The sequence below is a fragment of the Marinobacterium sp. BA1 genome (genome assembly GCF_041155135.1).
GTDB lineage: Bacteria > Pseudomonadota > Gammaproteobacteria > Pseudomonadales > Balneatricaceae > Marinobacterium > Marinobacterium iners.
The window spans coordinates 1-115,343 of record NZ_BAAFHC010000001.1 but is presented as its reverse complement, the minus strand read 5'-3'; the positions used below and the strand labels follow the sequence as shown (position 1 = coordinate 115,343).

The 115,343-nt window shown below is 54.1% G+C and carries 108 protein-coding genes, 8 tRNA genes and 3 rRNA genes (1 of these 119 running past the window's edge); 47 read left to right on the top strand and 72 right to left on the bottom strand.

The genetic code is table 11. The features are described from left to right. The 3 genes from ACAM29_RS00595 to ACAM29_RS00585 all read right to left on the bottom strand — a co-directional run. On the bottom strand, positions 1-689 hold the 5' portion of the coding sequence (locus ACAM29_RS00595; protein ID WP_369622825.1) for an RND family transporter. 1,744 nt of this gene lie to the left of the window's left edge; only the first 689 of its 2,433 coding nucleotides appear in the window; its start codon is at positions 687-689; its stop codon lies off the left edge, out of view. 21 nt (positions 690-710) lie between these two features. Further along, complete coding sequence (locus tag ACAM29_RS00590; RefSeq protein WP_354406876.1) at positions 711-1,709, bottom strand: YCF48-related protein; 999 nt, start codon at positions 1,707-1,709, stop codon at positions 711-713. Between the two features lie 234 nt (positions 1,710-1,943). Further along, positions 1,944-3,281: a diguanylate cyclase gene (locus ACAM29_RS00585; protein WP_369622824.1), complete on the bottom strand. Its 1,338-nt coding sequence runs from the start codon at positions 3,279-3,281 to the stop codon at positions 1,944-1,946. A gap of 192 nt (positions 3,282-3,473) precedes the next feature. Between ACAM29_RS00585 and ACAM29_RS00580 the strand changes: the two genes are divergently transcribed. Beyond that, entirely contained in the window at positions 3,474-4,529 is a 1,056-nt protein-coding gene (locus ACAM29_RS00580; protein WP_369622823.1) for an alkene reductase, read from the top strand. A gap of 122 nt (positions 4,530-4,651) precedes the next feature. After that, a complete protein-coding gene (locus tag ACAM29_RS00575; protein WP_369622822.1) occupies positions 4,652-5,905 on the top strand; it encodes a YeeE/YedE family protein in 1,254 nt (417 codons plus the stop codon). Between the two features lie 76 nt (positions 5,906-5,981). Here the strand turns inward: ACAM29_RS00575 and ACAM29_RS00570 are convergent, their stop codons facing one another. The 9 genes from ACAM29_RS00570 to ACAM29_RS00530 form a co-directional block, all read right to left on the bottom strand. After that, positions 5,982-7,034, bottom strand: a complete 1,053-nt coding sequence (locus ACAM29_RS00570; RefSeq protein ID WP_369622821.1) for a zinc-dependent alcohol dehydrogenase family protein — start codon at positions 7,032-7,034, stop codon at positions 5,982-5,984. Between the two features lie 202 nt (positions 7,035-7,236). After that, positions 7,237-8,160, bottom strand: a complete 924-nt coding sequence (locus tag ACAM29_RS00565) for a catechol 2,3-dioxygenase (protein ID WP_369622820.1) — start codon at positions 8,158-8,160, stop codon at positions 7,237-7,239. A 19-nt stretch (positions 8,161-8,179) separates the two neighbouring features. Beyond that, positions 8,180-8,539 carry a 2Fe-2S iron-sulfur cluster binding domain-containing protein gene (locus tag ACAM29_RS00560; RefSeq protein WP_369622819.1) on the bottom strand — a complete coding sequence of 120 codons (360 nt, stop codon included), beginning with the start codon at positions 8,537-8,539 and terminating at the stop codon, positions 8,180-8,182. 110 nt (positions 8,540-8,649) lie between these two features. After that, complete coding sequence (locus tag ACAM29_RS00555; protein WP_369622818.1) at positions 8,650-9,711, bottom strand: NADH:ubiquinone reductase (Na(+)-transporting) subunit F; 1,062 nt, start codon at positions 9,709-9,711, stop codon at positions 8,650-8,652. 10 nt (positions 9,712-9,721) lie between these two features. Further along, positions 9,722-10,084: a phenol hydroxylase subunit P4 gene (locus ACAM29_RS00550; protein ID WP_206835480.1), complete on the bottom strand. Its 363-nt coding sequence runs from the start codon at positions 10,082-10,084 to the stop codon at positions 9,722-9,724. A 75-nt stretch (positions 10,085-10,159) separates the two neighbouring features. Then, on the bottom strand, positions 10,160-11,662 hold the full coding sequence (locus tag ACAM29_RS00545; RefSeq protein ID WP_369622817.1) for an aromatic/alkene/methane monooxygenase hydroxylase/oxygenase subunit alpha: 1,503 nt from the start codon (positions 11,660-11,662) through the stop codon (positions 10,160-10,162). A 16-nt stretch (positions 11,663-11,678) separates the two neighbouring features. Further along, entirely contained in the window at positions 11,679-11,948 is a 270-nt protein-coding gene (locus ACAM29_RS00540; protein ID WP_091824635.1) for an MmoB/DmpM family protein, read from the bottom strand. A 17-nt stretch (positions 11,949-11,965) separates the two neighbouring features. Then, positions 11,966-12,949 carry an aromatic/alkene monooxygenase hydroxylase subunit beta gene (locus tag ACAM29_RS00535; RefSeq protein WP_369622816.1) on the bottom strand — a complete coding sequence of 328 codons (984 nt, stop codon included), beginning with the start codon at positions 12,947-12,949 and terminating at the stop codon, positions 11,966-11,968. 26 nt (positions 12,950-12,975) lie between these two features. Continuing rightward, positions 12,976-13,287: a phenol hydroxylase subunit gene (locus tag ACAM29_RS00530; RefSeq protein WP_091824630.1), complete on the bottom strand. Its 312-nt coding sequence runs from the start codon at positions 13,285-13,287 to the stop codon at positions 12,976-12,978. 395 nt (positions 13,288-13,682) lie between these two features. Between ACAM29_RS00530 and ACAM29_RS00525 the strand changes: the two genes are divergently transcribed. The 4 genes from ACAM29_RS00525 (at position 13,683) to ACAM29_RS00510 (ending at position 19,161) form a co-directional block, all read left to right on the top strand. Further along, entirely contained in the window at positions 13,683-15,416 is a 1,734-nt protein-coding gene (locus ACAM29_RS00525) for a sigma 54-interacting transcriptional regulator (protein ID WP_369622815.1), read from the top strand. Between the two features lie 65 nt (positions 15,417-15,481). Next, a complete protein-coding gene (locus tag ACAM29_RS00520; RefSeq protein ID WP_091824624.1) occupies positions 15,482-16,201 on the top strand; it encodes a 16S rRNA (uracil(1498)-N(3))-methyltransferase in 720 nt (239 codons plus the stop codon). 169 nt (positions 16,202-16,370) lie between these two features. Next, entirely contained in the window at positions 16,371-17,396 is a 1,026-nt protein-coding gene (locus ACAM29_RS00515) for a Fe(3+) ABC transporter substrate-binding protein (protein ID WP_091824621.1), read from the top strand. Between the two features lie 76 nt (positions 17,397-17,472). Beyond that, entirely contained in the window at positions 17,473-19,161 is a 1,689-nt protein-coding gene (locus ACAM29_RS00510; protein ID WP_369622814.1) for an ABC transporter permease, read from the top strand. A 26-nt stretch (positions 19,162-19,187) separates the two neighbouring features. Here the strand turns inward: ACAM29_RS00510 and ACAM29_RS00505 are convergent, their stop codons facing one another. The 5 genes from ACAM29_RS00505 to ACAM29_RS00485 are packed head-to-tail and all read right to left on the bottom strand — an operon-like array spanning position 19,188 to position 22,730. Beyond that, positions 19,188-19,637 (bottom strand): YiiD C-terminal domain-containing protein, encoded by a 450-nt coding sequence (locus tag ACAM29_RS00505; protein WP_369622813.1) that lies wholly within the window; start codon positions 19,635-19,637, stop codon positions 19,188-19,190. Beyond that, a complete protein-coding gene (locus ACAM29_RS00500) occupies positions 19,637-20,194 on the bottom strand; it encodes an NAD(P)H nitroreductase (protein ID WP_369622812.1) in 558 nt (185 codons plus the stop codon). Before ACAM29_RS00500 ends, ACAM29_RS00505 begins: the two co-directional genes overlap by 1 nt. 12 nt (positions 20,195-20,206) lie before the next feature. Further along, entirely contained in the window at positions 20,207-21,031 is an 825-nt protein-coding gene (gene queF / locus ACAM29_RS00495) for an NADPH-dependent 7-cyano-7-deazaguanine reductase QueF (protein ID WP_369622811.1), read from the bottom strand. Further along, positions 21,028-21,801: an ABC transporter permease gene (locus tag ACAM29_RS00490; protein ID WP_091824608.1), complete on the bottom strand. Its 774-nt coding sequence runs from the start codon at positions 21,799-21,801 to the stop codon at positions 21,028-21,030. Before ACAM29_RS00490 ends, queF begins: the two co-directional genes overlap by 4 nt. Then, positions 21,798-22,730 carry an ABC transporter ATP-binding protein gene (locus tag ACAM29_RS00485; protein ID WP_091824605.1) on the bottom strand — a complete coding sequence of 311 codons (933 nt, stop codon included), beginning with the start codon at positions 22,728-22,730 and terminating at the stop codon, positions 21,798-21,800. Before ACAM29_RS00485 ends, ACAM29_RS00490 begins: the two co-directional genes overlap by 4 nt. Before the next feature lie 134 nt (positions 22,731-22,864). Between ACAM29_RS00485 and ACAM29_RS00480 the strand changes: the two genes are divergently transcribed. Beyond that, positions 22,865-23,272, top strand: a complete 408-nt coding sequence (locus ACAM29_RS00480) for a PA2817 family protein (RefSeq protein ID WP_369622810.1) — start codon at positions 22,865-22,867, stop codon at positions 23,270-23,272. Between the two features lie 167 nt (positions 23,273-23,439). On the opposite strand, the gene ACAM29_RS00475 is transcribed toward ACAM29_RS00480, so the two are convergent. The 6 genes from ACAM29_RS00475 to ACAM29_RS00450 form a co-directional block, all read right to left on the bottom strand. After that, a tRNA-Gly gene (locus ACAM29_RS00475) sits at positions 23,440-23,515 on the bottom strand. 43 nt (positions 23,516-23,558) lie between these two features. Beyond that, a tRNA-Glu gene (locus ACAM29_RS00470) sits at positions 23,559-23,634 on the bottom strand. Between the two features lie 18 nt (positions 23,635-23,652). Continuing rightward, a tRNA-Gly gene (locus tag ACAM29_RS00465) sits at positions 23,653-23,728 on the bottom strand. Positions 23,729-23,759: 31 nt separating this feature from the next. Continuing rightward, positions 23,760-23,835: transfer RNA gene (locus tag ACAM29_RS00460), tRNA-Glu, on the bottom strand. A gap of 67 nt (positions 23,836-23,902) precedes the next feature. After that, positions 23,903-26,032 carry a putative bifunctional diguanylate cyclase/phosphodiesterase gene (locus tag ACAM29_RS00455; protein WP_369622809.1) on the bottom strand — a complete coding sequence of 710 codons (2,130 nt, stop codon included), beginning with the start codon at positions 26,030-26,032 and terminating at the stop codon, positions 23,903-23,905. A gap of 94 nt (positions 26,033-26,126) precedes the next feature. Next, the gene (locus ACAM29_RS00450) at positions 26,127-26,903 is read right to left on the bottom strand and encodes a hypothetical protein (RefSeq protein ID WP_354406834.1); all 777 of its coding nucleotides are present in this window, start codon (positions 26,901-26,903) and stop codon (positions 26,127-26,129) included. A gap of 129 nt (positions 26,904-27,032) precedes the next feature. On the opposite strand from ACAM29_RS00450, the gene ACAM29_RS00445 reads away from it, so the two are divergent. Continuing rightward, a tRNA-Glu gene (locus ACAM29_RS00445) sits at positions 27,033-27,108 on the top strand. Positions 27,109-27,115: 7 nt separating this feature from the next. Beyond that, positions 27,116-27,191: transfer RNA gene (locus tag ACAM29_RS00440), tRNA-Gly, on the top strand. Between the two features lie 19 nt (positions 27,192-27,210). Here the strand turns inward: ACAM29_RS00440 and ACAM29_RS00435 are convergent. Beyond that, positions 27,211-30,024, bottom strand: coding sequence for a putative bifunctional diguanylate cyclase/phosphodiesterase (locus tag ACAM29_RS00435; protein WP_369622808.1), 2,814 nt, complete (start codon positions 30,022-30,024; stop codon positions 27,211-27,213). Positions 30,025-30,111: 87 nt separating this feature from the next. Further along, the gene (locus tag ACAM29_RS00430; RefSeq protein ID WP_369622807.1) at positions 30,112-30,705 is read right to left on the bottom strand and encodes an FMN-dependent NADH-azoreductase; all 594 of its coding nucleotides are present in this window, start codon (positions 30,703-30,705) and stop codon (positions 30,112-30,114) included. A gap of 115 nt (positions 30,706-30,820) precedes the next feature. Between ACAM29_RS00430 and ACAM29_RS00425 the strand changes: the two genes are divergently transcribed. The 3 genes from ACAM29_RS00425 to galU are packed head-to-tail and all read left to right on the top strand — an operon-like array spanning position 30,821 to position 32,785. Beyond that, entirely contained in the window at positions 30,821-31,720 is a 900-nt protein-coding gene (locus ACAM29_RS00425; protein ID WP_091824588.1) for a LysR family transcriptional regulator, read from the top strand. A 23-nt stretch (positions 31,721-31,743) separates the two neighbouring features. After that, entirely contained in the window at positions 31,744-31,890 is a 147-nt protein-coding gene (locus ACAM29_RS00420; protein WP_091824585.1) for an oxidoreductase-like domain-containing protein, read from the top strand. After that, positions 31,880-32,785, top strand: a complete 906-nt coding sequence (gene galU, locus ACAM29_RS00415) for a UTP--glucose-1-phosphate uridylyltransferase GalU (protein WP_354406827.1) — start codon at positions 31,880-31,882, stop codon at positions 32,783-32,785. Before ACAM29_RS00420 ends, galU begins: the two co-directional genes overlap by 11 nt. 150 nt (positions 32,786-32,935) lie before the next feature. On the opposite strand, the gene rrf is transcribed toward galU, so the two are convergent. From rrf to ACAM29_RS00295, 24 genes are all read right to left on the bottom strand, one after another. After that, a 5S ribosomal RNA gene (gene rrf, locus ACAM29_RS00410) occupies positions 32,936-33,051 on the bottom strand. Positions 33,052-33,218: 167 nt separating this feature from the next. After that, a 23S ribosomal RNA gene (locus ACAM29_RS00405) occupies positions 33,219-36,105 on the bottom strand. 229 nt (positions 36,106-36,334) lie between these two features. After that, positions 36,335-36,410, bottom strand: a tRNA-Ala gene (locus ACAM29_RS00400). Positions 36,411-36,448: 38 nt separating this feature from the next. Beyond that, a tRNA-Ile gene (locus ACAM29_RS00395) sits at positions 36,449-36,525 on the bottom strand. A gap of 98 nt (positions 36,526-36,623) precedes the next feature. Next, positions 36,624-38,166: ribosomal RNA gene (locus tag ACAM29_RS00390) — 16S ribosomal RNA — on the bottom strand. The 16S, 23S and 5S rRNA genes sit together here with 2 tRNA genes alongside, the layout of an rRNA operon. Before the next feature lie 361 nt (positions 38,167-38,527). After that, positions 38,528-39,388, bottom strand: a complete 861-nt coding sequence (murI, locus tag ACAM29_RS00385; protein WP_369622806.1) for a glutamate racemase — start codon at positions 39,386-39,388, stop codon at positions 38,528-38,530. Continuing rightward, entirely contained in the window at positions 39,381-40,823 is a 1,443-nt protein-coding gene (der, locus tag ACAM29_RS00380) for a ribosome biogenesis GTPase Der (protein WP_091827787.1), read from the bottom strand. Before der ends, murI begins: the two co-directional genes overlap by 8 nt. 75 nt (positions 40,824-40,898) lie before the next feature. Further along, positions 40,899-42,047, bottom strand: coding sequence for an outer membrane protein assembly factor BamB (bamB, locus tag ACAM29_RS00375; RefSeq protein ID WP_091827788.1), 1,149 nt, complete (start codon positions 42,045-42,047; stop codon positions 40,899-40,901). Then, a complete protein-coding gene (locus tag ACAM29_RS00370) occupies positions 42,044-42,703 on the bottom strand; it encodes a tetratricopeptide repeat protein (protein WP_091827789.1) in 660 nt (219 codons plus the stop codon). The genes bamB and ACAM29_RS00370 overlap by 4 nt, the downstream gene beginning before the upstream one ends. Before the next feature lie 37 nt (positions 42,704-42,740). After that, positions 42,741-43,982: a histidine--tRNA ligase gene (gene hisS, locus ACAM29_RS00365; protein ID WP_369625110.1), complete on the bottom strand. Its 1,242-nt coding sequence runs from the start codon at positions 43,980-43,982 to the stop codon at positions 42,741-42,743. A 68-nt stretch (positions 43,983-44,050) separates the two neighbouring features. Beyond that, on the bottom strand, positions 44,051-44,986 hold the full coding sequence (locus ACAM29_RS00360) for a RodZ domain-containing protein (RefSeq protein WP_369622805.1): 936 nt from the start codon (positions 44,984-44,986) through the stop codon (positions 44,051-44,053). Further along, positions 44,983-45,759 (bottom strand): type IV pilus biogenesis/stability protein PilW, encoded by a 777-nt coding sequence (gene pilW / locus ACAM29_RS00355; RefSeq protein ID WP_369622804.1) that lies wholly within the window; start codon positions 45,757-45,759, stop codon positions 44,983-44,985. The genes ACAM29_RS00360 and pilW overlap by 4 nt, the downstream gene beginning before the upstream one ends. Before the next feature lie 9 nt (positions 45,760-45,768). After that, positions 45,769-46,902: a 23S rRNA (adenine(2503)-C(2))-methyltransferase RlmN gene (gene rlmN, locus ACAM29_RS00350; protein ID WP_369622803.1), complete on the bottom strand. Its 1,134-nt coding sequence runs from the start codon at positions 46,900-46,902 to the stop codon at positions 45,769-45,771. A gap of 59 nt (positions 46,903-46,961) precedes the next feature. After that, positions 46,962-47,369, bottom strand: a complete 408-nt coding sequence (ndk, locus tag ACAM29_RS00345; protein WP_206835551.1) for a nucleoside-diphosphate kinase — start codon at positions 47,367-47,369, stop codon at positions 46,962-46,964. A gap of 93 nt (positions 47,370-47,462) precedes the next feature. Further along, positions 47,463-47,663: a Fe-S cluster assembly protein IscX gene (gene iscX, locus ACAM29_RS00340; protein WP_091827795.1), complete on the bottom strand. Its 201-nt coding sequence runs from the start codon at positions 47,661-47,663 to the stop codon at positions 47,463-47,465. Positions 47,664-47,671: 8 nt separating this feature from the next. Further along, a complete protein-coding gene (fdx, locus tag ACAM29_RS00335) occupies positions 47,672-48,010 on the bottom strand; it encodes an ISC system 2Fe-2S type ferredoxin (RefSeq protein ID WP_369622802.1) in 339 nt (112 codons plus the stop codon). Then, entirely contained in the window at positions 48,010-49,890 is a 1,881-nt protein-coding gene (hscA, locus tag ACAM29_RS00330) for a Fe-S protein assembly chaperone HscA (protein ID WP_369622801.1), read from the bottom strand. The genes fdx and hscA overlap by 1 nt, the downstream gene beginning before the upstream one ends. Positions 49,891-49,900: 10 nt before the next feature. Beyond that, on the bottom strand, positions 49,901-50,431 hold the full coding sequence (hscB, locus tag ACAM29_RS00325; RefSeq protein ID WP_369622800.1) for a Fe-S protein assembly co-chaperone HscB: 531 nt from the start codon (positions 50,429-50,431) through the stop codon (positions 49,901-49,903). Between the two features lie 27 nt (positions 50,432-50,458). Beyond that, complete coding sequence (gene iscA / locus ACAM29_RS00320; protein WP_091827842.1) at positions 50,459-50,782, bottom strand: iron-sulfur cluster assembly protein IscA; 324 nt, start codon at positions 50,780-50,782, stop codon at positions 50,459-50,461. Positions 50,783-50,821: 39 nt separating this feature from the next. Then, positions 50,822-51,205: a Fe-S cluster assembly scaffold IscU gene (gene iscU, locus ACAM29_RS00315; RefSeq protein WP_091827799.1), complete on the bottom strand. Its 384-nt coding sequence runs from the start codon at positions 51,203-51,205 to the stop codon at positions 50,822-50,824. A gap of 27 nt (positions 51,206-51,232) precedes the next feature. Continuing rightward, positions 51,233-52,447, bottom strand: coding sequence for an IscS subfamily cysteine desulfurase (locus ACAM29_RS00310; protein WP_091827800.1), 1,215 nt, complete (start codon positions 52,445-52,447; stop codon positions 51,233-51,235). A 20-nt stretch (positions 52,448-52,467) separates the two neighbouring features. Continuing rightward, positions 52,468-52,950 (bottom strand): Fe-S cluster assembly transcriptional regulator IscR, encoded by a 483-nt coding sequence (iscR, locus tag ACAM29_RS00305; protein ID WP_206835562.1) that lies wholly within the window; start codon positions 52,948-52,950, stop codon positions 52,468-52,470. A 66-nt stretch (positions 52,951-53,016) separates the two neighbouring features. Beyond that, positions 53,017-53,841 carry a serine O-acetyltransferase gene (gene cysE / locus ACAM29_RS00300; protein WP_091827802.1) on the bottom strand — a complete coding sequence of 275 codons (825 nt, stop codon included), beginning with the start codon at positions 53,839-53,841 and terminating at the stop codon, positions 53,017-53,019. Beyond that, on the bottom strand, positions 53,834-54,592 hold the full coding sequence (locus ACAM29_RS00295; protein WP_354410302.1) for an RNA methyltransferase: 759 nt from the start codon (positions 54,590-54,592) through the stop codon (positions 53,834-53,836). The genes cysE and ACAM29_RS00295 overlap by 8 nt, the downstream gene beginning before the upstream one ends. 130 nt (positions 54,593-54,722) lie before the next feature. Between ACAM29_RS00295 and ACAM29_RS00290 the strand changes: the two genes are divergently transcribed. After that, positions 54,723-55,538 carry an inositol monophosphatase family protein gene (locus ACAM29_RS00290; RefSeq protein ID WP_369622799.1) on the top strand — a complete coding sequence of 272 codons (816 nt, stop codon included), beginning with the start codon at positions 54,723-54,725 and terminating at the stop codon, positions 55,536-55,538. A 92-nt stretch (positions 55,539-55,630) separates the two neighbouring features. Here ACAM29_RS00290 and ACAM29_RS00285 read toward each other — a convergent pair whose 3' ends face one another. From ACAM29_RS00285 to ACAM29_RS00235, 11 genes are all read right to left on the bottom strand, one after another. After that, the gene (locus ACAM29_RS00285) at positions 55,631-56,926 is read right to left on the bottom strand and encodes an adenylosuccinate synthase (RefSeq protein WP_354410298.1); all 1,296 of its coding nucleotides are present in this window, start codon (positions 56,924-56,926) and stop codon (positions 55,631-55,633) included. 41 nt (positions 56,927-56,967) lie between these two features. After that, the gene (locus ACAM29_RS00280; protein ID WP_091827806.1) at positions 56,968-58,146 is read right to left on the bottom strand and encodes an ATP phosphoribosyltransferase regulatory subunit; all 1,179 of its coding nucleotides are present in this window, start codon (positions 58,144-58,146) and stop codon (positions 56,968-56,970) included. A gap of 123 nt (positions 58,147-58,269) precedes the next feature. Further along, complete coding sequence (gene hflC, locus ACAM29_RS00275) at positions 58,270-59,145, bottom strand: protease modulator HflC (RefSeq protein WP_091827807.1); 876 nt, start codon at positions 59,143-59,145, stop codon at positions 58,270-58,272. Then, positions 59,145-60,353 (bottom strand): FtsH protease activity modulator HflK, encoded by a 1,209-nt coding sequence (gene hflK / locus ACAM29_RS00270; protein WP_091827808.1) that lies wholly within the window; start codon positions 60,351-60,353, stop codon positions 59,145-59,147. Before hflK ends, hflC begins: the two co-directional genes overlap by 1 nt. A gap of 66 nt (positions 60,354-60,419) precedes the next feature. Continuing rightward, entirely contained in the window at positions 60,420-61,718 is a 1,299-nt protein-coding gene (gene hflX / locus ACAM29_RS00265) for a ribosome rescue GTPase HflX (RefSeq protein ID WP_354410291.1), read from the bottom strand. 8 nt (positions 61,719-61,726) lie between these two features. Beyond that, on the bottom strand, positions 61,727-61,966 hold the full coding sequence (hfq, locus tag ACAM29_RS00260; protein ID WP_091827810.1) for an RNA chaperone Hfq: 240 nt from the start codon (positions 61,964-61,966) through the stop codon (positions 61,727-61,729). 117 nt (positions 61,967-62,083) lie between these two features. Next, on the bottom strand, positions 62,084-62,989 hold the full coding sequence (miaA, locus tag ACAM29_RS00255) for a tRNA (adenosine(37)-N6)-dimethylallyltransferase MiaA (RefSeq protein WP_354410287.1): 906 nt from the start codon (positions 62,987-62,989) through the stop codon (positions 62,084-62,086). A gap of 41 nt (positions 62,990-63,030) precedes the next feature. After that, a complete protein-coding gene (gene mutL, locus ACAM29_RS00250; RefSeq protein ID WP_369622798.1) occupies positions 63,031-64,899 on the bottom strand; it encodes a DNA mismatch repair endonuclease MutL in 1,869 nt (622 codons plus the stop codon). Between the two features lie 16 nt (positions 64,900-64,915). After that, the gene (locus ACAM29_RS00245; RefSeq protein ID WP_369622797.1) at positions 64,916-66,253 is read right to left on the bottom strand and encodes an N-acetylmuramoyl-L-alanine amidase; all 1,338 of its coding nucleotides are present in this window, start codon (positions 66,251-66,253) and stop codon (positions 64,916-64,918) included. Next, on the bottom strand, positions 66,253-66,726 hold the full coding sequence (tsaE, locus tag ACAM29_RS00240) for a tRNA (adenosine(37)-N6)-threonylcarbamoyltransferase complex ATPase subunit type 1 TsaE (protein WP_091827843.1): 474 nt from the start codon (positions 66,724-66,726) through the stop codon (positions 66,253-66,255). The genes ACAM29_RS00245 and tsaE overlap by 1 nt, the downstream gene beginning before the upstream one ends. Positions 66,727-66,739: 13 nt before the next feature. Beyond that, positions 66,740-68,245 carry an NAD(P)H-hydrate dehydratase gene (locus tag ACAM29_RS00235; protein WP_369622796.1) on the bottom strand — a complete coding sequence of 502 codons (1,506 nt, stop codon included), beginning with the start codon at positions 68,243-68,245 and terminating at the stop codon, positions 66,740-66,742. Between the two features lie 71 nt (positions 68,246-68,316). On the opposite strand from ACAM29_RS00235, the gene queG reads away from it, so the two are divergent. Next, positions 68,317-69,447, top strand: coding sequence for a tRNA epoxyqueuosine(34) reductase QueG (gene queG, locus ACAM29_RS00230; protein WP_369622795.1), 1,131 nt, complete (start codon positions 68,317-68,319; stop codon positions 69,445-69,447). A gap of 19 nt (positions 69,448-69,466) precedes the next feature. Here queG and orn read toward each other — a convergent pair whose 3' ends face one another. Further along, complete coding sequence (gene orn, locus ACAM29_RS00225; protein ID WP_354410275.1) at positions 69,467-70,009, bottom strand: oligoribonuclease; 543 nt, start codon at positions 70,007-70,009, stop codon at positions 69,467-69,469. Between the two features lie 96 nt (positions 70,010-70,105). On the opposite strand from orn, the gene rsgA reads away from it, so the two are divergent. The 7 genes from rsgA (at position 70,106) to ACAM29_RS00190 (ending at position 77,067) form a co-directional block, all read left to right on the top strand. After that, complete coding sequence (gene rsgA, locus ACAM29_RS00220; protein WP_091827817.1) at positions 70,106-71,131, top strand: small ribosomal subunit biogenesis GTPase RsgA; 1,026 nt, start codon at positions 70,106-70,108, stop codon at positions 71,129-71,131. Between the two features lie 23 nt (positions 71,132-71,154). Beyond that, a complete protein-coding gene (locus tag ACAM29_RS00215; protein WP_206835586.1) occupies positions 71,155-72,771 on the top strand; it encodes an HDOD domain-containing protein in 1,617 nt (538 codons plus the stop codon). A 71-nt stretch (positions 72,772-72,842) separates the two neighbouring features. Further along, positions 72,843-73,673, top strand: a complete 831-nt coding sequence (locus tag ACAM29_RS00210; protein ID WP_206835588.1) for a sulfurtransferase — start codon at positions 72,843-72,845, stop codon at positions 73,671-73,673. Positions 73,674-73,685: 12 nt separating this feature from the next. After that, positions 73,686-74,549, top strand: coding sequence for an archaetidylserine decarboxylase (gene asd / locus ACAM29_RS00205; RefSeq protein ID WP_369622794.1), 864 nt, complete (start codon positions 73,686-73,688; stop codon positions 74,547-74,549). A 76-nt stretch (positions 74,550-74,625) separates the two neighbouring features. After that, positions 74,626-75,627 carry a folate-binding protein YgfZ gene (locus ACAM29_RS00200; RefSeq protein ID WP_369622793.1) on the top strand — a complete coding sequence of 334 codons (1,002 nt, stop codon included), beginning with the start codon at positions 74,626-74,628 and terminating at the stop codon, positions 75,625-75,627. Positions 75,628-75,826: 199 nt separating this feature from the next. Further along, positions 75,827-76,495, top strand: a complete 669-nt coding sequence (locus ACAM29_RS00195) for a hypothetical protein (protein ID WP_091827821.1) — start codon at positions 75,827-75,829, stop codon at positions 76,493-76,495. A gap of 17 nt (positions 76,496-76,512) precedes the next feature. Then, the gene (locus tag ACAM29_RS00190) at positions 76,513-77,067 is read left to right on the top strand and encodes a FlgO family outer membrane protein (RefSeq protein WP_091827822.1); all 555 of its coding nucleotides are present in this window, start codon (positions 76,513-76,515) and stop codon (positions 77,065-77,067) included. A gap of 152 nt (positions 77,068-77,219) precedes the next feature. On the opposite strand, the gene ung is transcribed toward ACAM29_RS00190, so the two are convergent. From ung to prfB, 3 genes are all read right to left on the bottom strand, one after another. After that, a complete protein-coding gene (ung, locus tag ACAM29_RS00185) occupies positions 77,220-77,909 on the bottom strand; it encodes a uracil-DNA glycosylase (protein WP_369622792.1) in 690 nt (229 codons plus the stop codon). Between the two features lie 85 nt (positions 77,910-77,994). After that, a complete protein-coding gene (lysS, locus tag ACAM29_RS00180; protein WP_091827824.1) occupies positions 77,995-79,509 on the bottom strand; it encodes a lysine--tRNA ligase in 1,515 nt (504 codons plus the stop codon). 23 nt (positions 79,510-79,532) lie between these two features. Beyond that, positions 79,533-80,627 (bottom strand): peptide chain release factor 2, encoded by a 1,095-nt coding sequence (gene prfB / locus ACAM29_RS00175; protein WP_369622791.1) that lies wholly within the window; start codon positions 80,625-80,627, stop codon positions 79,533-79,535. 158 nt (positions 80,628-80,785) lie between these two features. Between prfB and nhaD the strand changes: the two genes are divergently transcribed. Next, positions 80,786-82,234 (top strand): sodium:proton antiporter NhaD, encoded by a 1,449-nt coding sequence (gene nhaD, locus ACAM29_RS00170; RefSeq protein WP_369622790.1) that lies wholly within the window; start codon positions 80,786-80,788, stop codon positions 82,232-82,234. 1 nt (position 82,235) lies between these two features. Beyond that, on the top strand, positions 82,236-82,964 hold the full coding sequence (locus tag ACAM29_RS00165; protein WP_369622789.1) for a cytochrome b/b6 domain-containing protein: 729 nt from the start codon (positions 82,236-82,238) through the stop codon (positions 82,962-82,964). Between the two features lie 60 nt (positions 82,965-83,024). Here the strand turns inward: ACAM29_RS00165 and ACAM29_RS00160 are convergent, their stop codons facing one another. After that, positions 83,025-83,468 carry a cytochrome c gene (locus ACAM29_RS00160; protein ID WP_091827828.1) on the bottom strand — a complete coding sequence of 148 codons (444 nt, stop codon included), beginning with the start codon at positions 83,466-83,468 and terminating at the stop codon, positions 83,025-83,027. A gap of 116 nt (positions 83,469-83,584) precedes the next feature. Here ACAM29_RS00160 and ACAM29_RS00155 point away from each other — a divergent pair, with 116 nt between their 5' ends. After that, positions 83,585-84,832: an MFS transporter gene (locus ACAM29_RS00155; RefSeq protein ID WP_369622788.1), complete on the top strand. Its 1,248-nt coding sequence runs from the start codon at positions 83,585-83,587 to the stop codon at positions 84,830-84,832. On the opposite strand, the gene fldB is transcribed toward ACAM29_RS00155, so the two are convergent. Continuing rightward, complete coding sequence (fldB, locus tag ACAM29_RS00150; RefSeq protein WP_369622787.1) at positions 84,805-85,320, bottom strand: flavodoxin FldB; 516 nt, start codon at positions 85,318-85,320, stop codon at positions 84,805-84,807. The genes ACAM29_RS00155 and fldB overlap by 28 nt on opposite strands. A 120-nt stretch (positions 85,321-85,440) precedes the next feature. Next, on the bottom strand, positions 85,441-85,773 hold the full coding sequence (locus ACAM29_RS00145; protein WP_091827831.1) for a phasin family protein: 333 nt from the start codon (positions 85,771-85,773) through the stop codon (positions 85,441-85,443). A gap of 124 nt (positions 85,774-85,897) precedes the next feature. Here ACAM29_RS00145 and gloA point away from each other — a divergent pair, with 124 nt between their 5' ends. After that, positions 85,898-86,296, top strand: a complete 399-nt coding sequence (gene gloA, locus ACAM29_RS00140; RefSeq protein WP_206835606.1) for a lactoylglutathione lyase — start codon at positions 85,898-85,900, stop codon at positions 86,294-86,296. Positions 86,297-86,307: 11 nt separating this feature from the next. Here the strand turns inward: gloA and ACAM29_RS00135 are convergent, their stop codons facing one another. Continuing rightward, on the bottom strand, positions 86,308-87,936 hold the full coding sequence (locus tag ACAM29_RS00135) for a methyl-accepting chemotaxis protein (RefSeq protein WP_369622786.1): 1,629 nt from the start codon (positions 87,934-87,936) through the stop codon (positions 86,308-86,310). Positions 87,937-88,194: 258 nt separating this feature from the next. On the opposite strand from ACAM29_RS00135, the gene ACAM29_RS00130 reads away from it, so the two are divergent. After that, the gene (locus tag ACAM29_RS00130) at positions 88,195-89,001 is read left to right on the top strand and encodes a tetratricopeptide repeat protein (RefSeq protein WP_091827845.1); all 807 of its coding nucleotides are present in this window, start codon (positions 88,195-88,197) and stop codon (positions 88,999-89,001) included. Between the two features lie 92 nt (positions 89,002-89,093). Continuing rightward, positions 89,094-89,579 carry an RDD family protein gene (locus tag ACAM29_RS00125; RefSeq protein ID WP_369622785.1) on the top strand — a complete coding sequence of 162 codons (486 nt, stop codon included), beginning with the start codon at positions 89,094-89,096 and terminating at the stop codon, positions 89,577-89,579. A 12-nt stretch (positions 89,580-89,591) separates the two neighbouring features. Here ACAM29_RS00125 and lptG read toward each other — a convergent pair whose 3' ends face one another. Then, the gene (lptG, locus tag ACAM29_RS00120) at positions 89,592-90,653 is read right to left on the bottom strand and encodes an LPS export ABC transporter permease LptG (protein ID WP_206835613.1); all 1,062 of its coding nucleotides are present in this window, start codon (positions 90,651-90,653) and stop codon (positions 89,592-89,594) included. Beyond that, positions 90,650-91,768: an LPS export ABC transporter permease LptF gene (lptF, locus tag ACAM29_RS00115; protein WP_091827835.1), complete on the bottom strand. Its 1,119-nt coding sequence runs from the start codon at positions 91,766-91,768 to the stop codon at positions 90,650-90,652. The genes lptG and lptF overlap by 4 nt, the downstream gene beginning before the upstream one ends. Positions 91,769-91,953: 185 nt before the next feature. Here lptF and ACAM29_RS00110 point away from each other — a divergent pair, with 185 nt between their 5' ends. The 20 genes from ACAM29_RS00110 to ACAM29_RS00015 all read left to right on the top strand — a co-directional run bounded on the left by ACAM29_RS00110 (position 91,954) and on the right by ACAM29_RS00015 (position 114,335). Continuing rightward, positions 91,954-93,480, top strand: coding sequence for a leucyl aminopeptidase (locus tag ACAM29_RS00110; RefSeq protein WP_206835619.1), 1,527 nt, complete (start codon positions 91,954-91,956; stop codon positions 93,478-93,480). 2 nt (positions 93,481-93,482) lie between these two features. Continuing rightward, a complete protein-coding gene (locus ACAM29_RS00105) occupies positions 93,483-93,914 on the top strand; it encodes a DNA polymerase III subunit chi (RefSeq protein WP_369622784.1) in 432 nt (143 codons plus the stop codon). 40 nt (positions 93,915-93,954) lie between these two features. Continuing rightward, entirely contained in the window at positions 93,955-95,085 is a 1,131-nt protein-coding gene (locus tag ACAM29_RS00100) for an efflux RND transporter periplasmic adaptor subunit (RefSeq protein WP_369622783.1), read from the top strand. After that, the gene (locus ACAM29_RS00095; RefSeq protein ID WP_369622782.1) at positions 95,082-95,765 is read left to right on the top strand and encodes an ABC transporter ATP-binding protein; all 684 of its coding nucleotides are present in this window, start codon (positions 95,082-95,084) and stop codon (positions 95,763-95,765) included. The genes ACAM29_RS00100 and ACAM29_RS00095 overlap by 4 nt, the downstream gene beginning before the upstream one ends. Further along, on the top strand, positions 95,752-96,972 hold the full coding sequence (locus ACAM29_RS00090) for an ABC transporter permease (protein ID WP_369622781.1): 1,221 nt from the start codon (positions 95,752-95,754) through the stop codon (positions 96,970-96,972). The genes ACAM29_RS00095 and ACAM29_RS00090 overlap by 14 nt, the downstream gene beginning before the upstream one ends. Beyond that, on the top strand, positions 96,959-98,155 hold the full coding sequence (locus ACAM29_RS00085; protein WP_369622780.1) for an ABC transporter permease: 1,197 nt from the start codon (positions 96,959-96,961) through the stop codon (positions 98,153-98,155). Before ACAM29_RS00090 ends, ACAM29_RS00085 begins: the two co-directional genes overlap by 14 nt. A gap of 675 nt (positions 98,156-98,830) precedes the next feature. Further along, complete coding sequence (locus ACAM29_RS00080) at positions 98,831-100,363, top strand: DUF6531 domain-containing protein (protein ID WP_369622779.1); 1,533 nt, start codon at positions 98,831-98,833, stop codon at positions 100,361-100,363. Between the two features lie 81 nt (positions 100,364-100,444). Beyond that, positions 100,445-103,294, top strand: coding sequence for an RHS repeat-associated core domain-containing protein (locus ACAM29_RS00075; RefSeq protein ID WP_369622778.1), 2,850 nt, complete (start codon positions 100,445-100,447; stop codon positions 103,292-103,294). A gap of 9 nt (positions 103,295-103,303) precedes the next feature. Then, entirely contained in the window at positions 103,304-103,687 is a 384-nt protein-coding gene (locus tag ACAM29_RS00070; RefSeq protein ID WP_369622777.1) for a hypothetical protein, read from the top strand. Between the two features lie 504 nt (positions 103,688-104,191). Further along, positions 104,192-105,109: an RHS repeat-associated core domain-containing protein gene (locus ACAM29_RS00065; protein ID WP_369622776.1), complete on the top strand. Its 918-nt coding sequence runs from the start codon at positions 104,192-104,194 to the stop codon at positions 105,107-105,109. A gap of 23 nt (positions 105,110-105,132) precedes the next feature. After that, the gene (locus ACAM29_RS00060) at positions 105,133-105,714 is read left to right on the top strand and encodes a hypothetical protein (RefSeq protein ID WP_369622775.1); all 582 of its coding nucleotides are present in this window, start codon (positions 105,133-105,135) and stop codon (positions 105,712-105,714) included. Between the two features lie 159 nt (positions 105,715-105,873). Beyond that, positions 105,874-107,322 carry an RHS repeat-associated core domain-containing protein gene (locus ACAM29_RS00055; RefSeq protein ID WP_369622774.1) on the top strand — a complete coding sequence of 483 codons (1,449 nt, stop codon included), beginning with the start codon at positions 105,874-105,876 and terminating at the stop codon, positions 107,320-107,322. A gap of 526 nt (positions 107,323-107,848) precedes the next feature. Further along, complete coding sequence (locus ACAM29_RS00050) at positions 107,849-108,673, top strand: RHS repeat-associated core domain-containing protein (protein ID WP_369622773.1); 825 nt, start codon at positions 107,849-107,851, stop codon at positions 108,671-108,673. A 161-nt stretch (positions 108,674-108,834) separates the two neighbouring features. Further along, positions 108,835-109,209: a hypothetical protein gene (locus tag ACAM29_RS00045; protein WP_369622772.1), complete on the top strand. Its 375-nt coding sequence runs from the start codon at positions 108,835-108,837 to the stop codon at positions 109,207-109,209. A gap of 225 nt (positions 109,210-109,434) precedes the next feature. After that, complete coding sequence (locus ACAM29_RS00040; RefSeq protein WP_369622771.1) at positions 109,435-110,745, top strand: RHS repeat-associated core domain-containing protein; 1,311 nt, start codon at positions 109,435-109,437, stop codon at positions 110,743-110,745. A gap of 13 nt (positions 110,746-110,758) precedes the next feature. Next, positions 110,759-111,097: a hypothetical protein gene (locus tag ACAM29_RS00035; protein ID WP_369622770.1), complete on the top strand. Its 339-nt coding sequence runs from the start codon at positions 110,759-110,761 to the stop codon at positions 111,095-111,097. 246 nt (positions 111,098-111,343) lie between these two features. After that, a complete protein-coding gene (locus tag ACAM29_RS00030) occupies positions 111,344-112,285 on the top strand; it encodes an RHS repeat-associated core domain-containing protein (RefSeq protein WP_369622769.1) in 942 nt (313 codons plus the stop codon). Next, the gene (locus ACAM29_RS00025) at positions 112,285-112,605 is read left to right on the top strand and encodes a hypothetical protein (protein ID WP_369622768.1); all 321 of its coding nucleotides are present in this window, start codon (positions 112,285-112,287) and stop codon (positions 112,603-112,605) included. Before ACAM29_RS00030 ends, ACAM29_RS00025 begins: the two co-directional genes overlap by 1 nt. Positions 112,606-112,950: 345 nt before the next feature. Continuing rightward, positions 112,951-113,343, top strand: coding sequence for an RHS domain-containing protein (locus ACAM29_RS00020; RefSeq protein WP_369622767.1), 393 nt, complete (start codon positions 112,951-112,953; stop codon positions 113,341-113,343). Positions 113,344-113,387: 44 nt separating this feature from the next. Beyond that, a complete protein-coding gene (locus ACAM29_RS00015; RefSeq protein ID WP_369622766.1) occupies positions 113,388-114,335 on the top strand; it encodes an IS30 family transposase in 948 nt (315 codons plus the stop codon). 123 nt (positions 114,336-114,458) lie between these two features. Here the strand turns inward: ACAM29_RS00015 and ACAM29_RS00010 are convergent, their stop codons facing one another. Further along, entirely contained in the window at positions 114,459-114,848 is a 390-nt protein-coding gene (locus tag ACAM29_RS00010) for a hypothetical protein (RefSeq protein ID WP_369622765.1), read from the bottom strand. Between the two features lies 1 nt (position 114,849). Beyond that, positions 114,850-115,343 (bottom strand): tlde1 domain-containing protein (locus ACAM29_RS00005; protein ID WP_369622764.1); only part of this gene is annotated, 494 nt, incomplete at its 5' end.

The following is a 115,343-nucleotide window of genomic DNA, read 5'->3' as shown; positions in this document are numbered from 1 at the left end:
AGATACTGGTATGCCCAGCCCACCAGCATTGGCTGACCGGTCACGTGGATCTTCACGCCTTCAGCCGCTTCAATCGCGCGCATCTGCTGGATATGTTCAAAGGTGGCGGCGTAGTCGAGTTTCCCTTCAATCAGCTGTGCCTTGACCAGAGCCATGCTCAGGTCAGGGCTGACCAGCGGACCCAACACGCGAGGGTCTGCTGCCACGTCCTTGCGCATGATCGCCAGTTCCTGCTCGGACAGATCGGTATGCTCAGGATTGTAATAGGGTTCCGAGTTGACGTTGCCCTCGGGCGTCAGCCACACCTTGCGAGAGTTCCGGTGGGTCACGCTGGTTACCAGGTTGTGATCAACCCCCGGCAGTGAGTCGACCGCCTGAGTGATGCGGTGGATGCGTGCCAGCGCCTCATTGTCGAAGATATCGTGCTCGGTGAACTCAACCCCAACGATAATCACGTTGGCCCCGCCAAACGACTCTTTTATGTCGTTGTGCAACTCGATGTAAGGATGTGTTTGCGGCAGCAGATCCGCAAAGTCCGAGTACATTTTGACGCCGGGGATCTGAGCGGCAAAGAACAGCGTAATCGCAAAAATAAGCGACAAAATGATTTTGGGGTGGTTAAACAGTTTCTGGTCAAGATTGTGCAACCAGTGGGTGGCCTTGTGAGCCTTGGCAGATCGTTTATCCATGATAGAACCGTCGAGTTGTTATTATTGGATATCGAGCGACAGCAGCGTGCCTGCGCCACCTGAAATCAGTAGCTGGCCGTTTTCCTGTTGGGCGGCGTCACGCAGCCATACTGGGATCACGGGAACGTCCAGCGACTGCCACTGTCCCTTGCGACGGCTGAGAACCGTACCGTTCTCACCCAGCGCCACCAGCTCACCCCCTGCTTCTACAATGCCGTACAGAGGCGCAGCGACGGGCGTGGGTTCAACCTGCCAGCTCATGCCCGCATCTTCGGTTTGCAGTACCATGCCATCGAGCCCAACGACCCAACCGCGCCAGCGGGTGGTGAAGTGAGCGGCCTGTGGATAGAAATCATTCGGGATGTAGTCGAGCAACGCCCAGTTACGGCCTGCATCGTCACTGCGAGCCACAATGCCGAACTCACCGGTAACATAGGCTGTACTGTCCGCAAGAAACTGGATGCTGCTGAGCATGGCGTCTTCACCCAGGCTGTTCTCTTCCCAAGTATCACCACGGTCATGGCTGGACAGCAGGGTTGAAAAACTGCCTACCGCCCAGTAACTGCCGTCAGGCGCACAGGCAATATCCAGCAGATTTTCAGGGGTTGGCAGGTCGATAGGCCGCCAGCTGAGGGCTTTGTCATCACTGCGCCAGAGCTGTTGCTCAAAGCCAAGCGCAATCAAAGTGCTGTCGGGACAGATTTCCACATCGATCAGGTTGGGCTGACTGTCGAGCACCTGACGTTGCCAAGGTGAGTCGCTGTTGTCACGGTGCAGTACCAGGCCATTACTGCCAACCGCCACTTCAAGACCTGGCGCCGTAACGACGGCCTGAATTTGATCTGTACGGCGTACCGGCTCCTGCAGCTGTTGCTCAACACCACTCAGATTGAGCGGCGCTTCACAACCGGCCAACAGAATCAGCCCGGGCACGATGCCAAGGCGAAAGGGAAATGAAGATCTTGAGTGCCGTGTACCCGCAGGCTGCACGGCGGTCTGTTCGGTTTTCAGTCTCATCATTTGTTGTTCTTCTGGATGAATGTGGGCACGAAAGTTCGGCTTCATCCGGATAGAGCAACAGCTGTGCCAAAATGGATACTCATTTTGGCGACAAGGCTGAAACCTGCATGATTACTGGGGTTATAGGGTCAGAAAACAGACCAACTCGGGTAATTGCTTACGTTACAAAATGGAAACTTGATCAACTCTCTTTGATTAAATCATCAATTCAGCAACAGAGTGTTGAGCAAATGATCAATGTGCCATTTCATCATTCCAGCACACCACACGGTTGCGACCGGTCTGTTTGGCCAGGTACAGCGCCACATCAGCTCGCCCCACCAGTTCATCCTGACCCAGCGAAACATCTGCTTCCAGGCAGGCAAGTCCGATACTGGTGGTGACATCCAGCACTTCATCGTTAATCTGAAATGGCGTATCGGCAATGGCATGACGCAACCGCTGCGCGATTTTTTCCGCATCACTCTGGCTGGTATCCGGCAACAGCACCAGAAACTCTTCACCGCCATAACGACCCAGCTGATCCGACTGGCGCAGTTCGCTCTGAAGACGGGATACGAACGTGACCAGTACCTCATCCCCTTTCTGATGACCATAACGGTCGTTGACATGCTTAAAGTAGTCGATATCAAGCATCAATACTGCGAGTGCCCCTGAGCACTGTTCAGCTTCCTGCTTCAGGTAGCCAAGCTGAGCCAAAATCCAGCGCCGGTTGCGGGCGCCGGTCAACTCATCATGATGGGCCAGATAGGTCAGCGCCTCCTGAGAGCGGCGGTGTCGTTTGATCTCTTTGTTGAGATTCGCAGTACGATCGACAATGATCGACTCGCGATCATCGCGCTCTCGCTGAAGGCTGCGCAGTAGACGTCGCAGGCCTGTCAGCGCAACCATTCCAGTGACCGACAGCAACACAAAGGTCACCAGATGAATCAGTATGCTGTCGCGACGCAGGCCAGTAGTCAGACGCTGGGCGTAACTGACCGGAAAGGACACGCTCAAGCCACCCCGCATGTCACCGACTTCAAACCCCATTTTCGCATGACAGGGCATACAACTCTGGTCAATGTGCAGTGGCGCCATATAGCGGAACCGGTCATCGACAATTTCAACAACCGAGGCGTCACCGCTCTCTTCCAGCTGCGTGAGTGCGCGCTTTTCCCAAGGGTCAGCCTGATTGTTGGGATTCATCAAAGTGTGGCTGGTCAAGTGAATCTCAAGTCTTCCTCCCTCCAGCAGTTCGGCAATCTGTCGGGTCATGTAGGCCGGATTGAGCTTGGTCAGGACAACACCTTCAGGCGACGTGATGGTCTTCTCCGGTATTTCAAGCCAGGGGTTTTCTGGGGTCTGTTCCGTCAGCGGAGCATAGACGCCACCGTGTATGGCGTTCCAATGCCGCATGGTCTGGATCAGCTGAAAGGCAACTTCCCCCCGCTGTTTGGCCAGATCGAAGCCGGCATGCTGCAAGGTCCGGTCGTTGTGGTAGTAAGCAAGCCCCACTACCAGCGCCCAAAAGAGAATAGGGAAAGGCAGCGCAAATGGGGAATGTATCAACCAAAGAAGGCGATCACGCACTGCACTACCCTGCCCTGTAAACACTTGCATAAAAATTCAGCAAAGGATTGTAATAAAAAATGCCTTTTGGCGACAGTTTTGCTGAGCCTGTTATATTCTTTACTGCCTGGCGCTACTTGAAAAATGCATTGGCGGCCCACACATTGATGTAATCAGCATTACACAATCAGACAGACAACCCGGGAGTATTAGATGAGTGCACTTTTCCAGCCCATGCAGGCCGGCGCGCTGCAGCTGCGCAACCGTATCGTGATGGCTCCGCTGACCCGTTGCCGGGCAGAGGCCGACCGCGTCCCCGGTGAGTTGATGGTGGAGTATTACCGCCAGCGTGCCGGTGCGGGTCTGATTATTTCAGAAGCCACGTCCGTAACCCCCATGGGCGTTGGCTACCCCGACACCCCGGGAATCTGGTCGGACGAACAAGTGGCCGGATGGAAAAAGGTCACCGATGCCGTTCACGCCGAAGGCGGGCTGATCGTGCTGCAGCTGTGGCACGTGGGCCGCATATCACATACAAGCTATCTCAACGGTGAACTGCCGGTGGCACCCAGTGCGATCAAGCCTGCTGGACATGTCAGCCTGATCCGCCCCAAAACCGAGTACCCGACGCCGCGTGCGCTTGAAACCAATGAGGTTCCGGCCATTGTGGAGGCCTACCGCAAAGGCGCCGAGAACGCCAAGGCAGCCGGTTTTGACGGCGTGGAGATTCACGGCGCTAACGGTTATCTGCTGGAACAGTTCCTGCTGGATGGCTGCAATCAGCGCACCGACCAATACGGTGGTTCACTGGAAAACCGTGCCCGTCTGATGCTGGAAGTAACTGATGCGGTGATCAACGTATGGGGAGCTGATCGGGTGGGCATGCATCTGTCCCCACGTGCCGATTCACACGATGTCAGCGTGACTGATCGAGAAGGCACTTACGGTTACGTGGCCGAGCAACTGGGACAGCGCAAGCTGGCATTCATCTGCACCCGTGAGCATGTTGCCGATGACAGCATCAGTCCGATGCTGAAGCAGCGCTTTGGTGGTGTTTATATCGCCAACGAAGCCTTCAACGGCGAATCGGCAGAGGAATATGTGGCCAGCGGCAAGGCGGATGCCGTGGCGTTCGGCAAACCCTACATTGCCACCCCTGACCTGGCACAGCGCATTGCAGCCAGCGCTGACTGGAACGAGCAGGACCCCGGCACCTTCTATGCATCAGGGCCTGAAGGCTATACCGATTATCCGTTTATGCCGGGTTGATCCCTGAGAGCGCTGACCCGAAGGCATTAGCTTATAGCATATTAGTATTATCTACTGATTGCCTTATTCTTTAAGGGCATTAGAATCCGCATTCAGTGTTACTGAATGATTGGATACAACTGATGAACCCTAAAGAAAACCTCAGCGGCTTTGCTCTGCTGGCCGCTGTCCTGCTGTTGGGCAATGCCCTGCTGGATTCAGCCATTTTTTTCCGTCTGCTGGTCGGCCTGGGTCTGGGCTACGCCCTGACCCGCGCTGCGCTCGGTTTTGCCGGCAGCGTCAACCGCGCCTATCGTGCCGGCTCAACCCGCCTGATGCGCGGTTTGATGTTGATGTTTACCGCCACCGCCGTGGCCTCAACCGCCTTTCTGTACAACCAGAACCCACATGATCTGAACCTTTGGGTCAACCCGATCAACCTCGGTTTGGTGGTCGGCGCGCTGATGTTCGGTTTCGGCATGTCGTTCGCGGGCTGCTGTGCTTCGGGTGTACTGACCTACTTCTCCAGTAACCTGGCACGCCCGGCGCTGATTCTGTTCTGCTTCGGTATGGGGGTATTTCTTGGCTTCCCGTTACAGTCACAGGAAAGCTGGATCACAGACACACTGATCTCGACCCCGACCTATGCCGACAAGGGCGTTTACCTGCCTGACCTGTTCCCGAGCGACCCACTGGGTGGTTATTTTGGGGCCATTGTGATTACGGCAGCCCTAGCAGGGTTTGTGAGCTGGCTAGCCCATCGCTACGAACACCACCGTCGTCGCGACAACACCTATATCGGGGTAGATTCAGAACATCAGGTGTTGAACAGCAAGCCCTCCAACCTGGGTGAGCATCCGTTCTTCAGCCGCCACACCTATGAAGCGCTGTTTGTGTCACGCTGGTCGATGACCACCGGCATCGCCATGATTGTGGTGCTGTTTACTCTGCTGATGGGTGTTACCGGTTCAGGCTGGGGAGCATCCACCCCCTTCGGTCTCTGGTTTGGTCGCCTGCTGATTCTGATCGGTATCGACCCGGCAGCCGTGGCAGCCTTCGCCGACCGTCCGATACAGGCCTTTACCATGCCATTCTTAAGCCACCCGGTGAATGTGCAGAACATGGGCATCATGCTGGGTTCTGTAGTGGCTCTGCTGCTGGCTGGGCGCTTTTTTAGCGGTCTGTCACGGATGCGCCTGACGGCGCGTGAAGCGGGCATGTTGGTCATCGCCGGTTTGGCAATGGGCCTGGGTACCCGATTTGCCAATGGCTGTAACGTGGGCGCCCTGTTTACCCCGATCGCCAACTTCTCTCTGTCGGGCTGGATATTCCTGGTCTTCATGATCGCCGGTGGCGTGATCGGCAACATGCTGGGGCGGCGGATACAGGCGGCTTAATCGCGGTCTGCTGCAGAGTGGCATGCCTTCTTAAGCCGACAAATGCATCCGTATCTCAAATCATCGAAAAGGATAGTTAGTCGTTATTAATGATCACCTTCATCGCATTTTCACGCGAGGCGTTGCCGAACACTTCATAGGCGCCCATGAAGTCGTCGAAGCTGAAGCGGTGGCTGATTAATCGCTCCGGCTGCAATTTGCCCGAGGTAACGGTTTTCAACAACATGGGAGTGGTGTTGGTATTTACCAAGCCGGTGGTGAGGGTGATGTTTTTGATCCACAGGTCCTGAATCTGCAGGTCCACTTTGGTGCCGTGTACACCCACGTTCGCAATATGCCCGCCCGGACGCACGACCTGCTGGCAGATATCGAAAGTGTGTGGAATGCCCACCGCTTCAATCGCTACATCCACCCCATCTTTGGTATGCGCCATGATCTGTGCAACCGTATCGCCACTGCCGCTGTTAATAAGGTCAGTGGCGCCAAAGGTTTTGGCCATCTCCAGCCGGCCATCGTCCAGGTCCACCATGATGATCTTGGCGGGGGAATAGAACTGCGCCGTCAGCAGTGCGCCCATCCCCACAGGGCCTGCACCCACAATCGCAACCGTATCACCGGGTTTGACCGCGCCGTAGAGCACACCGATCTCGTGACCGGTGGGCAGGATATCACTGAGCATTACCAGCGCCTCTTCATCCGCGCCTTCGGGGATCGGGTAGAGACTGTTGTCAGCATGAGGAATGCGGACATACTCGGCCTGAGTGCCATCAATCAGGTGGCCCAGAATCCAGCCGCCATCCTCGCAGTGGGAATACATCTGTTGCTTGCAGTATTCACACTTGCCGCAGGAGGTAATGCATGAGATCAGTACTCGATCACCCGGTTTGAAGTTGCTGACGGCATCGCCAACCGACTCAATAATCCCCACGCCTTCATGGCCCAGAATTCGGCCTTCGGTCACGGCAGGCACATCGCCTTTGAGAATGTGCAGGTCGGTACCACAGATGGTGGTTTTGACGATTCTGACCACCGCATCGGTGGGTTTCTGCACCTTGGGCATCGGTACGGTGTCCAAAGACTTTTTACTCGGGCCGTGATAGACCACCGCTTTCATGCTGTCCTGTGTCATTGCTGTCTCCATTGAGCAAAGATGAAAGATGTCTCGGTCAAATCAGCATAGCGAATATGTGGAAATCTGCCAGCATCACTGTGTACCTTCACGTCATCGATGCTCCTGTGCATCCATGCACCCGCAGCATACCGTACGCCCTGTACGTAAAAGCCCGCTGCGGAACGAACCGGAGCGGGCTTGATACAGCTAGAGCAGAGGATCAGGTCAAAACGGTCAGGAAACGCTCGTTGAGCTGACGGTCATGGTAGAAGATCGCCTTGCCCAGTTGTTCGGCATCCCAGGTCACCGGTTCGTGGTCCGGGTAATGGTAGTCTCCACCGGCAAATACTTCGTTGCGGTTGCCTGACGGGTCAAAGAAGTAGATGGTCTGGCCATGGGTCAGGCCGTGACGGGTCGGACCAATATCAATGGAAGTATCGGTCATGGAGATCAGATCCGCTGCTTTCAACACATCGTTCCAGGTTTCCAGGAAGAAGGATGCATGGTGCAGCTTGGCAGGTTCGGGATGCTCAATGAACGCTACGTCGTGTGCTTTCATGCTTGCGGTCATGAAGCCGGCCAGCTGTTTGCCTTCAGGATCGACAACCTGTTCGGCCAGGTCCATACCCAGTACATCAGTGAGCAGCTTGACGGTAGCAGGCACGTCCGGCCCGTACAACAGACAGTGGTCAAAGCGAGTCGCTTTCATGCCTTTCAGATCGCGCGGCCAGGCTTCCGGGTTGCGGTTGCCCACGCCCCACTTGCCGGTTTGCTCCTTGGTGGCAAACAGCTCGAAGCGATGCCCAGTCGGCACTGTGAAGGCGATGCGACGGCCGCAGTCCTTCAGGTCACCGGCTGCGATCTCTTCGGTGGCAACACCCGCCGCCTGCAGCTCGGCACTGAGACGATCAATGGTGGCTTCATCAAGACATTTGAAACCGACAAAATCCATCCCTGGTTGATCCGCCTCACGCAGTACCAGAGAGAATTTATCCACTTCGGTCCAGCCCTTGAGGTAGACACGCCCCTGAGTGTCACGATCAACTTCGATCATGCCCATCAGGTCAACGTAGTGCTTCAGAGCTTCATCCATATCCAGAACGCGCAACTGGATATGACCGGGACGCATTACACCTTTTTTCATAGCCGTTTCCTTATAGTTGTTAGCTTGCTCGATCTGCCTTACCACAGCTGGTGGCGACTTCGGGCGGATCAGGTTCGATTATCAGATTACTGCGGGCATAGACCCTGCAGGCCAGCACAGTGCCCTCAGCTTCCTGTTCGGGGGAAACCCAGGCTCTGCTCATGCGTTTACTGAAATACTCACCCTTTAAAATCCGGATGCGGCATTTGCCACACCCGCCGCCACGACAACCAACCGGTATCAGCGCCTGCCCTGCCCGTTCCATGGCGACCAGCAGGCTCAACTCCGAACTGGCGTTAAAGCTGGTCTCCTCATCCGTCAGCTCGATACGGTGGCGCTGCGGTGTTTCCGGAGTCGATGCGTTATAGTTGTTATTCATATTCAGACCTCACGTGATGTCTGATAATCCCGCCTCGAGGCCGGGGTTTCCACCGCCTCAGATGGAAACATGAAATCCCGAAAGCGGGTGAAACCATCCCTGATTCGGGATCAGATTCGTTTAAACAGCGCTGAACGGGTCTGCTCATCAGCACCGTCTGCAGCCGTCACAAAGCGCTCCATGTGGATGTCCCGCTCGAACAGGCGCCCCTGCATCAGCGCAGTGATGGCAGCATCGATCATTGGCGGCGGCCCGCAAAGGTAAGCCTTGTGACCGCTGAAGCGGTTATCAAACCGGTCGATGGCCGCTTCATGCACAAAACCCTTGAAGCCTTGCCATTGATCCTCGTCAAGAGGTTCATTCAAAGCCGGAATGTAGTGGAAGTTGTCGTGCTCACGGTCGAGCGCTTCGAACATCTCACGGTTGTACAACTCACTGACGTTACGCGCGCCCTGGAACAGATAGATCTGGCGATTGTCGCCCGCTTCCAGCAGATCCAGAATCATCGATTGCGGACTAGAAAGACCGGAACCACCCGCGATAAAGATCACGTCCTGATCATCTGACTTGCGGACAAAGAACTGACCGTAGGGACCGGAAATATCCAGTGTATCACCCACCTGCAGTTGCTCATGCAGCCAGGTGGTGCCGGCGCCACCCTGAACCCGACGAATATGCAGTTCGACATGGCGGTCATCACTGGGCTTGTTGGCAATCGAAAAGGCTCGCGTACCCTCAACGCCCGGAATTTTCAGGTTGATGTACTGCCCCGCCTGAAATTCCATCGCACTGTCCAGTTCAAAGGTGATGCCCTTGATGGTGGGCGACAGATCGACGATGTCGGTGACGGTGCCGACGTAGTCCTGTACCGGGTAGCCCAGAAAATCGGGGTCGACGTCGATGTCGGCTTCGATCACCAGATCACTCTCTGGTGTGGCACAGCAAACCAGAATCTTGCCCTCTTCACGCTCCATATCCATCAGCGCGAAGGGTGAGGCGTTGCCCAGATCGGCATCACCTTCAAGTACCTGCACCTTGCAGGTGGCACAGGTTCCATGACCACAGGCAAACGGCAGCCAGACCCCCTGACGCAGGGCAGCATCCAGAATGGTCTGCCCATCGTCGACCTCGATCACATCACCGGTCGGTTCGACCCTGACTTCATAACTCATAACGCTCTCCTCAAACGCCCGCGCCCTTGTAACCCTTGAGATCAGGGGTTTGGAAGCGCAACAGGGACTTGTGGCCAATACCCTGATCCTTGAGGGACACATCCAGCTGCGGCTCAAACGGCTGGCCATCGAGCAGCCAGGTGGCTTTGGACCAGTCGATTTTGGACCACTCCGGGTGCAGTGAAAAACCCTCAGGCATTACCTCATCACGCAGCGCACGGAACGGCGTTTCCGGCGGCAGCGGGTAGGCAAAGGCGGCACAGAACATCAGATGATGGTCCCAGCCTACATAGACGATCTGATTGCCGTGGAAATTTTCAACACGGTCTTTAACATCACCCTTATAGTCGGGTGTGATGGCATGTACTGGCATTATTGTTATCCTCAAACTCGTGTAGATACACCGACTTGAGAAGCGGCTGCGTGTGCAGCGCGCCTCTCAGTGACTTCAGGCAACGCCCTTCCACTTCTTCCAGCGCTCTTCGTCCGGAGAGCCCTTGATGTCCATGTTGTCGACGCCGACGTTCATCTGGTAGTAGTCACGCAGGATGTCTTCAACACCCGGACCACCACAGTTGCCCTGGAAGATCTGGTGCACCGGCAGCCAGGACTGCACAAACTTCTCCGGTTCATCATCGAAGATGTCCTTACAGCCATCCGAGCAGAAGTGGTAACGATCACCGTTGTAGACCGAATCGCGATAGCAGGTCTGGCTCGGATCATCCATCTCGGTAAACAGCATCGGGATCTGACAAGTAGTACACAGCTGAGGCAGAGCCTTGGTATAGAAACGCTCACCGCGGGCTTCCATCTCTTTCGCCAGCTCCCAGCGCGGACGGTAGTATTTGTCGAACGTATCGGGGTACTTCTCGCTCAACCAGTCCAGCTCTTCATCGGTCGGGATCCAGGTGTGGAAGCCGGCCGCATGACCATGGGTATAGAAGGTCCACCAAGCCTGATGCGAAACGTGTTCCTTTTCCTTCTCGATGGTATCGGCATACTTCGGCATGCGGATGCCGTAGCGAGCCAAGTCCTTGAACAAAGCGCCACCGGCCTCTTCAAAGTACACTTCCCAGGCTTCTTTCCAGCTCATCACCTTGTTGGGCAGCATGTAGTCCATCATCATCGCCACGATGGTAAGCAGACGGGTGCCGCGCCAGAACCACTTATCGATCCATTTCTGTACGATCGGCACGTTGTCTTCATGCTGCTCCAGCAGGAACTTGATCACCTCAAGCCCAAGGGTCATGTGGCGCGCTTCGTCGGACTGGGCCGAGAAGCCGAAGGTTACGGTGGCCATATCACCGTTGTAGGCTGCGCCGGACATGAAGGGTACAAACAGCAGGTTGGTCAGCACGTATTCGAAGCTGAAGCCGATTGCCACCATGAACTCGAACGGACCCGCTGCACGCGCATCGTTGAAGAACGATTTGGGAACAGACAGGTACCACACGCGGTCGTGCATGTGCGACCAGTCCTGCAGACCGTCAAAGAACTTGTTGTAGTGACTCATGGCGTGAACCTGAGTCTGGACGTGACGCAGTTCATCGATGGACTGCATCTGGCAGGCGACGCGAGCGCCAACGCCGCCAAACTGGCGACCGGTGTGAGCAAAGCCCTGGAACGCCTGATACTCAAGCGGCGAAACACCGGTCAGGAAGATTTTCAGTGCGTTGACATAACGCGGATCGGAGATATTGAGCTGGCCGTTGTTCTGAGAAAACGCATCAAAAATGGCGTACAGCTTTTTCTCTTTTTCAGCCTGATACTTCCAGTAGGAATCCATGGTCAGGCGAAACGGGTCTTCCCATTTGGACCAGTCGGTAATCTTGATCCCTTCGAACTCTTCGAACGGAAATGCATCTTTACGATCCTGATAGGAAAAGTCCCAATCCAGATCACGGGTCAGCAGGCGATATTTGTCTTTGATGTTGAGTTTCTTGGCTGCCATCGGGGTTACCTTCTTGTTATGAGTTCCAGGTCAGGGTGATCTGATCGTCGTCTTCGTCGACGTTGCCACCGATCGTGATCAGGTTCAGGTGCAGCTCCTGCACGTCCCAGTCACGTCCCATTTTTTCTTCCACGGTTTCACGTTTCACCGCGAGATAGTTTTCGGCTTCAATGCGAATCATGGCCGGCATGTGAATCACGGTCGCTTCAGGATTGTCTTCCTCGATAGCCTCGACGATGTAGCGAGATTCATCGTTATCCTGCAGCGCGATATATACTTTGGACATGGGGCATTTCCTTGTTGTTATTTGATGCCGGCCTTCGCGACCCGCTTATCCAGTTCTGCCAGCGACTGTGCCAGCGCTTCGTCATTCAGCATGGCGGATGCAAGCGGTGCCAGGGCTTCTGCAGCCTTGCCACGCCACTTCTCGATCCACTGCGCCAGCAGCGCCTTGTTTTCTTCGGACTCAGCCGCTGTCGTTTTCATTACGGCATCTACCCAGCGTGTCGTGTCCTTGTACCAGAGCTGCATGAACTCGGTGAGCATGGCGACATCCTGAGCACCGTTGTCTGCCAGGTACTGATCAAACTGGGCGTAGACAAGGTCATACACCAGGGTGTCCACAACAAGGTTCTGAGCGACACTCACTTCAAACCAGTCTTCGGTTACCAGCATCTCTTCACACAACGCACGCAGCCCTTGCCAGATGTCGGCTTCCATCCATTGCTGTTTTGCCTCGGCCAGTGCATCGCCGCTGTTGCCGTCCAGTATCAAACCGATACGCGAGAGATACTGTGCAATGCCAAGCCGATCCATGCCATCAAACAGCAACGCCTGAGTGATCGCGGTACCGTAACCGTAAGCCGCTCCATACATGTTGTTCAGGTTGGCGGTGTGCTCCAGGTGACGCAGCGGCACTAGGTAGCGGATTACCTCGGCCTGGCGTTCTTCGCTCAGATGGCGGGCAAGATCGCGCTTTTCAAAGAACGCGTAGTTGCTCTCGGCGTTTTCCTGCATTTTGGCGCGCTGCTGCACGTAAGTGCCGTAGTAGAACTGTCGCGGATCCTTGAGGGCGTACCAGTCAGCCATCTGGATGGCGGTACGGCGAGTATCATTCAGCTCAAGGTCCGGCTGCCACAGTGGGCGGTAATGAAAATTAGTTTCAGACTGAAGGTCGTAGGTTGCTTCCTGATAGCGGGTAGCCGGCTTGTCGCCGAAGCGGCGCTCTACGTTGGCATAGGTATTGCGAACCGGTTCCAGCGTGGCTGTTTTGATTTCAATGGTCATGGAACTCTTCCCAGCTGCAGTTGTTGTTATTCGGAATCACGATCGTGGTTGTGTGACATGAGCGTATCTTCTCCATAACGCCATTTTTCCATTTCGGAATCGACTTCACGGATCTGATCTTCGGTCATGTGGACAACATCGTTGGCGGCACAAAATTCGTCGAACGCGCCTTTTGGCATCACCAGCTCGACAAACAGGGAGGGGTCACCAATGGCAAAATCGAACTCGACGAAACGAGCCCCGGGCTGGCTTCGCACCCGAATGAATTTGGTCAGGCGATCAAAATCCGAGCGCTTTGGCAGATCATCATTTCGTGAGTGCAGTGTGAGTTTTGTCATTGTTGTCCTCAGCTCATCGGCGTATGCATTCGTTAATGAAGAGAGCAACAGCTGTGCCAGATTGGAAAAAACGGCTGAAACACGACACCCAATAAACTACCAAGCTATTGATTTAAATAAGATAAAAACACCCAATTCGATGTAAACAATATCGCAACAGTGCGTTGCATGGATGAATAGTCACGCTTGAAAAAATGCTCATTTCATAAAATTTCAGGAATTTTTTTGATGAGATGATCAAATACGCGTTGATTTTGATAAGAACACCGAATGATACTTTAGTCGTATGTTTTGCACTTTCTCTTTCAAATCCGCATGAAATCTTTCAACAATGAAAAAGGGCTGCAGGCCCGCTCACAGAACATCGCTCACACCAAGCCGGTATAAAAACAACTATGGCAACTACACAAGAACTAGAGTTTCCCGGCAGCGGAGACCTACTGTCACAGATCCGCTTTGAAAGCGACAAAGGCAAGATCTGGCTGAATGAACAGCGCATGCTGATGATCCATTCCAGTGTAATGGGTCTGCTGCGCAAAGAGCTGATTGACACTTTGGGCATCAACCGTGCCAAGGGCTTCTTGATGCGTTTCGGCTACCACTCCGGCTGGAAAGATGCCGAACTGGTAGCCAAGGTCAGGCCAGACATGTCAAAAGAGGATGCCTTCTTCGTTGGCCCCCAGCTGCATTGCATCAAAGGGATGGTTAACGTTAAACCCGTTGCGCTCAATATCGACATGGATAACGGCATTTTCCATGGAGAATTCGACTGGTTCGACTCATATGAGGCCGATGTGCACCTGCACGATTTTGGCCCTGCAGAGGAGCCTATCTGCTGGACATTGATCGGCTATGCCAGCGGCTATACGACCTATTTCATGGGCCAACAGGTGATTTTCAAGGAAACCCAATGCGCCGGCATGGGACATGATCACTGCCATATTGTCGGTAAGCCGGTCGAGCAGTGGGATGACCAAGCCGAGCTGGAGCGCTACCTGTTGCCTGACCCCATCGCCGAAGAGCTGTTTTCATTGCAGAGCCAGCTAAGTGATCTGCGCGACAACTTCCGCAGCTCTGACCAGAGTGAAGACCTGCTGTTCAACTCGGTGGGACGCTCAGGCGCGTTCAAGAATGTGTGTCAGCTGATTCGCCGCGCCTCCTCCAGTCGCGTCACGGTACTGCTGCAGGGCGAAACCGGCGTTGGCAAGGAGATTGTCGCCCGCGGCCTGCACCTCAGCTCAGACCGTGCCGACAAGGCATTTGTGGCAGTCAACTGCGCCTGTATTCCGCCGGACCTGATTGAAGCTGAGCTGTTCGGGGTTGAGAAGGGAGCCTTTACCGGTGCGGTTCAGTCCCGCGAAGGCAAGTTCGAGCGCGCTCACGGCGGCACAATCTTCCTGGATGAAGTGATCGAGCTATCACCGCGCGCCCAGGCCAGTCTGTTACGCGTGCTGCAGGAAAGCGAAATGGAGCGTGTGGGCGATACCCGTACCCGCCGCATCGATGTGCGTGTGGTGGCTGCTGCCAACGAAGATCTTGAAGAGGCGGTTCGCAACGGCAAATTCCGCCCTGACCTGTTCTATCGGCTCAATGTGTATCCGGTGCATATTCCACCATTGCGAGACCGCACAGAGGATATTCCACTGTTGATTGAGCATTTTCTCGAGAAGTATCACACCCTGTACAACAAGCGCACGCTGGGTGTATCCGATCTGGCAATGCAGGCCCTGATGAACTACAAGTGGCCCGGTAATATCCGCGAGCTGGAAAACATGATCGAACGCGGTGTAATTCTGACCGATAACAACCACACCATCGATCTGGATGCGTTTTTCCCCTCGTTATCGGAGCCGACTCATCCGCTTAACAGTATCAAGCGCAATGGAACTCTGGGGGCCGAGCGCCTGCCGCTGGACCGCCAGCCACTGCAATCAGACAGCGGCATGCTGCCGCAGGACCTGCTGTGTGATCAATTATTGAGCGAAGAGTTCAGCCTTGAAGCAATGGAAGAGCAACTGATCCGAACCGCGATGGACCGCGTTGAGGGCAACGTTTCAAAGGCGGCTCGTCTGCTGGGGATGACTCGGCCGCAGCTGGCCTATCGATTGAAAAAACTGGACAGTGATTGAACACTGACCCCGGTCCGGCAGGGATGCTATGATCGCCGGTTTTCAGCCTGCATGATGAAACTACCGTGAACCTGATTCTGCTGTATACCTCAGACTTTATCGGCCCGCACCGAGTCCGCCTCGACGGCCGCCGCTTGCGCCACTTGCAGGAGGTTCACCGTGGACAGGTTGGTGAACATTTCCGGGTGGGAGTTCTCAATGGCTTGATCGGGCAGGGAACACTGATCCACCTGGATCAGCACAGTGCGGAACTCGAGGTGAGACTGAATCAGGCTCCGCCTCCTGTACTGCCTCTGCGACTTGTAATGGCCCTGCCAAGACCGAAAATGCTCAAGCGCTGCATCGAGACGATCGCTACTTTGGGGGTCAAGGAGCTGTGGCTGATCAACTCCTACCGTGTCGATAAAAGCTACTGGTCCACCCCCCTGCTGCACCCCGAACGCCTGCATGAACACCTGCTGCTGGGGCTGGAGCAGTCCGGTGACACCCGCCTGCCCCGGGTGGAGGTTCGCAAGCGGTTCAAACCCTTTGTGGAGGATGAATTGCCCACACTGGCCCACAATACCCGCGCACTGGTGGCTCACCCCTACAACGCGGCACCTTGCCCGGCTCCGATGGATACACCAACCACTCTGGCTATTGGTCCTGAAGGCGGATTTATCGCTTATGAGGTGGAAAAGCTGGAGCAGGCTGGCCTGCAAGCCATTCATCTGGGGCCACGCATTTTACGGGTTGAAACCGCTGTCCCCGTTCTACTGTCGCGTCTGTTTCCGCTGCCGGTATGATCTGCCTCAATATATGCTCTCCCTTTACATCTATATACTATTTTAATCTCTAGCGGAAACAAGAATCAGATGCACTAGCATTGACTTGAACGCAAACAGTGATAATAATTCGCATTAAGTTTTTGATATTCGGACTACATGGCTCGCGCCACAACCGATGGAGATGTACATGAACGCGAAACACGCCCTTCTTGCTGGTCTGGCCTTTTCTACCTTTGGCGCCGTTGCGCAGGCAGCCGATGAGGTCAACATCTACTCCTATCGGCAAGAGTTCCTGATCAAGCCTCTGCTGGAGGCGTTCACCGCCGAAACCGGCATCAAGGCCAATGTCATCTTCTCCAAAAGCGGCCTGCTGGAACGACTGGAGCACGAGGGTGCCAACTCTCCGGCCGATGTCATTCTGACCTCGGATGTCGGCCCACTGCACGATGCGGTCGAGCGTCAACTGGTTGCGCCGATCAATAGCAGCACCGTAGAAGAAAACGTACCTGCTCAGTACCGCTCGAAGGATGATCTTTGGGTTGGTCTGACGGCACGCTCTCGCATCATCTACACATCAAAGGATCGTGTGGAGCCGGGTGAGATCCAGACCTATGAAGACCTGGCCGATCCGAAATGGAAAGGCCGTGTCTGCACCCGCAGTGGCAAACACTCCTACAACCTGTCCCTGATCGGATCAATCATTGAACATAAGGGCGAAGAGCAGGCCGAGCAGTGGCTCAGCGCCGTGAAGGATAATCTGGCACGCCGCCCACAGGGTAATGACCGCGGCCAGGTCAAGGCGGTTATGGAAGGACAGTGCGATGTTGCGCTGGGCAATACCTACTACTATGGCAAGATGCTGACCAACCAGGAAGAGCCGGAGCAGATCGAGTGGGCCAAGTCGGTCAATCTGCTGTTCCCGAACCAGGATGGTCGCGGTGCGCACATGAGCATCTCCGGTGCTGCGCTGGCCAAGCATGCGCCCAACCCTGAAGCTGCCATCAAGCTGATCGAGTTCCTGACCAGCGAGCAGGCCCAGAAAATGTACGCGGAAGTAAACTACGAGTTCCCGGTGCGTCCCGGCATCGAGTGGTCTGCCCTGCTCAAGGAGCACATGGGTGAATTCAAGGCTGATGACATCAACCTGGGTGATGTAGTCAAACACCGCGCAACAGCATCACGACTGGTTGACAAGGTCGGCTTTGACAACTGATTCGCGCCTGACAATCGACAGCTGCGACCTGAAGCGGTAGTCTTCCCGGCTACCGTTTCTGTGCGTTCACCGTCCTATGTCTGAAACCGCTACCGCAACTGCCCCGCTGGTTGATACCCGCAAGCAGCGCCGCTACATGCCCGGCTGGTATTCCGTTGCCTGGGGCAGCGCTCTGCTGGTGATGCTGCCGGTTCTGGCCGTTCTGTGGCTGGCGCTTTTTCCCACCGAAAACATCTGGCCCCATCTGGTCGATACCATACTGCCGGTTTACATCCGCTCTACCCTGCTGTTGCTGGCCGGTGTCGGCAGCCTGTCAGTCGTAATCGGTGTCAGTACCGCCTGGCTTGTGACCATGTGTCATTTCCCTGGTCGGCGCCTGTTTGAGTGGGCCCTGTTGCTTCCGTTCGCCATGCCCGCGTATGTGATAGCATACCTCTACACCGATCTGCTGGAATATGCAGGCCCGGTACAAAGCACATTGCGTGAGCTGTTCGGTTGGCAAACTGCGCGCGACTACTGGTTTCCCGATATTCGAAGCCTTGGCGGCGCCATCGCCATGCTAACGCTGGTCCTCTACCCCTATGTGTATCTGCTGGCTCGCGCCAGCTTCCTTGAACAGTCGATGAGCATTCGGGATGCCAGCCGCATCTTTGGCTGCACTCCGCTGCAAAGCTTTCTGCGCATCTCGCTGCCCATTGCCCGGCCCTCCATCGCTGTGGGCCTTGCACTGGTATCCATGGAAACCCTGAACGACTTTGGCACGGTTGACTATTTCGCGGTCAAAAGCCTGTCTGCCGGTATCTATGATGCCTGGCTGAACATGGGTAACCTCGGAGCCGCCGCCCAGATTGCCAGCCTGATGATGCTGTTTGTAGTACTGCTGATTTCACTTGAGCGCATTGCACGTGCCCGTCAGCGTCAGTTCAGCGGCTCCGACCGGTTCCGTTCAATTGAACGCTTCCACCTCAGCCCCGCACGACAACTGATGGCGACACTGGCTTGCGCCCTGCCGGTCGTGCTCGGTTTTGCAATTCCTTTTATCGTGCTCGGAAGCTATGCACTGCGGCGGCTGGACCAGTTCGCCGAGCCCGGCTTTATTGCCAATGCAGTGCACAGCTTTACCCTTTCCGCTCTGGCTGCTGCACTGACAGTCGTGATAGCAGTTGTACTGGCCTACAGTAAGCGACTTTATCCGCAGCAACGCTCGCTTACAGTGGCCGCTCGCTTCAGCAGCCTGGGCTATGCCTTGCCAGGTGCAGTTCTTGCGATCGGTGTCATTATTCCTCTGGCGGCTTTCGACAACAGCGTCGACGCGTTCATGCAACGTCACTTCGGCTTTGGTACGGGCCTGCTACTGAGCGGTACACCCTTCGCCATCGTATTTGCCTATTCCGTGCGCTTTCTGGCGGTATCAACCGGCAGCGTGGAGTCATCACTGGCCAAAGTTACACCCAGCATGGACATGGCATCGCGCTCTCTCGGCCTTAACCCACTGCAAACCCTCCGGCGCGTCCACCTGCCACTGATCCGAGGCGGATTGTTAACGGCCGTTCTGGTAGTTTTTGTCGACTCCATGAAGGAATTGCCGGCCACTCTGATTCTGCGACCGTTCAATTACGATACGCTGGCAACCTATGTGTACCAGTATGCGTCAGATGAAATGCTGGAAACCAGTGCACTGTCTGCGATGCTGATTGTGCTGGTTGGAATTGTGCCGGTCATTCTGCTCAGTCGCACTATCACGGCGACCCGGCAGGGCAAGTAGGCCACCGTCTAAAACAGGAACAGGCCTCAGCGCTTTATCGCGACATAGAGTCCTTCCAGACGCATGCAGACCTGACCATTGCAGATGACCTCTACCACCAACGCCAGCTTACCCTTGCCCCGCTCCACTACACGCTCGGCCAAGGCATCAGAAGCGGCGGTGTCGATCAGCTCAACTTGTGTCACAAAATCCGCCGTAACCGGCTTGAGGTATTGGAGATGGCTGTCAGCGACCACCACGTCACACTCCAGCCCGCGCTCCTTGAGACACAGGGTCGTCAGGCACCACCCCGCTACAGTGGCGATCGCCGCCTGAGAACCGCCAAAACCGGTTCCCTTGTCGTTTACATTGGGTGCCAGCGGCGTGGGGATCTTCAGCGTTTGACCATCCCATGTCAGCTGTGAAATACCCAGGTGTTCCAGCAGTGGAATCTGGGTCTTGAGCCAACCAAGGAATTCAACCGTATCGGTTTTCATCAGCCCTCCCAGCGAGTCACGAACTCGGCAAGATCCAGCATCGGAGCCTCGCGCTCGCGACAGCGCTGGCCCAGATAGATAAAGCCAACCACCTGCTCATGTTCGGCCAGTTCCAGCCCTGATCGCACATGCGAGTTATGGGTCATTTCACCGGTGCGCCACATCGCCCCAAGGCCCTGCGCGAAAGCCGCTTGGGTGATGGCGTGAGCCGCACATCCTGCCGAGATTAACTGTTCGTCCAACGGGACTTTGGGATGCTCTCGAGTGACAGCAACTACCGTGATGATCATTGGCGCCCGCAGCGGCATTTGCAGGCATTTGTCATGCCTTGCCTGCGGCAACTCCGGATCAGCCTTCAAAGCGGCACGGGCAAACAGCTCACCCATGCGTACCAGACCTTCGCCTTCCGTAATAATAAAGCGCCAAGGGCGCAGCGATCCATGATCCGGCGCTCTCAGAGCTGCACGCAACATCAGGTCAAGCTGTTGCGGCGTTGGAGCCGGACCTTCCAAGCGGGGGCATGAGGTACGGTTGATCAGGGCGTCGAGTGCATCCATGGTACTATCCTTTTACTGGCGTGACAGGCGCAGGTTCTGCGGCTCATCGTTGATACTGGAGCGGTAGGGATTGATATCCAGACCACCGCGACGGACATAGCGCGCATAGACACTGAGTTTCTGCGGTCGGCAGCGCTGCCAGATATCCATGAAGATATTTTCGACACACTGCTCGTGAAAGTCGCCGTGTTCACGATAGGAGATCAGATAGGCCAGCAGCCCTTTGTGATCGATCTGAGCCCCCTTGTATCGGATCTGCACACTGGCCCAATCAGGCTGCCCGGTGACGGGGCAGTTGGACTTGAGCAAGTGACTGACCAGAGTTTCCTCGGTAACAGGACCTGAGGCGTTCAGCAACTCAGGGGCCGGCGAGTAGTGCTCGACCTGAAGTGGCAGATCATCCAGGCATCGCCCCTTGAGCTGGCTCACTTCAACAGCCTGAGTCAGCGGGATCAATTTGACCTGCACCGGCGCACCTGCAGCCGCCGACAGATCCGCCTGCATCCGCTCGCGCACCTCGCTTTCCTGTGCAAAGCGACTCAGGTTGAAAGAGTTCAGGTACAGTTTGAACGACTTGGATTCAATGATGCAGGGTGAGCTGGCCGGTATACGAAATTCAGCCAGCCGTACCACCGGCTTGCCGCCGGCGTCCAGCCAAGAAACCTCATAGGCATTCCATATATCCAGTCCGCGAAACGGCAGGCTACTGCGTTTGACGCCCTTGACCTCCCAGTTCAGGTCACGCCGAATCGGGTACAGCAACGAGGCGTCGTACTCATTGACGTAGATCGTATCCTGCCCCAGCGGGGATGCCTTTACCTGATCATGTTCGCTCATTCTCGAATCCCCTTGCCAGTATTCAGCAAATGAATGGCAACGCCTCCCAACACGACAATAAACCCAATAATCATGGCGAAGGCAAAACCGATATCGATGTCACTGACGCCCAAAATGCCATAACGGAAGCTGTTTACCATATACAGAATCGGGTTCAGCTGTGACACCCCCTGCCAGAATCCCGGCAACAGCTGGATGCTGTAGAACACGCCACCCAGATAGGTCAGCGGGGTCAGGATGAAGGTAGGTACGATCGCGATATCATCAAAGGTTTTGGCGTACACGGCATTGATGAAACCACCCAGCGAAAACAGAATCGCGGTCAGCAATACCACAGTAATAGTGATGAAGAGGTGGTTGATCTGCAACTTGGTGAAAAACAGTGACAGCAGGGTCACGATAAAGCCTACCATCAACCCTCGTGTGGCGCCGCCAATCACATAGCCGGCCAGGATAATCCAATTAGGCACCGGCGAGACCAGCAGTTCCTCGATATTGCGCTGAAACTTGGTGCCGAAGAAAGAGGACACCACGTTACCGTAGGAGTTGGTGATAACTGACATCATGATCAGGCCCGGAACGATATATTCCATGTAATCGAAGCCACCCATGTCACCAATGCGAGAGCCGATCAGGTTACCGAAAATAATGAAATAGAGCGTCATGGTGATCGCTGGCGGCAGCAGGGTCTGAACCCAGATACGGGTAAAGCGACGGATTTCCTTGACGACGATAGTGACGAACGCGGTCCATAGCAGCCGGGAATTCATTTTGACTCCTGTTTCAAATTCTTGTCGACCAGCGACACAAACAGTTCTTCCAGCCGGTTGGCCTTGTTGCGCATGCTGCTCACCTCCAGCCCCTGCTCGGCCAAGTGGCTGAACAACGCATTGAGCCCTGCCGCTTTTGGCACATCGACCTCAAGGGTATGTGCATCACGCGGCCGGATCACGTACCCATCAAGTTTGGGCAGCTCGGTAAAATCCTGGCGCAGATCCAGAATGAAGGTTTCCGTATCCAGCTTCTGCAGCAGTGCTTTCATACTGGTGTTCTGGATGATGCTGCCATGATCGATGATGGCGATATTGCGACACAGGCTTTCAGCTTCTTCCAGATAGTGTGTGGTGAGGATAATGGTTGTCCCTGCAGCGTTTATTTCACTCAGGAAGTCCCACATGGAACGGCGCAGCTCGATATCGACCCCTGCAGTCGGCTCGTCCAGAATCAACAACTTGGGTTCATGCACCAATGCACGGGCAATCATCAGGCGGCGCTTCATTCCACCGGACAGCATGCGAGCACGCTCATCGCGCTTTTCCCAAAGCCCAAGTTTGCCCAGGTAAATTTCAGCACGCTGCAACGCCTGCCTGCGCGGAATACCGTAATACCCAGCCTGAGTGACAACGATATCCACTACTTTTTCAAACGGGTTGAAGTTGAACTCCTGCGGTACAACCCCAAGGCACTGCTTGGCCTGCGCCAGCTGGGTATCAATATCGTAACCAAACACACTGACCTTGCCGGCAGTTTTGTTGACCAGCGAGGAAACGATCCCCAGCGTTGTTGATTTGCCGGCACCATTTGGGCCCAACAGGGCAAAGAAGTCTCCCTGCTGCACGTCCAGAGAGATCCCCTTGAGAGCCTCGAAGCCGTTACCGTATACCTTTCTTAAATCCTGTATCGAAAGCGCCGTTGTCATGCCTTGCCTTTGAATGGAGTGTAGATGTGGGTAGATGCGGCCGGGGATTGAAATTTCAACCGCCGCCCCCCATTGTACCCGTTTGCGCGGACATCCGATGCCCGCTCCCGTGACTGCAACAACCGGAGTACCCCGTGACCGATCGCCACAGCTTTCATCTGAACCTGCTCAAGATTGCCTATAACAACTTGATTCAGCAGCCAACCTTCAAGGACGCCGAGGCCAGCGAGGAGCTTGAGTTTCTGGACCAGTTTGCCGCAGTGGTGAATGATTTCGAACATCATCGCCCAGAAGCATACGAAGATGGCCAAACCCTGCTGGTCCGACTGGTACGTGGCTACCCACAATTCGTACCACTATTGGCACGTGACCTCTTCTGGCTGTTTGGCGGCGAGTGTCTGCACTTTATGAGCGACGAGGAGATCGAGCAGTTCCAGCAGCTTGATGAAACACAGGCTGAGCTTGAGGCCAGCAACAACCCTGTAGATTACCTGTCACTGCGACAGAGTATTCTTGGGGATGCATCAGACACCCGACACTGAAGACACTCTTGTACCTATGCCGGGCCATCCCCTCTGTGCGAGGCATGCCCGGCCTGAGGTTTTGCTTTACGGAACCAATGTACAGACCATGAAACGAAAAAAACCATGCAGCTTTCGCCGGATGGTTATCGTATTAAACACTGTGTGCTGACAATCTGTACTGAATTTGGAGCGGGAAACGAGACTCGAACTCGCGACCCCGACCTTGGCAAGGTCGTGCTCTACCAACTGAGCTATTCCCGCATGTTTCTTTCAGAGATTTTACTATAGCATCTCTGTCAGAGAGTGGCGTCCCATAGGGGGTTCGAACCCCTGTTACCGCCGTGAAAGGGCGGTGTCCTAGGCCACTAGACGAATGGGACGCAGCCTGCAAAAACGTTTGGAGCGGGAAACGAGACTCGAACTCGCGACCCCGACCTTGGCAAGGTCGTGCTCTACCAACTGAGCTATTCCCGCTTTACTCTCAAAACCATCACTCACGAGTGAGTGGCATCCCGTAGGGGGTTCGAACCCCTGTTACCGCCGTGAAAGGGCGGTGTCCTAGACCACTAGACGAACGGGACACAGTCTTGAGCGCTTTCGCTTTCCTCATCGAGGAGGCGCATATATTACGTATGGGCCTTTTAGTGGTCAACCCCCTTTCGACAGTTTTTTTTCTATACCGTCCATTAGCTGCCCCAGCCACTCCTCGGCAGGCGATGGTTTGTGAAGCAAATAGCCCTGCAACAGCTCACAGCCATGGGCGACAAGAAAGTCAGCCTGCGCAGACGTTTCAACACCTTCTGCTACAACTCTAAGTCTTAACTGGCGAGCGATCGAGATAATCGAAAGTACAATGGCCCGGTTATCTTCATCCTGCGGTAAACCATCCACAAAACTCTTATCGATTTTGAGCTCACTCAAGTGCAAACGTTTCAGATAGGCCAGATTGGAGTACCCTGTACCGAAGTCGTCCAATGAAAAGGCAAACCCCAGCTCCGCCAGCCGCGCCATGTTCCGCAACAAGTTCGGATGAGTATCGATAAACAGGCTTTCGGTAATTTCAAGCATCAACGCGTCAGGTGTTACAACGCTATCAGCCACCAGATCGACCAGTGCATCGATCAGCGCACTATCACGGAACAGATCCGAACTGAGATTGATTGACAGCGGAATTCGCAAGCCGGCAGCCTTGAGTTGCGCCGCAATCTCAAGCGCCTGCCTGAACACCGTCAATGTCAGAGGCTTGATGAGACCGGAAGCTTCCGCCACCGGTATAAACTCAGCGGGCGACACCGGAACGCCTTCCGGGCCACGCAACCAGCGCACCAGGACCTCGGCCCCCCGAATATCGCCAGCGGGCCCGAACTGTGACTGTACAGCAAGGCTGAGCTCATCCCGCAGAATCGTGAGGCGAAGTGATTCTTCAAGCCTTACCCTGCGTTGAGCCGCCACGTTCAGCTCCGCCGTGAACGTGGCGTAGCCTCCCTTACCATCTGCCTTGGCCTTGTACAGAGCAAGATCGGCATTGCGCTGCAGGGTTACAAAGCTGCGACCATGTTGCGGAATTCTGGCAACACCAATGCTGCCGGCAAGCAGTAGTGTTTCACCATCAATGTTGAGTGGTCTGGCCAACTGTTGGCTCAAGGCCTCCAATCTCCAGATCAGGTCAGACTCGGCATCTGTTGTTCGGCCGCACAAAAGCACGCCAAACTCATCACCCCCAAGGCGAGCGACCAATTCGCTCTCACTTAACAGCTGTTTTTGCAGACGAGAGCCGATTTTCTGCAGCACTCGATCGCCAAATCCATGACCATGCGCATCGTTGATCCGTTTGAAATCATCCAGATCTATCAGCAACAGTGCAGCTGACGGAGCAATGAGTGGAGCATGGAGCAATGCTTCGACCCTCTGCTGCAGCAGGCGACGGTTGGGCATCTGAGTCACGGGGTCGTGGTAGGCCAAATACTCCAGTTGAGACAGGGCCTCCTTTTCCGCCGTAATATCCTGCTCGACCGACAGGAAATGGCTGATGTTTCCTTCCAGATTACGCACCGGTGAAACTACGGCACGCTTGACCACGCGGTGTCCCTGTTTATGCCGATTAACGAACTCACCTCGCCAGGGCAAACCACTATCCAGACGGTCCCAGAAAGCCCTCTTTTCAACCTCACTTTTAGGTGCCCAGGCCCGGAAGCCGGGGGTTCGCCCCAAAACATCGTCACGACTGTAGCCGGAGTTGATCTCAAAGCCGTTATTAACATAGGTAATATGCCCATTGTTGTCAGTAATAATGACGCTGGAAGGACTTTGGTCGATCGCCTGGCGAAACAGCAGCAGATCGGATTCAATGCGCTTGCGTGAGGTAATATCACTTTGGGTACTGACAAAGTGTGTGAGCTGCCCGCTGTCATCAAAAAGAGGCACTATGCTGATGCCGATCCAATACGCATCGCCACTGCTGGTATAATTCAGCAACTCTTCGCGCACCCTTTCACCGCGGCGCAAGGCATTGCCGATTCGATTCAGCGCTTCTCTACAGGTATCTTTTCCCTGAAACAGACGCGGGCTGGCGCCTATCAGCCGTTCACGGTCATAGCCCGTACGTTCAATAACGGCCTGATTGACATAGACAATACGCGGACCCGGGGGCGTCAGGTCCGCATCCGTCACCACCACAAGATCAGAAAGATGTTCAAGACTCGCCTGCATGATGCGCAACTGCTCATCAACGGAGGTGTTAAGGCTGGTCGTTTGTGGGGGCACAGATTCCCTCGGCATTGTAAACGGCACATTCTTGCTGGCAAGCGCCTTTTATATAAGCAATTTCTTAATTGCACGCGATTGTAGAGATTTATGACGGCTTCGTGAATACTTAACGCCGATAGTCTGTAATCGATTTAGGCTTGAACTTGTCTTCTTTTGCTGCCTCTTCGGCCCGCTTGCGCTCCTCTTCCGCTTCGCGCAGCAGACGTTCACGCTCAACAAGCGCCTGGAGTTTATCCATATGCGCACTTAGCTCATAGATCTGGCGATCCAATTGCTGGGTCTGATTGAGCCGTTGCAACTTGCCTGCTGCCGTACGATAGCGCGGCAAGGCTGGGGCCGGTCCTCTTTGCTGCTCGACCTCAAGCGCTTCCATAATCTCAACATCAATGCGTGTACGGGTATAGGCTTCCTTCACCTGATAGATGACATCCCGTGTTGTGGCCGGAGGCAGAAGCCCACCGTTCTGCAGCTCTGTCAAAAACTGGAACAGCTCCCGCAACAGAGCTGCAGTGCGTTGAGCATGATTACGATCAGTGTGCAACGTCATGGAACCGGGTGGATGTTCAACCACAGGTAAAGGTTGAGCGGCGAAGGCTTCCATCTCAGACAGTTTCTGTCGATTTTCAGATGTGTTTTCCAGCTCCATCACCTGCTTCCAGCGATTCTGCAGATATCTGACCAGCACATCGCGAATCTCACGGGTGATGTAATGCTCAGGCAAAGTGTGCAGCAGATGATCAGCCCGGCGAATCTGGTCTTTCAGCATAAGCAGGCGCATGCGACGTTCACGACGTTGATTTTCGACCGTCTGAATACTGAAGGCTATCATCGCCATCACCACCACTACAGCCACGATGATTAGGCCGGTTTCAGTCGGGCTCATCGGCACATGTCCATCCGAGTTAAACAGAAGACTTTGATTCTATAACAAAAAACGAAAGAAAACGCTTGACCGGAAAAATCTCTGTTATTAATATTCGCACCGCTGTCAGGCACAGTCTGATTGTACCGCGTCCCGTTCGTCTAGTGGTCCAGGACACCGCCCTTTCACGGCGGTAACAGGGGTTCGAACCCCCTACGGGATGCCATCCAAATGCGGGAATAGCTCAGTTGGTAGAGCACGACCTTGCCAAGGTCGGGGTCGCGAGTTCGAGTCTCGTTTCCCGCTCCAATTTCTAGTTCAAATTACGTCAAATTGCCTTTCTGTCTTCATATCGTTCAAAGACCTGAGGCAGACATTCAGCCGGCTGCGGTTTCGCGATGTAATACCCCTGCACTACATCGGCTCCCGATTCAGCCAGAATGTCGAGTTGCTCTTCCAGTTCAACACCCTCGGCAATCACTTCCATGTGCAGTCCCCTGGCCATCCAGATAATCGCCTGACACAGCGTTGCAGCGTCTTGATCCATATGAATATCTCGCACGAATTGGCGATCAATCTTGAGAATATCTACAGGAAAACGCTTCAGGTAACCCAGAGCCGAGAACCCCGTACCAAAGTCATCAATCGACAGGCGTACACCAAAGCTTCTCAATTGCTTCAATGTTTCAATAGTGCGGCCTTCTGCTTCAACATCGAGAAAAATAGACTCGGTAATTTCAAGCTCCAGGCTGCCTGGCGTCAGCTCATGAATAATCAACAGCTGTTTAACCTGCTGCACAAAATCGGGCTGCTGAATCTGTCGGGGAGAAATATTCACTGCGATATTCAGCTTCAGCCCCATCTGTCGTTGCCAACTGGCTGCCTGACGAATGGCCTCAGCCAGTACCCAGTGTCCGAGTGGCAAAATCTGACCGCTTTCTTCAGCCCTTGGAATAAATTCGTCCGGTGGAACCAGCCCGTAACCCGGACGGTGCCAGCGCACAAGTGCCTCAACACCTGTAATGCGGCGGGTTTTCAGATCAAGCAGTGGCTGATACCAAAGTACAAATTCGTTTCGCTCAAGCGCATCATGCAGCGCCTGCTCCATCTCAAGTGAGTGCCGTGCATGTTCATTCATCTCTTCCATGAAAAAACAGTAACCCGCTTCCTTGCGCATGCGCACTTGTTGCATTGCCGCATCAGCATGACGCAGCAGCATATCAGCGCGCAATCCATCGTCAGGGTACAGGGCAATACCGATACAGGCCGCCACACGGACCTCGGTATCACTAAGCTGAAAAGGGACATCAAACTGCTGTAACAGACAGCGCGTGAGATTTTCAACCGCCTGCATGCGAGTCACTTCTGGAACAACGACCACAAACTCGTCACTGCCAATCCGACCGAGGCTTTCCAGGGGCGAAAGTACCTGCTGCAAGCGTTGAGCGGCCTGACAGAGTAGTGTATCTCCTGCCTGATGACCCTGGACTTCATTCACGCGACGGAATTGCAATAGATTGATGAACAGAACAGCAACCTGATGCTGCTGCGCCTCAGCCATTTCAATTGCCTGCTGCAAACGATCCTGGATCAATTCTCGATTTGGAAGATCCGTGAGTGCATCATAATTGCTGCGGTGAAACAGTTGCTCTTCGTAACTTTTACGCAGTGAAATATCTTCCTCAATGGCCAGATAGCGATCTGGCTGACCCTGCTCGTCACGCAACACTGAAATGGTAGCCGCCACCCAGAACTGCTCACCATTCTTGCGCTGGTTGAGCAGCTCGCCATGCCACTCGCCCTTACTGCTTAGTGAACTCCAGAGCTGACCAAAGGTGTCAGCATGGGTTGAAGAGGATTTAAGCAGACTAACCGGCCGCCCTTTCACATCAGCAGCGCTATAGCCTGTCACACGGCAAAAACCCGGATTAACATACTGAATAATGCCTTGGAGATCCGTGATGATAATACAGGCTGGACTTTGTTCCAGTGCAGCAGACAACTGCCGCAATTCACGACTACTGTCCCTTAGCGCTTCTTCACGCTCATTGAGCGCCGTCACCATGGTGTTGAATGACGATGCCAGGCGACCCAGGTCGCTTTTTTGATCAAATCCCTCAATACGTTGATAGTTGCCTTCTTTCAGGTTCTGTACTGCAAGCGACAGCTTGCCCAGCGGGCGTGTAATCACCCGACTTATGAACCAGCCACCCAACGGGGTAAACCCAACCAGAGCAAGCAGTAAAAGTACCAGCATCGACTGCCCAAGCGTCTCCAGCTCATGGCCCAAGCCTTTAACCGGTACCGCGAAAATCAATCGCGCTTCAATTCCTGGCTCAGCAAACGTAATAGCACCGTAGTATTCATCATCCGCCCCGACCCAGCCTTGCTGACTCCGTTCAAGTTGCTGTAAGCGTTGTAACGAGAGTCGTGACTCGAATCCTTGCCCTACACTGAGTTCTTCGGCCTGTAACAGCACCGGGTATTCAAGCCGGTGCGCAAGGTGGCCTACCGTATCATCGCTGAGTTTTACTCCACCTTGAAGCCTTGAACCACCCGGCACGTCATGCCACCCCAACAGGTAGAGCTGGTCTCGCGTGCGAGCAATCACAGGCTCTGAATGACTGGACAGGGACAGTCGCAACAAATCATACGGAAGGAAGTGGCTCTGGTAGGAGGGTTCATCATTTGAGGGTCGTATACGGAAACCGGTGCGGCCAAGGGGCTTTGTATTGTAGGCATAAAGCCTGTCACCACCCTGACACCGACAGGCCATGGCCTGTAACTGACCTCGCTCATCATGGATGGCGAGATAGTCCAGACCTCGTGTCTCAAGCCGACGGAGCAGCCTCAATGCAAGTAACTCCAGTTCGGTTTCGAGTCTCTCGTTATTACCGGGTGAATCAGGTAAAGCAAGCTCTGACTGTCCTGCCAGCTGATCCAGCTGCTCCTCTACAGCCTGCCGGGCGGTATCCCAGCGCCCGGCCAGAAAATGACGCGCCTGTTCCAACTCATGGAGTGACTGCTGCTCCCTTGTATGCCCAAGCATCAGTGTGAATATCAGGCCAACAAACATCAATGCTCCGGCTAGTGACAGAAGCCAGAGCAACAGCAGTTTGTGGTGCAAGCGTGAAAAAAACACAGGTTGTTTCCTGCTTTTTGTATTTATTTTTCATGAGCTTGCCACAAGGCTCCTCAACAGCAAAGTTATGTTTTGTATAAAAACGTCTCACGACTGAAGTTCTGCACGTGCGGCGCTCAGAGACTCAGCCTGAGTAGGCTCCCCCATATGCAGGCCTTCTGCGTAAACGGTTCGTACATCCTTGAGGCCGAGAAAGCCCAGGAACTGTTTTACAAATGGAATCTGGAAGTCATATCCCCCATCCTTATACTGACCGCCTCTCGTTGCAATCAGTACCACCGGCTTGTCTTCAAGTAACCCGACAGGCCCCTGATCCGTATACTTAAATGTCACACCACTACGAGCAAGCAGGTCGAACCAGGCCTTCATCTGCACTGGGATTCCAAAGTTGTACATTGGAACTCCGATCAGGATCTGATCGGCCGAGCGGACTTCTGCCAGCAAGCGATTTGCCAAATTCACGATGGATTGCTGTTTCGCTGTGCGACTTTCAGCTGAACTCACCAACGCCGACACCAACTCGGCATCAAGCAGAGGCAAAGGGTCTGAAATCAGATCACGCGTAATAACCTCAGCCTTGTCGTGGTTCAGATGCCACTGTGTAATGAAATCATTGGCCAATACGGACGACTGCCCGCTGTCACCAAAGATACTGCTGCGTATATGAAGAAGAGTCGCCATTGTTTAAGTCCAGCCTCAATCGTTAATTCAGGCAACATTTTCATATCAACACGGTCTATATAAAACAGTAAAATCATGTTTGGTTTGAACAACAAAATAGATCGTTCGAGGGCGTATGCAGATATCACTGGAACAGTGGCAGGCCATGCTGGCAGTTGTGGATGCCGGAGGGTACGCCAAGGCAGCCGAACGTCTTGGCAAAAGCCAGTCGGCCATCAGTTATTCGGTTCAAAAACTGGAGTCTGGCCTTAATGTTCGCGTGTTTCGGCTGGAAGGGCGCCGGGCAGTCCTCACTGAAGCAGGAGAAGCCTTGTGTCATCATGCAAGGCGCCTGCTCGAACAGGCGGAGCAGGCTGAACAACTGGCTGAACAGTTTGGGATGGGCTATGAAGCACAAATTCATATCGCAATGGATACCATTTTCCCGAAGGAGTTAATGCTCGATACCCTCGCCAATTATGCTGCCACCCATCCACAGACGCGCATCACCTTGCTTGAAACGGTCCTCAGCGGCAGTGACGAAGCCGTGCTCAAGCGAGACGTAGACATGGCCATCAGCGGTCGACTCCCGCCAGGCTTTCTGGGTGAGCGTTTACTGCAGATTCGCTTTCTAGCATGTGCACATCCTGAACATCCCCTTCATCAACTTGACCGTCCACTGAGCCTGGAGGATTTGCGTCAACACCGCCAACTGGTCGTACGTGACTCTGGCAGTCGCAATGATGACGCAGGTTGGCTTGGGGCTGACCAGCGCTGGACTCTCAGTAATGTTTCCACGTCGATAATGGCGGCAACAAAAGGTATCGGATATGCATGGTACCCAATGACACATGCAGCCAGTGCGATTGAATCTGGACAGCTCAAGCCTCTTCAGCTTGAAGTCGGTGCCGAACGCTATGCTGACCTTTACCTGATCCTAACCGATGGTGAGCTGGCTAGACCCGGGGTGCAAAAACTCGCTGCCATGATTAAGGAAGCTGTTCGTGGAGCAAAACAGCATGACCAGTTAGAATGAAGGCCATTTTGATGGAGTCGATAATGAGCGACAAACCGACACCACCTGCAGATGGCGAGTGCTGCGAAAATGGCTGCGAGCCATGCGTGTGGGACACCTATTACGAAGAGTTGAGACTGTGGCAGGAAGAACAGTCACGACAACAGAAGGAATCCGAAAATGCTGAATAAAGTCATTATTCCAGTCGCCGGGCTTGGGACTCGAGTTTTGCCTGCCAGCAAAGCGATTCCAAAAGAGATGTTGCCTGTTGTCGATAAACCGGTCATTCAATATGTAGTCGAAGAAGCGGTTTCTGCAGGATTTACTCAGATCATTCTGGTCACACGTAGTGGCAAGGAATCGATCGAGGATCACTTTGATCGCAATGCGGAGCTGGAAGAGGCTCTGACTGCGAAAGGCAAGGAGGAACTGCTTCAGGCAGTGCGCAATACGCTCCCGACAGGTTCACAGCTCATATCAGTACGTCAGGATCAGGCCCTAGGCTTGGGACATGCGGTTCTCTGTGCGGCTCAACTGATTCATGACGAGGAAGACTTTGCGGTTATGCTACCAGACATGCTGATCGACACTAATGGTGAGTCCAGCGATCTAAAGCAAATGGTTGCACACTACTATGAGCACCAGTGCGGCCAGATCATGGTTGAGGCGGTACCGGAACATCAGGTGGAGCGATACGGAATCGTTGACTGTGGTGGTATGCCGCCTGCCATCGGTACAAGTTCAAAGCTGCATAATTTGGTTGAAAAACCCACACGGTCCGAAGCACCGTCCAACCTTGCCATAGTCGGTCGTTATATCCTGCCAGGCAAGATCATGCACCTGCTGCGTAAAACCACAGCCGGCGCAGGTGGAGAAATACAACTCACTGATGCAATCAAATCACTGGTGGAATCGGGAGACCTTCTTCACGCTTTTACCATGTCCGGTGATCTGTATGACTGCGGAAACAAATCGGGCCTGCTGCAGGCCAACCTGGCATTTGGGCTCAAGCACTCAGAAACAGCAGCCGACCTGAAGGCATGCATAAATAAAATAGTGGGCGATGGCCTGCTATTGTCACAATAAATGCAAGGTAACGGCGACTGACAGGGAAGTCAGTGACAGGGCCCGCCGCAGGGAATGCGCCGGGCCCTTTCTTTTGTCTGCCGTCTGCCTGTGCTTCGCCCCAACGCAAAAACCCCGGCCTCAACGAGGCCGGGGTTTCTGGTATTAAGTGCCTGGCGATGACCTACTCTCACATGGGGAAGCCCCACACTACCATCGGCGATGACGCGTTTCACTGCTGAGTTCGGTATGGGATCAGGTGGTTCCACGTCTCTATGGTCGCCAGGCGAAACTGGTACAAACCGGATCTGATTGAGCCTCGTGCCTATATGTCACGTTGCTCTGATTGTCTGTGTTGTTGCTACAAGCGTTCAATCGGTGCTCTTGCGAGCCGATAATCGTGTTTTTGACTGTTTCCAGTCGAACCATTCATTTCAAACGCCTTGGGCGTTATATGGTCAAGCCTCACGAGCCATTAGTACAGGTTAGCTCAACGCCTTACAACGCTTACACACCCTGCCTATCAACGTCCTGGTCTCGGACGGCTCTTCAGGGGGCTCAAGGCCCCGGTGAGATCTCATCTTGAAGGGGGCTTCCCGCTTAGATGCTTTCAGCGGTTATCCCGTCCGAACGTAGCTACCCGGCAATGCCACTGGCGTGACAACCGGAACACCAGAGGTTCGTTCACTCCGGTCCTCTCGTACTAGGAGCAACTCTTCTCAAATCTCAAACGCCCACGGCAGATAGGGACCGAACTGTCTCACGACGTTCTAAACCCAGCTCGCGTACCACTTTAAATGGCGAACAGCCATACCCTTGGGACCGGCTTCAGCCCCAGGATGTGATGAGCCGACATCGAGGTGCCAAACACCGCCGTCGATGTGAACTCTTGGGCGGTATCAGCCTGTTATCCCCGGAGTACCTTTTATCCGTTGAGCGATGGCCCTTCCATACAGAACCACCGGATCACTAGAACCTGCTTTCGCACCTGCTCGACGTGTCTGTCTCGCAGTCAAGCACCCTTCTACTCTTGCGCTCATTGGCTGATTTCCGACCAGCCTGAGGGTACCTTCGTGCTCCTCCGTTACGCTTTGGGAGGAGACCGCCCCAGTCAAACTACCCACCACACAATGTCCTCGATCCGGGTAACGGATCTGAGTTAGAACCTCAACAGTACCAGGCTGGTATTTCAAGGTTGGCTCCACCGGAACTGGCGTCCCGGTTTCAAAGCCTCCCAGCTATCCTACACAAGTAATGTCAAAGTCCACTGTGAAGCTATAGTAAAGGTTCACGGGGTCTTTCCGTCTAGCCGCGGGGACGCTGCATCTTCACAGCGAGTTCAATTTCACTGAGTCTCGGGTGGAGACAGTGTGGCCATCGTTACGCCATTCGTGCAGGTCGGAACTTACCCGACAAGGAATTTCGCTACCTTAGGACCGTTATAGTTACGGCCGCCGTTTACCGGGGCTTCGATCAAGAGCTTCGCGTGAGCTAACCCCATCAATTAACCTTCCGGCACCGGGCAGGCGTCACACCCTATACGTCCACTTTCGTGTTTGCAGAGTGCTGTGTTTTTAATAAACAGTCGCAGCCACCTGGTATCTTCGACCGACATCAGCTTAGGAAGTAAATTCCATCACCGACATCGGCGTGCCTTCTCCCGAAGTTACGGCACCATTTTGCCTAGTTCCTTCACCCGAGTTCTCTCAAGCGCCTTGGTATTCTCAACCTGACCACCTGTGTCGGTTTGGGGTACGGTCGCCTGTAACCTGAAGCTTAGAAGCTTTTCCTGGAAGCATGGCATCAACCACTTCGTCTCACATGGAGACTCGTCATCAGGTCTCAGCCTTAAGGGAGAGCGGATTTTCCTACTCTCCCAGCCTACACCCTTAAACGCGGACAACCATCGCCGCGCTGGCCTAGCCTTCTCCGTCCCTTCGTCGCAGTTACAGCCGGTACAGGAATATTAACCTGTTTCCCATCGACTACGCATTTCTGCCTCGCCTTAGGGGCCGACTCACCCTACCCTGATTAGCATTGGATAGGAAACCTTGGTCTTCCGGCGAGGGGGTTTTTCACCCCCTTTATCGTTACTTATGTCAGCATTCGCACTTCTGATACCTCCACCATGGTTTACACCTTTGGCTTCAACGGCTTACAGAACGCTCCTCTACCATGCCCTAAGGCATCCGCAGCTTCGGTGTCTGGTTTGAGCCCCGTTATATCTTCCGCGCAGGCCGACTCGACTAGTGAGCTATTACGCTTTCTTTAAAGGGTGGCTGCTTCTAAGCCAACCTCCTAGCTGTCTGAGCCTTCCCACATCGTTTCCCACTTAACCAGAACTTTGGGACCTTAGCTGGCGGTCTGGGTTGTTTCCCTTTCCACGACGGACGTTAGCACCCGCCGTGTGTCTCCCATGATTGCACTCTTGGGTATTCGGAGTTTGCATCGGGTTGGTAAGTCGGGATGACCCCCTAGCCGAAACAGTGCTCTACCCCCCAAGGTGAGACATGAGGCGCTACCTAAATAGCTTTCGAGGAGAACCAGCTATCTCCGGGCTTGATTAGCCTTTCACTCCGATCCACAGGTCATCCGCTAACTTTTCAACGGTAGTCGGTTCGGTCCTCCAGTTGATGTTACTCAACCTTCAACCTGCCCATGGATAGATCGCCCGGTTTCGGGTCTACTCCCAGCGACTGATCGCCCTATTAAGACTCGGTTTCCCTACGCCTCCCCTAAACGGTTAAGCTTGCCACTGAAAGTAAGTCGCTGACCCATTATACAAAAGGTACGCAGTCACCGTCCGAAAACGGCTCCCACTGCTTGTACGTACACGGTTTCAGGGTCTATTTCACTCCCCTCACAGGGGTTCTTTTCGCCTTTCCCTCACGGTACTGGTTCACTATCGGTCAGTCAGGAGTATTTAGCCTTGGAGGATGGTCCCCCCATATTCAGACAGGATAACACGTGTCCCGTCCTACTCGATTTCACTGCATATAGGTTTTCGCATACGGGGCTATCACCCACTATGGCCGCACTTTCCAGAGCGTTCTGCTAACCACAACACAGCTTAAGGGCTGGTCCCCGTTCGCTCGCCGCTACTAAGGGAATCTCGGTTGATTTCTTTTCCTCCGGGTACTTAGATGTTTCAGTTCCCCGGGTTCGCCTCTCAAAGCCTATGTATTCAGCTAAGAGATACCCGCAAGCGGGTGGGTTTCCCCATTCGGAAATGTTCGGATCAAAGCTTGTTTACCAGCTCCCCGAACCTTATCGCAGGTTACTACGTCCTTCATCGCCTCTGACTGCCAAGGCATCCACCGTGCACGCTTATTCACTTGACCATATAACCCGAAGGCGTCTGTTCAAATGAATGGTTCGTAACGATTATCGCCGATTGGCGCTTGTATCAAACAATACAAGACAATCTTTCAGATCCAATTTGTTAAAGAGCGTTTAAAGCATGATGCTTTAAAAGATAGACTCGGTATTGATGCAAGGGACAGACTGTCCAGTGATGGATACCTGAGCGTATGTTTTAAAACTCATTCAATCACCATTCCAGGCAAGGAATGGTGGAGCTATGCGGGATCGAACCGCAGACCTCCTGCGTGCAAAGCAGGCGCTCTCCCAGCTGAGCTATAGCCCCAACGAGATATTCCAAACAGCCGGAACCGAATGGAAAATTGGTAGGCCTGAGTGGATTTGAACCACCGACCTCACCCTTATCAGGGGTGCGCTCTAACCAACTGAGCTACAAGCCTACTGTGCGAGCTATCGATTCAGATCGACAACTCTACGCTCTCTCTAACGTTATGATCAGGTAATATGTGTGAACGCTTGCCAGAACTTCGCAATCGTTTAAGGAGGTGATCCAGCCCCAGGTTCCCCTAGGGCTACCTTGTTACGACTTCACCCCAGTCATGAATCACACCGTGGTAACCGTCCTCCCGAAGGTTAGACTAGCTACTTCTGGTGCAACCCACTCCCATGGTGTGACGGGCGGTGTGTACAAGGCCCGGGAACGTATTCACCGTGACATTCTGATTCACGATTACTAGCGATTCCGACTTCACGCAGTCGAGTTGCAGACTGCGATCCGGACTACGACCGGTTTTGTGAGATTAGCTTGCCCTCGCGAGTTTGCAGCCCTCTGTACCGGCCATTGTAGCACGTGTGTAGCCCTACTCGTAAGGGCCATGATGACTTGACGTCATCCCCACCTTCCTCCGGTTTGTCACCGGCAGTCTCCTTAGAGTTCCCGACATTACTCGCTGGCAAATAAGGATAAGGGTTGCGCTCGTTACGGGACTTAACCCAACATTTCACAACACGAGCTGACGACAGCCATGCAGCACCTGTCTCAGAGTTCCCGAAGGCACCAATCCATCTCTGGAAAGTTCTCTGGATGTCAAGAGTAGGTAAGGTTCTTCGCGTTGCTTCGAATTAAACCACATGCTCCACCGCTTGTGCGGGCCCCCGTCAATTCATTTGAGTTTTAACCTTGCGGCCGTACTCCCCAGGCGGTCAACTTATCGCGTTAGCTTCGCCACTAAAGGATCAAGTCCCCCAACGGCTAGTTGACATCGTTTACGGCGTGGACTACCAGGGTATCTAATCCTGTTTGCTACCCACGCTTTCGCACCTCAGTGTCAGTATCGGTCCAGGTAGTCGCCTTCGCCACTGGTGTTCCTTCCGATCTCTACGCATTTCACCGCTACACCGGAAATTCCACTACCCTCTACCGTACTCTAGCTCAGCAGTATCAGGTGCAGTTCCCAGGTTGAGCCCGGGGCTTTCACATCTGACTGACTGAACCACCTACGCGCGCTTTACGCCCAGTAATTCCGATTAACGCTCGGACCCTCCGTATTACCGCGGCTGCTGGCACGGAGTTAGCCGGTCCTTCTTCTGCTGTTAACGTCACAGCAAGCGGGTATTAACCACTCGCCTTTCCTCACAGCTGAAAGTGCTTTACAACCCGAAGGCCTTCTTCACACACGCGGCATGGCTGGATCAGGGTTGCCCCCATTGTCCAATATTCCCCACTGCTGCCTCCCGTAGGAGTCTGGGCCGTGTCTCAGTCCCAGTGTGGCTGGTCATCCTCTCAGACCAGCTACGGATCATCGCCTTGGTGAGCCTTTACCTCACCAACAAGCTAATCCGACGCGGGCTCATCTGATAGCGTGAGGTCCGAAGATCCCCCACTTTCCCCCGAAGGGCGTATGCGGTATTAGCAGTCGTTTCCGACTGTTGTCCCCCACTACCAGGTAGATTCCCACGCGTTACTCACCCGTCCGCCGCTCGTCACCCAAGAAGCAAGCTTCTCTGTGCTACCGCTCGACTTGCATGTGTTAGGCCTGCCGCCAGCGTTCAATCTGAGCCATGATCAAACTCTTCAGTTTAAAATCTTGTGAATTCAAAGCTGCAAGCAGCTTTTCATTCGGCTCAAGGTATTACACAACGCTAAATGAATATTCAGTTAGGTTGCTTGCCTTGATTAAGCTTTGTGTGCTCAATCCTGACAAGCGCCCACACATATTACCTGATCAATTTGTTAAATAGCGGGCTTGGCCAACCGCACCGTTCGGTGCAACCTGTTGTCTCAAGCGAGGCGCGTATTCTACCGCAACCCGTTTCAGTGTCAACCGTTTTTTTTCGTTTGTTTTCACTGCCTTGGCGGAGAAAACAACGCGCGGTCAGCGCTGATGAGGTGGCGTATTCTACAGCGATTCGGATCGCTGTCAACGCCCTGTCAAAACTTTTTTAACACTCAGAAGCGTAGTGCTGGATATCGATCAGTTCAACCGAACCCGGATCGATTCGCTCATTGAAAAAGTTCGTCGCCACTCGTGCAAAGCGCTCTGGCCCATCTGTCACCAAAAAAGTCAGACTGCCCCGTATTTGGTTCTTGTTCTGCAGCGCTTTGGCTTCCAGCTCGCACTTTACCGCTTCAGCGGTGGTCTGAGCTGAATCAACCAACTGAATATCGTCACCGGTCACTGCTGCTATAGCACCCCTCAATGCAGGGAAATGAGTACAGCCTAATACCAGCGTGTCCAACGGAAACTGACTATCAGCCATCAGCAGGGGTTGAAGACAACGCGCGACTATCTGCTCTACCAGGTCGCCTTCATGCCAACCCTCTTCCGCCAAAGCAACAAACAGAGAGCATGCTTGAGCACGAATACGTGCATCGGGCCTCAAACGAAGAATAGCTTTCTGATATGCCTGATTGTTTGTTGTACTTTCGGTCGCGATAACACCGATATGCCCCTGTTGACTCACTCTGCACGCTGCATCAGCACCTGGCTCGATTACACCCAGTACCAGAAGATCCGGGTAGCAGGCCTGCAAATGCTCAAGCGCCATGGCCGAGGCTGTGTTGCAGGCAACAACGATAGCCTTTATCTGGCGACTACTCAGAGCACAGACAGCTTGCTCGGCATAACGCCGGACCGACAAGGCACTTTTTGTACCGTACGGCACTCTTGCGGTATCGCCGAGATAGACGAGATGTTCTTCCGGTAAGGCTTGCCTGAGCGCATTAAGGACGGTCAAGCCGCCAACACCGGAGTCAAATACACCAATGGCATATTCTGATCGTGAATCTACAGACTTAGCCATCACGTCGAGCTCGCTTCTTGGCTTTATGCTTCAGCGTTTTGATGTGTTGACGACTGCGCTCCTTTTTGGCTTCTTGGCGAGCAGTCAGGGTATTTTTGCGTCCAGCAAAAGGATTGTCGCCCGTACGGAACTCAAATCGAATCGGTGTTCCACGTACTTTCAAATATTTGGTAAAGCGGTTTTCAAGATAGCGCTTGTAAGAGCCGGGTAACGCATCCGTCTGATTACCATGCACTACGATGATTGGCGGGTTGGAGCCACCCTGGTGTGCATAGCGTAACTTGATGCGTCGATTGTTTACTGCCGGCGGCTGGTGGTCAGCCACTACATCTTCCAGCAGTCGAGTCAGCTGATTGGTAGACCATTTCGCCATTGCTGAATCGAAAGCTTCGTTAACAGAGATATACAGATCACCAACACCCGAGCCATGCAGCGCAGAAATAAAGTGAAAGCGAGCAAATGCAGCAAATTCCAGTTTTCGTTCTACTTGCTTTTTAACATCGGCACGATCGTCCGGGCTCATGCCATCCCATTTATTAAGTGCAACAACCAATGCCCGCCCGGAGTCAATGACAAACCCAAGCATGCTCAAGTCCTGCTCGGTTACACCCTCACGCGCATCAATCACGCTGATAACAACATTTGCATCCTTGATTGCCTGCAGCGTTTTTACGATGGAGAACTTCTCCACCGCTTCTTTGATATTTTTCCGCCTTCGTACACCCGCTGTGTCGATCAGAATATATTTCTGCTCATCACGTTCATAAGGAATGTAGATACTGTCACGTGTTGTGCCCGCTTGGTCAAAGACAACCACGCGGTCTTCGCCCAGCATCCGGTTAACCAGGGTTGACTTACCCACGTTCGGGCGTCCGATCACGGCAATTCGAATATTATCTGTATAGGCTTCCTTAGCCGCCTCTTCGCCGCCCTCCTCTTCCTCAGAAACAAAGGGCGCCAGCACTTCGTCAATCAGCTGACTGACACCACGCCCGTGTGAAGCGGCTATGGCAACAGGCTCACCAATACCGAGCGCATGAAAATCAGCCATGGCGGTATCCGGGTCGATCCCGTCGGTCTTGTTCACAACCAGCCAGCATGACTTATTGTTGCGCCGCAGGTGATCGGCAATCATTTCATCAGCCGGGTTGAGGCCTGCACGACCATCTACAAGGAACAGAACTACATCCGCTTCCTCTATCGCGAACAGTGACTGCTCGGCCATCCGTTGATCAATGCCGGCCTCATCCCCTGAAATACCACCAGTATCGATAACAATGTAGTCACAATCGCCAACACGGCCTTCTCCGTACTTGCGGTCACGGGTCAAACCCGGCAAATCTGCAACAAGTGCATCACGCGAGCGTGTCAAACGATTGAACAGTGTGGATTTGCCAACGTTGGGACGACCAACCAGTGCAATTACGGGCAACATAGGATTTCACCTGAAAACAACTCGGCGGCCACTGTGGATAACAGCGGCCGCCGATAATGGACCCACAGATCCGGATTATTTAAATTTCAGCGCAGTCAGACGACCATCATTGCTGAGCACATAAAGCACATCATCACGTACCAGCAGATCACTCTGGACACCGGAGGAGCTGACGCGATGGCGAGCTGTAAAATGACCGTCAACCTGAGACAACACATGCAGATAACCATCTGCATCAGCCGTAACCAGAGAGTTACCGAGCACAACCGGTGTAGTCAGGCGTCGATACTGAAGACCATCCTGGCTCCACACACTGGCACTGTTACGCGCATCGAATGCATGCACATGGTCTTCATCCGAAATTGCGTACACATTACCGAAACCACCAGCAAGCCCACGATAGGTAGACAAATCCTGACTCCAGACAACCTGTCCATTACCTGGATTCAGTGCCACCAAGCGTCCCTGATAGCTGCCAACATAAACGATACGGTTGTAGACAAGCGGTTTACCATCAATATCAACGATACGCTCAAGCTCCGACCGCCCCTCAGCCAGCGAAATACGCTGCTCCCAGACAGGCCGCCCCGATGCATTCTCGACGGCAACAAGCTTGCCATTGGCAAAACCGGCCAGAGTCAGGTCAGCAGCCACAATGGGGGCGCTTGTACCGCGCAGACTGAGACGTGGTATCTGACTGTCATAACTCCAGCGCCGTTCACCACTGCCCACTTCAAGTGCCGTAATCTTGCCATCCAGCTGCTGTACAACAACGAGCTCCGCATTCATCTGCGGCTGGGAAATCACTTCGGAGGAAGCTTGGTAGCGCCAACGCTCACTACCGTCTGTGGTATCGAAAGCGATCACTTCACCCGACTCTGTCGCGAGGACCACGATACCGTTTCCGGCACCAACACCACCTCCTATCGGAGTTTCCAACTCGACACGCCAATTGATACGCCCGGATGCCAGATCCGCTGCAACCAGATCACCTTCAACATTGACTGCAAAAATCTGCTGTTCATCAATGGAAGGAACCAGTTGATGAAACTTGGAGCCCAAACTACCACCGGTACTCAGACTCCACAGCTGTTGAAATTGCTGTTCGGCTTCGAAGTCAACCAGTGGATTTGGCTCAACGGTTTCTTCGCTACTGAACAACCCACAGCCAGCAAGGGAAACACTCACGGCAATCGCTGCGGCTGTTTTTACCCAGCATTTCATGACTCGGCTCCTGCAAGGTCATCCCGTTTCATTTTCAGAAGCGGACGCAGCTGTTCGCCGCCGCCCAGCTGCAGGGCTCGATCATAGGCTGCGAAAGCTTCAGCCGGTCGACCGTTATTGGCATGAAGGTCTCCCAGAAGTTCCTGATACTGCACCTCATAAGTACCCGCATCAGCATTCTCCAGCAGGCTAATAGCAGTATCCGCGTTCCCCTGCTGGCTCAACAGCATTGCCTTTCGCAGTGTAGCCACACGAACAATATTATCGACTTCATCCGTTGCGCCCAAGGTCCAGTCCAGCTCCTGCAACGCGCGCTCAACCTCTCCATTTCCAACGGCCATTGCTGCCATCATGAGGGCACCATAGCGTGCATAAGCCGTGTCAGCGTAGTCAGAGCGAAGCTGCTCATTCAGATGAACCGCTGTTGCATATTGAGAGTCATTCACACCACCGGCAGACAGCTGTACCGCTTCTGTCAGATTCTGGTAAAGGGCAGACGCATTGGCTGCTTTCTGCTCCTGATTACTCTGCCAGGCTTTCCAGCCGAGCACGATTGCCACCGCAGCCGCGACACCAACTACCAATGCCTTGCCGTTTTCCTTCCACCAATCCTTGAGCGCCTGCACCTGCTCTTCTTCGGTACGCAATTCTGCCACTGTCCACTCCTGCTAAATTGAATCGCCTGGCTAAACTTCAGCGTGTAAAAATTTGTTTCAGCTGGTCTGTCAGCTGCTGAATGCCAAGATCATATACTGTCTGTTCCTGATACCAAAGAGATGCCTGCATCTCATCGGACTCGGTTTGCTTGAGTAGCGCTATTACCGGCGCTCCGGTCTGACGAGCTTTGGCCGCGATATTTTTCAGTCCCGAGCAGTGGGTTCGAATACGGAGCCCCGGCAGGCATTCACGCAGCTGCTCGGCCAGCAAAATCAGGTCCGCCTGCAACCCCTTGTGTTCTGCCGCCAGGTAAAGATCAAAGGTCTGGCGCACATGATCAGGAACCAGCGCCAGAGTCTCAAGCAGAAGAATCAAACGCTCAACACCCATTGCAAAACCAACCGCAGGTGTTGGTTTCCCGCCAAGCTGCTTTACCAGCCCATCATAGCGACCACCGGCACATACAGTACCCTGAGCCCCCAGTTGGTCTGTTACCCATTCGAAAACGGTTTTGCAATAATAGTCCAGACCACGAACCAGATAAGGGTTAACCTCATACTGCACTCCGGCAGCATCCAGAATTGCGCACAGCTGCTCGAAGTCAGCCGCAGACTCCTGATCGAGGTAGTCTGTCAGTACCGGGGCCTGCTCAAGCAGTTTGCGCGTACCCTCCTCCTTGGAGTCCAGGATACGCAGAGGGTTTGATTCCAGCCTGCGCAGGCTGTCCTCATCAAGCTGGTCAGAATGCCTGCTAAGATATTCCACCAGTGCATCGCGGTAACGTGCGCGCGCTTCGTTGCTGCCCAGTGAGTTCAGCTGCAGCGTTACAGACTGGTCCAGGCCCAGTTGACGCCACAAAGCGGCACTCATGAGAATAATTTCAGCATCAATATCCGGTCCGGCCATACCAAAAGCTTCAACACCTACTTGGTGGAACTGGCGATAACGACCTTTTTGTGGTTTTTCATAACGAAACATGGGCCCCTGATACCAGAGACGCTGCGTCTGATTGTACAGGAGGCCATGCTCTTCACCGGCACGAACACAACATGCCGTCCCCTCTGGCCGCAGTGTCAGACTTTCGCCATTGCGATCTTCAAAGGTATACATTTCTTTCTCAACAATATCGGTTACTTCACCTATTGAGCGCTTGAACAGATCAGTTTGCTCTACCACCGGCATGCGAATTTCAGCATAGCCATAGCTACCAAGTACATTTTTTACAGTGCTTTCAAGGTACTGCCAAACCGGTGTCTGGTCCGGCAGGATGTCATTCATGCCGCGAATGGCTTTAATTTTGCTCAAAACGTCAGCTTTCCTGTTTCGATGAGAATATGTGGGAACTTTTAAAGAGGTAGACTAAAACGGGCGACATTGTCCTTGCTCAACACGGCAAGATCAATGGACTCCCCTTCATAGCTGAGCATACGTACGGCATTGACCTTACCGATAACCACAGCCAACGTGGAGTCGCTCTGGAAATTCAGCGACTGGCCTGCCTGCGCCACACCGTTGAACAACGTGCGCCCACCAACCTCACGAATGCTGATCCAGCAGTCATCGCTGAATGCCACTTCGAGACCGTTGGAAACCGACGTAGCAGGAGTAGACTCCCGCTCCTGCTCAGCCGCAGAGGACGCCGCCTCTTGCTCGTCCTGCAATTGTTCGATCTGCTCTTCAGTAAGGTAGACCGGTTCTTCCTCATCGGCCGCTGCGATGGGCGCGGCAACAACGTCCTCACTCTTGTCTGAAGCAGACCCCTCAGGGGCAAGATCATCCAACTGAGGTAAAATCAAGGTGTTTCCATCGCTAGTTTCTATTGATAAAGGCCTGTTATCCAGTGGTTCACGATCTGCTGTCGTGAGGCCCTGCTGGGTTTGCCACCACCAGACACTGGCCGCAATCAATGCCAGTACAAAAAGCCAACTGCCAATCTTGAGCAATGGACGCCCCTGATGACGACCCGGTACGGTTGAAACCGTGCCGATGGCCTTAACCGCACTGGCCATTTGGACATTACCGCTTGCACGATTATAACTGGCAACGATTGCATCTGCGTCAAGCCTGAGAAACTTGGCATAGGAACGTATATAGCCACGCGAAAAAACGGGATCAGACAGGTACTGCAGGTCCCCCTTTTCAATCGCTTGTACAACCGCCTTGGATAAATTCAGCTGCCTGCATACCTGTTCAACACTCAGCCCTTGCTGCTCACGGGCCTGAGTGAACTGAACTGCTGGAAAATCGCTGCTTGTGCTTTCGGACCGGGCTTCTTCGCTCACTGAGCTGTCTCCTCATAAAGCCGATATTCTTGCGACTTCGGGTACAAATTCTTGAGCAGCAGCGCATAGGTTGCAGCACGGGACACATTACGCTCTGCGCGAGCCAGCCGTATCCCCAACCAAAGACTTCTGGAGCTGTGCTCTGTACGCTGCTGATCAACCAGTTCACGAAAACGTTCAAACAAACGATTGGATGCTGCATTCTCGCCCTTATCCAGCAACAACCCAGACAGCTCGACCAACGCAACCGGCCGGTTACCATTAATTGCCAGAGAGCGCCTGAAGGCCTCTTCCGCTTTCTCAGGTGTATCGATCAAAAGGTAACATCGGCCCAGATTCTCGAATGCCTGCGCACGCTGCTGATAAAAAGGATCAGTGGTTGCCTGGTTAAGCTGCTCACATGCCTCTCCATAACGCTGCTGCGAGAACAGGAAGGCTCCGTAGTTGTTATGAATCATGGCGGAGGTTCTGTCAGCCGACATCGCCTTGCGGAAATATTCTTCAGCGAGCTCGAATTCCTGCTCGGTCTGAAAAATCAGCGCCATTGCGTTATAGGCCGGGGCATAGCCAGAATCGATTGCTATGGCACGCTGAACCGACGTTTTGGCATTGACGGTATTGCCCGCCTGAAGATACTGCAGACCAAGATTGGTATAGGCCTCCAGTGCATCCTGAGGTGAATTGGCAGCATTGCCGGAACCGGTGGTCTGGCTCGCGCAGCCAGCCATCAGCGTTACTGCAAGCAGCAACATCAACACACCGGATCGTTTCACTCTACCCCCTTATAACCTTTGACTCTTTACGTGAACAGGCTCTTCTTGTACCACAGGAATATACTTTTGGCTACGCCGGGTACGGTCTTCAACCTGACCCACAAGCTGCCCACAAGCTGCATCCACATCATCGCCACGGGTACGCCTTACCGTCGTAATGATCGAAGCTTTCAGCATAATATCCTTGAAGCGCTGAATCGCCCCTTCCGATGGGCGACGATAATCAGAATTGGGGAAAGGGTTGAACGGAATGAGGTTCAACTTACAGGGCACCTGGCGCAGCACCTTAACCAGCTCCCGCGCGTGCTCAGGCTGATCATTAACACCCTCAATAAGAGTGTACTCGACCGTAATCACACGTTTGTCATTCAATCCCTCAAGATAACGATTGCAGGCGGCGATCAGCTCTTCAATTGGGTAACGCTTGTTGATTGGAACCAGTTCGTTACGCAATGCATTGTTTGGTGCGTGCAGCGAAATGGCCAATGACACGTCACTGACTTCACGCAGCCTGTCCAGTGCAGGCACCACACCCGCCGTACTCAGCGTAACGCGACGTTTAGACAGACCGTAGGCATTGTCATCCATCATCAATTGAGTCGCATCAACAACATTGTCGAAGTTCATAAGCGGCTCACCCATGCCCATCAACACCACGTTGCTGACCCGGCGTTCTGACGGATCAAACGGGCCATAGGCACGGATAGCCACACGGAGCTGAGCAATAATTTCAGCCGTTGACAGGTTACGATTGAAACCCTGCTTGCCGGTCGAACAGAAACTGCAATCAAGTGAGCACCCGACCTGTGATGACACACACAGCGTACGTCGGTCGCCATCAGGAATGAGCACCATTTCGATCGCCGAACCACCATCCATCCGAATGACCCATTTGCGGGTCCCGTCTTTGGACACCTTGTCCAACAGGATCTCAGGCTCGCGAATCTCAGCCATTTCAACCAATCGAGCACGCAACGCCTTGCTGATATTGGTCATCTCATCGAAGCTGGATGCGCCCTGCTGATGCAGCCATTTAAGCACCTGAGTGGCACGAAAACGCTTTTCGCCCATCTGCTCAAAAAAGTCTTCCAGCTTGGTGGGCGACAGTCCCAGCAGATTGATCTTGGTGGGGGACTCGGACATCGGATGTTTACTCGTCTTTGGGGTAACAGGCTGCCCGGACGGGCAGCCCGAAGGGTCTATCAGGCGCCGAAGAAATAGGCGATTTCGCGCTCGGCAGAAGAGGCAGAGTCGGAACCGTGTACCGCATTGGCATCAATGGACTCGGCGAAGTCACGGCGAATGGTGCCCTCAGCCGCTTCTTTCGGGTTAGTCGCGCCCATCAGTTCGCGATTCAGAGCAATTGCATTCTCGCCTTCCAGCACCTGCACAACAACCGGACCGGAAGTCATGAAGGCAACCAGATCAGCAAAGAACGGACGCTCTTTATGCTCAGCGTAGAAGCCTTCAGCGTCTTGCTTGCTCAGCTGCTTCATCTGCATGGCGACAATTTTCAGATCAGCTTTCTCAAAACGGCTAACGATTTCGCCAATTACGTTCTTTGCCACTGCGTCCGGCTTGATGATGGAAAGTGTGCGTTCAACTGCCATAGGTAACATCCCCAATCTATAGTACTAAGGTCAATAAGGCGCAACATTATACGCAAAGCACCTCTTACTGAACAGCAGCGACTATCAAAGCTGTCAATCCATTTCCTCGATCCAGGCCATCTGGATCGCTTCGAGGATTTTTTCGCCACAGTGATCAGGATCATCATCAAACTCATCGAGTTCCATCACCCGACTATAAAGGTCGGGGAAACTGATTCTCAGCGGATCCTGTTCCGGAAAGCGCTCAACCAGCTCTATGGCAATATCGTTTACATCCGTCCACTTGAGACCCATAACTCACCTCAGTGCTGTTCTGACACCTGATTAATGGTGTACTTGGGAATTTCAACTACCAGATCCATACTATCCACAACTGCCTGACAACTGAGACGCGACTCCGGCTCATGCCCCCAGGCCTTGTCGAGCATGTCATCTTCGAGCTCATCCGCCTCATTAAGAGAATCAAAGCCTTCACGTACAATGACATGACAAGTGGTACAGGCGCAGGATTTTTCGCAGGCATGTTCAATTTCGATGCCGTTGGCCAGTGCCAGATCACAGATTGTGATGCCGCCTTCTGTCTCTATGACCTTGCCTTCAGGGCACAATTCCTCATGCGGAAGAAAGATTACCTGTGGCATCAGCGGGTCTCCTTATCGATTTCATCAATGGTATGGCCGGACAGGGCACGGGAAATGCTCTGGTCCATCCGACGTGAAGCGAAGAAGTCACTGGCCTTAGCCAACTGCTCAACCCCCGCTTCGATGCGACGGTAATCAGCCTCTGCAACCAGTCGCTCAAGCGTTGCAATTTCGGACTGCAGCATGGAGACTTCAGCCTCATTCAGGAGGCCTCCATCCTGCGACATGGCCGCCCTCAGTGCAGCGATAATACGCTCGGCCTCAACCTGCTGTTCGCGCAGATTTCGAGCCTCAAGATCTTCCGCCGCATGACTGTAGGACTCTTTCAGCATACGTGCAATTTCGTCATCGCTCAGGCCATAGGACGGCTTCACCTGAATGCTGCTGACCACACCTGTTGAAAGCTCCTGCGCGGACACATTGAGCAAACCGTCAGCATCAACCTGAAAAGTCACACGAATCTTGGCTGCGCCCGCGGCCATCGGCGGAATATCGCGCAGAACAAAGCGTGCCAGTGAACGGCAGTCACTGACCAGTTCACGTTCGCCCTGAAGCACGTGGATCGCCATTGCGGTCTGACCATCCTGATAGGTGGTGAACTCCTGCGCCCTTGCAACCGGGATCGCCGTATTACGGTGTACAATCTTTTCAACCAGCCCGCCCATGGTTTCAAGTCCGAGGGACAGGGGAATGACATCCAGCAGCAGCATGTCACTGTCAGGCTTGTTGCCAACCAGCACATCCGCCTGCAGCGCCGCTCCGATCGCCACCACACGATCCGGATCTATATCAATATGTGGCGCTCGACCAAAGAATTCGCCCACCGCATCGCGTACACGCGGTACGCGGGTTGAGCCGCCCACCATGACAACTTCAGCGATATCAGCCTTATCTATGCCTGCATCCTTCAATGTACGTCGACAGGTACGCAGGGTACGGCTCACAAGCGGTTCGATCAGCGCATCAAACTGAGCACGGGAAACATGCACCTCCACCTCCCGACCACCGGCCGAAAGAGTCTCAGTCACCTCAGCTTCATTCGTAAGGCGCTCTTTTATGCGTCGCGCAAGGGCTGAAACGCTGCGTGCCGATGACGCATCCAGCTGCTCAGCCAAACCACTCTGCTGCAACAGGTATTCCGCCAGCATGCGGTCGAAATCATCACCACCCAGCGCCGTATCGCCACCGGTAGCCAACACTTCAAACACTCCACGGTTCAGTCGCAGAATGGAGATATCAAAGGTTCCACCGCCCAGATCATAGACGGCGATCACGCCCTCATCTTCCTGATCCAGACCATAAGCAACCGCTGCAGCCGTCGGTTCGTTCAGCAGGCGAAGCACCTTAAGTCCAGCAAGCTGCGCCGCATCCTTCGTTGCCTGACGCTGAGCATCATCAAAATAGGCAGGGACCGTAATAACGGCACCTTCCAATTCACCACCCAGCGCTGCACGCGCACGCTCAGCCAGTTCAGACAATATATCAGCCGAGACCTCTACCGGGCTCTTGTTCCCGGCCGCCGTTTGCAGATAGGGCATGCCAGAATCGGACGCGACCAGATGATACGGCATTTCGTTACCCAGCCCTTTCATCGCCTCTACGCCACGCCCCATCAGGCGCTTGACTGAACTGATGGTATTGTGTGGATCCTGGGCGGCACCTGCCAGCGCTCCAGCACCGACCAGAGGAGCCTCACCGGCGCGATAGCGCACAACTGAGGGCAACAGATGTCCCCCCTGCGCATCCGCCAGGGTAACAGCAGCCCCACTGCGCACCGATGCCACCAGTGAGTTCGTCGTACCCAGATCAATTCCGACCGCCAGCTTGCGCGCGTGCGGCTCCGGACTCTGTCCGGGTTCAGCTATTTGCAGTAGTGCCATAGTGCTTCCGTTAGTCTTCGAACAGTCTGTCTTCGAGCGCTGCGACTTCCGTCTGCAGCTTGGACATGAATTGCATCTTGCGCACCTGTAGCTCCGCCTGCTCCAGCGACTGGGCTTCCCAGGCACGAGCAAAGCCGGACTCCAGCGAGCGCAGCTCAGCTTCTACCAACGCCGTCAAACGCTCCAACTCCGCCTCGGGGTCACTGCATTCAGGCGCTTCAGCTACCTGCTCACGCAGCTCCATCTGTTCCATGAGAAACATGGGATCGAGCTGTACGCGTGAATCATGCACTGTATCGATACCCTGGAGGGATAATAGATACTGCGCTCGCCGCAACGGTGACTTGAGAGTCGAGAGGGCTTCATTCAGATAGGCAGTATACTGAACCGCAAGACGCTGCTCTCGGTCAGACTGATGTGAATGTCTGTCAGGATGAAGCTGCTTTTGCAGCTCCCTGTAACGCGAGGAGAGTTCGGCCTGATCGATATCAAAACCGACCGGCAGGCCGAGAAATTCAAAATAGTTGCGCGTGATATCCATCAACCGACCTCAATAACCCCGAACGGGTCAGATGTTGAAGCTTTCACCGCAACCACATTCACTTCGTACGTTCGGGTTGTTGAACTTGAACCCTTCGTTGAGCCCTTCTCGAACAAAGTCCAGCTCAGTACCGTCAAGGTAAGTCAGGCTTTTGGGGTCAATCATTACCTTCACTCCACCGAACTCAAACACCTCATCTTCAGGCTCGCCGGAATCAACAAATTCCAGCACATAAGCCATGCCGGAGCAGCCCGAGGTTCTGACGCCAAGGCGTATACCTTCCCCGTGGCCTCGCTGTTCCAGGTAGCGCGCGACATGGTCAACCGCGGCCTGTGTCATGCTAATCGCCATAATCACCCCAGTAACGGGGGCACCAGCCCCCGCTTTCACTCACTTCTGCTGTTTCTTGCGGTAGTCTTCTACTGCAGCCTTGATCGCATCTTCGGCCAGAACCGAGCAGTGGATCTTCACCGGCGGCAATGCCAGCTCTTCGGCAATACGAGAGTTTTTCAGCTCGGATGCCTGATCCAGTGTCATCCCCTTGACCCACTCGGTCACCAGAGAGCTGGATGCAATGGCTGACCCGCAGCCGTAGGTCTTGAAGCGTGCATCTTCAATTACACCCTCGTCACTGACCTTGATCTGCAGTCGCATTACGTCACCACACGCCGGGGCACCAACCATACCGGTGCCTACATGCGGGTCATCGGCGTCCATTTTACCGACATTGCGCGGATTTTCGTAATGATCAATTACCTGTTCGCTGTAAGCCATGATAAACCTCCAAAAACTTTAGCGGTGTTAGTGGTGAACCCACTCAACCTTGCTCAAATCGACGCCGTCTTTATACATATCCCACAGCGGCGACAGTTCACGCAGTTTTTCCACTGCGTGACGGCATTGTTCAACTGCATAATCCACCTCTTCTTCAGTGGTGAATCGACCCAGCGAGAAACGGATGGAGCTGTGTGCCAGCTCATCATTCAACCCCAGTGCACGCAGCACATAGGACGGTTCAAGGCTTGCTGAGGTACAGGCAGAGCCTGAGGAAACCGCCAGATCCTTTATCGACATCAGCAGCGACTCGCCTTCCACGAAGGCAAAGCTGATATTCAGGATTCCCGGTACGCGCTGCTCGGTGGAGCCGTTAACGTGAACCTCTTCCATATTCTGCACACCATCCCAAAGACGTGCGCGCAGTGTTTCAAGCCGGGCAGTTTCAGCCGCCATCTCTTCACCTGCGATACGGAAAGCCTCACCCATCCCTACAATCTGATGGGTCGGCAAGGTACCGGAACGCATGCCACGCTCGTGACCACCGCCATGAATCTGTGCTTCGATGCGTACACGCGGCTTGCGGCGTACATAAAGAGCACCAACACCCTTGGGGCCATAAATCTTGTGTGCGCAGACCGACAGCAGATCCACCTTTAGCTCGTTGAGATTGATTGGCAGTTTGCCAGCGCTCTGAGCCGCGTCGACGTGGAAGAGAACACCCTTTTCACGGGTAATCTCGCCGATGGCCGCGATATCGGTAATGGTGCCGATTTCATTATTCACGTGCATCAGGGACACCAGAATAGTGTCATCGCGCAGCGCTTCGGAAACCTGGCGCGGACTGATAATACCGTTGCTGTCCGGTTCCAGATATGTCACCTCAAAACCTTCACGTTCCAGCTGACGGCAGGGGTCAAGCACCGCCTTGTGCTCAATTTTCGAGGTGATGATATGTTTACCCTTCTTGTTATAGAAGTGGGCAACACCCTTGATTGCAAGGTTGTCAGACTCGGTGGCACCGGATGTCCAAACAATTTCACGCGGGTCCGCACCCAGCAGATCAGCCACCTGACGACGCGCATTTTCCACCGCTTCTTCAGCTTTCCAGCCGAACAGGTGGGAACGGGACGCCGGGTTACCAAAGTTCCCGTCCAGTGTCAGACACTCGGTCATCTTCTGAGCCACGCGCGGATCAACCGGTGTGGTTGCAGCGTAATCAAGGTAGATCGGCAGTTTCATCTCATCTCTCCAAAAAACTCTCACACAGCGGCTTTGTGGCGCGCTGATTGTTCGGTAGTACTGGCGATCAGCCGCTGCTGACGATCTGCCACCTGTTGGACATCTCGTCGTGCAACCAGATCAGCCAGACTGATGCTACTCAGAAAGCCGTGAATCTGATCACTCAGGTCGCACCAGAGATGATGCGTCAGGCATACTTCACCACCCTGACAGCCACCGTTGTGCTGGCAGCCGGTTGCATCCACCGACTCGTTGACCGCATCGATCACTTCAGCCACATTGATCAGACCCTGCTCTCGCTTGAGCTGATATCCTCCACCAGGCCCACGCACACTGCGCACAAGCTCGTTGCGGCGAAGCTTGGCAAACAGCTGCTCCAGATAAGACAGAGAGATTCCCTGCCGTTCGGAGATATCAGCCAAGCTGATCGGCCCCTTGCCTTCGTGCAATGCCAGATCAAGCATCGCCGTTACGGCGTAACGCCCTTTAGTTGTCAATCGCATAATTATCCCTCACACCCACTCTTGCGAGTCTGTGGGTATTATGCAAATCCCTACTAAATTAGTCAACTATTTGTCCGACATGTTCACCGGGTCTTTGCGCTCCGCTGCAGGACGCAACGTTTCAGGCTCATCCACCGCGGCTTCAAAATCTTCCGACTTCAGCTCAGGCAGCTCCTCGTTGCAATAGCCCGGCTTGAGCTCACACAGCGCCTTACCCATGGTTTCAACCTTGTGATCCATCGCCTGCATGTGATCCAGCAGACAACGAATGGCATGTGCCACCGGATCAGACACTTCACGGGAAACCGCATAGGCATCAAACCCAACCTTATCTGCCATTTGGCGCCGTTTTTGCTCTTCAGGAGAGTCTTCATCGGGATGGCGCCGAATCACGCGCCCGGGAATACCGACCACTGTGGCATCCGCTGGTACGTCACGCGTAACTACGGCATTGGAGCCAACACGCGCACCCTCGCCGATCATAATGGGACCCAGCACCTTCGCACCTGCACCGCATACCACGTTATTTCCAAGCGTGGGATGGCGCTTCCCCTTATTCCAGGTGGTGCCGCCCAGAGTCACGCCATGATAGAGCGTTACATCATCACCAATCTCGGCGGTTTCCCCGATCACAACCCCCATACCGTGATCGATGAAAAAACGCCGCCCAATGGTCGCACCGGGATGAATTTCAATACCTGTCAGCCACCGCGCAAGATTGGAAATCATTCGCGCCAGCCATTTCAAGCCCTTGTGCCAGAACCAGTTGGCAATACGGTGAAACCAGATTGCGTGCAATCCAGGGTAGGCCGTCAACACCTCGAAGGCATTACGTGCAGCAGGATCCCGGTGAAATACCGAGCGAATATCTTCACGAACCTGATCAAACATCGGATTTGTCCTTTTTCACTTGCCCCGAACGGCGCTCGATGGCCGTAAGGATACCGCGTAATACATTCACTTCGACTTTATCCGGCACAGCACGTTGAAGCAGACGTCGCAAGCGGGGCATCAACTGACGCGGGTTATTCGGATCAAGAAACTCAATCTCCACCAACGTACGCTCAAGGTGTTCAAACATCAGTTCCAGCTCACGCTGCTCTGCCAGCTCTATATCCCAGTCAGTCCCCCACTGGGGGCGGGCCGCCTGTTGATCGGCCACTTGTGCCATTCGCAACTCGTAGGTAATAACCTGTACAGCCGCTGCAATATTGAGCGAGCTAAAACTTTCAACAGCCGGGATATGTACATGGTGGTGACAACGCTGCAGTTCCTCGTTGGTCAATCCCCGGTCTTCGCGGCCAAACAGAATGGCAACACGCGCCTTACCTTCAAGCGGAGTCGCGATGGCAGCCAGCTCGCGAGGATTTACCAGCGGCCAGGGAATATGACGCTCACGTGCACTGGTACCGAAAATCAGCCCACAATCCGCCAATGCCTCATCCAGGGTAGACACCACGCGGGCCTTTTCAAGGATATCGGTCGCACCCGAGGCTCTGGCATCGGCATCAGGATGTGGAAAGCTCTTGGGCTCTACCAGACAAAGATCACTGACACCCATATTCTTCATCGCTCGCGCGACACCACCGATATTACCGGGATGGGTTGTGTTAACCAGTACGATTCTGATGTGATCAGACATAGGGAGGCACGCCGTTAAAAGCTGGCTATTCTATCAGAACATCACCGAGTTGCAGACCACCTGTTCAGCGCAGGCTCCGACTAAGCTACAATAGGACTTTGACAACCACGAAGACCGGAAACCGACACTGATGCAACCGATGGTTAATATAGCACTGCGGGCAGCACGACTCGCAGGCGAACAGATTTCCCGCACCCTCGAACGCCTTGACCTGATCAAGTCCGAACAGGCCGATGTTGCTGAGTTCATCAGTGATCTGTGCCAGCAGGCTGAACGCACGATTACCAACACCATTCAAAAGGCGTACCCGCACCACAGCCTGATCGGTGAGTATACGGGTCAACATGCGCCGATTGGTGAAGGCCCAGGCCACTGTGAATGGCATATCAGCCCGATTGACAGCCTGACCAACTTCTCCAACGCCCTGCCAATGTTCGCGCTCAGCATCACCGGTTTCGTCAACGGCAAGGCTGAACACTGCGTGGTATTCAACCCCATGTTTGGCGAAGAGTTCACCGCAAGCCGCGGCAAGGGCGCACAGCTGAACGGCAAGCGCCTGCGAGTAAGCAACCGCACCTCACTGGAAGGCGCCATCATCGGTACCGGCTATCACGCACGCAAGAGCGACAAGCCCTGGCTGGAATCTCATGTTCGCATGATGCAGGAAATCATGCAGGCAGGCGCAACCCTCCACAACAGCGGATCTCCTGTACTGAGCCTGGCCTACACGGCAGCAGGACGGCTGGATGGGTTCTACCAGATCGGTCTCAGCCCTTCAGAGCTGTCGGCAGGACTGCTGCTGATCCGTGAGGCTGGCGGCCTGGTCGGCGACTTCTCTGGCGGCAACAGCTACAGCGAACGCGGCAACCTGGTCACGGCCAACTCCAAGATTCTCAAGGCCTTGCTGCGCACACTGCACCCGGCCACTGCCGAAGGGTTACGCTGATTCATTCAGCTCGCTCCTGATCGAGCTTGCTTTAAGCCAAAAAAAACCGCATCCTTGGATGCGGTTTTTTTTCAGCTGCAGATCAGTGAATCTCAGGCATCGAACGGATCACGCAGCACGATGGTCTCGTTACGGTCAGGGCCGGTCGAGATAATATCGATCGGCGCTTCAATCAGCTGCTCAAGACGGGCGATGTATGCCCGCGCATTAGCCGGCAACTCTTCCAGTGTACGCGCACCAAGGGTCGACTCCTGCCAGCCCGGCACGGTCTCGTAAACCGGCTGAATCTGCTCATAGTCTTCACTGCCGTTAAGCGAAGTCACACTGTTGCCGTTACTGTCACGGTAGCCCGTACAGATATTGATCTCTTCAAGACCATCCAGCACATCCAGCTTGGTCAGGCAGATACCGGAAACCGAGTTGATCTGAATAGCGTGCTGCAGTGCCACCGCATCAAACCAGCCACAGCGACGAGCACGCCCCGTGGTTGAGCCAAACTCGTGACCGCGCTCAGCCAACCGCTGCCCCACACCACAATGCAGCTCGGTCGGGAAAGGCCCGCCACCAACGCGCGTGGTGTAGGCCTTGGTGATACCCAGAATATAGTCCAGATACAGAGGACCAAAGCCGCTTCCGGTCGAAGTGCCGCCTGCAGTGGTGTTGGACGATGTCACGTAAGGATAGGTGCCGTGATCAATATCCAGCAAGGAGCCCTGTGCGCCCTCAAACATGATGCTCGCACCCTGTTTGCGCAACTGATGCAGCTTGGCCGTCACATCCGTCATCATCGGCACCAGCGTCTTGGCCATTTCCATGGCTTCATCAAACGTTTGCTGGAAATCGACGGCATCTACCTTGTAGTAGTTCTGCAGCACGAAGTTATGGTACTCCAGCACTTCCCGCAGTTTGGTGGCGAAACGCTCAGGATCGGCCATATCACCCAAGCGCAGACCACGCCGGGAGACCTTGTCTTCGTATGCCGGGCCGATACCACGACCAGTAGTACCGATCTTGGCATTGCCGCGCGCCAACTCACGCGCCTGATCCAGCGCAACGTGGTAGGGCAAAATCAAAGGACAGGCCGGACTCAGCTGCAGACGCTCACGCACCGGCACACCACGCCCTTCCAGCTCAGCAATTTCCTTCAGCAAAGCCTCCGGTGACAGCACCACTCCGTTGCCGATCAGACAAAGTACATTTTGACGCAGAATGCCGGATGGAATCAGGTGCAGGACTGTCTTTTCACCATCAATCACCAGTGTATGGCCTGCGTTATGACCTCCCTGGAAGCGGACTACGGCAGCGACCTGCTCGGTCAGTAGATCAACGATCTTACCCTTGCCTTCATCACCCCACTGGGTGCCCAGAACAACGACGTTTTTACCCATTGCTGTCTCGAATGCTCGTTAGATATCAGAAAAAAATGCGCTCAAAGGTCGATAACGACCCAGTCACCACCCTTTGGAACCAGCTGCCGCCGGAAGCGACCGGGTTCGGAAATCTCACCATCCAGCTGCTGTACAACTCGCTCACCGGAGGTACGCAGCAGACGAATCGCCTGTTGCAACGTCTGATCCTCACCTGCGGGAGCCAGCACAGCGTTGGTGTTGGCAGCAGGCCGGGAAGCAGACAGATCAATCAAAGTTTTCAGGTCAGCACTGAAGCCGGTTGCCGGGCGGGCACGGCCAAAATCACGACCGATGTTGTCATAACGTCCACCCTTGGCAAGCGCCTGACCATAGCTGGGAGTATATGCCGCAAACACCACGCCTGTGTGGTAGTGGTAGCCGCGCAACTCACTCAGATCAAAATAGGTTGATACACCCTCACAGCGCAGCACAACGCGTTGCGCCAATGTGTCCAGCGCATCAACTGCACGCACAAGCTCAACATCGCTGGCAAACAAGTCACGCGCACGCGCCAAGACATCCACCGAGCCATTCAAGCGAGGCAACGTCTGTAACCAGGTAGTTGAGCGATCATCCAGCCCGAGTGCGGCAACAAACCGATCAATCTCAGGCAGTGCCTTGCGCTGCAGCATATCCTGATAGTCAGCCTGCTGCTGTTGATTCAACTGACACAGCTGCATCAGCCGACTGAATACCGCTACATGACCCAGGTCCAGGCTGATTGGCCCGGCAACACCTACCGCCGACAGCGTTTCCAGCATTAGTGCAATCACCTCAACATCACTGTCGGGGCCCGCATGGCCGTAAAGCTCCGCACCCAGCTGGACCGGGTTGCGAGAAGCCAGCATATTGGTGGGATGAGTGTGCAGTACCGAGCCACAGTAACAGAGGCGACTGGGGCCTTCCGTACGAAGACGATGGGCATCAATGCGTGCTACCTGGGGTGTCATGTCAGCGCGTACGCCCAGTGTATGCCCACTGATACCATCGGTGACCTTGAAGGTATTGAGATCCAGATCATGCCCTACGCCAGTCAGCAGGGACTCCAGATGCTCTGCAATGGGCGGCATGACCAGGTCGTAACCCCAGCTGTCATAAAGATCCAGCACTTTGCGCCGCATCAGCTCCACCTGCCGCGCCTGTGGCGGCAGCAGCTCCATAATTCCGTCGGGCAGCAACCAGCGATCTGCCAAGGCCATGCATTACTCCGCTGTCATCAGTTGATCTGAATCACAAAAAAACCGGGCACAAACCCGGTTGTTCAACTATACCATGAAACCGGGTGCCAAAGGCACCCGGTTTTGGGCAACAGTCACTTTACCTTATTGGTTTCCGGTCGCACTGTTCAGATAACGGAAGAATTCGCTCTTCGGATCCAGCACGAACAGGTCACCTGCTCCAGAGAAAGCCTCACGGTAGGCATTGAGGCTACGGTAAAAGCCGTAGAACTCAGCATCACGATTAAACGCCTCAGCATAGATTCCCGCTGCCTCGGCATCACCTTCGCCGCGCACAATTTCGGCTTCACGGAAAGCATCCGCCAGGATCACCGTACGCTGACGATCCGCATCAGCACGAATACCCTCGGCAAGCTCCTTACCGCGTGAGCGCAACTCTCGCGCCAAACGCAGACGCTCGGTCCGCATACGCTCATATACGGAGGAAGAAACTTCCTGCGGCAGCTCGATACGCTTGACACGCACATCGATGACTTCGATACCGAGCTCATTCTGCGCCAGCTGACTCAGTGCACGAATGACCGCACCCATCACCTCTTCACGAGCACCTGAAACCACCTCGGTCAACGTGCGCTCACCGAACTGGTTACGAAGACTGGTTTCGATGCGGCTTGAAAGCAGATCAGCCGCCCGGAACTCGTCACCGGATGTCGCGGTATAGTATTTCTCTACATTATCAATGCGCCACTTGACGAAGGAATCCACGATAAGACGTTTTTTCTCCAGCGTCAGGAACGCCTGTGGACGTGCATCCAACGTCATGATGCGCCCTTCGAACTTGCGAATGGTGTTCACGAACGGAATTTTGAAATGCAGGCCCGGCTTGATATCAGCCTCAACCACCTCACCAAAGCGCAGCTTAATTGCCCGCTCGGTTTCCTTGATGATGTAAACGGACTTGGAGCCCACCATGACGACCAGAAGAAGGGCGATCAGCCCAAACAATGTTGTCGGTTTCATTAGCGCCCCTCCCTCAGGCCAGAGGTTGTCTGAGCACGCTGACGCGCCTCCTGCAGTACCTGCTCAGCCAGCTGATTCAGGGTATTTTCATCCAACCTGACTGGCCTTCCAGACGTATCGCGCAACGGCTGCTGCTCCGTCAAGCGATCCAGTGGCAGGTACATCATGTTATTACCCCCTTCCACATCGACCATCACCTTACCGGTACGGCTCAGCACATCCTGCAAAGTATCGATGTACAGACGCTCACGCGTTACCTCTGGCGCTTTGGTGTACTCGGTCAGAAGTGCCGTGAAGCGACTGGCTTCACCCGTTGCCTTGGCAACAACCTCCTCACGGTAGGCATTGGATTCTTCCATCAAACGCTGCGCCTGACCCCTTGCCTCAGGAATAATACCGTTGGCATAGGCCTGAGCTTCGTTGATTACACGCTGTTCGTCTTCTCGCGCCTTGATCACATCATCAAACGCATCCTGCACCTGGCGAGGTGCCTGAGCATTCTTGATGTTAACCTTGGAGATCTGCAGACCCGTCGAATAATCTTCCATGTAGCGCTGCAAGCGCGCCTGCACCTGCAGGGCGAGGGTGTCACGCCCTTCCGTCAGAATACCGTGCATCTCGGAAGTACCGACCACATGACGCAGCGCCGACTCCGAAGACTGTGCCAGACTGTCGCTCGGGTCACGAATCTTGAGAATGTACATGACCGGGTCTGCCACCACATACTGAACGGTCATATCGACATCAACGATATTTTCATCTTCAGTCAGCATCAACGAGCGATGGTCATAGGAACGGATACGGGTGGTATTCACCTTGGTAACATCATCGATCAGCGGCGGATTCCACTGCAGACCCGGCTGTACCGTGTCGTGGTATTTGCCAAGGCGCAGCACGATACCACGCTCCTGCTGGTCGACGGTGTAGAACCCCATACCTGCCCAAAACAGGGCTGCCAGTACGATGATGACAACAAAGAAGCCGCCACCTGCAGCCTTGCTCGGCCCCTTGCCCGAACCGCCACCGGAGCCACCTTTCTTCTTGCCGCCCCCAAAGATACCGCCCAGGCGATCCTGCAGCTTGCGCAGCGCCTCATCGAGATCAGGCGGACCCTGATCATTGCCACCACCACGCTTGCCGCGATTATCACCGCCGCCACTCCAGGGGTCATGGTTATTGCCATTCCCGCCGGGCTCATTCCAGGCCATAGTGCTCTCCGTACTAAACCGCTTGATTAACTGTATTGGATATCATTGTCGCCGCAACCGACCCGCTTAGTCGACCCCTTGCGGCAGGTATTGTTCCTGATCAATCCCCAGACGACTGAGTATCCGTCTGAAATCTTTCACCTGCAGCCTTACCTCCAGCTGCATCTGGCCGCTGTCATCCACCTCTTCAGTAACCACTGCGCCCTGCGCATACAGCTGCGAACGCAGACCTCCCTGCCTTGGAGTCAAGGTCAGCTTCTGGTGGAACATCTCTTCACCCAGGCGTTCGCTGATTGCCGCCAGCAACAGGTCAATACCTTCACCGCTGACCGCCGACACCCACACCCGCCAGGGCACGCCGTTCTCGTCTCGGTCTATGCGCGGCTGCGCATCCGGCAATTGATCAATCTTGTTGTACACCTGTAGTACGGGGACTTCTGCCGCACCGATCTCTTCCAGCACCGCTTCAACCTGCTCGATGTGACCCAGGCGCTCTTCGTCATAGCTATCGATCACGTGCAGCAGAAGACCCGCTTCAGTGGTTTCCTGCAAGGTAGCACGAAAAGCCTCGACCAGCTTGTGCGGCAAGTGACGAATGAATCCCACCGTATCCGCCAGAATAGCCGACCCCACATCAGCCAGCTCAATCTTGCGCAGCGTTGGGTCCAGCGTTGCGAACAGCTGATCAGCCGCATAGACACTGGCCGTAGTTAGACGATTAAACAGGGTAGACTTGCCAGCGTTGGTATACCCCACCAGAGAGATGGTGGGTATTTCCGAGCGTTTTCGTGCCCGCCGCCCCTGCTCACGCTGCTTGCGCACCCTTTCCAGTCGCTTGAGAATGGACTTGATGCGAACGCGTAACAGACGACGGTCGGTTTCGAGCTGGGTTTCACCAGGACCACGCAGGCCGATACCGCCCTTCTGTCGCTCCAGGTGAGTCCAGCCGCGTACTAATCGGGTGGACATGTGCTCGAGCTGAGCCAGCTCAACCTGAAGCTTACCTTCATGGGTGCGCGCACGCTGGGCAAAAATATCCAGAATCAGGCCGGTTCGGTCCAGCACACGACACTGCAGCTCACGCTCCAGATTGCGCTCCTGTGCCGGGCTCAAGGAATGATTGAAGATGACCAGCTCGGCTTCGTGCTCACGCACGAGATTACCAAGTTCCTCCACCTTGCCTTTGCCAAGAAAGAATTTGGGACTGGGATCGGCGCGCGACCCGGTCAGAAATTCAACCGGATCGGCCCCGGCTGACAACGCCAGCTCTTCAAGTTCACGGGGGTTTTCGCGATCTGCCTCACGGGCCAGTTCGATATGGACGAGGATCGCGCGCTCGCCAGATTCAGGACGTTCGAAAAACAATTAATACCTCATTCAGCAGGCTTTTCATCGGCCACGGGCAGCTTGACCGGACGCGAAGGCACTACTGTGGAAATGGCATGTTTATAAACCATCTGACTGACGGTATTTTTCAGCAAAATCACGAACTGATCGAAAGACTCAATCTGTCCCTGCAGCTTGATGCCGTTTACCAGAAAAATGGATACCGGAACGCGTTCCTTACGCAGAACATTAAGATAAGGGTCTTGTAGTGATTGCCCTTTTGACATTGCAAACTCCTTCCAGAATGGATAGCTGTTTATGTAGTTGTAATTAATTCTATTGTTACTGACCCGGCATCATACACCTGTATGCACAGAGTTTGCGCGCGATCATACCGCAATTCATTATATAACGGCAGGGTCCGCGAGTTTCAAGGCATGGGAAACTAAATTCGACGCCTCACTGTCAAGCCAATTCACATCCGGCCAACTGCGCAACCAGGTCAATTGCCGCTTTGCCAACTGTCGCGTAGCCACTACCCCTTTGTAACGCATGGTGTCGCGATCATATTCATCGCTGAACCAGGACCACATCTGTCGATAGCCAACACAACGAATTGATGGCATCCGTTCATGCAGATCACCTCGCTCCCATAGCTGACGCACCTCCTCTTCGAAACCGGCTGCCAGCATCAGATCAAAACGCTGTTCAATTCGCTGATGCAACCTGGAGCGATCCTGCGGCATGAGCGCCAGCGGCAAAATATCAAATGGCAGCTTTGCCTCAGCCTGTTCTCGCCAGTGATCGCTGATCGGCCTGCCCGTCAATTCAAACACCTCCAGCGCCCGCTGCAGCCGCTGAGCATCGGTTGGCTTGAGTCGACGTGCACCCTCGGGATCCACCTCAGCCAGGCGCTTATGCATGGCCGGCCAGCCCAGCTCGGCAGCTTCAGCCTCAAGCCGAGCACGCAATTTCGGATCCGCCTCTGGCAGGTTGGCCAAGCCCTGCTGAAGAGCATTGAAATACAGCATGGTCCCCCCCACCAACAGCGGTATCCGCCCACGCGACTGAATATCGGCAATCTCTGCCAATGCATCCGCCCTGAACTGCGCCGCCGAGTAAGCCTCTGCCGGATCCAGAATATCCACCAGTCTGTGAGGATAGGCTCGCAGCTCATCCGGGGTGGGCTTGGCGGTACCGATATCCATATCTCGGTAGATCATGGCCGAGTCGACGCTGATCAGATCACAGGGCAATGTGTCACACAGCCTCATGGCCAGATCCGTCTTACCCGACGCAGTCGGTCCCATCACAAAAATCACCCGAGGCCGGTTCACGCTCAACTGTTGCATTATTCGCCTCGCATGAAGAGTTTATCCAGTTGCCCCAGGCTCAACTGCGTCCAGGTTGGTCGCCCATGATTGCACTGTCCACTGCGCTCGGTCTGCTCCATATCACGCAGCAGTGCATTCATCTCGGGCAGTGTCAGTTGTCGATTGGCACGTACTGCACCATGACAGGCCATTGTGGCCAAAAGTTCATTCAGATGCGCCTCAATTCGATCACTGGCTCCCACCTGGGACAGATCCGCCAGCACATCACGCAACAACAGCGCCACATCCGCCTTGGCCAAAGCTATCGGCACTTCACGAATCACCAGCGTTTCTTCACCCATACGTTCCAGCCGAAAGCCCAAACGCTCAAAATATTCGGGCTGCTCCTCTGCCAGATCCGCTTCACGACCACTGACAGCCACACTGACCGGAACCAACAGGGGCTGGCTGCGGATACGGTCCTGCTCGAACGCAAGCTTCATGCGTTCATAAACGATGCGCTCATGTGCCGCGTGCATATCCACCAACACCAGCCCCTGTGCATTCTGAGACAGAATATAGATACCGTGCAGCTGCGCCAGCGCATAGCCCAGCGGTGGCATTTCGACCCCCTGCTCGACTGCAGGCATTGCCTGTAAAGGCTGCGGTGCAACACCAGAAGGCCGGTGCAGAGCGCCATAGGCACTGATCTGTTCGCGCACCTGTGGACCACTTGGGAGACGTTCGGCATGACCGGTGTACCCCGCAGTACCTGACTGTATGGCATGACTGGCAGCCGGTTCGGCCACCGTGCTGCTCATACCCGGCTGGAACCAGCTCGCTGTAGCCGGCTGCACGGGTACTTCGGCTGAGCCGGCAGGCGGAGGGGTATCCTGCGGACGCATGTCTGCAATCACGCGATAGAGGGTACGGAAAATAAAGTCATGCACCAGGCGACTCTCACGAAAGCGCACTTCGTGTTTGGTCGGATGCACATTGACATCCACCAGCGCCGGATCAAGCTCCAGATACAGCACATAGGCCGGGTGGCGGCCGTGATACAGCACATCCTGGTATGCCTGGCGTACGGCATGGGTAACGACCTTGTCACGAATGACGCGGCCATTGACGAAAAAATACTGTTGATCCGGCTGAGCACGGGAAAAGGTTGGCAGCCCCATCCAGCCCCACAGACGCAGGCCCGATGCCTCGGCAATAACATCCAGCGCCACCGACTCGGCCACAAACGCCTTGCCCAGCAATTGAGAAAGACGCTGCTCTCGCGCGGTTTCACTGTCGGCGGCGCGCAGCTGATGTACCACCTTGCCGTTATGACGCAGACTGAAGCCAACCCGGTAGCAGCTCAGCGCCAGACGTTTCACCACCTCTTCAAGATGACGAAATTCGGTTTTTTCGGTTTTCAGAAACTTGCGCCGCGCAGGCGTATTGAAAAACAGGTCACGTACTTCAACCGTGGTACCGACTGGGTGTGCCGCAGGAATGATCTCTGCCAGCATCTCGCGCCCCTGGGCAGACACAGCCCATGCACTGTCCTGTTCAGGTGGCCGTGAGGTCAGCGTAAGCCGTGACACGGAACTGATACTGGCAAGCGCCTCGCCACGAAAACCAAGACTACCTACAGCCTCAAGATCCTCAAGCATGCCAATTTTGGAGGTAGCATGCCGGCTCAATGCCAACGGCAGGTCAGCCTTCTCGATACCGCCACCATTGTCACGCAGGCGGATCAGCTTGACCCCACCCTGTTCGATATCCAGCTCGACCCGATCAGCGCCCGAATCCAGACTGTTTTCCAACAGTTCCTTTACTACGGATGCGGGACGTTCAACAACCTCGCCGGCGGCAATCTGGTTGGCCAGCTGAGGGGAAAGAAGATGTATTCGTGTCATCAGAAACCTGAAAGGGTTAGCCGGTCGGGATACGCAATACCTGACCGATGCGGATACTGTCACTGCTTAGCTGGTTAGCCTGCCGCAGGCGCTGCAGTGACACTCCATTACGCTGCGCAATGACGGAAAGAGTATCACCCGAGACCACCTTATACAGACGCTCACCACCCGCCAGCTGACTGCCGGACTGTTTTGCCCAGGCGATATAGCTGCCAGTGGGAGGCTTTTCCCAGAAATGACCTGTTATGCCACGAAAGATCGACTGCGCCATCTGCCGCTGATAGCTGGCAGTTTTCAACTTGCGCGCCTCTTCCGGGTTGGAGATGAAGCCGGTTTCAACCAGAATCGAGGGAATATCGGGTGACTTCAACACCACAAAACCGGCCTGCTCAACATGCTTTTTGTGCATGCGCGCAAAGCTGGCCATGTTGGCATGGATTCTGGACGCTACCTGATGACTGTCCTTGCGACTAGCGTTCATTGACATGTCGAGCAAAACACTGGCCAGCACATCATCCTTGTCACCCAGGCTCAGGCTACCCACACCACCGATCAAATCGGCGCTGTTTTCACGCTGAGCCAGCCAGCGCCCCATCTCACTGGTCGCACCTCGGCCAGAAAGCACCCAAACCGATGCACCCCGGGCGCGAGGATCCTTGAATGCATCTGCATGAATGGACACAAACAGATCGGCATTGCTGTTGCGCGCCTTGCCTGTACGGCCACGCAAGCTGATATAGTAGTCTCCGGTACGGGTCAGTACTGCACGGTAGCCACGCTCAGCATCAATCAGGCGCTTAAGCTCCTGAGCGATCTTGATCACCACATCCTTTTCTCTGACCCCGCCAGGACCGATGGCGCCCGGGTCTTCACCGCCATGTCCAGCGTCTATGACCACGACAACATCCCGCTTGTTCTCCTCGCCCGGCACCGGTACAACGGATTTGGTGACTATCGCTTCTTCGCGCATCGCCAGATCCACCACCAGCCGATGGCCATACTGTTCATTCGGTTTCAGGTCGAAGCTCTTGGGGCGCACATCACTCTTGAGATCCAGCACAATGCGCAGACCATCACCGCGGGTGCTGTGACGGATTTGACTGACCGGGCTATCTTCCAGCCCAAGATCATTCAGGGAAGCCTGCAACTGGACCTTGTCGATATCAATAACCACTCGATCAGGGCCTGACAGCGTGAACAGTTTATGTTCAACCGGGCCGCTGAGGTCAAACACCAGACGTGTGTTGTCCGGTGCCAGCCAGGCACGAACATTCTGGATTTCCTGCGCTGCCTGAGCAAGCGGCACAAGCAGCAACATCAACAGCAGTGAGCTCAGTATGCGCAATGTATTCATCAACCCGTATCCGTATTGCGGATTTTCAATAGTGTATCGGCAACAGCGGCCCCTTTTTGAGTATTACTCACCAGGCTTAACCTGCGCCCCATGCCATCAACCGTAATCTGGATCTCAAGATCCGGCGTCGGCAGCAGCCCCGCCCCCTTTTCCGGCCATTCGATCAGGCAAAGAGCATCGTTGGCAAAATAGTCTCGGATACCCAGATATTCCAGCTCTTCCGGGTCACCCAAGCGATACAGATCAAAGTGATACACCTGGCCTGCCGGCGTTTCGTAGGGTTCGACCAGCGTGTAGGTCGGGCTTTTCACCGAACCCTGATGACCGCAGCCACGCAGCACACCACGGCTGAACGTGGTTTTCCCCATGCCCAGGTCGCCATGCAAAAAGACTACACCACCAGCATCGACGGCCTGAGCCAGCTGTTCACCACAGCGTACCATTTCGGCTTCATCGGCCAGAAAAAACTCCATCCCCTTGTTACCCTCAGTCAAGCCCACTGAGCACACGCCTTACTCGGGTGATCAGATCAGTTGCAAGCAACCCGCGCTCCCCCTGCTCCAAAGCACAGAGGTCAGCTGCACGCGCATGTACATACACACCGGCACGCGCAGCATCGATGGCACTGAGCCGCTGCGCCCGCAAGGCACCGATGATACCGGAGAGCACATCCCCCATGCCACCACAGGCCATACCCGGATTACCGGCACTGCACAGGTGCATGCCATCACCATCAAAGCTGAGACTACCCGCTCCTTTCAGTACAATCGTACCACCGAGCTGCTGCTGGAGCTCACGTACTGCGTCAAAACGGTTTTGTTGCACCTGTGCGGTTTCCTGTCCCAACAGGCGCGCCGCCTCCCCCGGATGCGGGGTGAGAACCCAGTCGTGACGACCCGCCTGCAGATGTTGGCGCTGCTGTAACAGATTGAGTGCGTCCGCATCCAGAACCAGCGGCTTGCCACTGGCAAGTGCCTTTTGCAGTAATTGATCGGCCCACGCACTTTGCCCAAGGCCAGGGCCTACTACCAGCACATCAGGCCGCTCCAGCAGCGGCTGCAGGTCTTGACCTGAGTTGACCCCTGACGCCATCACCTCCGGTGCCCGGGTCAGCGCCGCGGTTACATGCTCGGGCCGGGTCGCCAGCGATACCAGCCCCGCACCACTGCGCGCAGCGGCCTCAGCTGCCATCAAAGCAGCACCGCCCATGCCGTAATCGCCACCGATTACCAACACATGCCCAAACAGCCCCTTATGCGACGACCGTCTGCGTGGCGGCAGCAGTTTGGCCAGATCGTCGCGATCGGTACGAAAAGCGCTGGGCGATATCTCCTCATACACTTCATCAGGTAACAGCAGTCCATCAAATTTAAGCTCACCACAATGGTCCACACCAGCATGGGTCAACAGTCCCTGCTTGAGGGCAATAAAGGTAACCGTCATGTCTGCCCTGACCGCTACCCCCAGTACGGCACCGGTATCACTGCAGAGGCCTGAAGGAATATCCACCGACAGTACGGGCCGATGACTTCGATTGATATGTGTAATCAACTCAGCTGCTTCACCAGTGACTTCACCGCTGATACCAGTCCCCAAAAGCGCATCTACCAGCACTTCACCGGCCAATTCTATGCCAGGCCGCCAGCACTTCAACTGCACACCCACCGCGTCCGCCCAGCGCCAGGCGTCCAGCGCCTCACCCTGCAAACGATCAACGTAATCTTCCGCCAGCACCAGCAGTTGAACCTGAATGCCCTGTTGCCAGGCCAGACCAGCCATAATCAAGCCGTCGCCACCATTATTCCCGGTACCACAGACGATGGTCAGACTGCGCACTCCCGGCCAGCGCCCCAACAGTTCGGCAAAGGCGGCATGACCTGCTCGCTGCATCAGCCGAAAACCGGGGACAGCGAACTGCTCTATTGCGGTTCGATCCAGGGCACGACTCTGGGCAGCCGTGTATAATGCACCGGGCAGGTCTGATCTGCTCATGATTCACGAACTCCTTTTTGTTATCAGTTCATTATAGTGGATGGACTGAGTGCCATGGCAACCGGTTCCCCATGTCTGACTATACAACCGCACAACTGCAACAGCTCAGCCTGGCCCTTAAAGAAAAGGCCCGAGAACTGGGGTTTCACGATTGCGCGATTACCCTGCCCGACGCCAGTGCCGAAAGTGAGTCCTACACGCGATGGCTTGAAGCAGGCTACCAGGCCGATATGGCGTACCTGAACGAAAACCTGGACAAGCGCTTCGATCCAACATTGCTGCTGCCAGGCACACGCCGCATCATCATGCTGCGAATGGATTATCTGCCGACAGAAGCCCCGATCACCGGCGTATTGCGCAACCCTGACAAGGCTTACATCGCCCGCTACACGCTTGGGCGCGACTATCACAAACTGATGCGCAAGCGGCTGAAGCAGCTGGGCCAGTGGTTTAACAGCCAGATAGAGGGAATCGAAGTACAGTTCAGACCCTTTGTGGACAGTGCCCCGGTGCTGGAGCGGCCACTGGCTCGCAATGCCGGGCTGGGCTGGATCGGCAAACACACTCTGCTGCTCAATCGCCATGCAGGTTCATGGTTCCTGCTGGGGGAGCTGTTCATCGACCTGCCTCTGCCTGTGGACGCACCTGAGACAGAGCAGCACTGTGGCCGCTGCCGTGCCTGTCTGGATGTCTGCCCAACAAACGCCTTTCCCGAACCTTACGTACTGGATGCCCGCCGCTGTATTTCGTATCTGACCATTGAGCACAAGAGCAGCATCCCGCACGAGCTTCGACCCCTGATGGGCAATCGTATTTTTGGCTGTGACGACTGCCAGCTGATCTGCCCCTGGAACCGCTTTGCCCGCCGCTCCAGCGAACCTGACTTTCAGCCCCGTCATGGACTCGACACGGCATCGCTGCTGGAACTGTTTCTTTGGGACGAGACCACTTTCCTGAAACGTACTGAGGGGTCGGCGATTCGCCGTACCGGTTATGAAGGCTGGCAGCGAAATCTGGCGGTTGCGCTGGGCAACAGCAATGGAGGTGACGCTGTCATGGAAGCACTGCGCAACCGCCGAGCAACAGCTTCAGAGATGCTGATCGAACATATCGACTGGGCCCTGCAGCAGCTGAGCGAACGCCATGCACCACGCTCGCTGCCGCTGCTCGATCACCCCGGCGCAGGCCGCTTGCCCGAGTAGATCGACCACAGCCCCGACATCAAAGGCGGAAGAAATGCCGACGATAGTGGCGCAGCTCTTCGATCGACTCGCGGATATCATCAAGCGCCAAATGCGCGCCCTGCTTTTTGAAGCCATCCAGAATGCCGGGCTTCCAGCGCTTGGCCAGCTCCTTGATCGTGCTCACATCAAGGTTTCGGTAATGGAAGAAAGCCTCCAGGTCAGGCATATGACGCCAGAGAAAGCGGCGATCCTGACCAATACTATTGCCGCACATGGGTGATGCACCCTTTTCACTGTATTGCAGCAGGAATGCCAGCATCTGCTGTTCCGCCTCGGCCTCGGATATAGTGCTGGCACGCACCCTGTCAGTCAGCCCGGACTGGCCATGCTGGCGGGTACACCACTCATCCATGCGCGACAATACGGCGTCTGGCTGGTGTACCGCGATCACCGGCCCCTCCGCAATCAGATTCAGATCCGCATCCGTCACGATGGCAGCCATTTCAATGATCCGGTCTGTGTCCGGATTCAGACCGGTCATTTCCAGATCCACCCAAACCAGATTTTCCTTCAGCGCCATGCACCCTTTCTCCCCTGGCAATACTGTCAATTTTTCTCGGATTAGAATACCTTAGCACGTCAATGAATAAAGCTGTGAGCGAGTGATACCCGCAGGATGGGAAAACGCAAGGTTAATCGTCGCCAGGCTTGGCGCATCGACAAGATTCAGTCTGAACGGGCTGCCCGCGCAGAGCGTAAAGACGCCCTGATTGAAGATCAGCTGGAAGGGGGTGAACTGGGCCCTGAGCAGCATGGTCTGATCATTTCCCACTTTGGCCGCCAGGTCGATGTGGAGGCACTTGAGGGTGAGAGCAAGGGCGAGATCCTGCGTTGCCATCTGCGTACCCATCTGGGCCAACTGGTCACAGGCGACCGCGTCATCTGGCGTCGTTCCCCTGACAGCGGTGTTGTAGTGGCCGCACTTGATCGTCACAGTGAACTGCTGCGCCCCAACAACCATGGCGAATTGAAACCGGTCGCTGCCAACATCGACTTTATCGTCATTGTTATCGCCGTGGAGCCTTATGCGCATGCCAACCTGATTGATCGCTATCTGGTTGCGGCCGAGGCCAGCGACATTGAGCCGGTGCTGCTGCTGAACAAAGCCGATCTGCTCAATGACGAGAACCGCCAGCGGCTTGAGCCTCTGCTGGAGCAGTACCGTTCACTCGGCTACCGCACGCTGCAGGCATCGACGGCCAGCAGCCATGGCCTGGATGAATTGAAGGCCCTGCTGGCCGATCACATCAGCGTGTTTGTAGGCCAGTCCGGCGTGGGCAAATCATCCCTGATCAACAGCCTGCTTCCCGGTGCCGATCTGCGTGTCGGCGCACTTTCAGAACAGTCCCGCAAGGGCAAACACACTACCACCACTGCACGGCTGTTCCACTTCCCGGATGGCGGAGATCTGATTGACTCACCCGGCATCCGCGAATTCGGCCTCTGGCACATGACTGAAGATCAGGTGCTCAGCGGCTTTCGTGAATTGGCGGATCTGCAGGGGCACTGTCGCTTCAGAGACTGCCGGCACGAGCAGGAGCCGGGGTGCGCATTCCTTGAAGCGGTCGATAACGGCAGTATCAGTGAGCAGCGCTTCAACAGCTACCGCCAGATTCTCAATTCCATGCAGGACAACCGCTGAACGATGGAGGACTCGGCACAGTCATGAGCAGCACCCCATGCCTCTACGGGTCCGAAGCCTGGACCGAGTATCTGGCCGAACGCACCCTGCCGGTCCGGGTCAGCATACTGACCCGATTCAAGCGCCTGCTGCAGGATGACAACACAACGCTGCAACAGTTGTCGCAACTGATCCGTTCCGACCCAGTACTGAGCCTTCAGGTCACGCGCATTGCGCAAAAATTACATGCTGCCAAGGGCTCAAGCGTTACCAGCATCGACCACGCTGTCAACTCAGTGGGGCTCGATCAACTAGCCTTGCTAGCAGAGGGCCTGCAAAGCCTCAAGATCAGCCCACGCAACATGCAGCAAAAAATGTACTTCCGTGCCATCGCCGACAGCCTGCACGCTTCCAGCCAGGCAGCCGAACTGTGCCGGCAACGCGGATTGCCTTTCGTCGAGGAGGTACGGCTGGCTGCTCTGCTGTATGGCTTTGGTCACTGGCTGCTGTGGCTGCATGCGCCGCTACACAAGCATGAATATCAGAAAAAGGTACTGCTGGAAAAAGTGGATGTTGCACTGGCAGAGCAGGATGTGTTTGGTTGCACGGTACAGGCACTCAGTGCCGAGTTGGCAAAACACTGGGGCCTGCCAGAGCTTACTCTGGCTGCGCTGGACCACGACACCTCCCCATCGCGTTCCGACCTGCAGCTGCTGCATCGTCGCGCCTTGAAAGACCCCAGACTGGGCCAACTGGAACAACGCGAAATCAATCAGCTGACTCAGGAGCGCTTTTTCCCGGTCAAACTGGGCAACTGGCTGGCTCTGACCAGCACCCGCGGCTGGCAAAGCAAGAAAACTCTTCGCCTCTACGACATCGCCGCCGACTTTCTGAGCTGGCCACGCGACAGACTGGTCGCACAGCTGCACCAGACCTGTGCCGAGGCCTCACGCCAGTATCATGTACCCGGAACCCTGAGCCCGGCAGCACAGATGCTTTTTCTTCCCTCTGAAGAAACCCTCTCGGGGCTGATCGAGAGCCGGGAACTGCAACAACTTAAGCAGCATTACCCGCCACCCGAGAAACCCGTGCTCAAGAAACCCGAGCCGCCCCGCGAAGAGCACCATACACGTGAGCGCCCCGCAGTCACCACTCATGCGAGTGAGGGTCTCTACACACAGATCCTGCAGCGTCTTCAGGATGGCTATTCACTCTATACCAAGCCGGCACACATACTGCAGGCGTTGCTGCAGGGGTTACACCAGGGCCTCGGTCTTGGTCGCATAGCCCTGTTGCTGATCAACCCTAAAAAACGGCTTTTACACTGTGCTCGCACGCTGGGGATAGCTGATACGGCGGCGATCAACCAGCTCATAATCGACATCGAAATTCCGAGCCTGTTCAAGCGCCTGACCGACAAGCCTGCCGGCATATGGCTGGACAGAGCCAAACGCAAAACCCTGCGCCCGATGCTGCCGGATCCCTTTATTGAGGCGGCACACAGCGGTGATTATTTGCTGATGTCTGTTTTCCACAAGGGCGAGCCGCTGGCGATACTGTATGCCGATGACGGCGATGATGCCGAGCATCTGTCGGAGTTCCAGTATGAGCAATTCCGCCAGCTCTGCGCCGCGGCAACCCTTGCGTTGAAACGTCTCTAGGCAGAGCCTTTGAGACTTATCGCAGGCTTCGTTATGATCAACTCCATCACATCCGAACGGTCGTCCATACTATGCTGACACTCCCTCTGGTGGTTGAGCCGCTGGCGTTACAGGCTCAACTGAGCCACCCTGACCTGCTGATCATCGACCTCTCCAGCCAGGAACATTACGATCGGGGCCATGTACCCAGCGCTGTTCGGCTGGATGCGGCCAAACTTTTGCGAGGTACTGGCCCCGTCCCCAACCTGATACCGACCGAAGAGCAGCTTACCGATCTGTGCTCAGAGCTTGGCATCCGCCCCGAAACCCAGGTCGTTGCCTATGATGACCAGATGGGCCCCTGGGCTGGACGACTGGTCTGGACACTTAACTGCATCGGTCACAGCCACGCATCGGTTTTGAACGGGCAACTGCCCGCCTGGCAGGCAGCTGGTCTTGAGCTGGAGACATCGGCCAATATCCCAACCCCAGCCATACGCCAGGTCAGTTTCAGCCGTCCCGAACTGCTCATGAGCGCTCAGGACATTGTGGCCGCTCTGGAACAGGAGCGGTTGACCGTGTGGGATGCTCGCTCGGCTGCCGAATTTTCCGGTGAAAAAGTGGTCAATGCCCTCAAGGGCGGACATATACCGGGGGCACGCCATCTGGAGTGGACCGATCTAGTGCAGCCTGGCCCAGTGCCGCGGCTGAAGCCCGTAGCCGAACTGAAGCAACTGTTGCAACAGGCTGGCATCAGCCTTGACCAACCCGTCGTGACCCATTGCCAGACCCATCGACGCTCGGGTCTCACCTGGCTGGTCGGCACCTGGCTGGGCATGCAACAGCTTTCCTGCTACGACGGCTCATGGTTTGAATGGGGTAACCGCCCCGAACTGCCCGTTGAACAATCCACTACTGCATAAGTGAAATTCGCGTTGAAAGATACATTGTTTATTCTGCTGCAACACCTCCTGCCACAGCATCTGCTGTCGCGACTGGTCGGGCGCCTCGCCGAGTGCCGCACCCCCTGGTTCAAGAACCTGTTTATCAACTGGTTCCGCAAACGCTACGGCGTAGACATGAGCGAGGCCCTGCAGCCCGATCCTGAAGCATACGAACACTTCAATGCCTTTTTTACACGCGCCCTGAAACCCGATGCGCGTATTCTGGACTCGACACCGGGCGCTGTGCTGTCACCGGCCGATGGCGCCATCAGTCAGCTGGGTAAGATTGAGCATGGCCGCATTTTTCAGGCCAAGGGACGCGGCTATGCCCTGACAACCCTACTGGGTGGGGATGCGAGCCGTGCCGAACCCTTCATCAATGGCGAGTTCGCAACCATCTATCTGTCACCGCGTGATTATCACCGTGTACACATGCCGCTGGCGGGGACGCTGAAGGAAACGGTCTATATTCCGGGTGATTTATACTCGGTCAATGGCACTACGGCCGAGGGTGTCGATAACCTCTTTGCCCGTAATGAGCGCCTGGTAGCCATCTTTGAGACTGAATTGGGTCCCATGGCAATGGTGCTGGTGGGCGCCATGATCGTAGCCGGTATCGAAACAGTCTGGAACGGGCAAGTCGCGCCGCTTCCACGCCAGCCATTGATACTGGACCGATTTGATGCAACCACCCCGCCACAGCTTGAAAAGGGTGCCGAGATGGGCCGATTCAAGCTGGGGTCAACCGTCATTCTGCTGTTCCCCAAAGACAGCATGAACTGGCAGGACACATTCAAGGCCGGCAGCGCAGTTCGCATGGGTGAGCAACTGGGTCAGGCAGCGCAGAACCAATAGCCCTGCCAATTGTCGGCTGATAGGCGCTGGCCGATGCATTACACTGCAACCAGATCAGGTCGCAACGGAGAAAAGCATGAATACACATTGGGTTAACCGGCTCAAGCAGCCGGAGTTCGAACTGGAAGGCAACAGACTGATCAAGGTGCCGTCTGCCGAGCACAGTACCCATTATGTGCCCCTGACCGACTACAGCATTATTTCAGTGAAAGGACCTGATGCTCACAAGTTCCTGCAGGGACAGCTGACCTGTGACCTGAGCGAAGTGGACCGTATGGGGGCCTTGCCTGGTGCTCATTGCAATATCAAGGGCCACATGCACAGCCTGTATCAGGTGATGCGTGCCAGCGACTCAGGCTATTGGCTGCGCATTCGAACCGACATGGCTGAAAATGCCCTCACGCTGCTCAAGAAATACATTGTTTTCTCCAAGGCAGAGGCCGTACTGGAAGAAGACCTGATCGGCATCGGGCTGCAGGGCCCTAACGCATCCGAGATTGGCGACCGCTTGAGCAGCGCCTTCGGGATTGCACACCTGCTGGTCACAGAGCGCCCCGGAGCCCGGCGTGAATGCTGGTTTGAAACCCGGCTGATGCCACAAGTGCTGGAACTGGTAGAGCAGAGCGCCAGCCCTGCACAGCGCAATGACTGGGAACTTCTTGAAATTGATGCGGGCGTACCCGAGCTGGCACCTGTCACCTCTGAGGCATTCATTCCCCAGATGACAAATCTGCAAGCCATTAACGGCGTCAGTTTCACCAAAGGGTGCTATACCGGACAGGAGATCGTCACCCGCCTGCAGCATCGCGGCCAGCTAAAAAAACCGATGTACCTTGCTGAGGTCCACTGCAAAGACGCCCCCAGTCCGGGCGATACACTGGCTTCTGAACAGAAAGACAATGTGGGTCAAGTCGTGCGTGCAGCCCATATTCCAGGCGGTTACAGGCTGCTGGCTGTCATCGCCAAGGATCAGGCTGAAAATCAGCCACTGCATCTGGGTAACCCCGAGGGGCCATTGCTCCAACTGCTACCGCTGCCTTACGAGCTGGATCCAGCTTTATTCCAGAGCAAGCGCTGATCAATACAACTCCAAACTTGGGCGTGCATCACGTTTATTGATGTACACCCAAGTGTATAAAACAGTTTTTTGTTATTCTCACACTGTACTGAACAGATTCACAAAGCCTTAAATCTGGTTTTTTTACGGAACGAGCTTATTTCCTGAGTAAATTTTACGCTATCCTTTGCTCTGGACTCACTAAATAAAGGAACTCACCATGCTTCGGAAGGTATGCCTCCTGGGCATCGGCAGCACTTTGCTTGCAGGATGCTTTGGCACTCACACATCTCAGGCGCCCATCGCCACCACTTACCCCATCACTGAGCAGCAGAAAATGCAGGCAGCCCATCATTGGGATGTGCTTGCACAGCACCAGGCTGACATGCTGATCCAGAGTGACATGATCAAAAGCCAGCCGCTTTATATAAAGGGTGCCGATACGGCAACACCTTTCAGCACGGCGTTTGACAACCTGCTGACCAGCCAACTGGTCTCCAAAGGCGCATACATTAAAGCCAGCCCAAGCCAGGCTGCCGAGGTCAGCTACAAGGTTCAAGTGGTAGAGCACAAAGACCGCGGCCCCATCCGTGCACCTCAAGGCGCCATCACGACTCTGGCAGCAGGAATTGCCGTTGCAACAATTCCGTTCAATCATTGGGCAGAGCCCGCTCTTGCGCTGATTCCGGCCGCAGGGGCTGTAGACCTGTTCAGCGGCAGCTGGACCAGCGAGACAAATCAAGAGGTCGTAATAACCACCCAGGTTACCCTGTCTGATCAAGTGGTCTACTCAAATTCAAGCATCTACTACATCAATCCGGGTGACTTCGATCACTACAAGGTTCCCGCCAAAACCACCAAGACCGTTCAGGTCAACAATCAATGGTAATCAGGGAGGAGCCCAACATGCTTAAACGTTGCAAACACTACCTGACGGCGGGAGCGGTAGCTGTGATGCTGCTCGGCACCGCAGGATGCAGTACCAGCCAGCCAACAGCTTCAGCTCATTCCGCAGAAGTTGACCTGATCAGCGAAGTACGTGAAGCATCCAACCAGTTGATCAGCAAATCCTCAGGCATCAACAGCCACGATCCTCTACTGGCTGCAACTTTTGCGGATATCGATGATCTTCAGCAGTCTTCCACTTTTGGTCGTGCGCTTACCGAGCAATTTACCAGTGCGCTGACCAGCAAGGGACTGCCCGTCATTGAAGTCAAAATGCGCGAAAGCCTCTTTATCAAAGAGCGTACCGGAGAGCTGATTCTCTCACGCAAACTGAATAGCCTTGTGGAAGCCCACGATGCGCAAGCCGTACTGCTTGGCACTTATGCCATGGGCGGTAATTACGTTTATGTTAACGTACGATTGGTGCGTACCAGCGACAACATTATCCTGGGTTCCCACGATTTCAGCTTGCCTCTGAATCGCGATATAAAGGCCATGCTGCCCCGACGCCGTTAAGCAATGACAACTTTCAAATGGATCGGCTCAAAGGAGCCGGTCTGTTTGAGTTGTACCCCTTAAGACACTCGATCAATACTCCCCCTGTCCTGATCCGCTCACTCTGGCATTGTCCCCGATATTAAAAGCCCGGGGCCTGAAGCACATTCAGGTCAAGCCGCAGGGGATGAAGGCAACTGCCAGCCAATAGGCTCACGTCCCTGCTCCAAGAGCCATTGGTTGGCCTGACTGAAGTGACGGCACCCCAGAAAACCGCGATGGGCAGAAAGTGGTGAGGGATGCGGAGCCTTGAGCACCCGGTGTTTGTTCTGATCGATACGAGCCCCCTTCTTCTGTGCATAACTGCCCCAGAGCATGAACACCACATGCTCACACCGCGCGTTGACCAGTTCGATGACACGGTCGGTAAACTGCTCCCAACCCTTGCCCTGATGCGCGTTGGCATTGCTCTGCTCTACGGTCAGAACCGCATTCAGCAACAATACACCCTGCTGCGCCCAATACTCCAGGTAACCGTGGTTGACCGGCTCGATACCCAGGTCGGACTGCAATTCTTTGTAGATATTCACCAGCGAAGGCGGAATGCGCACACCCGGCTTTACCGAGAAGCACAGGCCGTGAGCCTGTCCAGGCTGATGATAGGGGTCCTGACCAATAATCACCACTTTTACGCGATCAAGCGGAGTGGCTTCCAGCGCATGGAACCAGTCACTGGAGTGCGGAAAAATGACTTTGTGGGCAGCCTTCTCTGCCTGCAGAAACTGTTTCAAGGTCTGCATATAGGGCTGTTCAAACTCCTGCTGCAGCCAGGGCTGCCAGCTGGGTGCCTTGTCCAGTGCCATGGGGGTCTCCCGAAAATTCACGCCGTAAACAAACAGGGCCACTTTAAAGTGGCCCTGTGGATAACTCACTGCCCGCCGTCAGTTCTCATCCACGCGGACGCATGGCCGGGAACAGCAACACGTCACGAATGGAGGCTGAATCGGTAAACAGCATCACCAGACGGTCGATACCGATCCCCTCTCCCGCTGTCGGCGGCAAACCATATTCCAGAGCGTTGATGTAGTCGGCATCATAGTGCATCGCTTCATCGTCACCGGCATCCTTCTCTTCCACCTGCTTGCGGAAACGCTCGGCCTGATCTTCGGCATCGTTCAGCTCCGAGAAGCCGTTGGCCAGTTCACGGCCGGCCACGAAGAACTCGAATCGGTCGGTCACGTGCGGGTTGTTGTCATTGCAACGCGCCAGCGGGCTGACTTCAGTCGGGTACTCAGTGATAAAGGTCGGTTGATGCAGGCGGTGTTCGACAGTCTTCTCGAAAATTTCGATCTGTACCTTGCCCAACCCCCAGCTGTCCTTAACATCAATATCCATGCGCTCGGCGATCTGGCGAGCAGCCGCATCATCGGCCAGCGCCTCGGCGGTAATCTCCGGATTAAAGTGCAGAATGGAATCGAACACGCTCATGCGGGTAAACGGTTTGCCCATGTCGTACTCGAAGGTTTCCAGCACTTCGCCTTCTTCGTTACGCACAGTGTTGACCACTACTGTGGTACCCAATACATCCTGGGCCACAGTACGCAGCATGTCTTCGGTCAGGTCCATCAGATCGTTGTAATCGGCGTAGGCCTGATAGAACTCGATCATGGTGAACTCAGGGTTATGCCGGGTCGAAAGCCCTTCATTACGGAAGTTGCGGTTGATCTCGAACACGCGCTCAAAACCACCCACCACCAGACGCTTGAGATACAGCTCCGGTGCGATACGCAGGTACATTTGCAGGTCCAGCGCATTGTGATGCGTAGTAAACGGACGCGCCGTGGCACCACCAGGAATCGGGTGCAGCATCGGCGTTTCGGCTTCGATGAAGCGTCGATCGATCAGGTACTTGCGAATGCCGGCGACAATCTTCGAGCGCATCTCGAACACCTTGCGCGACTGATCGTTCATGATCAGGTCGACATAACGCTGGCGATAGCGCATCTCCATGTCCTGCAGCCCCTTGAACTTGTCGGGCAGCGGACGCAGGCTCTTGGTCAGCAGCTGAAACTCAGCCATGTCCACATACAGGTCACCCTTGCCGGACTTGTGCAGCACGCCGCTGACGCCGATGATATCCCCCAAGTCGACGGTCTTGGCAAAGGCACGCGCTTCCTTGTTCACGTACAGCTGAATACGGCCACTCATGTCCTGCAACACCATAAAGGCGCCGCGATTGAGCATCACACGGCCCGCCACGGCGACCCGGATACCGGCCTGCTCCAGCTCTTCCTTGCTCTTGTCGCCATGCGCCTGCTGCAGATCTTCGGCGTAGCTGTCACGGCGGAAGGTATTGGGGAAGGCATTGCCTTCCTGACGCAGGGCGGCGAGTTTTTCGCGACGCTCGGCGATCAGGCGGTTTTCATCTTGCTGCACGGTTTGCTGCACGTTGTTGTCTGACATCGGGGTTACCTTAAAACGAATGCTTAGAGGCCGGCCTTGAGGCTGGCTTCGATAAACTGATCCAGATCGCCATCAAGCACGCGATCACAGTTGGAAGTCTGTACGCCAGTGCGCAGATCTTTGATACGTTGGTCATCCAGCACGTAGGAACGGATCTGACTGCCCCAGCCGATATCAGCCTTGGAGTCTTCCAGCTCCTGTGCCGCTTCACGACGCTTCATCATCTCCATTTCGTAGAGCTTGGCACGCAGCTGCTTCATACAGGTATCACGGTTTTGGTGCTGCGAACGCGCCGACTGACTCTGCACCACAATGCCGGAAGGCTCATGGGTAATACGCACGGCTGACTCGGTTCGGTTAACGTGCTGACCACCGGCACCGGATGCACGGTATACATCCACACGCAGATCAGCCGGATTGATTTCAATGTCCACGTTGTCGTCAATTTCCGGCGAGACAAATACCGAGGAGAAAGAGGTGTGGCGTCGACCACCGGAGTCGAACGGCGATTTACGCACCAGACGGTGAACACCGGTTTCGGTTCTCAGCCAGCCATAGGCGTATTCGCCCTCAAATCGGATAGTGGCAGATTTGATGCCGGCAACTTCACCGCCGGACACTTCCAGCAACTCGGTCTTGAAGCCTCTGCTCTCGCCCCAGCGCAGGTACATGCGCAACATCATGTTGGCCCAGTCCTGTGCCTCGGTTCCCCCTGACCCGGCCTGTATCTCCAGGAAGGCATTGTTCGCATCGGCCTCACCGGAGAACATGCGGCGGAATTCAAGCTGTTCCAACTGGGAGCGCAGACGCTCGACATCTGCTTCAACTTCGGCGACAGTATCTTCGTCGTCTTCTTCTACCGCCATATCCAGCAGATCACGGGCATCGCTGATACCAATGGTCAGCTCGTCGATGATTTTCACCACCGATTCAAGACCAGAGCGCTCACGGCCAAGTTGCTGTGCATTTTCTGGATTGTTCCACACACCCGGATCTTCCAGCTCACGCTCAACCTCTTCAAGCCGTTCACGCTTGCCATCATAATCAAGGTAGCCGCGCAGCGACTGAGTGCGCTCGCTGAACTCTTTCAGACTGTTGAGAATCGGATTGATTTCCATGGTGGGGCTACAAACTCGCTGCTTGGAAAAAGGGAGGTATTCTAACTGATCCTCGGCCCTGTTTGAACGATTGTGCAACAGTTCCTCAATCTCTGCCTGTATACTCGACTTGCATGCCAAGGTCAGCAAGAATGGCCTGATCGACTCAGGAGGGCCGCATGATAGGGAAACATCTTCTGCCAACGGCATTTATGGCGCTGCTGTCATCGCAGGCTCAGGCAGGTGTGCAGGAAACGCCTCAACTTCTGGATCTAACAGCCAGTGTCTATGGTTATCTGGCACTGCTGATCTTCCTGCTGGCCTACGTCTTCGTGGTCATGGAGGAGCGGCTTGCGTTGCGCAAGTCAAAGCCGGTCATCGTGGCGGCAGGCCTGATCTGGGTACTGGTCGGGCTTGCCTATCGCCAGCAGGGAGATCAAGTCACCGCCGGGGCCGAGCTGAGGCTGTATATTCTGGACTATGCCGAACTATTCCTGTTTCTTCTGGCCGCCATGACCTTCGTGAATATGCTCGAAGAACGGCGTGTATTCGAGGCCCTGCGTACCTGGCTGGTTTCACGCGGTTTTTCACTGCGCAGTATCTACTGGATCACCGGCGTACTGACCTTCTGCATATCCCCCATTGCCGACAACCTTTCAACCGCCCTGCTGATGGGTGCCGTTGTGCTGGCTGTCGGCAACCATAATTATCGTTTTATTTCAGTGGGCTGCATTAATGTGGTTGTAGCCGCCAATGCCGGTGGTGCCTTCAGCCCATTTGGAGACATTACCACCTTGATGGTTTGGCAGCAGGGACATGTCTCTTTCACTCAGTTCTCGTATCTACTGTTGCCGGCGCTGGTGAACTGGCTGATACCGGCAGTACTGATGAGCCTTGCCATTAAAAATGGACGTCCTGCCGGCAGCCAGCGCCATCAACGCATGAAAAAGGGCGGTGTTACCATCATGCTGATGTTTCTCGGTACCATTATCGCCTCTGTACTGGTACACAGCATGCTGCATTTGCCACCAGTTCTGGGCATGATGACCGGGCTTGGGGTCTTGAAACTGTACGGCTACTACCTGAGCCTGCATGACCCTGTCTTTCGTGAACAGGGTCATATCACTCACCACCATGCCGAGAACACAAGCAACCACAGCATGCTGCGTGGCGACCACACCGGCGTAGTGCGTCGGTTTGATATTTTCAAAGTAGTTGAGCGTGCCTCCTGGGACACTCTGATGTTTTTTTACGGTATCGTTTTGTGTGTGGGTGGCCTGGCCACACTGGGCTACCTGGCTGATTTTTCCACGCTGCTGTATGGCAGTCTTGGAATACCCCTGGCCAACAGCCTGATCGGTCTGCTTTCAGCGCTGGTGGATAATATCCCGATCATGTTTGCCGTACTGACGATGGACCCAGGGATGACGCTTGATCAATGGCTACTGGCGACCCTGACTGTCGGCACGGGTGGATCGCTGCTTTCAATCGGCTCAGCCGCCGGCGTGGCTTTAATGGGGCAGGCCCAGGGAACCTATACCTTCATGAGCCATCTGAAATGGAGCTGGGCCATCCTGCTGGGTTATGTGGCCAGCATTTTCTGTCACCTTTGGTTAACTGGACTCTGACATGACCGAACACTCTGCCAAACTGGAAAGGAAACCCGTCTGGGATATTTATGTGCGTCTGTTTCACTGGACCCTGGCCGCAAGCATTTTGTTTGCCTGGTGGAGTGGTACCACCGGAGGGTATGTGAATGAGACATTCAGCCTGCTGGGGCTGAGCCTTAGTCTGAAGTTCGATGTTATGACATGGCACATGTACGCTGGCTACACCGTGCTGGCGCTGGTTCTATTCCGCCTGATGTGGGGTTTTGCCGGCAGCTACTATGCTCGTTTTACTCAGTTTGTATACTCGCCCTCTGCTACGCTTCGCTACACAGGACAGATGTTGACGGGCAAGGCCCCCCATCACCTTGGTCACAACCCGCTGGGTGGATGGATGGTACTACTACTGCTTTTGCTTGCAGCCGCTCAAGCTGGGACCGGCCTATTTGCAAATGATGAGGTCTTCATCGAAGGCCCACTGGCCAGTCTGGTCAGCTCCAGTATGAGTGTTGAGATCACACGATGGCACCGCTGGCTGTTTGATATTCTGCTGATCGCCATCGGCCTGCATCTGCTGGGCGTCATTTACCATCAGCTGTTCAAGCGCGAGAAGCTGGTTCAGGCCATGTTGCACGGGCGCAAGCCAGCCGCAGCAGATGCGCCAAGCTACCCGTTCGCCCCGTTCCTGCGTGGATTGCTGCTGGCCCTCGTTGCAGCCGCCATTGTCTGGAGCCTGCTCAACCTGCTTTGAATACAAACAGGGCGCCACATGAGGCGCCCTGTTTCAACTCAAGTTCTAACCGCTTGCGGATCAGTCCTTGAAGTTGTCGTGGCAACCCTTGCAGGTCTTGCCCACCTCACCGAAAGCCGGACGAATCTGGTCCATGTCACCGGTTTTGGCCGCAGCCGCCAGCGCATCAGCCTTCTCGGCAAACATGTTCATGCCACCTTCAAATTTGTCCCAGTTCTGCTCAATCGCCGGCAGAGCGTCGGTATCACCTTCATAGGAGCCTGCAATAAAACCCTCCAGCGGAAGCTTGCTCAGCTGAGCCACAATATCTGCACGGCGTGCAAAGTCTTCTGCGTTGTAATCCTGTTTACCCTTGACCACTTCACCCATAGTGCCGAAGTGCCATTTAACAGCGCTGAATACGCCCTGACGGTATTTGATGGCGTCTTCCGCTTCTGCCGCCAGTGCAGCCGTGCTGCCCAGCGCCATAACCCCTGCCAATCCAAGCATTGCGATCTTTTTCATATCGATTTCCCTTTTCATTGATGGTCTGAACGCAATTCTATATGAGCGCAACCTAATCAAACAAGTTCCCGATTTAAGGGGTATACTTTGAGTCTTTTTGGCAGACAGCACGTTTCATGCAGACTTCCACTCTTTTCACCTTGCGACTGTTGATCCCCTTTGCACTGGGCTACTGGCTGTCCTACCTGTTTCGTGTCATCAATGCTGTGGTTGCCCCCGAGATCATGGCTGAGCTGGGTATCAGCGCTGCCACTCTGGGTCTTATTTCCAGTGCCTACTTTCTGACCTTCGCAGCCTGCCAGATTCCGCTGGGCATTCTGCTGGACCGTTATCAGACTCGAGATGTAGCATCCGCCCTGCTGTTGTTCGCCGCCGCCGGCAGTCTCACTTTCGCAATGGCCGAAAGCAGCCTTATGCTTTGGATCGGGCGTGGCCTGATCGGCATCGGTGTTTCGGCCTGCCTGATGGCGGCCTTCAAGTGCTATACCAGCTGGCTCAAGCGGGATCAGCTTCCCGCAATCAACGGCCTGCAGTTGACCAGTGGCGGACTCGGCGCGCTCACGGCTACCGCCCCTGTCGAATTTGCCCTGACATTCACCGACTGGCGTGGCATTTTCATGGCGACAGCCGTGTTCAGCATCCTGATCGCAGCCCTGGTACGCGGGTGCATACCCAAAACGGCAATGAAAAGGCCTTCAGAGGGCATCGTGGCCCTGCTGAGCCAGACTTGGGCCGTCGTGCGCACCCCGGCCTTCTATCAACTGGCGCCGGCCAGCATGCTGTCGCAGTCGGTCTTTATCGCGACCCAGTCTCTCTGGGCCGGCCTGTGGCTGCAGCAAGTCAGCGCCCTGAGCGCCAGTGCCGCTGCCGGCGTGCTGTTTGTCTCTGCCGCCAGCATGGTAGCCGGATTTCTGTTACTGGGGTTCATCACCGGTCGCCTGAACCGGCTGGGCATCAGCACGCCCAGTGTCAGTTTTACCGGCATGCTGTGCTTCACGCTCGCGTTGCTGTGGATCCAGATTCAGCCCGGTGAGGCCAACCTGCTGGCCTGGGCGGTATTCGGCTTTTTCGGGACGTCAGGTACACTGATGTTCGCAGGCCTGAGTCAGCAGTTTCCGGTTGCGATCAGTGCACGGGTCAGCACCAGCCTGAACCTGGGCATTTTTCTGGGTGCATTCATTGTGCAATGGGGAATGGGTGCGGTGATCAGTCTGTGGCCATCCGAAGATGGCCAACATTATCCCGCCACGGCCTTTCGCTGGGCTCTGGCGGGGGCAACACTGCTGCAGCTATCTGGCCTGCTCTGGTACCTGATCTGTCGCTGGCGGGGAGCCCGTCAGGCCTCAAATGCGGCCAATACCTGAGGCATCCAGGTACGGATTCGCTCTTCACTCAAGCCATGCTCACCGTCCTCATCCAATGCCAGGCCTACAAAGTAGCGCTTGTCTTGAGTTAAAGCTTTTGACGCCTCGAACCGGTAACCGTCTACCGGCCAGGGTACAACCACCTCCCCACCTGCTTCCCGCAACACCTCGTTGAGCGCTCCCATTGCATCCAGAAACCACTCACCGTAGCCAAGCTGATCCCCCAGGCCAAACAGAGCGATCTTCTTGCCGCTGAAATCCAGTGCCTGCAAGGCAGGCCAATGCTCATCCCAGTCCTCCTGCAACTCACCAAAGTCCCAGGTCGGGATACCCATGATCAGGTATTGATACTGTGCCATTTCGACCACACCCTCGGTCGCAATGTCATGCAAATGAATTTGTTCAGGCAGCAGCGCCGCAATCTGCTCTGCAATCATTTCAGTGTTGCCCGTGGTGCTGGCATAAAACAGGCCGATGGGGGTACTCATAGCAATTCTCGATTATCAGCCGCCTGCGCGTATCCATATGCGCTCAGGTGGAAAGGTGACCATGTCCTGTACATAAATGAAAAAGCAGCCCTGCGGGCTGCTTGATAACGCTGGTACAGCTTACTTCTTATTGCCGGTCATGGCATCCATGGAGCCTTGTGCCAGCTGCTGCATCGCCTGTTGAGCTGAGGTCAGGGCTTTCAGATTCTGTTCATTGGCCGCTCGCAGGGTTTCTTCCAGCTCCTTGGCATAGGCCTGCTGCAGTTCAATCAGGTCATTCGGCGTCTTGCACTTCTGCAGTTCGCTGGTTTGCTGCATGGTTGCTTCGATGCAGGCCTTGGTACACTCCATCTGCTGGCGGGTCAGCTCCTCCAGCATTTTGGTCTGGATGTTCACCAGATCACGGAAAGGACCCATCGATTCGGTCATCTGCTTTGTCATATCCTGAAACATTGTTTGCCCCCTTGGCACTTGTTGTGAGTATACATAATTAATCACTATAGACTGAAAGCCGCAAGTCTGGTGCGTTAGACTTGAGATTCTAATTCAGTTCCACTCTTAAACACGAGGTGTACCGATGCGCATGCTGCACACCATGTACCGGGTTACTGACCTGGAAAAATCGCTTTCCTTCTATACTGAAGTCCTCGGGATGCGTCTGCTACGCCGCAAGGACTACCCGGAAGGCCGTTTCACGCTGGCATTTGTCGGCTTTGGTGACGAAACTGACAATACCGTTCTGGAACTCACCCACAACTGGGACACCGATCAGTATGACCTTGGCACCGGCTATGGTCATATCGCCATCGAAGTGGATGATGTGTACGAGGCCTGCGACCAGATCAAGGCAAAAGGAGGACAGGTTGTGCGAGAAGCCGGTCCGATGAAGAACTCAAATTCAGGTACGATTCTGGCATTTGTGCGCGATCCTGACGGGTACATGATCGAGCTGCTCAGCCCCCAGCGCGGGGACTGAGCCTAATAGCATCAGGTACGGAATTTCGCCGTCATGCTCTGTAGTTCCGCTGCCAGCCGTGACAGTTCATGGCTGGCAGTTTCGGTCTGGGTTGCCCCGGCTGCGGATTCCTGAGCGTTGTCGTTGATGGTCACCAGAGAGCGGTTGATCTCTTCGGCAACGCTGCTCTGCTCCTCAGATGCACTTGCAATCTGGGCGTTCAGGTCGGTGATGCGCTTGACCGCTTCTGAAATGCGGCGCAGCGCTTCACCAGCTTTCTCGGCCTGCTCGCCGGTCAGTTCTGCACGTTCCTGGCTCACTTTCATCGCCGTAACGGCATCACGCGTTCCAACCTGGAGGCGGCCGATCACCTGCTGAATCTCTTCGGTTGACTCCTGGGTGCGCTGAGCCAGTGAACGAACCTCATCCGCCACCACAGCGAAGCCCCGCCCCTGATCACCTGCACGAGCCGCTTCGATGGCCGCGTTCAGGGCCAGCAAATTGGTCTGTTCTGCAATGCCGCGAATCACATCGACCACACTGCCGATGCTTTCACTGTCCTGCTCCACCACGGCTATCTGCGCTGCAACCTTGCGCACCTGATCGACCAGATCACTGGTCGCACGCGCCGCATCCACGACAACCCTATTGCCGGAATCGGCCTCGTCATGCGTGGATCGCGCTTCCTGATCCGCCCGTTCGGCGCTGCCGGCCACTTCCTGTACCGTCGACACCATTTCGTTCATGGCTGCCGCAACCTGTTCCACCTCGGCACGCTGGCTGTTGATCGTCTGGCTTGAGTGGCTGCTGATGCTGCTCATCTCTTCAGCTGCAGCTGCCAATTGAGTGGTCGCACCGGAGATATGCCCTACCAGACTTTGCATCTGGGCCAGCATCTTGTTAAAGCTGCCAGCGATATGGCTGAGTTCGTTGTCACCCTCGATTTCAGCACGCAGACGCAGATCAGAATTGGTGGCAACGTTATCCATTACATCCTGTAAATGCTCAAGCGGCTGACGAATGGAGCGGTAAATCAGCAAGCCCAGCAACGCCAGCACTACCACAACGGCAGCTGACAAACCGATCTGAAATGCGCGCTGACGTTCATACCTTTGGCACAATTCCTGACGCATTTGATCTGCTTCACTCAATTGCAGGTCAACCAGCTCTGCCACCTTTTCGCTGATCGGGTCAACATCGGCGTAGAGGTCCCCGTTAAACCCGTACATGTCACCGTAGGTCAGTCCACTGAGTGTTTTCAGGCGCTCTATCAGTTTTTCGATCGCACTGTCCGCACGCTTTAGCAGACCATCGGCTTCCTGTACCAGCTTTTGTTCCTGCGGGGTCAGGTCAGTGGAAATATAGTGTTGCCAGTCCTGCTTGATTTTTTCACGCGCCTGAATGACAACGGCCAGGCCGTCCTCGGCTTTCATCAGGCTCTTGTCGACTTTGTTGACCGTATCAATGATGTTAACTGCATAGTTATCCGAGACGTTTTTCAGCAGTTCAAGCGGTACGATTCGGTCCACATAGAGCTGATCAATGCCCTGGTTAGCCTTGTTCAATTCAACCAAGGAGGTGATCACAATAACGAGCAGACCGATAATCGGCAGCACCGATCCCAGCACCAGTTTGCTCCTGATAGTCATTCGTTTCAGCATTTCGGGCTCCTGTCAGGCGTTCAGCAGAAGATTCAGGGCAGGTGCCGCTGAGCAATCTTTTCCTGTACAATAGACATATTAGAAGTGGCTTATACGGATGAAAGCTCAAGTTTCAACTCGTACTAAAGGTTGAGGCATTATCTTGTACTATCAGTCCGGTCACAACTGTTGTATCCGTCTGTACACCCGATTCGGTGGAAGCCGTTACAACACGACTTCCTGAAATGCATCAATAACGATGATGAAGGCATGGCTTCAATGAACAAATCTACCCTTCTTGCAGCAGCAGGCCTGCTGTTTTCCCTGCACACCACATCAGCACTTGCTGCCAGCGTCGACGCGGCCCAACGCGCCATCGATGCCGGCGATTACACCAAAGCCCTTTCCGAGCTGGAAAGCCTGGTCAAGAATCAGGACCCAGCCGCACTGAACCTGCAGGGCCAGATGTACGAGAACGGCTGGGGTGTTGAAAAAAACACCGATATGGCCCGTCGCTACTATGAAAGCGGTGCCCGGCAAGGGCATCTGGATAGCGTCAACAGCCTGCGCGCATTGAAGAACCGGGAATACAAGGTCGAATTTGATCGCCTGTTGCCTCAGGCTCAGAATGGTGACGCCGAAGCCCAGAACCGTATCGGCGAAATGTATGAGTTCGGCCAGGGCGTTGCCCGCGACAATGACGAAGCCCTCAAGTGGTATCGCAGTGCCGCCGATCAGGATGTAGTGGCTGCCTGGCATAACCTGGGCCGCAGCTACAACTTCGGCACGGGTGTTGAGCAGGACTACGCTCAGGCCGAACAGTGGTATCGCAAGGCGGCTGAGCAGGGCCACATGGATGCCATGTTCTTCCTGGGCACGCTTTACTCCAACAGTCATGGACAGGACACCAGCATCGATACCAACATTCTGGCCTACGCCTGGATGCACAACGCGGCCGAAATGGGCAACGGCACTGCCCGCGCCATCGAGGCTCGCCTGTTGATGAAGCTGGATGAATCTCAACTGGAGGAAGCCCAGTCTCTGGCCGAGCGCTACAAGGCCAAGTTCGTCACGCCATTCAAGTAATGCCCTCTCCCTGCCAGCACCGCTGGCAGGGTTTCACCCTGATACCGCCCTGGTGCTACAATCCGTCGCCAACCCAACCGATGGATCCGGACATGCCGATGCACCGCCCCTTTGCTGAAGAGTTTACCGACACCCGCCCGGCCTCACTGGTCAAGCGCCTGCTGGCCATGGTGTATGACGCATTGCTGGTAATTGCGATCTGGATGATTGTAGGTGGGATCGGTGTCATGCTGAACGATGGCGAAGCGATCAGCGCTCAGACCAGTTCACCGTCAGCGGTTGCCCTGTTCAACTCGGCGCTGTTTTGTATCACATTTCTGTTTTTCGGCTTTTTCTGGACCCGCAATGGACAGACACTGGGCATGCTCGCCTGGCGCCTCCGGGTTCAGACACTTGAAGGCGGACGCCTGAGCTGGAGCAAGGCGCTGGTGCGATTCCTCTGCGCCATCCCATCCCTGGGCCTGTTCGGCATAGGACTGCTCTGGATGCTGTTTACGGATGAGCGCTTGAGCTGGCATGACCGCTGGTCAGGCAGCTGTATTGTTCAGCTGCCCAAACCCTCACCACAAAAACCGTAATCAATCTGAAGTTTAACCCGCTCGACGCAGCAGCCAGCCACCTGCCACCATGCACAGCAGCACTGGCAGCACTACTGCGATGAAGGGCGGGAAGCCAAACACGGTACTGGCCGGACCAAGCAGGTCTTGTGCAAATTTGAACAGTAAACCGAACACAACCCCCGCAATCACCCGCTGGCCGACCGTCACGCTGCGCAGTGGACCAAAAATGAATGAAACACCAATCAGCACCAGTGCCAAAATTGCCAGGGGCTGTAACAGCTTGGTCCAGAACGCCAGCAGATAGGTATCCGCATTGACCCCCTGGGCCTGAAGATAACTCGAATAGGACCAGAGGCCACTGATCGGAAGGTCCACCGGTTCAACCACGATCACCGACAGAAGATCGGGCGTCAGTCCACTCTCCCATGACTCTTGAGACTGCTGCGACGCTTGGGTACGCCCTTCGGTGAACTCGGTCGTGCTGACATCCTCTAACTGCCACCGTTCGGACTCATAGCGCCCAATTCGCGCATAGCTCGCCTCAGCCAGTTGGCGGGACTCATCAAACCGATAGCGGGTGACGCCATGAATCACGCCCCCCGGTTCTACCGCATTGATATGAATAAAGAGGCGATCTTCACGGTGCCAGATACCATAGCGTGAACTCAGCGCACCACCACCGGCCTGTGCAAGCGCCTTGAGACTTTGGGCACGCTGTTCGGTATAGGGCGCGATGAACTGACCCAACACCAGCGCGAACAGCGCCAACACCAGCACCGGCTTGAACACCGCAGCAAGAATGCGTCGGGTAGAAAAACCTGCCGCTCGCATGACGGTGAGTTCACTGTGACTGGCCAGCATACCCAGGCCAATCAGGCAACCCACCAGACTGCTCAAGGGAATAAACTCATAAATCCGGCGCGGAGTAGTCAACATCAGGTATTCAAGCACACCCACAAAGGTGTAGTGATCATCGACATCATCCAACTGATCCAGCAGCGCCGAGACAAGGTCCAGACCGACCACCACCAGCAATACAGCCAGAATGGCACCAATAACATGACGGGCAATGTACCACTCAAGCTTCATCATGCAGACTTCCTCCAACTGACATGCGGCAGACGCTTCCGGACACGATTGATCTGTGCGCCCCAGAAACGCTCCGCCAGAATCAGATTGGCAGCCAGCGTCAGGAATATCGCATGCACCAGCCACAGCAGCCACACGCCAGCCTCTCCATCCTCAACGGCTGAACGCGCACTGGTCAGCAATGATAGATAGAGCAGGTACAAGACAATGGACGGAATCAGTTTGGCAAAGCGGCCCTGACGTGGATTGGTTCGGCTCATCGGCACCGCAATCAGTGTCACGATAAAGGCCAGCACCGGCAAAGACAGACGCCAGTGCAACCGGGCCTGTTCACGCGGCTGCACGCTGTCTACCAGAGCCAGCGTCGGCTGTGCATCCAGCTCCGTCACCTCACGCGCCAACTCTGCCTCGGGCAGGCTTATGCCGTACTCCCGGTAACCGGTGCGGGTATACTCCGCCGAGCCGGGCACACCATCGAAGCGATACCCCTGCTGCAGCACAAGAAAGCGGCCCCCATATTCCGGCAAAATGACGCGTTCAGCCTGCTCGGCCAACAGTACCACCGGTTCGCCGTTCTCGTTGCGCTGTGCAATAAACACCTCGCGCAGCTGGCCGCTTTCGCTGTCAAACGATTCAGCATAGGTGACCTGCCGGCCGCCCGTCTGAGACTGGAACCGGCCCGGTGTCAGCAGCTCCAGTTCGCTTCTGGACTCCTGAATACTGAAGATCTCTTCCGACTTGGTAGCCCCAAGGGGAGCAAGCCAGAGCGTCATCACCGCCACCAGCAGTGCAACCAGCGAAGCCGGCCCAAGCGCATACAGCACCAGCCTTTTTTGACTGATGCCACAGGCCCTCAACACCACCATCTCGCTGTCGAGATAGAGCCGTCCGAACGCCAGCAGAATGCCGAGAAAAAGTCCCAGCGGCAGCAAAAGTTCGAGAAAACCGGGAATACGCCAAAGCAGGACCCAGAACACAAAAGCTGCATCCAGCTTGCCGGTCGCAGCATCGGCCAGATATTTAATCAGGCGTGCACTGGTGATAATCAGCAGCAGTACAGAGGTAACAGCCAGAGTTGAAATCAACGCCTCACGGGCGAGGTAACGGAAGATAATCAAAACAGATTCCCTTTCACCGCCATGGTTTCCAATCGGAGAAATGGTTTATAGTGCGCGTTGGATCTAGCTATGAACTGCGCGGCACAACGTTCGGCACCGGACCGGTTACATCACCGGGATGCCTGACATCAAGCAAGCCCCGCATTATCACCCAATCAGTCTGCAATGTCTTGTACGGAGTCGTCATGGATTTTGAGATTATCAACGGCAGTGTCGAAACACTGGAAACCGAATGCATCGTAGTTGCACTGGAAGCCGAGGGTAAACTCTGCCCCTCCGCAGAGGCGATCGACACGGCTGCCAACGGCTACCTGAGCGACCTGATCAACAGTGGCGACATCAGTGGCAAGGCCGGTGAACAGCTGCTGCTGTTCAAGGTACCGGGCATCAAGGCCAATCGTGTCCTGCTGGTGGGCTTGGGCAAGCCTGAGGAGCGCAAGGATCGTCATTACCGCAAGCTGATCAAGGGCATCACCGCCACCCTGAAAAAGTCGGGTATCGGCTCAGTACTGTTTGCACTCGATGGCTGCGCCAGCGAACAGGACGATGTGTACCGCGAAACCCGTCAGCTGGTGGAATGGATCTCGGCTGATTTCTATCAGTACGATGAGACCAAGAGCAAGAAAGCCGATCCGATCAAGCTTGAACAGATCATGATCAAGCTTGACGAAGAGGACATCGAACTGGGTGAAGGCGCCCTGCTCGATGGCGTGGCCATCGCCAACGGCGTTGATACAGCCCGCGAAGTGGGCAACCTGCCGGGCAACATCTGCACACCTGTCTATCTGGCCGAGCGGGCACAGGCACTGGCGGAAGAATTCGAGGAATTGCAGGTCAATGTGCTGGATGAAGAACAGATGGCCGAGCTGGGCATGAACGCACTGCTGGCTGTTGGCAAAGGCAGCGCCCAGCCTTCACAGCTGATCGTAATCGAATACCGTGGCGGCGAGGACGATGAAAAGCCCCATGCACTGGTCGGCAAGGGCATCACCTTTGACACTGGCGGCATCAGCCTGAAGCCGGGCGCCGGCATGGACGAGATGAAGTTCGACATGTGCGGTGCGGCCAGCGTACTCGGTACCATGGAAGCGCTGGCCGAGATGCAGCTGCCGATCAACGTAGTTGGTATCATTGCCGCCGCCGAGAACATGCCCGGCAGCAAGGCCACCAAGCCGGGTGACATCGTCACCACCATGTCCGGACAGACCGTTGAGATTCTCAACACCGATGCCGAAGGCCGTCTGGTGCTGTGTGATGCACTCACCTATGCCGGTCGTTTCGAGCCTCAATCCGTGGTCGATATTGCCACCCTGACCGGTGCCTGCATCATCGCCCTGGGCCATCAGGCTACCGGTGTACTGTCCAACAACGAAGAACTCGCCTCCGCACTGCTGGAAGCCGGTGACTATGCAGCCGACCGCGGCTGGCCGCTGCCGCTGTGGGATGAGTTCCAGGAACAGCTGGACTCCAACTTCGCTGATATCGCCAACATCGGTGGCCGAGCGGCAGGCACCATCACCGCTGCCTGCTTCCTGTCCCGCTTTACCAAGGAGTACAACTGGGCTCACCTGGATATCGCCGGTGTTGCCTGGAACAGCAACGGCAAGGAGAAGGGCGCAACCGGACGCTGCGTGCCCATGCTGTGTCAGTACCTGCTGGATTTGGCCGAGCAGGTCGAGATTGACGAGCACGACCACGACCACGGGGAATAAGCGTGTCCCGCGCAGACTATTACATTCTGCCGGACACCGAGCCCGAAAGCCGGGCGGCCTTTCTGTGCCGCCTGTGCGAAAAAATTCTCGGGCTCGGTATGCGTGTGTTCATCAGTACCGAGCATGAGACAGCGGCACGCCAGCTGGACCAGCAGTTGTGGACCGCACGTCCACAGAGTTTCGTCCCCCATGTTCTGCTGGGTGGACTGCCCGCCTCACCGATCGAGATCGGCCAGGGTGAGCAGCTGCCGAATCACCGTGAAGTCTTTATCAACCTGTCTGGCAGACTTCCCGATACCGCATTCGAATTCGAACGCATTGTCGAGATCGTTATTCAGACCCCCGAGGTGCTGGCCGCAACCCGCGAGAACTATGCGCGCTGCCGCGACCATGGCCTTGAGCTGCACCGAACCGACATGCGTCACCGCAGCTGAGTTGCCTATACTGCATCCGTGACACAAGGAGCCCCGCCGGATGAAAAAGCTGCTCACCTTCCTGTTATTGTTAATCCTTGCCGGCATGGCCCTTTACTGGTTGAACCGGCCCAAGCCCATTGAAGTCTCACTGACCAGCGTTGAAACCGGCGTTGTGGAACAGCTCGCCGCCAACAGCCGTGCCGGCACCGTCCGTGCCTGCCGCCGTTCTCGCCTGTCGATGCCTCAGGGTGGTCGCGTCGAGCGGCTTCTGGTTGACGAGGGCGATCACGTAGAACAGGGGCAGCCACTGCTTGAACTCTGGAATGCCGACCTTAAGGCACGCCTTGAAGAAGTTGCCGCCACGTTGAAAGCCCGTGAGATTCATACGGCAGCGGTATGCCATTCAGCCGCATTGGCGCAGCGCGAGGCTCGTCGTACCGAGACCCTGGCTCACGACAGGCTTGCCTCGGACGATCTGCTGGATCAGCGCCAAACCGAAGCACGCCGTTCGGCACTGGCATGCGAAGAGGCTCAGGCACTGACAGAACAGGCCCACGCCACGCTCAAACTGCACCAGGTACTGCTCGATAACACCACCCTGAAGGCGCCCTTTGCCGGGGTCGTCGCCGAGATCAATGGCGAAGTGGGCGAGTATGTCACTCCCTCCCCGCCCGGCGTTCCTACACCGCCGGCCGTTGACCTGATCGACGACAGCTGCCTGTATGTGCGTGCCCCCATCGATGAAGTCGAGGCCGCGCGGCTGGCGGTGGGTCAGCCGGTACGTATCACGCTGGACGCCTTCCGGGGTCAGAGTTTTGCCGGCGAGGTCTCGCGCATTGCGCCCTTTGTCTCCGAACTGGAAAAACAGGCCCGCACCGTCGATGTGGATGTTCGCTTCACCCCCCCACCCACCGATGCTCACCTGCTGGTCGGATACAGTGCCGATATTGAAGTGATCATCCAGCAGCACGCAGACGTGCTGCGTGTGCCGACTGAAACCCTGCTGCAGAACAACCGCGTGCTGCGCTATGACGACGACAGCGGCACCCTGCAGGCCGTGCAACTCAAGACAGGGCTGGGCAACTGGACCTGGACCGAAGTGGTCGAGGGACTTGAGGCAGGCGACCGCATTCTGCGCTCACTGGACAGCGGGGCAGACGACGGCGCCCGGGTGGTACCGGCGCCATGATCCGGTTGCAGCAACTGTGCAAGCGTTATCAGCTGGGGGACGAACCGGTACAGGCGCTGGACCATGTGGACCTTGAGATCGAAGCCGGTGAATACCTCTCTGTCATGGGCCCCTCCGGCTCCGGCAAATCCACCCTGCTGAACATGCTGGGACTGCTGGACACCCCCGACAGCGGACACTACTGGCTCGACGACACGGACATGATGACGCTGAAAGAGGAAGCCCGAGCCGCCGAGCGCAACCGTCGCATCGGCTTCGTGTTTCAGGCTTACCATCTGATTGACCGTCTGACGGCCCGCGAGAACATTGAACTGCCACTGGTGTTGACCGGCACCGAGCCGTCCGCGCGCCGGCCACGGGTGGACGAACTGCTTACACGGCTGGGACTGGAACGCCACGCCAACCACCTGCCCCATCAGCTCTCCGGCGGCCAGCGCCAGCGTGTCGCCATCGCCCGTGCCGTGATCCGCAAACCCGGCCTGCTGTTGGCGGACGAGCCCACCGGCAACCTCGACAGCCACTCGGGACAGGATGTGATCGAACTGCTGGAAGAGCTGAACGAGGACGGTATCACCCTTGTGATCGTCACCCATGATGCCGCCATGGGCAAACGTGCCCGGCGCAGGCTCTGGATGCAGGATGGCCGATTGCTGAAGGATGAGCGAGATGCAGGCCACTGATCTGATCCGATTCAACCTGCGCCTGCTCACGGGGCAATGGTTTCGTACGTTGATGACCCTGCTGGCTACAGCCGTCGGTGTCTCGGCCGTACTGCTGCTGACCGGCATGGGGGAAGGCGCACGCCGCTTCGTGCTGGAAGAGTTCAGCCTGTTGGGCAACGATGTGCTGATCGTGCTGCCGGGGCGCAAGGAAACCACCGGGGGCCTGCCACCCCTGACCGGCGAAGGCACGCGCGACCTCACGCTGGATGATGCCCGAGCGGTACTGGGGCTGCCGGGGGTCAAGGCCGTTGCCCCTCTGGTCGTAGGGCTGACGCAGGCGGAAGCCAACGGTCGCAACCGGGAGTTGATGGTGGTCGGTACCAGTGAGGCATTTTTCCAGATTCGACAGCTCAGCCCCGCCCAGGGACGTCTGCTGCCAGCACTGGAACTGGAGCGGGCCGAGCCGGTCTGCGTCATCGGCCAGGGCGTACGAGAGGACCTGTTCGACCAGACACCGGTACTGGGTCGCTGGCTGCGCACCGCTGACCGGCGCTGCCGCGTCATTGGAGTGCTGGAAAATCGTGGCGTTTCCCTTGGAACTGACATGAGCGAGGCGGTGATCATCCCGGTCGCCAGCGCACAGCAACTATTCGATACTCAGGGACTGTTCCGGCTGTTTGTACAGGTCCGCCATGTTGACATGACCGATGACCTCAAACCGGCCATTCTTGATCTGATTCAGGCACGTCATCAGGGCGAGCGAGACGTCACCCTGATCACACAGGACAGCCTGCTGGGCGTTTTCAATGACATTCTGCAACTGCTGACACTGGCGGTCGGGGCCATTGCGGCCATCAGTCTGGTGGTCGCCGGCATTCTGATCATGAACATCACCCTGATCAGCGTCAGCCAGCGCACCTCGGAGATCGGGCTGCTCAAGGCTCTGGGCGCCAGCGAGCGTCAGGTGCACCGCCTGTTTCTCAGCGAGGCACTGATGATGGCACTGCTGGGTGCCGCACTGGGCGTACTGATCGGTTATGCGCTGCTCTGGACCGGCCACTGGCTCTGGCCGCAGTTCCCGGTTTCGGTTCCGGGGTGGGCGCTGGCCGGGGCCATTCTGCTGGCCATCGCAGTGGCATTGCTGTTTGCCTGGCTGCCGGCACGCAAGGCCGCCCGCCTGCCCCCTGTTCTGGCACTCAAGGGCATTACCGATGCGCAGCGCTGACTATATCCGCCTGACCCTGACCAGCCTGCGCGCCAGCCGCATGCGCAGCAGCCTGACCATTCTGGGCATCGCCATCGGCATCTGTGCGGTGGTGCTGCTGACGACGCTGGGCGCAGGCATTCGTCTCTATGTGCTGGAAAACTTTTCCCAGTTCGGCACCCGCATCATCGCCATCAACCCGGGAAAATCCCAGACCGGCGGCACAGGAGGCCTGCTTGCCAGCACCCGCCCCTTGCTGGTTGAGGATGCCTGGAGCCTGCAGTCTCTGCCCTTTGTGGAACATGTGGTTCCGGTGGTTCAGGGCAGCGGCGCCATTGAATTCGGCCGGCGTGTACGTCACACCGATATTATCGGCAGCGGCAGCGACATGGCCGCGGCCTGGCGCTTCGAGATCGCTCAGGGACGCTTTCTGCCCGACAGTCGCAACGGTTACCCACAGCCCTGGGCAGTACTGGGTCACAAGGTCAAACAGGAACTCTTTGGCACACAGAGTGCGCTTGGCCAGTTCATCCGCGTGGGGGGCGAACGCTACCGGGTGGTGGGTGTCATGACCGAAAAGGGACAGATGCTGGGCTTCGATCTGGACGACATCGTCTACATCCCGGTGGAGCGCGCCCTGAGCCTGTTCAACCGCAGCGGCCTGATGGAGATCGACGTGACCTATCGCCCCGGGATCAGCGCATCCGCCATGGCCGAACAGGTTCGCCAGCGGCTGATTGACCGCCATGGTGTCGAGGACTTTTCCCTCATCACTCAGGATGAGATGCTGAAGAGCCTTGATCGTATTCTCGGTATCCTGACGCTGGCCGTTGGTGGACTGGGCGGCATATCCCTGCTGGTCGGCGCCATCGGCATCGTGACCATCATGGTCACCACCGTACATGAACGCCGCGCCGAAATTGGCCTGCTGCGCGCCGTTGGCGCAACCCGTCGGCAGGTGATGTGGCTGTTTCTGGGTGAAGCCGTACTGCTCTCGCTGCTGGGTGGCATCGCCGGCATTCTGCTCAGCGGTCTGGCACTGGCCGCACTGGCCTTGGGCATCCCCGGTCTGCCCATACAGCTTGACCCGTTTTACCTGCTGCTGGCACTGGCACTCTCCGCACTGGTGGGGCTTATCTCGGGCGTATTGCCGGCCAAGCGCGCCGCCGGCCTAAACCCGGTGTTGGCGCTGCAGAGTGAGTGAGGCGGTTACACAGGTGCTGCGTAGCTATGCAAACCCCAGCCCGTTTACGTGCAACTGGAAATGATTTGTACAGGGTGAACAACCTTTCTAGTGCTTATAATTGGTGTTGCTAATTTATTATGTAATGCTAGACTCAATGAGAATGCTTTTGAATTCCGCAAAAGATAGCGATTTATTAGTGTCGTTTTTTTGACACGCTGTTTTTAATGCTGTTCAGCGACAAACAAGGATGTTCAAATGAAGCTGAAAATACTATTTCACAGTAGCAGCATATACGCCATTCCGAAACGCTCACCTCAATCGAGTCGCAGTCGCAGTCGCAGTCGCAGTCGCAGGGCAAATTGCACCAGCATTTTGAGTCGTGTCGTTTTTGCCCCGCGATCTTTCAGTCAGTCAAAATTCTCTGCACGAAACACCAGAGTCAAGGAAGCCAGCATCGCGCGTTGCCCATTAATAGTGGAAGCATCTTGCTCGTTAGACGCTAGGCCTGCTGGGCTAACTCATCGTGGCTCATTGATATCATCAATATAACGTCATGGATTTATTAAGATAAGCATGAACATTGCTGCTAATAAACCACATCAAGCTTGGTCATAGAGTTCTGGACACTTTATATAAGTGAAGTGGAAAGAGCGTGATCTATATAACGCATTAACACTTTAAAAGGATTTAATGATGAGCAAAATGCTTCGAATTGCATCGGTCACAGGGCTTCTGCTTGCAGCGCAAGGCTTCTCTTCGATCGCAAATGCTGCATGTACGCTACAGTTTACGTCACCCAGTGATGGTACGACCGTCAGGTCATCTACTATCACCGTATACGGTCAAGGTGGTGCGGATGCTCAGCATGGTGACTATGGCACCGTTACCGCCACCCTAAACGGCACCCCATTTTTCAATTACTCAGGATCTTTTACCGCTGCCGTGAGTTTCCTGGAAACGCGTGGAGTGTCTGTTAACCTGAGAGAAGGTAACAATTTCTTTTCAGTATCAGGAAGTGCCGGCGGATGCAGTGCAACGGACAACATGAACCTGTTCTACGACCCTGAGGTCACTCTAGGAAAGAATAAAGGTGAACCCGAAACCCTTGCCTGTGATGCACCCAGCAATTCACAGGGGAATCCCATCAACACGGCGATCGGTAACAAATTCCAGAAGGAAGAAGACTATCGTGCGAATGGGCCGTATCCACTGTTCTTCGCTCGGCATTATAACAGTGTAGATGGTTACTGGAGGCACAATTATTCCACACGCCTGAACATCACGAGTGGACTCATCACATTAATCCTAGCTGATGGTCGTGAGTCAGCATTTACTGTTACTGGCAGCACGATCACTCCCAGCCCAGCAGAGTTGGGAACCTTGGAACAAAGCGGTACTGGGTGGCGATATACCTCTTCCAGGCAGGACGTTTTCGACTTCGATAGTCAGGGGCGTCTCACACGGATGGCCAATATCAACGGACAATTTCATGTGCTGACCTATGGTGCAACTGATGTACTGGTAGAAGATACATTTGGCCGTCAGTTGACATTCACTCAGGATGAACACTTCCAACCGCTTTCGTTGGTCACTAGCTCTTTGTCGACCACTTACACCTACGATTCGTCACGTCTGACTCAGGTTACTACCCTGGCGGGTGGTCAGACGTTTGAGCGCACATTTCACTACGAGAACGCTACTTACCCGCAATTCCTGACGGGCATCACCGATGAGCGGGGGATACGTTATGTCACCTGGGAATACGACTCATCGGGACGCGCTACTAAAAGCGTTCATGCAGACGGCGCTGATGAGACCAGCATCGTTTATAACACCGATGGTTCGGTGACTGTCACAAATGCGCTTGGTCGTGAAGTGACCTACCACTACGTCGTCATTGACGGTGTGAAGCGTATAGCATCGATAGATGGCGAGCCAACGCCTAATTGCCCTGCCAGTAACTCCAGCTACAGCTATGACACCAGGGGTTTACTGACAAGCAAAACAGATGAACGCGGGATTGTGACCGTTTACCAATACAACAGTCGCGGACTGGAAACGAGTAGAACGGAAGCAAGCGGGACCCCTGAGGCACGGACAATCACAACCCAGTGGCACCCGACTTTACAGCTACCGGTCATGATTACCGAGCCGCAGCGAGTCACTGAGATGACGTATGACGCTACCGGGCGTCTATTGAGTCAGGTGGTGACGCCGCAGCCCTGATAGTTTTCAAACCTGAACACTATCGGAGCTGCCATCCAGGGTGGATATGGCATACAAGGACAATACGTGAGGAATGACACTATGATGAAGCATTTGGGCACACACCTGCTAGGCGGCGTTTTATTACTGGCGTTAGGCGTCAACGCGGCGCACGCTAATCGCAGCTGGACTTACACCTATCATCCCGATACTGCCGGGACAAATGGCCCGATTCCTGGCCAGCTGGCAACAGCTGATGGCCCCCGTACTGATGTGCAAGATGTCACCAGTTACGACTACGATGCGCAAGGCAACTTGATTCAGGTGACCAATGCCCTTGGCCAAGTGAGTGAGATCACTGCGCATGATGCCGACGGACGGCCTCTGACATTAGTTGACCCTAACGGGGTATTAACGACGCTGGCCTATGATGGCCTTGGCCGACTGATAACGCGCATCACCGCCGGCGCCACCACCGGTTTTACATATGATGCTATCGGTAATCTGACCGGTATCACCTTACCCGACCAAACAACACTTACTTACCTCTACGATGATACCGGTCGTGTGAGTGCCATTGCCGACTCGCTTGGCAACCGCATCGAGTATGTTTTAGACGCCGCAGGCAATCGAGTCGAAGAGCGTATTCTGGATGCAAATGAAAGCCTGCGTTATACCCGTGCTCAAGTATATGACGAACTCTCGCGTTTGCTTGAGGTGGTGGGGCTCAATGGCAGTCAGCAACGGCAATATGACTTAAATGGCAACCTGGTCCAAGCCATCGACGGGGAAGCCAACACGACTGCGCATGCTTTTGATGCCCTGAACCGGCTTACACAGACAACAGACGCCTTGCAAGGGCAGACATTGTATTCATATGACAGTCTGAACCAGCTGACATCCGTGTCTGATCCAAATGGCCACACCACCCAGTATGTTTACAATGGCTACGGTGACAGGGTGCAGCAAATCAGCCCTGATACGGGGACAACGAGCTACACCTATGATTCCGCCGGCAACCTAACAGGCGAAACTGATGCTAACGGACAGCAAACCCATTACGCGTACGATGCACTCAATCGTCTGATCGAGATCGAAGACCCTTATGATCCGAGTCAGACGATAACCCTGACGTACGATGACCCCAACGCAAGTTATGGTATTGGTCAACTCACCAATATCACAGGGCCGAACACAAATATCAGTTACGATTATACAGCGCGAGGATTGAAAGCCAGCGTTACCCACGTACTGGGTGGCATTGCCCAGACCATTGAGTATGGATACAACGACGCCGACGTCTTGTCTTCAATCACTTACCCGAGTGGACGGGTCGTACTGTTTCAGCGAGACGCCGTGGGGAATATTGAGTCTATTTCCACAGTCCAGGGCGGTGTGACGACAACGCTGGCCAACAGCATTACCCATGCCCCCTTCGGGCCCGTCAGTGGGTTGACCTATGGCAACGGGCTAACGCTAACCAATACATACGACAGCCAATACCGGCTCACCGCTACTCAGGTCGGCCAGTTACTCGACCGGAATTACAGCTTTAATGGCAACGATGATATTACGGGTATCAATCAGGAGGTCACCGGTCAGTTAGTCTTTGATTATGACCCTCTGCGTCGGCTGGAATATGCGCAAACGCCCTCCACTATCCTAAGCTGGACTTACGATAGCAACGGAAACCGCTTGAGTGAAACAGCTGGCCAGTTGGTGGATACGTACTACGTCGACAGCTGGAGCAACCGTCTGCTCGAAATCAGTGGTTCAACGCAAAGTATTTACACGTACGACGCGAACGGCAATGTACTGAGTAAAGGTGGCCTGAGCTTCAGCTACGACCGCTACAACAGCCTCACCAGTGTGAGCGGCACGGTAAGCGCGACCTACACGTACAATGCCAATCGTCAGCGTACAAGCAAGACTGTTAATGGCCAGACCACCTACTACCTGTACAATCAATCCGGGCAGCTGCTGGCCGAGCTTGATCATAGCGGGCAGACAAAGGTTGAGTATGTCTGGTTGGGCACACAGCCACTGGCGGTGATTCATTCAGGCCCCGCTTCAGCCGTCGTATACTACATACATACTGACCACCTCAATACACCGCAGGTCGTAAGTGATAATCAGGGAACGGTGGTCTGGCGGGCGGACTATGATGCATTTGGGCAAGCATCTGTTGCCCCTGGGAGTATCCTGACATTCAACCTCCGCTTTCCTGGCCAGTATTTTGACAGTGAAACGGGGCTACATTACAACTACTATCGGGATTACGACCCCAGTACGGGGCGGTATCTTCAGAGTGATCCGATTGGGCTTGAGGGTGGCCTCAACACATATGCGTATGTGAATGGCAATCCTTTAATCTTCACTGACCCTGAAGGTCTGAGAGGGTTAAGAAATAACTCTCGATTTGGTTCGTGGGCTCCGCCTCCTGGGCAAGCAGCAACAAACTTACAGGTTAATATCCTAAGGAATCAGATTAGAAGATATGATCCTGCTTTTAGTTATTCAACTGTACGCCCATCAGGACCACGGGGTCGATACAATCGAAGTGATGTTGCCTCATTGCAACAATATCTAAACAATGCTCAAAGTTCTGGATTCTGCGGCCCTGGTGCATCCCAACTTCCTAATTTCATGAGAAATGGGCAGGTATCTCAAAGTAATCTAGAAGGCATTATTCCTAGCGGAGTACCAAATACTTGGCGCTCATCTGAACAGTTACCAAGTGGTTTTAGATATCGCTGGAGTAACAATGGCGTTAACTTTGAAGCATGGGGTCATGGGCCAAACCCAACAGCTCCGCAAGGCAGTTATTCAAGAAGTAACCCTACAATGACTTTACGTGTAAATAGAAGAACAGTAACTTCTACAGGTACAACTGTTAGAAATGCTCGAAGTGAACAAAATGCACCATTAGTGCATATACCTCTCTTACCATAGGGGGCTAAAGTGAAACTAGAAGATGTAAAAATTGAAATTGCTAATGCTCCAACTATTCCATCTAAAGATGAAACTTGGTGCTTAATTGATAAACTATTATCAGTATCAGACTTGGAAATTAATACGGAACTAGAGTTTTCTGACGCACTGCTAAATTTGATAAATAAGGCATCTGAGATTTATGAGCCTATAACAGAGGAGCAAACTGAAAAATCCATTTTTTGGATGAGTAAGATATGGGATGAAGATAATGCTGAATTAGCCGATTCTATACTTACCATATCTGCGAATATAGCTCCCAATAAATCTAAGGTTTTTTTAAATGATCTACTAGAAAAATCGAAAAACAATGAAATACGAGTCTTAATTAAAGAAACGATTCAGGAGCTCTAAATTTCCTGTACAGCTATTGAATTGGCCTGCATTAGTAGGCCTTTTTTGTTCCAAAACTGTCATTTTCACCAGCAGCGTATGCACACTTTTCCGGTTTCAGTTGTCACATTTGACGAGCACGTTTTGCATTCAAGGCCAGCGACTACAGATGTGGAGGCCGGTGAAAGTGACAGGGCCTGCTGGTTTGGCGTGAACGGCTGTGCCAAATTGCGGTGCGATCAGATCGAAGAGCGCCTAACCTTTTGACTCTTCAAACTTTTACCACCCTGTTAATTTCGAAGTGAATTAGTTGGGCTACTCCGTCCAGCTGCTCTTCCAGGTTCGTTAGAAGGTGTGCAAAACTCTGCATCAGCCGACCAGCCTCATAGGCTGATGCAGCAACTTTTTGATGCAGAAACGCGATAAATCCACGTAGGAAACTGTTGGGTATAAGACACGAATGGCAATGTACTGAGTAAAGGTGGCCTGAGCTTCAGCTACGACCGCTACAACAGTCTCACCAGTGTGAGCGGCTATACGTACAATGCTCATCGTCAGCGTACAAGCAAAACTGTTAATGGCCAAACCACCTACTACCTGTACAATCAATCCGGGCAGCTGCTGGCCGAGCTTGATCATAGCGGGCAGACAAAGGTGGAGTATGTCTGGTTGGGCACACAACCACTGGCGGTGATTCATTCAGGCCCCGCTTCAGCCGTCGTATACTACATACACACTGACCATCTCAATACACCACAGGTCGTGAGTGATAATCAGGGAACGGTGGTCTGGCGGGCGGACTATGATGCGTTTGGGAAAGCATCTGTTGCTTCTGGAAGTATCCTGACATTCAACCTCCGCTTTCCTGGTCAGTATTTTGACAGTGAAACGGGGCTACATTACAACTACTATCGGGATTACGACCCCAGTACGGGGCGGTATATTCAGAGTGATCCGATTGGGCTTCAGGGTGGGTTGAATACGTATGCGTATGTAGAGGGCAATCCGTTGACCTTTTATGACCCTATGGGCTTAGCCGGAACAGCTGCGACAGCAGGGGTTAATGCAGTAGCTGGTGCCACAGGGGCTGCTGCGGGAAGCTCCATATTTGGTAGTGCGGGTAATCAATTAGGAGGTCCTGGTAGTTTTGATTATAACGGCTATCACCCTATGGATCCTACACTTTATCCACAAAGTAGTAGTGATATTGAATGGCCCGATGAGTTACCTAAGCCTTTGGATCCTTGGACTGATACGAATACGGAAATATGTGAAGTGCCGACTTCAGACCTGCCTTTCGATACTAATAGGGAACCACCGAATAATGCTTGCGGTAAAATTGCAAAGAAAATAACAGAGACTTGTAAACGAGCAGGAGGTTCTGCAACGTATTGTGCCGCTCAAGGTATGGCATTTTACTTCTTATGTATATTAGGTACGTAAATCATCTGCGGTGAAATATTTTTATGTTCAATTCAACAAGTATATTAAAATTTAATGTTAAAGTTCCTAATAGTATTCGTTACGGGATGATTGAGGGAGCCTTAAGAAAAAATAATTTAAGGAAAGCTTATAAGAAAAGTTTGGAAGGCGTCATTGGGCGAAATGAAAATACAAACCATTTAGGTGAATGGTTTTGGTGGAGATACTTTGGCATTTGCCTGAAAATTGCTCAAGAAATTAATGTTGAACAGGATATATGCTACTTTAAAAACTTAGCTAATACTTATAAAGACGATAACTATGATCAGCGATTGGTATCTGAGTGTTTTATTGAATTATCAAGATGGGCGTTTAAATTAAAAGATAAAAAAATAATGCTTGATTTTGTTGACAAAGCTATAGCTAAAGACCCTTCTTGGGCTGAACCTTATTTTTTGAAAGGGTGGTTTGGTTTGTTTTTGACAGAAATTGACAGCATTGCATTTTTTAACGAAGCCGTATCCCTTGATGAAAATTATATAAGTAGAATAAAGAATGATAAAGAGTGTGATAAAAAATCAGATGTGAAATTATTTGTTGAAAGTTTTTATCTAAATAAAAAATAAATATGCCTAGAATAGATTTTGGCCGTGAATTCTGACCAGCGCGGCGTGCGCACCTTTCGGTTTGGGTGTGCACGCCTGGCCAGCAGGGTGTGCATTCGGAGCCAGCGCCTGCAAGTGTGGGGGCCGGTGAAAGTGACAGGGCCTACTGGTGTGGCGTGAATGGCTGTGCCGGTTTGCCGTGCATGTGGTGCTGTTAGTCGAGATATGACGACAACGCTAGCCAACAGCATTACCCATGCCCCCTTCGGGCCCGTCAGTGGGTTGACCTATGGCAACGGGCTAACTCTAACCAACACATACGACAGCCAATACCGGCTCACCGATACTCAGGTCGGCCAGTTACTCGACCGGAATTACAGCTTTAATGGCAACGATGATATTACGGGTATCAATCAGGAGGTCACCGGTCAGTTAGTCTTTGATTATGACCCTCTGCGTCGGCTGGAATATGCGCAAACGCCCTCCACTATCCTAAGCTGGACTTACGACAGCAACGGAAACCGCTTGAGTGAAACAGCTGGCCAGTTGGTGGATACGTACTACGTCGACAGCTGGAGCAACCGTCTGCTCGAAATCAGTGGTTCAACGCAAAGTATTTACACGTACGACGCGAATGGCAATGTACTGAGTAAAGGTGGCCTGAACTTCAGCTACGACCGCTACAACAGTCTCACCAGTGTGAGCGGCACGGTAAGCGCAACCTACACGTACAATGCCAATCGTCAGCGTACAAGTAAGACTGTTAATGGCCAAACCACCTACTACCTGTACAATCAATCCGGGCAGCTGCTGGCCGAGCTTGATCATAGCGGGCAGACAAAGGTGGAGTATGTCTGGTTGGGCACACAGCCACTGGCGGTGATTCATTCAGGCCCCGCTTCAGCCGTCGTATACTACATACACACTGATCATCTCAATACACCGCAGGTCGTGAGTGATAATCAGGGAACGGTGGTCTGGCGGGCGGACTATGATGCATTTGGGCAAGCATCTGTTGCCCCTGGGAGTATCCTGACATTCAACCTCCGCTTTCCTGGCCAGTATTTTGACAGTGAAACGGGGCTACATTACAACTACTTCAGGGATTACGACCCCAGTACGGGGCGGTATATTCAGAGTGATCCGATTGGGCTTCAGGGTGGATTGAACACGTATGGTTATGTAGAAAATAATCCGTTGATTTATAGTGATCCGTTCGGGCTCCTACGTTGGAGAGGAACAGCGACAAGTGTTGGTGTAGTTGGTGGAGTAGGAGCTACAGCGACACGCTATGAACTCACTTCAGATTGGGTAGACGGAAAGAGAGCGACTGTTACCGTTATCGGGGTTGGGCCAGCCCTAGGTGTTGGAGCTGATGTAACAACAGCAAGCAGTTGCGTTGAGTTTACAGAACCATTCGAATTTATAAAGCCTGAATTATTTAACGGACAGTATGTTTCCGATCAAGTGGGATGGTCTATGTTATGGGCCGGTTACGGGTCTGGTGTTACACAGCTAGGAGAGGCATGGAACGTATCACATGGGAAAATCGATTTTGGCTGGGATGCAAGTTGGTCATTGACAGTTGGTTCTTCAACTGTTGTAGATGTCGAATGGGAAGAACGGTGATAAATGCATGAAAAAGTTTTTCGCTGTAGTGTTTGCGTGCATCGCTGCATCAATAGGGACATCTATTTTATTGGGAATAATTATCATAGCCACATTGGGTCAAAAATATGATTTTGTTTTATTTGGAGAATACTCAATTATTACAAAAATCATATTGATGATATGTTACTACCCAGTCATGAATAGATATCTAAAGGTGTAAAGGTAGATTAGGTTTGGGTGCTAAGGAGGTTGTTCACGCCGGTTAAGTTCGGGATGCTGGTTATCGCCAAATAAACAGCACAGAGCAACCGACATGAACAACCCACATAAGAATGCACGAACCACGCCCCATATTCGAGCCCTGATGAGGGTGTTCAAAACTCTGTGTCAGTCAACCAGCTTCATAGGCTGATGTGATGCACCTTTTGGTGCAGAAACGTGATAAATCTACGTGGGAAACTGTGGGGAATAAGACGCGAATGGCAATGTACTGAGTAAAGGCGGCCTGAGCTTCAGCTACGACCGCTACAACAGTCTCACCAGTGTGAGCGGCACGGTAAGCGCAACCTACACGTACAATGCCAATCGTCAGCGTACAAGCAAGACTGTTAATGGCCAAACCACCTACTACCTGTACAATCAATCCGGGCAGCTGCTGGCCGAGCTTGATCATAGCGGGCAGACAAAGGTGGAGTATGTCTGGTTGGGCACACAGCCACTGGCGGTGATTCATTCAGGCCCCGCTTCAGCCGTCGTATACTACATACACACTGATCATCTCAATACACCGCAGGTCGTGAGTGATAATCAGGGAACGGTGGTCTGGCGGGCGGACTATGATGCATTTGGGAAAGCATCTGTTGCTTCTGGGAGTATCCTGACATTCAACCTCCGTTTTCCTGGCCAGTATTTTGACAGTGAAACGGGACTACATTACAACTACTATCGGGATTACGACCCCAGTACGGGGCGGTATCTTCAGAGTGATCCGATTGGGTTAGCAGGAGGGCTTAACAGTTATGCTTATGTCCAAAATAATCCAGCTAATTGGCTTGATCCGTGGGGGCTCTACACTGAAATAGTCCAGTGGGGGAGATCACCTGGGTTTACAGGACGATGGGGACACATTTCGGGTAATGTTAATGGTAAAAATTGGTCATATGGTCCACATGGCTGGGATACAAAATATCCAACATTTTCGGACTATGCCAATCGCCAGGCTGATCCAGATATTGATCGCGGAGGTCGTGGAATTGTCCTAGATTTGCCCCCTGAAGAAGAAGCACAGTTACAGCAATGCATACAGGGTTATGATGATTACAATGGCATTACTAATAACTGCGGGAGTCCTTGGGTAGGTTGTCTATAAAAACTTGGAGTTGTTGATTCGAGTGATAAAGCTCGGGTGCTCCCTTATGACATATATAAAATAATTAATTCCTCTCCTCGAGTGAAAGGAAATATATATTATCCTGGAACTCATAATCCGGTTGGATATGAATCTAATTAGAAAACAGGTGTGGCCATACAATGCGATACTTTTTGTGGATTGTATTTCCATTATTCTTACTTTTAATAATGGCCTATTTTTATTATTGGCCAGAGATTATTGTTCTGCGGGCTGAAGAAGAATTGGCATTAGGTGAGAGTCCTGTTGATCCACCATCGGGTAGAAATTTTGTTACCAAACTAAATTCTGGTGATGAGGTATACGTGATCGATTGTCAGGATATTAAAACTGATTTTGTGCTTTTGGTTCGGACAAAAAACGGGGATGAGGGGTATATAGCAGGCGGAGAGTATGCTTTATATAATAAAGATTTGAGCTTGTCATCGCTTATGTATGATTCAGAAGTTGTCGTATTTTCATGTCGAGGAATGTTAGAGAACAGATTCGCTAATTAATTAAAAAGGGAATGAGTTTATTGGGTGCTAGATATACCGTAGCACCTCATTAATGTTTTGGCCAAATGCTCCATGTGGCCAGCACGGTGTGCACACCTTTCCGGTTTGGGTGTGCACGCCTGGCCAGCAGGGTGTGCATTCGAGGCCAGCGCCTACATGTGTTTGGGCCGGTGAAAGTGACAGGGCCTGCTGGTTTGCCGTGCATGTGGTGCTGTTAGTCGAGATATGACGACAACGCTGGCCAACAGCATTACCCATGCCCCCTTCGGGCCTGTCAGTGGGTTGACCTACGGCAACGGGCTAACGCTAACCAACACATACGACAGCCAATACCGGCTCACCGATACTCAGGTCGGCCAGTTACTCGACCGGAATTACAGCTTTAATGGCAACGATGATATTACAGGTATCAATCAGGAGGTCACCGGTCAGTTAGTCTTTGATTATGACCCTCTGCGTCGGCTGGAATATGCGCAAACACCCTCCACTATCCTAAGCTGGACTTACGACAGCAACGGAAACCGCTTGAGTGAAACAGCTGGCCAGTCGGTGGATACGTACTACGTCGACAGCTGGAGCAACCGTCTGCTCGAGATCAGTGGTTCAACGCAAAGTATTTACACGTACGACGCGAATGGCAATGTACTGAGTAAAGGGGGCCTGAACTTCAGCTACGACCGCTACAACAGTCTCACCAGTGTGAGCGGCACGGTAAGCGCAACCTACACGTACAATGCTCATCGTCAGCGTACAAGTAAGACTGTTAATGGCCAAACCACCTACTACCTGTACAATCAATCCGGGCAGCTGCTGGCCGAGCTTGATCATAGCGGGCAGACAAAGGTGGAGTATGTCTGGTTGGGCACACAGCCACTGGCGGTGATTCATTCAGGCCCCGCTTCAGCCGTCGTATACTACATACACACTGATCATCTCAATACACCGCAGGTCGTGAGTGATAATCAGGGAACGGTGGTCTGGCGGGCGGACTATGATGCATTTGGGAAAGCATCTGTTGCTTCTGGGAGTATCCTGACATTCAACCTCCGTTTTCCTGGCCAGTATTTTGATAGTGAAACGGGACTACATTACAACTACTATCGGGATTACGACCCCAGTACGGGGCGGTATCTTCAGAGTGATCCGATTGGGCTAAGAGGAGGACTGAACACTTATTTTTATGTGGGAGGTAATCCGCTCAATTACTATGATCCTGATGGGCTAAGATGGAGAAAAAAGCTAGCTGAATGGCTCATAGTAATTGCAGAAGGCTTGTCTGACGATGATCCAGGTTTCCCTGATAGTGGACGTAAAATACCGGATCCTGTTGACGAAAAGGGAAAAACTGAACAGCCATACGAGCCAAGACCAAAACCAAATGACCCAGATAAAAAGAAAAAGGGGAATAAAGTCCCCGGTTTATGCTTATCTGTTTTCGATTGTGGTATAAAAAATTCCTGTGCTCTGGGGGAAGCACCACAGAATGTTTGTGATCTATTTGATTACCCAACACCTTATGATCTTCCTGACTGCTAGCGAAGAAAGGAAAATGAAATATTATATCATCTATATAAAAAGTTTTTTTCCTGACTGGAATAAGATATTATACCCATTATTAATTTTGGTTTTTTTTATTTTTTTTGGTTTAGATCAGGTCTTATATGATGCTACGCCAGCTAAAGGCATTGTTATAGAATCTTCTTATAAAAGCACTATTACAGGGAATGTGAAATACTTGACTTTCATAAACATAGAAAACCAGAAGATTGGGTCGGTTAAATTATATTCCGATGAAAAATACGAAGCTGGTGACCCTATAGAGTTATTAAAAAAAGAGTCTATTATATTAAGAAGGGTTAATTATGATTTAATATTAATGCCAGAATAAATTATAAATTGAGTTTATCTTAGAATTAGGTGTGTGCATTCTTACCAGTATCGTGTACACACCTTTCGAGGGTGTTCAAAGCTTGTACAGTGTCAGCCAACCAGCCTCATCGGCTGATGTGGCAACCTTATTAGCGCAGAAACGTGATAAATCCACGTAGGAAACTGTGGGGTATAAGACACGAATGGCAATGTACTGAGTAAAGGCCTAAGCTTCAGCTACGGCCGCTACAACAGCCTCACCAGTGTGAGCAGCACGGTAAGCGCAACCTACACGTACAATGCCAATCGTCAGCGTACAAGTAAGACTGTTAATGGCCAAACCACCTATTATCTGTACAATCAATCCGGGCAGCTGCTGGCCGAGCTTGATCATAGCGGGCAGACAAAAGTGGAATATGTCTGGTTGGGCACACAGCCACTGGCGGTAATTCATTCAGGCCCCGCTTCAGCCGTTGTATACTACATACACACTGATCATCTCAATACACCGCAGGTCGTGAGTGATAATCAGGGAACGGTGGTCTGGCGGGCGGACTATGATGCATTTGGGCAAGCATCTGTTGCCCCTGGGAGTATCCTGACATTCAACCTCCGTTTTCCTGGTCAGTATTTTGACAGTGAAACGGGGCTACATTACAACTATTATCGGGATTACGACCCCAGTACGGGACGGTATCTTCAGAGTGATCCGATTGGGTTGGATGGGGGGCTCAATACATACGCTTACGTCTATAACAATCCCATCATGTTTTACGATCCTTATGGTCTTTGGGCATGGGGTGATCCTTTACCACAAGGCACTGTTGATGTTGCTGCGGGCTTTGGTGATGGTATTTCATTTGGCCTGACTGATTGGCTCAGAGATCAAATGGGTACAAATGGGGCTGTCGATCATTGCTCTGCCCTATATCAATCTGGTGAAGCTGGAGGCACTTTAGTACCCGTAACAGGAGCTGGTGGCTGGTTGTACAAAGGTTTTAAGGTTGGCAAGGAATATAAGATTGGTAAAGATATACGAATAGCTCCGTATGGTAACAGAACCAACCATAAGTATGGTCGCTGGCCGCATTATCACCGTAGAGGCAATCCGGGAGCTGATGGTCAAACCCAGCCGGGACAGGGAATTAATAGACATAGACCTTTCCAACCTAGCCCGCACGATAAGAAATGGACGGATAGATTCTAATGAATATGTATAACTTTCCGATTATTATTGCTGAAGGGTTAGATGTTAACTTTTACATGTCTGTATCCAGCGTACAAGACTCTATAGAAGCCGTTGATATTCAGAATGATGTATACAAGGCTTATGATTCTTTGGGAAACAAGATAGTTCTGTCCATCATTGACGATAAGATTTATATTAAGATTGATTATGAAAACAACCTTAAAATAGAGCTAGAAAAACTACTAATCGATTTCTTAACAGCTATTGAATTTAAGTTCAGTGAAAAAGAAGAAAGTTTGGCAAGCCTTTTAAAAAAATGTAGTAAGTTCTATCAGTAAAAATTATTTTAAAAATAATTATATAGGCCAGCGTAATGCTGGCCCTTTTCTTATTAAAATAATTGTCATTTTCACCAGCATAGCGTGCCACCTTTTCGGGGGGGATTACCCTGGTTTCGGTGTGCACGCCTAGCCAGCAGGCTGTGCATTCGAGGCCAGCGCATACAAAAGGAGGTTCAAAACTCTATGTCAGTCAACCAGCTTCATAGGCTGATGTGGCAACCTTTTGGTTCAGAAACGTGATAAATCTACGTGGGAAACTGTGGGGAATAAGACGCGAATGGCAATGTACTGAGTAAAGGGGGCCTGAGCTTCAGCTACGACCGCTACAACAGTCTCACCAGTGTGAGCGGCACGGTAAGCGCAACCTACACGTACAATGCTCATCGTCAGCGTACAAGTAAGACTGTTAATGGCCAAACCACCTACTACCTGTACAATCAATCCGGGCAGCTGCTGGCCGAGCTTGATCATAGCGGGCAGACAAAGGTGGAGTATGTCTGGTTGGGCACACAGCCACTGGCGGTGATTCATTCAGGCCCCGCTTCAGCCGTCGTATACTACATACATACTGACCACCTCAATACACCGCAGGTCGTGAGTGATAATCAGGGAACGGTGGTCTGGCGGGCGGACTATGATGCATTTGGGCAAGCCGCTGTTGCCCCTGGGAGTACGGGAATTCAGATAATAAGTGCGACACTCATGGTTGAACGGCGAGAGGTAGCCAACTGCTGACAGTGGTACGCTTCATCTCGCCAAAGGTAGAAGTAAGTATCACCATGAGTTATCAGCAGTTGACCGAGGGGAAACGATACCAGATATCGGTTCTTCTTGCGCAGGGAAGTCCAGCAACAGCGATTGCCCAAGCAGTCAAAGTCCATCGTTCGACGGTCTATCGGGAGTTGAAACGCAACAGTAGCCGAGAGGCATACAATCCCGGCAAAGCGCATCAACAGGCCATGCGGAGGCGTACAGGTGCCGCCAAATACCGCTTGCCGGAACGGGTCGTTCGCTATGTGGAATTGACTTTATCCTGGCGGTGGAGCCCGGAACAGATCAGCGGCGTCAGCAAGCTCATCGGCCTACCGGTGAGCCACGAGTGGATCTACCGCCATGTGGCGGCGGACAGGGTGCGTGGCGGCAAGCTTTACAAAGCGCTGCGCCAGGGCCATAAACGGTATCGTAGAGGCGCCAACAGCAAGCGTTCGGTGATCCCTGATCCGCGCTCGATAGATGAGCGCCCGTCGATTGTGGATACGCGAGAGCGCTTCGGTGACTGGGAGGTTGATACGGTGCTGGGCAAGCATGGTAGCGGTGCCCTAGTTACCTTGGCTGAGCGCAAAAGCAGGTTGTATCTGGTCCGCAAAGTAGCAGCCAAACGGGCCAGTGATGTGCGGGATGCCATCATCGATATGCTCAAGCCCTATGCGGCGTATGTGCACACGATTACGGCGGATAACGGGAGCGAATTCGTAGAGCACAAGGCTATAACCAAAGCGCTGGGCGCGGAGTTCTATTTTGCCCACCCGTACTCGTCATGGGAGCGAGGGCTGAACGAGAACTTTAACGGCCTGCTACGCCAATACATCCCGAAAGGTACGGATCTGCGGATGATCACCGGCGAGGATGTCCGCAAGGCAGAAAAACAGTTAAACCTGAGGCCTCGCAAATGCCTCGGGTTCAGGCAGCCCGAAATTGTATTCCAGGAATACCTTCAGGCTGCATAGGCGGGTGTCGCACTTCGGAGTTGAATTCGCGGATGACTAAGGTCATGGGGAAAGCTGCGAAGGGGTAAATAACCCTAAAACATTAATGGCCCGCATTGCGGGCCATTATTTAAAGTGAGTGTCCTATTTATTTTCCACGTTCATTTTATTTTTTGTAACCAAACCCACACCACTGTTGATCAATATCGGACTAACTATCACAACACTCTGCATAAAAACCACAAAAGCTAATTTGAAGGATAAAGTGGTTGGAGCATCATGATAAAAACTATCCCCTAACCCGGTAAGATATAGCACGGTTAAGCCAACAGCAGCCACTGGAAAGGCAGCGATCAAACACCGTAAATTTTCACCTACTATCAAACCGACATATAGACTTAGCCACCAAGCATTAATTAATGAATATGCATTTCGTGAATCCGAGTGTGAAAATATAACTTGCATCATCACATATCCAACAATGAAGCAAGCTATATGAATTACACCGATGTAGATTGGGTTACTAATTTTCATATTATGGAATTACTGTCAAAGGAATTATGCCATCGGGGTCATTAAGAATATCATTTAATAGTCCATCCGTTTGGTCATTTCCGGTAATCCCGCCACCTATATCAATACAACCAGCAGACCCATCCCCACTACCACCATGTAAGAAAAAGCCGTCTCTACCAAAGGTGTTTGTTCCATCATTTGGATTTAATGGCATTCGCCAATCACCCCAGTCGCCTCGTGTATTACGTGCTAAATCGCCAAAGAATCCGGGATTAGTTAAATTGCTTGCATTTCCAGTATATCCACCGGTAGGAATTGGTCCCTGATTTCTTGCAGTTTGATCAGTTGAACCATTTCGCCCAGATGATGACGGAATGTTATATGGAGACGATCCATTTTGCGGATCAACTGTAAGAGTGCCACTTGATTGGTCATATTGAAGCGCAGTAAGTCCCAAAGGATCGATGTACATCACTGGATTACTGTTCACGTAAACGTAGGTATTGAGTCCCC

Bases quoted from the DNA above. Each gene is read 5' to 3' on its own strand.
- ACAM29_RS00590 (WP_354406876.1), bottom strand. From the start codon at position 1,709: ATGATGAGACTGAAAACCGAACAGACCGCCGTGCAGCCTGCGGGTACA.
- ACAM29_RS00580 (WP_369622823.1), top strand. From the start codon at position 3,474: ATGAGTGCACTTTTCCAGCCCATGCAGGCCGGCGCGCTGCAGCTGCGC.
- ACAM29_RS00575 (WP_369622822.1), top strand. From the start codon at position 4,652: ATGAACCCTAAAGAAAACCTCAGCGGCTTTGCTCTGCTGGCCGCTGTC.
- ACAM29_RS00570 (WP_369622821.1), bottom strand. From the start codon at position 7,034: ATGACACAGGACAGCATGAAAGCGGTGGTCTATCACGGCCCGAGTAAA.
- ACAM29_RS00565 (WP_369622820.1), bottom strand. From the start codon at position 8,160: ATGAAAAAAGGTGTAATGCGTCCCGGTCATATCCAGTTGCGCGTTCTG.
- ACAM29_RS00560 (WP_369622819.1), bottom strand. From the start codon at position 8,539: ATGAATAACAACTATAACGCATCGACTCCGGAAACACCGCAGCGCCAC.
- ACAM29_RS00555 (WP_369622818.1), bottom strand. From the start codon at position 9,711: ATGAGTTATGAAGTCAGGGTCGAACCGACCGGTGATGTGATCGAGGTC.
- ACAM29_RS00550 (WP_206835480.1), bottom strand. From the start codon at position 10,084: ATGCCAGTACATGCCATCACACCCGACTATAAGGGTGATGTTAAAGAC.
- ACAM29_RS00545 (WP_369622817.1), bottom strand. From the start codon at position 11,662: ATGGCAGCCAAGAAACTCAACATCAAAGACAAATATCGCCTGCTGACC.
- ACAM29_RS00540 (WP_091824635.1), bottom strand. From the start codon at position 11,948: ATGTCCAAAGTATATATCGCGCTGCAGGATAACGATGAATCTCGCTAC.
- ACAM29_RS00535 (WP_369622816.1), bottom strand. From the start codon at position 12,949: ATGACCATTGAAATCAAAACAGCCACGCTGGAACCGGTTCGCAATACC.
- ACAM29_RS00530 (WP_091824630.1), bottom strand. From the start codon at position 13,287: ATGACAAAACTCACACTGCACTCACGAAATGATGATCTGCCAAAGCGC.
- ACAM29_RS00525 (WP_369622815.1), top strand. From the start codon at position 13,683: ATGGCAACTACACAAGAACTAGAGTTTCCCGGCAGCGGAGACCTACTG.
- ACAM29_RS00515 (WP_091824621.1), top strand. From the start codon at position 16,371: ATGAACGCGAAACACGCCCTTCTTGCTGGTCTGGCCTTTTCTACCTTT.
- ACAM29_RS00510 (WP_369622814.1), top strand. From the start codon at position 17,473: ATGTCTGAAACCGCTACCGCAACTGCCCCGCTGGTTGATACCCGCAAG.
- ACAM29_RS00505 (WP_369622813.1), bottom strand. From the start codon at position 19,637: ATGAAAACCGATACGGTTGAATTCCTTGGTTGGCTCAAGACCCAGATT.
- ACAM29_RS00500 (WP_369622812.1), bottom strand. From the start codon at position 20,194: ATGGATGCACTCGACGCCCTGATCAACCGTACCTCATGCCCCCGCTTG.
- queF (WP_369622811.1), bottom strand. From the start codon at position 21,031: ATGAGCGAACATGATCAGGTAAAGGCATCCCCGCTGGGGCAGGATACG.
- ACAM29_RS00490 (WP_091824608.1), bottom strand. From the start codon at position 21,801: ATGAATTCCCGGCTGCTATGGACCGCGTTCGTCACTATCGTCGTCAAG.
- ACAM29_RS00485 (WP_091824605.1), bottom strand. From the start codon at position 22,730: ATGACAACGGCGCTTTCGATACAGGATTTAAGAAAGGTATACGGTAAC.
- ACAM29_RS00455 (WP_369622809.1), bottom strand. From the start codon at position 26,032: ATGCCGAGGGAATCTGTGCCCCCACAAACGACCAGCCTTAACACCTCC.
- ACAM29_RS00450 (WP_354406834.1), bottom strand. From the start codon at position 26,903: ATGAGCCCGACTGAAACCGGCCTAATCATCGTGGCTGTAGTGGTGGTG.
- ACAM29_RS00430 (WP_369622807.1), bottom strand. From the start codon at position 30,705: ATGGCGACTCTTCTTCATATACGCAGCAGTATCTTTGGTGACAGCGGG.
- ACAM29_RS00425 (WP_091824588.1), top strand. From the start codon at position 30,821: ATGCAGATATCACTGGAACAGTGGCAGGCCATGCTGGCAGTTGTGGAT.
- ACAM29_RS00420 (WP_091824585.1), top strand. From the start codon at position 31,744: ATGAGCGACAAACCGACACCACCTGCAGATGGCGAGTGCTGCGAAAAT.
- galU (WP_354406827.1), top strand. From the start codon at position 31,880: ATGCTGAATAAAGTCATTATTCCAGTCGCCGGGCTTGGGACTCGAGTT.
- murI (WP_369622806.1), bottom strand. From the start codon at position 39,388: ATGGCTAAGTCTGTAGATTCACGATCAGAATATGCCATTGGTGTATTT.
- der (WP_091827787.1), bottom strand. From the start codon at position 40,823: ATGTTGCCCGTAATTGCACTGGTTGGTCGTCCCAACGTTGGCAAATCC.
- bamB (WP_091827788.1), bottom strand. From the start codon at position 42,047: ATGAAATGCTGGGTAAAAACAGCCGCAGCGATTGCCGTGAGTGTTTCC.
- hisS (WP_369625110.1), bottom strand. From the start codon at position 43,982: ATGAATGACATCCTGCCGGACCAGACACCGGTTTGGCAGTACCTTGAA.
- rlmN (WP_369622803.1), bottom strand. From the start codon at position 46,902: ATGTCCGAGTCCCCCACCAAGATCAATCTGCTGGGACTGTCGCCCACC.
- ndk (WP_206835551.1), bottom strand. From the start codon at position 47,369: ATGGCAGTTGAACGCACACTTTCCATCATCAAGCCGGACGCAGTGGCA.
- iscX (WP_091827795.1), bottom strand. From the start codon at position 47,663: ATGGGTCTCAAGTGGACGGATGTAAACGATATTGCCATAGAGCTGGTT.
- fdx (WP_369622802.1), bottom strand. From the start codon at position 48,010: ATGCCACAGGTAATCTTTCTTCCGCATGAGGAATTGTGCCCTGAAGGC.
- hscA (WP_369622801.1), bottom strand. From the start codon at position 49,890: ATGGCACTACTGCAAATAGCTGAACCCGGACAGAGTCCGGAGCCGCAC.
- hscB (WP_369622800.1), bottom strand. From the start codon at position 50,431: ATGGATATCACGCGCAACTATTTTGAATTTCTCGGCCTGCCGGTCGGT.
- iscA (WP_091827842.1), bottom strand. From the start codon at position 50,782: ATGGCGATTAGCATGACACAGGCCGCGGTTGACCATGTCGCGCGCTAC.
- iscU (WP_091827799.1), bottom strand. From the start codon at position 51,205: ATGGCTTACAGCGAACAGGTAATTGATCATTACGAAAATCCGCGCAAT.
- ACAM29_RS00310 (WP_091827800.1), bottom strand. From the start codon at position 52,447: ATGAAACTGCCGATCTACCTTGATTACGCTGCAACCACACCGGTTGAT.
- iscR (WP_206835562.1), bottom strand. From the start codon at position 52,950: ATGCGATTGACAACTAAAGGGCGTTACGCCGTAACGGCGATGCTTGAT.
- cysE (WP_091827802.1), bottom strand. From the start codon at position 53,841: ATGTTTGATCAGGTTCGTGAAGATATTCGCTCGGTATTTCACCGGGAT.
- ACAM29_RS00295 (WP_354410302.1), bottom strand. From the start codon at position 54,592: ATGTCTGATCACATCAGAATCGTACTGGTTAACACAACCCATCCCGGT.
- ACAM29_RS00290 (WP_369622799.1), top strand. From the start codon at position 54,723: ATGCAACCGATGGTTAATATAGCACTGCGGGCAGCACGACTCGCAGGC.
- ACAM29_RS00285 (WP_354410298.1), bottom strand. From the start codon at position 56,926: ATGGGTAAAAACGTCGTTGTTCTGGGCACCCAGTGGGGTGATGAAGGC.
- ACAM29_RS00280 (WP_091827806.1), bottom strand. From the start codon at position 58,146: ATGGCCTTGGCAGATCGCTGGTTGCTGCCCGACGGAATTATGGAGCTG.
- hflC (WP_091827807.1), bottom strand. From the start codon at position 59,145: ATGAAACCGACAACATTGTTTGGGCTGATCGCCCTTCTTCTGGTCGTC.
- hflK (WP_091827808.1), bottom strand. From the start codon at position 60,353: ATGGCCTGGAATGAGCCCGGCGGGAATGGCAATAACCATGACCCCTGG.
- hfq (WP_091827810.1), bottom strand. From the start codon at position 61,966: ATGTCAAAAGGGCAATCACTACAAGACCCTTATCTTAATGTTCTGCGT.
- miaA (WP_354410287.1), bottom strand. From the start codon at position 62,989: ATGGGACCGACTGCGTCGGGTAAGACGGATCTGGCCATGAGGCTGTGT.
- mutL (WP_369622798.1), bottom strand. From the start codon at position 64,899: ATGACACGAATACATCTTCTTTCCCCTCAGCTGGCCAACCAGATTGCC.
- ACAM29_RS00245 (WP_369622797.1), bottom strand. From the start codon at position 66,253: ATGAATACATTGCGCATACTGAGCTCACTGCTGTTGATGTTGCTGCTT.
- tsaE (WP_091827843.1), bottom strand. From the start codon at position 66,726: ATGGAGTTTTTTCTGGCCGATGAAGCCGAAATGGTACGCTGTGGTGAA.
- ACAM29_RS00235 (WP_369622796.1), bottom strand. From the start codon at position 68,245: ATGAGCAGATCAGACCTGCCCGGTGCATTATACACGGCTGCCCAGAGT.
- queG (WP_369622795.1), top strand. From the start codon at position 68,317: ATGTCTGACTATACAACCGCACAACTGCAACAGCTCAGCCTGGCCCTT.
- orn (WP_354410275.1), bottom strand. From the start codon at position 70,009: ATGGCGCTGAAGGAAAATCTGGTTTGGGTGGATCTGGAAATGACCGGT.
- rsgA (WP_091827817.1), top strand. From the start codon at position 70,106: ATGGGAAAACGCAAGGTTAATCGTCGCCAGGCTTGGCGCATCGACAAG.
- ACAM29_RS00215 (WP_206835586.1), top strand. From the start codon at position 71,155: ATGAGCAGCACCCCATGCCTCTACGGGTCCGAAGCCTGGACCGAGTAT.
- ACAM29_RS00210 (WP_206835588.1), top strand. From the start codon at position 72,843: ATGCTGACACTCCCTCTGGTGGTTGAGCCGCTGGCGTTACAGGCTCAA.
- ACAM29_RS00200 (WP_369622793.1), top strand. From the start codon at position 74,626: ATGAATACACATTGGGTTAACCGGCTCAAGCAGCCGGAGTTCGAACTG.
- ACAM29_RS00195 (WP_091827821.1), top strand. From the start codon at position 75,827: ATGCTTCGGAAGGTATGCCTCCTGGGCATCGGCAGCACTTTGCTTGCA.
- ACAM29_RS00190 (WP_091827822.1), top strand. From the start codon at position 76,513: ATGCTTAAACGTTGCAAACACTACCTGACGGCGGGAGCGGTAGCTGTG.
- ung (WP_369622792.1), bottom strand. From the start codon at position 77,909: ATGGCACTGGACAAGGCACCCAGCTGGCAGCCCTGGCTGCAGCAGGAG.
- lysS (WP_091827824.1), bottom strand. From the start codon at position 79,509: ATGTCAGACAACAACGTGCAGCAAACCGTGCAGCAAGATGAAAACCGC.
- prfB (WP_369622791.1), bottom strand. From the start codon at position 80,627: ATGGAAATCAATCCGATTCTCAACAGTCTGAAAGAGTTCAGCGAGCGC.
- nhaD (WP_369622790.1), top strand. From the start codon at position 80,786: ATGATAGGGAAACATCTTCTGCCAACGGCATTTATGGCGCTGCTGTCA.
- ACAM29_RS00165 (WP_369622789.1), top strand. From the start codon at position 82,236: ATGACCGAACACTCTGCCAAACTGGAAAGGAAACCCGTCTGGGATATT.
- ACAM29_RS00160 (WP_091827828.1), bottom strand. From the start codon at position 83,468: ATGAAAAAGATCGCAATGCTTGGATTGGCAGGGGTTATGGCGCTGGGC.
- ACAM29_RS00155 (WP_369622788.1), top strand. From the start codon at position 83,585: ATGCAGACTTCCACTCTTTTCACCTTGCGACTGTTGATCCCCTTTGCA.
- fldB (WP_369622787.1), bottom strand. From the start codon at position 85,320: ATGAGTACCCCCATCGGCCTGTTTTATGCCAGCACCACGGGCAACACT.
- ACAM29_RS00145 (WP_091827831.1), bottom strand. From the start codon at position 85,773: ATGTTTCAGGATATGACAAAGCAGATGACCGAATCGATGGGTCCTTTC.
- gloA (WP_206835606.1), top strand. From the start codon at position 85,898: ATGCGCATGCTGCACACCATGTACCGGGTTACTGACCTGGAAAAATCG.
- ACAM29_RS00135 (WP_369622786.1), bottom strand. From the start codon at position 87,936: ATGCTGAAACGAATGACTATCAGGAGCAAACTGGTGCTGGGATCGGTG.
- ACAM29_RS00130 (WP_091827845.1), top strand. From the start codon at position 88,195: ATGAACAAATCTACCCTTCTTGCAGCAGCAGGCCTGCTGTTTTCCCTG.
- ACAM29_RS00125 (WP_369622785.1), top strand. From the start codon at position 89,094: ATGCCGATGCACCGCCCCTTTGCTGAAGAGTTTACCGACACCCGCCCG.
- lptG (WP_206835613.1), bottom strand. From the start codon at position 90,653: ATGATGAAGCTTGAGTGGTACATTGCCCGTCATGTTATTGGTGCCATT.
- ACAM29_RS00110 (WP_206835619.1), top strand. From the start codon at position 91,954: ATGGATTTTGAGATTATCAACGGCAGTGTCGAAACACTGGAAACCGAA.
- ACAM29_RS00100 (WP_369622783.1), top strand. From the start codon at position 93,955: ATGAAAAAGCTGCTCACCTTCCTGTTATTGTTAATCCTTGCCGGCATG.
- ACAM29_RS00095 (WP_369622782.1), top strand. From the start codon at position 95,082: ATGATCCGGTTGCAGCAACTGTGCAAGCGTTATCAGCTGGGGGACGAA.
- ACAM29_RS00090 (WP_369622781.1), top strand. From the start codon at position 95,752: ATGCAGGCCACTGATCTGATCCGATTCAACCTGCGCCTGCTCACGGGG.
- ACAM29_RS00085 (WP_369622780.1), top strand. From the start codon at position 96,959: ATGCGCAGCGCTGACTATATCCGCCTGACCCTGACCAGCCTGCGCGCC.
- ACAM29_RS00080 (WP_369622779.1), top strand. From the start codon at position 98,831: ATGAGCAAAATGCTTCGAATTGCATCGGTCACAGGGCTTCTGCTTGCA.
- ACAM29_RS00075 (WP_369622778.1), top strand. From the start codon at position 100,445: ATGATGAAGCATTTGGGCACACACCTGCTAGGCGGCGTTTTATTACTG.
- ACAM29_RS00060 (WP_369622775.1), top strand. From the start codon at position 105,133: ATGTTCAATTCAACAAGTATATTAAAATTTAATGTTAAAGTTCCTAAT.
- ACAM29_RS00055 (WP_369622774.1), top strand. From the start codon at position 105,874: ATGGCTGTGCCGGTTTGCCGTGCATGTGGTGCTGTTAGTCGAGATATG.
- ACAM29_RS00045 (WP_369622772.1), top strand. From the start codon at position 108,835: ATGCGATACTTTTTGTGGATTGTATTTCCATTATTCTTACTTTTAATA.
- ACAM29_RS00040 (WP_369622771.1), top strand. From the start codon at position 109,435: ATGACGACAACGCTGGCCAACAGCATTACCCATGCCCCCTTCGGGCCT.
- ACAM29_RS00035 (WP_369622770.1), top strand. From the start codon at position 110,759: ATGAAATATTATATCATCTATATAAAAAGTTTTTTTCCTGACTGGAAT.
- ACAM29_RS00025 (WP_369622768.1), top strand. From the start codon at position 112,285: ATGAATATGTATAACTTTCCGATTATTATTGCTGAAGGGTTAGATGTT.
- ACAM29_RS00015 (WP_369622766.1), top strand. From the start codon at position 113,388: ATGAGTTATCAGCAGTTGACCGAGGGGAAACGATACCAGATATCGGTT.
- ACAM29_RS00010 (WP_369622765.1), bottom strand. From the start codon at position 114,848: ATGAAAATTAGTAACCCAATCTACATCGGTGTAATTCATATAGCTTGC.